A 115343-nucleotide genomic window follows, 5' to 3' on the forward strand; every position below is an offset into this window, starting at 1 on the left:
GCTTAAAGATGGCAGTCCTTCTCGCGAAGTACTGCGTAATTACCGTAAAGACGGCACCATGTTTTGGAATGAATTATCCATTACACCGGTCTACGACGAAGCAGACGAGCTGATGTATTACATTGGCGTACAAAAAGACGTAACGGAACGTGTAGAGGCTCAGCTTGCGCTTGTGGAGTTACAAAAACAGCGAGATAACCGCTAATTATTAACTTTTCCACTAAAAAAACCGATCAATGCTTGAACTTCATCCCTACTGGCGTTATATAGCCGCAAGGCGCTTAATTTGCGCTAGGCGCTTCACTTTGCAATCCACACGTGCTTTTTGATCCGCACGTGCTAATAAGTGGAGCCGTTGTTACGCCGGCACGCCGGCTGGGTTGGAGGACATCACATGAGCCGTGATCCCCTAAATCGTGAAACGTTTACCAGTGAAGCAATCGACTCAGACGAGTTTGAAAGTTTAGATGCCGTTAATGATGACCATTACGGTAAAAGCAAGCCTAGCAAAGCAGACAGCTTACGCGCACGACGCCAAGTAGAAGCATGGCTAGAAGAGCGTCGACTTCAGCGAGCCATAGAAGACGACTGGGACGAAGAAGAGTAAGCGTTGAATAGCTTGGCCTTCTCAGCCAATGAGTGGGTCTGGCTAGCCGCGCACCTTAAGCAGCCTAGCCTTTCCTGGCGCAGACCACTATCATCATTCCTTAGCCAGTAGCCTGCTGCTGTCGCTTTTTTCTATCAACAACCTAACGGATCTCCATGGCGCAATACGTTTTCACCATGAATCGGGTTGGCAAAGTAGTGCCGCCCAAAAAGCAAATTCTCAAGGATATCTCATTATCATTTTTTCCTGGTGCCAAAATCGGCGTATTGGGGCTTAACGGTTCGGGAAAATCCACACTGCTGCGCATCATGGCCGGTGTCGATAAAGAGTTTGAAGGTGAAGCTCGTCCGATGCCCGGCATCAATATTGGCTACCTGCCCCAGGAGCCGGAACTAGACGACGAGAAAAACGTCCGCGACACCGTCGAAGAAGCGCTAGGGGCAATTAAAGAAGCACAAGAGAAGTTAGATGCAGTGTACGCAGCTTACGCCGAGCCAGACGCCGACTTTGATGCCCTGGCAAGTGAGCAGGGGCGGCTGGAAAATATTATCGAGGCGGCCGATGCGCATAACTTAGAACGCAAGTTAGACGTTGCCGCTGAAGCGTTGCGCCTTCCTCCTTGGGATGCCAAAGTCGGCAACCTATCAGGGGGTGAACGCCGCCGGGTGGCACTATGTCGCCTGCTACTCTCAAGTCCTGACATGCTGCTGTTGGATGAGCCTACCAACCACCTTGATGCAGAATCAGTGGCTTGGCTTGAGCGCTTCTTGCACGACTACAACGGCACCGTAGTGGCGATTACCCACGACCGTTACTTCCTGGATAACGTGGCGGGCTGGATTCTTGAGCTCGACCGTGGTCAGGGTATCCCGTTTGAGGGTAATTACTCTCAGTGGCTTGAGCAGAAAGATCAGCGCTTAAACCAAGAAGCCAAGCAGGAAGCCTCGCGCCAAAAAGCCATCAGGCAAGAGCTTGAGTGGGTGCGCAGCAACGCCAAAGGCCGTCAGGCAAAAAGCAAAGCGCGTCTTAACCGCTTTGAAGAAATGCAGTCAGGCGACTTTCAGAAACGCAATGAAACCAATGAAATCTATATTCCGCCTGGTCCACGCCTAGGCGACAAGGTTATTGAGTTTCATAACGTGACCAAGCGCTTCGATGACAAGCTGCTTTATCAAGACCTCTCTTTCACGATTCCACCGGGTGCGATTGTGGGGATCGTAGGCGGTAACGGCGCAGGTAAGTCGACCCTATTTCAGCTAATTACCGGTAAAGAACAGCCCGATGCAGGCGAAGTTGTGATTGGCGAAACCGTCGATATCGCCTATGTCGAGCAGTTACGCGATGCGCTGGACAACAAGCAAACTGTCTGGGAAGCCGTATCGGATGGTCAGGACATCCTCAATATTAACGGCTACGAAGTCTCCTCCCGCGCCTATGTTGGTCGATTCAACTTTAAAGGTAACGACCAGCAGAAGCGTTTATCGGAGCTCTCCGGGGGCGAACGCGGTCGCTTACAGCTTGCGCAAACGCTCAAGCAAGGCGCTAACGTGCTGTTGCTTGATGAGCCGTCAAACGATTTGGATATCGAAACCCTGCGGGCACTGGAAGACGCACTACTCGCCTTCCCGGGCTGTGCCATGGTGATTTCGCACGATCGTTGGTTCTTAGACCGTATCGCCACGCACATTATGGCCTTTGAAGGTGATTCTGAAGTGGTCTTGTTTGAAGGCAACTACGCAGAGTACGAAGAAGATCATAAGAAGCGGGTCGGGAACGATACGCCTAAGCGCATGAAATACAAGCGCATTGATGCCTGATAGTTTGCCTAACGCTGACGCGTGATATTAATAGCCAAGGCCTCGCACTGCGGGGCCTTCTCATTTCCGATTACGCTGAAAAACATTGTATTAATCAGGGTTCGTCATGAAGGTATATTAAAGGTGATAGGCACTTTTAGAGATGACTTTCGAGGCCAGTCGCATGCCCCACTTCACCGGGGCAGGAAAACGAATGCCCCCTGCCTCTAAAGCAAGATGGGCGTGATGCGCCTCATCAACAGCCATTTGGCGTAGGATAGCTCGTGAGCGATAGTCGCCGGGGGGTAGCGATTTTTGGTGAGCATCCAGATGTTTACCTGCCTGTTCTTCCGTCGCGGCAACAACCCCCAAACTGATACGATCACTGACCGCCCCAGTCGCTGCCCCGATGCCAAACGAGGCTACATAAAAGAGCGGGTTTAAATAGCTGGGTCGGCTTTGTAACTGCACTAAACGCTCATCACACCAGGCCAGATGATCGATCTCTTCCAGTGCAGACTGCTCAACCTGTTGACGCACATGAGGAAGTTTAGCGGTCACGCTCTGCCCCTGGTACAGCGCTTGGGCACACACTTCACCGGTATGATTAATCCGCATCAAACCCGCCGCGTGGCGGCGCTCTTGATCATCGAGCGCGCCATCGACAACACCCGCTGCAGGGCTGGTGCGCTGCGATGCGGCCGCGTGGGGCATTAGCGTACGTAAAACAGTATCAAACTGGTGGATGACGCGATCTGAACGACTCTGTTGACGATCCATGGCAACACTCCGTTGTTTGATGACGGGTGACGATAGCGGTCTACTTAGCCTAACCAGCAGGCCACGTGAAAGCGCGTCCACCCATTAAATGCATGTGGATATGGTAGACCGTTTGCCCGCCCATTTCGTTGCAGTTCATAACCACACGATAGCCATCTTCAGCAAAGCCCTGCTCACGGGCAAGCTTGGCGGCAGTAAACTGCAGCCGCCCTACCGTAACAAGATCGGTTTCATCGATATCATTGAGTGTGGCGATATGCTTTTTGGGAATGATCAACTGATGCGTCGGCGCTTGGGGGCCAATATCGTTAAACGCTAACACATGCTCATCTTCATAAACGATATCAGCAGGGATTTCACGCTTAATGATTTTGCAAAACAGACAGTCCATATAACTCTCCTTACGGCTTTCAACCAATGCTGACGGTCACGATTAACGGAAGCGCCGCTGCGCCAGTAGATGCCTGACCAGAGGGGCAAGGATAAGCTCCATGGCCAGCGACATCCGCGCGCCGGGTACCACCAAGGTATGCGGGCGGGTCATAAACGAATCTTTGATCATCGCCAGCAGCCAAGGGAAATCAACCGTGGAGGGATCTCGAAAGCGGATGACCACAAACGACTCAGCATCAGTGGGGATATCCTGCACCTCAAAGGGGTTGGAGGTATCAACCGTAGGCACCCGCTGAAAATTGATGTGGGTGCGCGAGAACTGCGGCTGGATATAACGGACATAGTCATCCATCCGGCCCAGGATAGTGTCAATAACCGCTTCTTGTGAATAACCACGCAGCTTGGTGTCACGGTCGATTTTTTGAATCCACTCCAGATTCATGGTGGGTGCCACGCCTACCAATAGATCCACATGGCGGGCAATATCATACTCTTCGGTCACCAACCCGCCGTGCAAACCTTCATAGAACAGCAGGTCGGTTCCACAGGGCAGCGATTGCCACTCGGTGAACGTCCCCACCCGGTAGCCCGCTTCAATTTTCTGCTTATCTTCGGCGTGGATATAGTGGCGAAAGGTACCTGAACCATGTTCGCCATACTCGCTAAACAAGCCTTCCAGGCGGTCCAGTAAGTTAGCCTCTACGGCAAAATGAGAAAGCTCATCTTTGCGCTCAGGCTCTTCCCGGAAGATACGGTGCAAATCATCGCGAGTGTAGCGGTGAAAGGCATCGCCATCGACCATGGCTGCATGCACATCTTCACGCAGAAACATCCGCTCAAAACTGCGCCGAACGGTGGTCGTGCCCGCCCCGGAAGAGCCGGTGACCGCAATAATCGGATACTCCCGTGACATTAGCCGCTCCTCGCATGTGCAAGCGCTTGTTTAACCTGCTCAGGCACCTCAGCAGGGCGGCCCGTAGCAAGATCAATCAGCAGTTGATTAACCCGTGCTGTCGCGACAACCTGCTGGGATTCTGCCTGGTAAATACGCTGATAAACTGTCAACGCTTTACCTTGCGGCTCAGGCACGGCAGTCGCAATGATCAAAGCGTCAGGCCAGCGTGCTTCACTTTGATACGTTACCGCAAGGTCGGCGACGACCGATGGATGCCCATGCATGTCCCACTCAGGCAGATCCAGCGCCGCAAAGGCTTGAATACGCGCCTCGTGGAGCAGCGATACCACCGCATCGTGCCCCAAATGACGGCCGTAGTTTATATCGGTTACCCGCACTGTCAGAGAGTGACGATGAATGACCGCTTCAGCGGGAAAGTCCAGCTTGACACGCTCCATGCCTTTTCCTCGTCAGTGAAGTAGGAAACCTCGGTTTAAACGGCGTATGCGTTCAGTACTAGCTCAGCATCAGGAGTACTTACCCCTCGCGAGCAATCGCTCTGAAAGCGATATCACGCCGACACTCAACGCCTTCCCAGTGAATCGCGTTAACGCCTTGGTACGCTTGCTGCTGCGCTTCTGAAACGCTATCACCTAACGCTGTTACGCACAGCACACGCCCGCCTGCCGTAGTGATCTCACCCTGGGCATTTTGCGCTGTACCCGCGTGAAACACTTTGCACCCCGTCTGTTCAGCGTCTGCTAAGCCGTGGATAACATCGCCTTTGCGATAGCTACCAGGATAGCCGCCAGCAGCCAATACCACGCCTACCGCCGCACGTGAATCCCATTCGCAATGCTGTCCGGCCAATCGGCCTTCGGCACCCGCCAAGCAAAGCTCCGCCAGGTCAGAAAGCAAGCGCAGCATAATCGGCTGGGTTTCAGGGTCACCGAAGCGGCAGTTGTACTCAATAACACGAGGGTTACCGGCGGCATCAATCATTAAGCCTGCATACAGGAACCCCGTATAGGCATTGCCCTCAGCAGCCATGCCACGCACAGTGGGCAGAATCACCTGCTCCATAATGCGCGCATCAACTTCAGGGGTAACCACCGGTGCTGGCGAATAAGCCCCCATACCACCCGTATTCGGGCCGGTATCACCATCGTAGGCACGTTTATGGTCTTGGCTAGTCGCCATGGGCACGACATTCTCGCCATCCACCATGACAATAAAGCTCGCCTCTTCACCCTCTAGGAACTCTTCAATCACCACCCGAGCGCCTGCATCGCCAAACGCATTGGCTTCCAGCATGTCACGAATAGCGGCCTCTGCTTCGGCTTCGCTAAGGGCTACGATGACGCCCTTACCCGCAGCCAAGCCATCCGCTTTGATCACTATCGGCGCACCCATTGTTTGCAGATAGGCCAGCGCGGGGGCTACCTCAGTAAAGGTTTGATAGTCCGCCGAAGGGATTTTATGACGAGCCAGAAAATCCTTGGTAAAGGATTTGGAACCTTCCAACTGGGCAGCCGCCTGCGTAGGGCCAAAAATTGTTAACCCCGCGGCTTGAAAACGATCGACCACACCGTCTACCAAAGGCGCTTCAGGGCCTACCACGGTAAGGCCAATCTGCTCATCACGGGCAAAGGCGATCAGACCCTCTAAATCGGTTGCCGCAATCGCCACATTGGTTAACTTAGGCTCCGTGGCGGTGCCTGCGTTTCCAGGCGCGACAAATACTTGTTCAACCTGTTTAGATTGCGCTAATTTCCAAGCCAGGGCGTGCTCACGACCACCGCCGCCTATCATCAAAACCTTCATGTGCATCCTTCTCAAACGGGAGAGCGTTATCGGCGGCATTATGCCACAGCGCAGCGGCGAGTGGGGTTAGGAGGTAGGTTTGTTATCATCGCTGGTGTCGCGGTTATCGCCCTCAGCCTGCGTTGTATCGTCTGAGTCATCAGCTTGACCGGGCTGGTTCAGCGTTTTTTGCCAAAAGCGCATATTCTCTTCAGCTAACTCGCGCATAAACTCCAACGGCGTGTTACGCATCGCCTGCTTCCACTGACTTTGCAAACGCTTTTGCTGCTCTAACATCAGTTGAGTGCCCTGTTCTAGATAGCGCGACAGCGGCAACGGTGATGTCATGTCGTAAACGCGGATTAATTGCGCCAGCAGGTCGTTAGAAAACACTTCTGCCTCGCTGTCCGCTTGCTCCTGCTCAATAATAATAGAGAGCAAAATAGTACGCGTCAGATCTTCCCTGCTTTTGGCATCTTCTACCCGAAATGGCTCTTCTTCGATAATTAAACGGCGTAGGTCTTCCAGCGTTACATAACGACTTTGCTGAGTATCGTACAACCTACGGTTAGCATACTTGCGAATCACGCGCACGGCGCATCTCCTTAAACGCGATAGGGGCTTTTGTTCCCGTTACTGGTATTGTGCCTGCACCACGCGTCCATGCAAGCCACCTTAATAGTTTAGCAAGACGCACTGCGCCTGTTCTGTGACCAATAGACCTCATTATGAATTTGATTTTGCTTGATCCTAACGATCTGACCGCCGACGGCCACGTCTGCATCACCGACCTACGTCGCCTGACACATTTACGCGAAGTCCATCGCTCAGTCCCCGGCGACCTTCTTACCGTAGGTGTACAGGGCGGTAACATGGGTAAAGCGCTGCTGAAGGAACTGACGCCGGAACGCGCCTTTTTCCAACTGGAAGCCCTTGATGAACCACCGCCGCCACCACTTCCCGTGCACTTGGTGCTAGCACTTCCCCGCCCGCGGATGCTAGCGCGCACGTTGGAACATGTAACGGCGCTGGGTGTGAAAGAGATTACCTTACTGCATACCAAGCGGGTGGAAAAAAGCTACTGGCAGTCACCCGAGTTACGCGCTGAGAAAATTCATCAACACCTCCTATTAGGCTTGGAACAAGCGCGCGATACACAGCTGCCTACTGTCACGCTGAGCAAAGGCTTTCGTCCATTTCTGGAGCAGCAACTACCTGGCTTACTGGGCAACCGACGCGGATTGGTAGCCCACCCTGGCATGCCTGCCCCCTGTCCCAGAAATATCAGTGAACCTACCTTGTTATTAGTAGGGCCAGAGGGAGGATTTATAGCGTGGGAAGTCGAGCAGTTGCTGACGGCGGGTTGCGAGGGCATGCACCTTGGCCCGCGCATTCTACGCGTCGAAACAGCCGTGACCGCGCTGCTGTCACGGCTGTTTTAACTTAGTCAATGTCAGTGTAAATGTAAGTGGTTAAGATTGGTCATCTTCCGGGTCGTGGGGCACAACGGTCGCGTTTTCCCCACACTCAGGATCTTGCAAGAAGGTTTCACGCACATCTAGCATGCCAAGGTGGCTAATCGTACGGCGGCCCAGCAGTAGCGGGTAGTTCATCTCTTCGCGGTCGCGCAGACTGAATTGCTCTTCATAAATAGTATCGCCCATGCAGACTTCCAGCAGCACCACAGGGCGTTCGTCGCGGCCGCCGGCTCCGCGTACGGCTAATTCTCGGTAAAGCGGACGCTCAATCTGATCACTGAAGACCTCACCACTCGCCTGATCTTCAAGCTTTAAACGAAAGCGTACCCACTCTTCATCATCTTGCTCAAACAGCTCAATATCCCGCGCATCCAGCGAGGAGGTTAATGCGCCACTATCAAGTTTGGCCTTCACTTCAATATCCCAAGGCTGCAGGGTTGCTTTTTCAACCCAGCCAAATACTTGATCGTCATCGGCCATTGCCACGGAGGCAGAGAGCAAGCCTCCCATCAACACACTGCCTAGTAACTTTTCTAGTAACTTTTTGCCCATTAATTGCATAGCATCATCCTTGGTAAATTAACGTAAACCTAGTCACTCTAAATGACTGCGTAACTGCTCAAGCAGTGCTTGCGTCGCAAAGCCATCCGGCATTAACCCTTGATCTCGCTGGAAGTTCCGCAACCCCTGGCGTGTATTGGGCCCCATTACGCCATCCGCGCCGCCCACAGAGTAACCAGCGCGGTTTAGACCCCGCTGAAGTTCTTGAACATCGCCACGGGTAAGCGGTTGCTGATCCCGCGGCCATGCATGCTGGATTCCATCACGCCCGGCGATTGCATCACCCAGTGTCGCGACGGCCAATGCATAACTGGTGGCATTGTTATAGCGTAAAATGGCGCGGAAATTTGCGCCGGCTAGGAAGGCAGGCCCCTCAGCCCCCGCAGGGATAATGATGGCTGCGCTATCAAAGTTGGGTAACTCACCCTGCAGCGCTTGAACACCTTTTCCACGCCACTCAGCGCTGCTGCGTCGCTCGGTCTGAGCATAATCAAAGCCTTCTGGCAAACGCACCTCGACTCCCCACGGCTGACCGGCCTGCCAGCCAGCCCGGTCAAGATAGTTAGCCGTTGATGCCATAACGTCGGGGATACTGCCCCAGATATCGCGACGGCCATCACCATCGCCGTCCACGGCATAGGCTTCAAAACTGCTGGGGATAAACTGGGTATGACCCATCGCCCCTGCCCAAGAACCTTTCATCTGCTCGGCGGCGATATCTCCTTCGTCGATAATACGCAAGGCAGCGAGTAGTTCACCACGAGCAAAGTCACGACGCCGACCGTCATAAGCCAGTGTGGCAAGGGATTCCAAGGTTGAGAAATCGCCGAAATTACTGCCGTAGTTGCTCTCGATTCCCCAGATGGCGACGATAATTTCGGCAGGGATGCCAAAGCGTTGCTGCATCTCCAGCGCGGTATCCCGGTGGGCAGCCAACTTCTCCCTCCCGGTATTAATCCGCGTAGACGACACCGCAGTATCAAGGTACTCCCAGATAGCGCGGACAAATTCGGGCTGATAACCGTCGAGTTCGATCACCCGCTCGCGAAAGCGTACGCCATCCAGTGCACTGCTCAGGGTTGCTTCGCTGATTCCCTGATTGGCGGCGTACTGACGAAACTCCTGAAGCCACTGCTGAAAGTTTGCATAACTAACCTCAGTTGCCGCCTGAGTATCTACTTCTGTCATCAATTGAGAGTCGGCGAGCGCAACACTGCCTGCAAAAGAAGTACTTAACGCGGCAATGAACGAGGCACATACTAAAGGGCGGAATGGTCGCCCAGCAGAGAAATTACGAGACATCATTTATATCCTTAGGCAGTCCTTGGCATGCCTGGGATGATGGCCTAGAAAAGTCGTAGATGCCAGCCTTCACGGCTGGTCATAAGCGAAGGTTACTTTGTAACGATAGTCAATATAGGCGGCTTGGCTGTTGTAACCGCTTCTTGGTAAGGAATTAACCACGGCGCCCACTGTTCGGGTTCAACATAAGGAGCCTTAAACGCGAGAGCATTGACACGCCATGGTTGATGGCGTGCTAAACCAGGGGGTAAATTTTCGAGCGGTTTCACCCAGTGCGCAACATACAGCCCTTGCGGGTCATAATGGCCTGCCTGCTTGAGCACGTTAAAATAGCGATCCTGTCGTGGAGCGCGCCCTACCCCGGCAATATAACGCCAATTACCCCAGTTATTGGCAACATCGTAATCAACCAAGCAGTGCTCAAACCATAAAGCGCCTAATCGCCAATCCACTTTTAAGTCTTTCACCAAAAAACTGGCCGCATTTTGCCGGGCGCGATTGGATAACCAGCCAGTGTGGCGCAGCTCTAACATCGCGGCATCCACAAACGGCAGCCCTGTGGCAGCATTGCGCCAGGCATCAAAAGCGGCACAGGGCTTGGCTGGTTGACGAGAGCCAAACATCTTCGCCCCTTCCAGCTCAGCAACACGGATAAAATACTCCCGCCAAAGTAGCTCAAAAGTAATCCAATAACTCGATTCGGTGCTACCGTGCTCCGCTTCCCACGCTTTCACCGCCGCATACACTTGGCGAGCCGACAGACAGCCGCGGGCGAGCCAGGGTGAAACACGGGTTGAAAAATTCGCGCCCAGCAGGCCATTGCGGGTTTTCTTATACGTCTCTGCGCCCTGTTGACGCCAAATGTAATCGTTAAGGCGCGTATGTGCCGCCGATTCACCACCCCGATACACATAGCCCTGACGGCTATCAGGCTGCCAGGTGGCGCTCTGCTCACAGACGGCTTTCAAGGGTGGAAATCCTCTGGGAGCTTCAGGCCAGGGGGGCAGCGTTACCGGTGCGCAGCGACTCTCAGGCACCGTACATGCTTGCTCTACGCTACGCCTGAAGGCAGAAAAGCTGTTGGGTAATGCCGCCTGCTCGAAAGGCAATGCATGGCGTTCAAAGAGGCGCCCACTTTCCATGCACGTAACGGTTGTTTCACTAGGCAGCGACTCTACAACTGCTTGGATATGGGCATTTTCGTCAACCCCAGGATACTCGGCAACGCGCACTTGTCGGGCATTAAGCGAAGCGGCCAACTCAATGACAACGTTACTCGGCTTACCAATGCGTACCAACAAATCACTGCCGCGTTGCAAAAGCTCACCGCGCAATTCCATCAAACTTTGCCATAAAAAGCGTAATCGGGCTGGCCCGATCCGCGGCGTCGATTCGCCCTCTATGAGAGGTGCCAACCACTGCTCATCCACGACAAAGAGACAAAGCAGGTAGCTAGGACGAGCGGTAAAGTGAAAAAGAGGATTATCCGCAATACGCAGGTCGTCTTGCAGCCAGACAATATCGATCGTGCTGTTCATGCTTGTGCCTCCTTGGGGTGCTTTGATGCCAAGCGCTTTGGCTGCTTAGCACTACGACGGCAGCGTTCGCTGCAGTAGCACACCTCGTTCCAGCAGCGCGCCCATTTTTTCCGCCAAAAGAAGGAACGCTCGCATTGAACGCAGGTTTTTTGCGACAAATGTTGTTTGCGGTGCATTGAACATTACTCACGCGCGCATGTAGCATGCCTCAAAACATAGACAAATTATCTTATACAGTACAATTATTGTACATGATAATTTTTTACCAGCGTGTATAAAAATAACGGGGCTTATTAAACAGAGGATGTGAAAAAGCCACCCGAAGGTGGCTCAATAGGGGTTATCCACTGGCGGTGACAGGATTGGTGTCGTCAGCTTTTAGTCGGGGTCTGTTTCCCTTGGCTGGCGTTTGGCATTTTCCTGCGTTTCCAGGCCACTTTTTAATTCGTGGGTCAATGGGTCGTAGTTAGGGCGCAATTCATCTTTGACCGTTCCACTCCAAAGCTTGGAGCCGACAAAGTAACCGGCTCGCCCAATCACATGGGCCGCTACCGGTGCGGTCATCAAAATAAACACAATAATGGCAAACGAACGGGCCACAATGCCTACTTCTGCAAAGTGCATAGCGGCAGCCAGCATAACCAAAATTACGCCTAACGCCGCCGCTTTGGTGGTCGCGTGCATACGCGTTAGCAAATCAGGCAACCGCAGCAGGCCTACCGAGGCAAGCAGTATAAATAGCGCGCCACCTATAATTAACGTGCCCTTTATAAAATCAATCATCCCGCGGACCTCCCCTTTCCAAAAAGCGTGCAAACGCTATCGCCGCCAAAAACCCCATCAAGGCAATCACAATGGCGGCATCCAGGAAGCTGGCAACATCCGACTTGATCGCATACACCCCAACCAACCCAACAACAGTGGTTGAAAAAAGCTCCAATGCGACCACGCGGTCGGGCAGACTCGGGCCACGAACGACACGAACAAAAGTCAGGATAAGCGCCAGGCTCATGATGACTTGGCTGATCAGAATAACCGTATCCATTAGCGAAACAGCTCCAAGGCCCGATGCTCCATCTCTTTTAAATTACGTCGCAATTCCTCTTCGTTATCTAAAAACATCGCATGGATATACAGCACCTTGCGGTCATCAGACACATCCAGGCTAAGCGTTCCCGGCGTTAATGAAATCAGATTGGCCACCATGGTAATTTCCATTTCGGTACGGGCGGAAAGCGGCATAGCGATAACCCCCGGCTTCATATGCCAAGGTGGCGTCACGATATCGAAAGCGACACGTAAGTTGGCTTGAATGAGTTCTTTTAGAAAAAAGCCGATAAAACCGATAAAGCGCGGCACGCGAGCAGGATAACCTTTCAGGGCATCCAGCTGAGGCTCAATTAGCACCAGCGTGATATAACCGAAGATTAAACCGACAAGGAGATTCAGCCCACTGAAATCCCCGCTCAAAAGTACCCAGGCTAATCCTAACAGCAGGTTCCAAATGGCACCGGTCATGGCAACTCCTCCCCGGCGTCAGCCTTAGGTTCTTCGTCGGTGGCGACAGCTGAATCCAGCAACACATCTTCGGCACTGGCTGAAGCGCCCAGCACTGCTTCGATATACCCGTGAGGCTCAAGCAACTGATCACCAATGCCGGTCATTACCCACATAATCGGTTCGGCAAACACACCAATCAGTAACGATGAAAGAGCCAGTACCATTACTGGCAAATACATCATCCACAGACTTGGTTTTAACAGCCGCCCATCGTCGCCGGTTGGCGTGGCCGTTTCGGGTACCAGGTTATCTTCCGGTAGCGATTTCCAGAATATTTCATTCCAAATTTTGACCATGGAGTAGAGCGTCATTAAACCCACTGCCAGCGCAATACCAGTGGCCACGTAGGCCTCAACTTCCAGACCCGCGCGAACAATCACAAACTTGGCAAAAAAACCTGATAGCGGCGGCACACCGGCCAACGAGAAGGCAGAGATAAAGAAAGCAACGGCTAACCAAGGGCGCTCACGATAGAGCCCCCCCATTTTTTTAAGCTGGTACGTGCCCTGCAACCGATGGGTAATACCGCTAATCAAAAACAGATTGGTCTTCACCACCATATTATGCACGATGGCAAACACCCCCCCGGCAATCGCCAGCGGCGTATAAAGCGCCAAACCTAAGATCATATAGCCAATTTGGCTGACAATATGAAACGACAGAATGCGCCTAAACTCATACTGGGCTGCCGCACCCAATACGCCCGTTACCATGGTAAACACTGCGCCCCAGAGCATAATGTCCTGAAGATAGCCCATGGTTTGATCGAATATCAGCGTGAAAACACGGAACATCGCATAAACGCCGACCTTGGTGAGTAGCCCGGCAAATAGCGCTGAAACGGCGACTGGCGGCGTGTGATAAGACGCAGGTAACCAAAAGAACAGCGGAAAAGCCGCCGCCTTGATCCCGAACGCCACCATAAACATGACCGCTAACACTTCGACCATGCCCGAGTGCTCTGCCTCATCCATGCGCAGCGCAATGTCAGCCATGTTGAGCGTTCCCACCATCCCGTAAAGTAGCCCCACCGCCGTCAGGAAGATCACCGACGCTAACAGGTTCAGCGTGACATACTTAATCGCCCCTTCCATCTGTGCGCGTTCGCCGCCCAGAATCAGCAGTGCAAACGAGGCCACCAGCATCACTTCAAACCACACATAAAGATTGAAGATATCGCCGGTCAAAAACGCGCCGGTCACCCCGGCAAGCAACAGGTGCATCAAGGGGTAATAGCCAAATTTTTCATGGCCACGGCCAGTGGTTGCCAATGAGTAAATCCCCATTGCCAAGCCGATAATCGCGGTCATCAAGACCATGACGGCACTTAGCAAATCGGCAATCAAGGTGATCCCAAACGGGGCTGGCCAGCTGCCCATCTGCATCGTTACGTAGCCATCCGACAACGTCGATACAAACAGCCACAGGCTGACTATTAGCAGCGCGACATTTCCAGCCACCGCCATAAAGCGCTGCATGGGTCGCGAGCGCCAAAACAGCAACGAGATAGCCCCTGACAACAAGGGCAGGAGGACGGGAAGAGCAACTTCAGGCCTCACGTATCAGTATCCTTCATCTTATCGAGATCATCGGCCTTAACGACTTCGTAGGCACGCCGAATCAATACCACTGCAAACGCCAGCACCCCGAAGGCAATCACGATCGCTGTTAGCACAACCGCTTGGGGCAAAGGGTCAGCTACGCCACTAGGCGGCTGCATCATACCTTCTGCAATCAGCGGCGGGGCACCACGGGTCATGCCCGCCGTGGTGAAGATTAGCAAATTGGCAGCGTTGGAAAGCAGCATCAAACCAATCACCAGTTTGACAATAGAGCGACGCAGCATCATAAAAATGGCCGTTGCATAAAGCAGACCAATCGCCACTGCCATCAATGGTTCCATACTGAGCCTCCTAATGTTTCAAGGTTCATCCTTGTCGACCTCCATCAGCGTCATTACCATTCCAGTCACGGAGCCCAGTACGGCGAAGTACACACCGATATCAAAGATCAGCGGTGTGGACGCTTTAAAGTCGATGATGGGAATTGTCCACCATTGGGCGGTCAAAAACGGTTGACCCATAAACCAAGCAGGCACCACCGAAATCATTCCCAACAGTAAGCCGATGCCAATTAAGTCGCGAGGGTCGACCATTCGCAGTACTTCTTTGGTAGCGCTCACGCCAAAGGCAAATAAATAGAGCGTAAAGGCCCCCGCCGCCACTAAGCCAGCAATGAAGCCACCACCCGGTTCATCATGCCCCCTGAGCAGCAGGAAGACAGAGAACAGTAGCTGCAGCGGCATTAAAAAGCGTGCCGCGGTATTGAGAATAATCGTACCTGACTTAACCATCGTACGGCTCCTTGGTGGTCACTTTACTGCTCTCCCCGTTTTTGCCATTGCTGCTCTCTCCATGGCGCAGCTTCAGCATCGCGATAACACCAATCGCTGCGAGTGCCAGCACGAACATCTCACCCAGGGTGTCCAGAGCGCGGTAATCAACCAAAATGACATTGACGATATTGCGGCCATAAGCCAGCGGCGCACTGTTCTCAATCATGTAAGTCGAAATCGGTTCAAACTGCTGAATGCTCCACGAGGTCATAATCAACAAGCAGATCAAGATCCCCATCATCGCAGCGACGGAGCCATCACGAATACGTTCAAGGCTCGTCGACAAATTCGAGAACCGCGGCAGCCGAAACAGCACCAGTACCAGCAAAATCACCGTAAGTGTTTCCACCAGTAGCTGCGTTATGGCTAGGTCCGGAGCACTGAAAAGGATAAATATGAGCGCAATAGAGAAGCCCATCACCCCAACGGAGACAACGGCCCCAAGACGCGAGCGAGTCGTCGTGGCAAAAAGCGCCCCCATCGCCATGGTGCCCGCCACTACCACTTCGTGAAAACGAACATCCAGATCAAAAGCGAATATTGGCGAATGGCGTAACAAGATTGAATTCCCAATCAGCGCAATAAGCGTGATCAACATCACCAGAATGTAGTTACGCATATAGCCGTTTTGCAGCAGCCGTGTTTGCCACTCAGAGAACTGCACAATGCCGTTCATCATGCTTTCATAGCCCGCTTCGGGACCATGGCGCATGATCGGAGCCAGTAATGAAAGCTTGGCTCGCACACTATCCCAACGCTTAAACAGCAAAAAGCCAACGCCCAGGCTGATGATCGACATTATCAACGCCACATTGATGCCGTACCAAAGTGACAGTGTCACCTCCATCGTTTCTCCAGAAACAGAAGTGGCAGCTGACGTTAATAAGGCATTAGCGCCTAGCAAGGCTGGCATTAAGCCCAACAGTAGCGACCCTACTGCCAGTAACGCAGGGCCCACTAACATGCTTAGCGGCGCTTCATGAGGCTCAAGGGGGGTATGGTGACGCTTACCATAAAAGGGCCGTAACGCAATGATAAAGGCCACCGCAATCGTCAAAATAGAAGCGACAAAAGCGAATAATACCAACAGCATACGGAAGCTACTGGCGCCTAATACAGACTCAAGCATCAGCTCTTTACCGATAAAGCCAAACAGCGGCGGAACCCCTGCAAGTGAAAGCGCCGCTACCAATGCGATCATCGCCGTTACCGGCATTAACGAGCGCAGCCCGCCCATCTGCGTCACGTCTTTGGTACCGGTTTCATGATCAAGAATACCGGCGACCATAAACAGCGCGCCCTTGTACAGAGAGTGCGCAAGCAGAAAAGTGACAAAAGCGGTCATCGCATATTCAGTGCCAATGCCCAGCAACATTGTCAGCGTACCCAACGCCATGATGGTCGAGTAAGCGAGCAGCTTTTTGATATTCGTATGGTGAATCGCTAGGAACGCGCCGGTCAGCATTGTCGTCGCCCCAACAACGGACAAAATACCGACCCACATCGACGTTCCACCAAGCTCTGGGTGTAAGCGAGCCAGTAGATAAATGCCCGCTTTCACCATCGTGGCGGAGTGAAGATAGGCAGAGACCGGCGTAGGTGCGGCCATGGCGTTGGGCAGCCAGAAGTGGAACGGGAACTGAGCCGATTTGGTAAATGCCCCAAGCAGCAAACAGATCAGCATGGGTGTGTAGAGTGCATGCTCACGCAGGTCGGCTTCCTGACTAAGGATCTCCGCCAGCGACCAGCTATCGCTCGCAATCCCCAACAATACCAGGCCCGCCATTAATGCTAAGCCACCGGCCACCGTGACAAATAGGCCCTGACGGGCAGACTTACGTGCTTCAATATCGGCGTGATTAAAACCGATCAGTAAATAGGAGGTAATGCTGGTCAGTTCCCAGAAAATAAACAGTGTAAATAGCCCGTCCGCTAACACCAGCCCTAGCATTGAGACCATAAAAGCGACGAGTGCAATATGAAAACGTGCGATATCGGGATGATCTTTTAAGTAACCACCCGCATATACCAGCACGCAGGCGCCCATGATGGTGATCAATAGCCCAAATAGAAGTGACAAGCCATCCAGCAGGAAAGTAAGACTGATACCCAGGGAAGGCACCCACTGCCACTCCAACAGCAAGCTGCCGTTCTCAATTATTTCAGGGGCTTGTAGTAACAGCCAGGCCGCTAACCCTGCGGGGAAAAGCGCCAGTACAAGGCTGGTGTGATGCCCGAACCAACGATGCAGTAGCGGTGACGACGCGGCCAGCAAAAACCCCATTAAAACGGCAAGTTGCATCTGGCGAAATCTCCTGAAAAATGAAAGGCTCACCTTGGAGGTTGAGGCGAATACCCAGGCATCATGCCCTGTCACTGGCATGCCAGCGTTGAAGTAGTGTGATTCTAAAGTTGTACACCTTATAACAGGTGGTTTTGACTGACCAGTCAAACGCTTAAACGCAAACAGCCGCTGGCGAACAAAAACTCGTCCGCGGCTGTTGTCAAGAAATGACTATAGCAAATAAGGTGTTACACGTTAGGCAATAGACAACCAACCCGCTAATTCATTATTGATAACGCTTAGCAGCGCTTCGATATGGTCATCACGGTCATTGAGGCAAGGAATATAGCTAAACGTTTCCCCTCCCGCTTCCATAAAGCTATCGCGAATCTCCTCCTCGATCTCTTCCAGGGTTTCGACACAATCTGACGAGAAAGCCGGCGACATAATCGCAATATGTTTATGCCCCTGCTTGGCAAGCTCCGCTACATGCTTGACGGTTTGCGGGCCAACCCACTTTTCAGGGCCAAACTGTGACTGGAAGGCGGTATCGACCTCCTCTTTGCTGAAACCAAGCTTCTCACGCAGCAAACGAGTGGTTTTCTGGCACTGGCAGTGGTAAGGGTCTCCCTCCATCAAGTAACGCTCGGGCACCCCATGGTAGCTCGCGACAAGCTTGGTGGGCCGGGTCGCAAAACCGTCATAGGCTTCTTGTACCGAGTTAGCCAACGCCTGAACATAGGCAGGATGGTCGAAATACGCGGGCACTGTGCGAATGTATGGCTGCCACTTCATTTTCATCAACGTACGAAATGCTTCGTCGTTAGCCGTTGCCGTTGTAGGAGAACCGTACTGAGGGTAGAGGGGGAAAAAGACGATTTTTTCACAGCCCTTCTCTTTCATTCGGGTCAACACACTTTTAGTAGAAGGGTTGCCATAGCGCATGCAAAAATCGACTTCGACATCGTCACCATAGAGTGCTTTCAGCCGCGCCGTCATTTTTTCGGTTTGAGCCCGGGTAGTGGTTAGCAGCGGGCTTTCGTTTTTTTCGTTATTCCAAATACTGCGGTACGCCTTACCCGACGAAAAAGGACGCTTAGTCAAAATAATCAACTGCAGCAGTGGCTGCCATTTCCAACCGGCATAGTCGACCACGCGCTTATCGGACAGGAACTCATTCAAGTAGCGACGCATTGACCAGTAGTCGGTGGCATCCGGTGTTCCCAAGTTCGCGAGCACAACACCGACCTTGGCACGAGGCACCGACGGGTGATCACTAGGTGCATGGGCCAACCGACCCTCGCCCGGTTGATCCTTGACGACATTTTCGGTCATTACACTTGCTCCTGGAAAATAACGGTGTCACTGATCACTAATACAATTTATGAATACCAGAGGGCTAAATCCTATCACTTTTCGGCAAAGCGGCGGCATAAAGTTATACTATTGACATCATTTGTATAACTATAGGCCAACTCATGTCTAAGCCTCTGCTTCTAGTACTCGGCGACCAGCTCTCTTTTTCACTAACAACGCTGCAAGAAGCCCCCACCAATGCGGTCGTTGCTCTGTGCGAAGTCGCTGAAGAAGCACGCTATGTGCCTCATCATATTCACAGAATCGGCCTTTTTTTGGCCGCCATGCGTCACTTTGCCCAGGCACTGCGTGATAAGGGTTTCCAAGTCCATTACAGCGCCCTGGATGATGCCGATAATTGCCACTCCCTCATTGAGGAAGCCGAGCGTATAGCCGCACAGTATGGCTGCGACGAGATACGCGTTGCGCGGCCTGGAGAGTGGCGGCTGTGGAAGACGATGCAGCAGCGTGAAAACGCCACGATTCCCTGGCGGCTTCTTGAAGATGAGCGTTTTTTTACGTCGCCCAACGATTTTAGTCAGTGGGCAAGTGGTCGCAAACAGTTAAGACTTGAGTATTTTTACCGTGAACAGCGTAAGCGTACCGGGTTTCTGATGGAGGGCGATGAGCCCGCTGGCGGTAAGTGGAATTTTGACCATGATAATCGCCAGCCCATCAAGTCAGCGCTTGAATTTCCTGAGCTGCCTCAACACCGCCAGGACAAGCTTACTCAAGACGCTCTGGCCGATGCGGAACGCCACTTTAGTGACCATATGGGCACACTGACGAACTTTAACCTTCCGGTGACCCGCAAGCAGGCATTAGTGGATCTTAAGCACTTTATGCAGCATGGATTGGCTCAGTTTGGCCGCTATCAGGATGCCATCAGCGATTCCGCACCCTATTTGTATCACTCGCGACTCTCTGCCGCGATGAACATCGGCCTACTCTCTCCCCATGAGGTTTGCGAAGCCGCAGAACAGTGTTATTACGCAGGTGATGCCCCGATTAATGCAGTTGAAGGCTTTATCCGTCAAATTCTTGGCTGGCGCGAGTATGTACGTGGGCTCTACTGGACACAGATGCCCAGCTACAAAAGCACCAACCCACTCGGCTTTACGCGTGAACTGCCAACCTTTTATTGGGATGCGAATACCGATATGCGCTGCCTGCAGCGCGCTATTCAAATGACCATCGACAATAGCTACGCCCACCATATTCAACGACTCATGGTCACGGGCAACTTTGCCCTCCTTTGTGGCGTCAAACCGGAAGCTCTGTGCGATTGGTACTTAGCGGTCTACGCCGATGCCAGCGAGTGGGTGGAACTGCCTAATACGCTAGGAATGGTGCTCCATGCCGATGGTGGCTTGATGGGCTCTAAGCCCTACTGCGCCTCGGGTAAATATATCGACAAAATGTCGGATCACTGCCAGCACTGCCGCTACTCGCCAAAACAGGTCATCGGCCCCAACGCCTGCCCTTTCAATAGCCTTTACTGGCATTTCCTTGAAGCCAATGCGGAGCGATTAAATAAAAACCCACGCATGAAGCTAATCTACGGCTCCCTGAGGCGCATGACCGATGAGAAGCGTGAAGCTATTCGCCAGCAGGCTGAAAACTTTTTATCACAACTGGAGACATCACCAGGCTACGGGCAATCCTGCCACACGGCAGGCTATGCAATATCCACAACAGAACGCCAATAAGGAATAACAATGAGCCGCTACTCACCACTGAAGGCATCGCTCCCTGTTACGCTGTTTCATGACGGCCACTGCCCTTTTTGTCAGCAAGAAGTGGCATGGCTTAAAAAGCATCGTCACCAGGAACGCATCGCACTGGTAGATATCCAGGCCAGTGACTTTAACGCTCAGGCGTACGGGCAGGAATTTAATGCGATGATGGGCCAACTACATCTACAAGATAGCCAAGGAGAGTGGTATATCGGGATGGATGCCAGCCGTGCCCTCTATGCAGTGTTGGGCTACCGGCGGCTGGTGAAGATTTCATGCTTACCGGGTGTACGCGGCGTGATGAATGCCGGTTACCGTTATTTTGCCCGTCGTCGAATACGAATCGGGCGGTGGTGGGAAAAGCGTAAAGCTAAGAGTTAACGATTTATACGTGAAGCGTTTGGGTTAGCGCGTAAACTTAAAATACTAACGGCATACGCGATGTAAGCGGCTCGCTGTAATGAGCGTCACGACCAATTACTTCATCGTGCGGCACGTGCTGTACTAAGTAAGCGCGGTGAATGCCAGCCCGTTTGAGTTCCATATAGGCATCATCCAGCGAGCGAAATAGCATTGGCTTAGAACGCTGCATCAGCATATGGCGCTCGCCTTCAACATCTTCCAGCTCAACCTGATAAAAACGGCTACCCGAATGGGTAATCACGCGAATTTCAAAGTTGTCGTGGCTGGCGACAAACTGCTTAAGATCCTTCAGTTCCATGGTTCCCTCCTGTTATTTGTCTATGTCATCAAGTATGGCATCAGGGCACAGCATGACTGCACCCTATGACGTTCCTGTTGCCCTGTTGTTGCAGTGTTGTGACATCCATTAAAAGATAGACGCACAATAGTGGGTTATTCAACAACTGATTTCTTAACCACTAATTTTCAACTGCATTCGAGGGCAATAGCGCAAGAGAGTTCCTGACCGAAGCGTCAAGAAGTCGTTATTTTACTGGTATTCAGAAGGGTCGATGGCTTTGCCAAGTGAATTACGGTCAATCCAGTTGCCGCCTTTGGTCTCTTTGTAGCGAAACACGACCTTATCCCCCACCTTAACGGGCAGCTCTCCATCTTCGGTTTGATAGCTATACTTTTCCCCCTCCACGACCAAATGGTAGCGATAAAGGTCTGGCATACCTAACCATTCTTTGAAAGGCCCTTCACGCTCCAGTGCTTCAAGCTCACCGCGACCTTCTAGCTTAGGAAGACGCTGCCGATTACCGCGCCGAAATCCACCTGCCATTTGCTACTCCCGTTTATTTGCATATCATGGGTGGGGCATTATACGAGCTCGCTCCCCATCCTCAAGTGACTCATCACAAAGCTGGCTTTGAAACCGGTCTTCCCAAACCAGCCTGTAAAAACCTAGTCGCCGAATGCTTGACCGTAGCTATCCGGGGCCAAATCCTCGAAGCGGGTATATTTACCGATAAACGCCATGTGAACGGTGCCGATCGGGCCGTTACGCTGCTTACCAATAATTAACTCCGCGATACCTTGGTTATCGGGGTTATCTGGATTATAGACTTCATCGCGATAAACGAAGGCAATGACGTCCGCGTCCTGCTCAATGGCGCCCGACTCACGCAAATCCGACATGACTGGCCGTTTATTCGGACGCTGCTCCAACGAGCGGTTCAACTGGGAAAGTGCCACGACTGGACAATTAAACTCTTTCGCCAAGCCCTTCAACGAGCGCGAGATTTCAGAAATTTCACCGGTACGGTTTTCATTGAAGCCGGGGATCTGCATTAACTGAAGGTAATCGATCATCACCAGTGCAATATTGCCATGCTCACGCACCACCCGACGCAACCGTGAGCGCATCTCATTTGGCGATAAGGCCGCGGTATCATCGATAAACAGCTGTTTGTCTTTGAGCAGATTGACGGCGGAGGTTAAGCGCGGCCAATCCTCATCTTCCAACTGCCCGGTACGTACGCGGGTTTGGTCAATCCTACCCAGCGATGACAGCATCCTCAGCATCAGGGATTCGGCGGGCATCTCCATAGAGAAGACCATGACCGGCTTGTCGCTGGAAATAACCGCATGCTCAACCAGGTTCATCGCGAAGGTGGTTTTACCCATGGAGGGACGACCTGCAATCACCACCATATCCGACGGCTGGAGACCAGTGGTCATCTCATCCAAGTCACGGAAACCGGTGGAAAGCCCGGTCATTTCACCTTTCAGGTTAAACAGCTCATCAATGCGATCAACGGCTTTGGTCAGCAAATCGCTCATACCGATAGGACCGCCGGTTTTAGGACGCTCCTCGGCAATCTGGAACACTAACCGTTCCGCTTCATTGAGCAATTCATCCGCCGGACGCCCTTGAGGGGAAAAAGCGCTATCGGCGATTTGGTTAGCAGCCCGGATCAATTTACGCAGCGTTGCCCGCTCACGCACGATATCGGCGTAGGCGCGAATATTACTGGCAGAGGGCGTGTTACGCGCAAGCTCGGCCAAAAACGCCAGACCACCAACTGTATCCAAATGATCACGCGCTTCCAGCGCTTCGGAAAGCGTTACCACGTCCAATGGCTGACCGGATTCAGCCAGATGAATCATCACGTTGAACACTAAACGGTGCTCATAACGGTAGAAATCATCCGCCACCAAGCGCTCTGAGACGTTATCCCAGGCTTGGTTATCCAGCATTAGCCCGCCTAATACCGACTGCTCCGCCTCCAGAGAGTGCGGCGGCAGTTTTAGCGCTGCCGTTTCTTTATCAGCAGAAGGCTGGTCCTGCATAGCGAGCTCCTTTAAATACTACAGCGTAGCCAATAATGAAGAGGGGTATCTTAGCCGGAGCGAGGACGTTCGACCACCGACATCACAGCCAATCTAGACATTGTCTGAAAAACACCAAACCGTAATAGACCAGGCGGATTTATGACACTATCCAGCACTACCGTCTTGCAGCACAGGCGTCAGAAATAACAAAAGGCGCGGGTTTCCCCGCGCCTTTTGAGGCGTTCGTGCCAGTACAGTGAGTGACCAAGCACTAAATACTTACTTGGCACTTATCTCGTACTTAAGTAGCACTTACTTAATTACTCTGCAACTACTACTACACGTACAGTCGTATTCACTTCAGCGTGCAAGTGAATAGCAATGTCGTATTCGCCAGTTTGGCGAATCGGCCCTGTCGGCATACGCACTTCGCTCTTGGCAATATCGATGCCAGCAGAGGAAATGGCGTCAGCCAGGTCACGCGGACCAATAGAACCGAACAGCTTGCCTTCGTCGCCTGCTTTGGAAACCAAAGACAGCTCGATGTCGTTTAGCTGCTCAGCGCGCACTTCGGCTTCTGCCTTGCGCTCAGCGGCTTGCGCTTCGAGCTCAGCACGCTGTGCTTCAAACGCTTCGATGTTGTCTTTGGTGGCCGGTACGGCTAAGCCGTAAGGCACCAAGTAGTTACGACCATAACCAGGCTTCACGGTGACTTTGTCACCCAGGCCGCCCAGCTTACCAATGTTGTCGAGCAGAATGACTTCCATCTCGTAAACCTCTTGTCAGTTGCTGCGGGCAAGGCGTGCGCGAACGTTCGCGAATGTATCAATCAGCCCCAACAGCAGCACAATGAGAATCGTGGGCCAGGTCGTGATTAGCAGCACATAAAATGCTACCAGCCACAGCCCGTTCATCCCCTTTATTCCAATAAACCCATGCACTAACGCAACGCCAGCTACCAACAGCGGAATCCAACCAAGCATCGCCAGCGCGTGTGCGCCCAGCAGCATGCCTATCACTCCAATGACGACCAATACGGCCAGCTCTTTGGGTGTTAAGCGTAGTGCATGAAACTCTTCGCGAAAGCCACCTGGGTTATACAACCCAGCTTGCCAACTACGCGCAAGCGCTAAACACACTATTGCTGCCAACAGTACGACGAGCCCAGTCACCCCACCCACCACTAACGCGGCGATGGTTTGGGTATCGTAGCCCTGATTGGCGAATTCCGTGAGCATGCGGTCCACTTCTTCTGAACCTTCCCGCAACTGCTCAAGCATTAACTCTGTGCCGCCTGGTGGGCTGAAGATGCCAAGCTGAACCATGACAGCGGCGACCAACGTCCCCACAATCAACGTTTCACCCCAACGCATCCTCTCGCGCAGGATAACGGCCATCAGCGTTACCAGCAGTATGCTAGCAAGCGGAATGACGTCTCCCTGTGCCCACCACCAGCCAGCCGGCAGTGCTGCAGCGATAATGACTGGCAGCGCAGGTGCAAAACCTTTGCGTAGCGTCATCAACGCGGCGATGGCTGCCCCTAACCAGAACAGCCAAGGCACTAGCGTTGCCAGGGCCGCCCCGCCTGCTGCGTAAGGCGTGCCCCGCATTAGCCATCGGGCTAGTGCCAGCATCACGTTAAACGCTTACTGGTGGCTATCGGAGTAGGGCAGCAGTGCCAGATAACGCGAGCGCTTGATAGCAGTCGCCAACTGACGCTGATAGCGTGCTTTGGTGCCGGTAATACGGCTTGGAACGATCTTGCCGGTTTCGGTGATGTAAGCCTTCAGCGTGTCCAGATCTTTGTAATCGATCTGTTTGATGCCTTCAGCGGTGAAGCGGCAAAACTTACGGCGACGGAAAAAACGTGCCATGGACTAGCTCCTTAAAACGTGCAGTGAATAAAATCAGGCAGTTTCTTCTTCTTCAGCGCGCGGTTTTTCTTCGCGACGCGGACGTTTTTCTTCTGCCGGCTTCATCATCGGGGAAGCTTCAGTAACAGCTTCTTTGCAGCGAACAACCAGGCTGCGGATAATGGCGTCGTTGTAACGGAAGATATTCTCGATTTCATCGAGAGTCTCGCCGTTACATTCGACATTCATCAGCACGTAGTGGGCTTTGTGGATCTTGTTGATCGGGTAAGCCAAGTGACGACGACCCCAATCTTCTAGACGGTGCACAGTGCCGCTGTTTTCAGTAACGATGCTGGTGTAGCGCTCAACCATCGCCGGCACCTGCTCGCTTTGATCCGGGTGGACCATAAACACGATTTCGTAATGACGCATAGGATCTCCTTGCGGTTTGACAGCTTCCGTTGTGTGCTACTGCTAAAGGCAGTAAACGACGACAAGGAAGCAAGGAGTTAACTGAAGTGCTCCGCCACCGCATTAAACGGCTACCGGGGCATCAAACAGAACTTTTATTTCAACAACTGTTTTCAACAACAGTTTCAATTACTAATTCTCACAGCTAACGCCCGCTTGCAGACAAACGGGCGCGTGTATCTTAGTAGTACGGCGGTTAACTTGCAAGCTGGCGCTGTCGGACAGCTTCAAACAAACAGATACCGGTAGCTACTGACACATTGAGGCTAGAAACCTCCCCTGCCATCGGTAACTTGGCAAGGTTATCGCACGCTTCGCGCGTTAACCGCCGCATGCCTTTCCCTTCCGCCCCCATCACCAGCGCAGTAGGGCCCGTCATGTCAATATCAAAGACGCTGGCCTCAGCCTCACCTGCCGTACCGGTTATCCAGACACCGGCATCTTTTAGCTTGGCAAGCGTACGCGCCAGGTTAGTCACTTGATAAACAGGCACCACCTCGGCGGCACCACAGGCAACTTTGCGCACGGTGGCATTGAGCGGTGCGGCCTTGTCCTTCGCCACGATCACCCCGTGCGCACCGGCGGCATCCGCGCTGCGCAGGCAGGCACCGAAGTTATGCACATCCGTCACGCCATCCAAAATCAGCAACAGTGGCGGTGTATTCGAGGGCCAAGCACGCAGCTTAAGCCAGAGCGACTCTTCGCCCTCGGGAGTTAGCGGCGGACAAAACGCGACTACCCCTTGGTGGGCAGCCCCCTGGGTTAGCTGATCAAGCAAATCGCGGGGTTGCTCTTTCACACGAGCGCCATGCGACTGAGCGTGGGCGACCAACTCTTTCAAGCGGCTCCCCGCCCCCTGCTGCACCCACAATTCACGGGGTGCCTCACCTCTATCTAGCAGGCTTTGCAGTGCATGAACACCATAAACCTGATCTAGCCCATCAGGGGTCTTGGGACCCCGCCGTGAAGACGCTGACTTCATGCTCAGCCCTTATTCGGTGATGGTTTGCGTGGGCCGTTCCGTGTGCGGCGTGGACCGCGACGCGTAGTGGGTTTCTCGCTACTGGATGGTTTATCACCAGAGGCTTTGGCACTACCTGTTTTCGCACCACCTGTTTTGGCACCAGCGCCCCCTTCCCCACCGCGGCTCTTACGCGGCTGACGGCGTGGGCGGGGTTTTTCATCCCCCAGGCCGAAGTCAATCTTACGATCGTCCATATCGACCCGCGCCACTTGAACGGTAAGGCCATCGCCCAAGCGGTAAGTGGTGCCGGTACGCTCACCTTTCAGGCGGTGCTTCTCAGCTTCGTAGTGATAGTAATCCGAAGGCAGCGACGTCACATGCACCAAGCCTTCCACAAAGAACTCATCCAGACGAACAAAGAGACCGAACTGAGTGACCGAAGCGATAGTACCTTCGAACATTTCGCCCAGCTTGTCGGACATGAACTCGCACTTCAGCCAGCTCTCGACATCACGGGTGGCTTCGTCGGCGCGACGCTCCGTCATCGAGCAGTGTTCACCCAGCTCGAGCATCTGCTCGAAGGTATATGGGCACCACTTGCTCGGCGGTTCAACCGGAGATCCCTCAACGCGCAGCACCGTATTGGTCTGGCGCGGACCGCGAATCACCGAACGAATAGCGCGGTGAACCAGCAGATCAGGATAGCGGCGGATCGGCGAGGTAAAGTGGGCGTAGGCCTGGTAGGCCAAGCCGAAGTGACCTTCGTTTTGCGGCGAATAGACCGCCTGATTCATTGAGCGCAGCATGACCGTCTGAATGATATCGAAGTCAGGGCGGTCGGCAATCGTTTCACGAAGTGCCTGGTAATCCTGCGGAGTGGGCATATCGCCGCCGCCGACTGCAAGGCCTAACTCGTTCAAGAACAGGCGCAGTTTATCAAGCCGCTCAGGTGTCGGCCGTTCGTGAATACGGTAAAGCGCCGGCAGGTCATGCTTATCCAGGAAGCGCGCGGTCGCCACATTGGCTGCCAACATGCACTCTTCAATTAACTTGTGCGCGTTGTTACGGCTACGCGGAACGATTTTCTCGATTTTACGCTCATCATTAAAGATGATCGCCGTTTCAGTGGTATCAAAATCGATCGCACCACGCTCAGCGCGCGCTTCGCGCAACAAGTAGTAAAGCTCTTCCAGATTTTTCAGCGGCTTAACTAGTTCGCTGTGCTCCGTCCGTAGCGCCTCGCCCTCTTCGCTCTTCTCGTCAAGAATCGCCGCCACCTTGTTATAGGTCAGGCGAGCATGGGAATTCATGACGGCTTCGTAGAAGCGGTATCGGCTAATCGCACCGGTTTGCGAAATATTCATCTCGCACACCAGCACCAAGCGATCCACATGGGGATTCAGCGAACAGAGCCCGTTAGACAGCAGTTCCGGCAGCATGGGAACGACTTGGCCAGGGAAGTAGACCGAGTTACCCCGAGTGCGGCCTTCATCATCTAACGGCGTGCCAGGACGCACATAGTGTGAAACATCCGCGATGGCGACAAGCAGTTTCCAACTACCGGATTTGGTCTTCCAGGCACACACCGCATCGTCAAAGTCTTTGGCAGACTCATCATCGATAGTGACTAGCGGTACATCCCGCAGATCGACGCGGTGCTGCTTATCCTCTTCCAGCACTTCCGCTGAAATACCGGCGATCTGATCGAGCACTTCAGGCGGGAACTCTGCAGGAATATCGTAACTGCGAATCGCAATATCAATTTCCATACCGGGGTCCATACGCTCACCCAGCACTTCGATTACTTCGCCTACCGGCTGTACACGGGTGGCTGGCTGCTGAACGATCTTGGCCGAGATCACCTGGCCATCTTTAGCGCCACCGCAGGCGCTATGCGGAATAATCACTTCCTGAGTAATACGCGGGTTTTCCGGTATTAGAATGCCAAACTCAGGGGTATTACTACGGTAAACACCGACGATAGTCTGGGTGTTACGCGCAATCACATCGGCAATGGTCGCTTCATCACGACCACGACGATCACGCCCGCTAACGCGTGCCAACACATGGTCGCCGTGAAAAACGCGCCGCATTTGACGAGGCGGTAGCACCAAATCAGGCTTTTTACCATCATCACGCAGCAGGAAACCAAAACCATCACGATGGCCAAGCACTTTGCCTTTGACCAGATCGAGCTTGTCGATCAACGCATAGGCACCTCGGCGGTCGCGCAGCACTTGACCATCGCGCTCCATCGCCGCCAAACGGCGACGGACAGCTTCGATCAGCTCTTCGTCTTCCAGACCCAGCAGGCGGCTCATATTTTCATGGGTAATCGGCTTGCCATACGTTTCTAAGGCAGCAAGCAAATACTCCCGGCTCGGCGCTGGGTTACCATATTTATGCGCCTCGCGCTCGGCGTGCGGATCATCACTTAACGTCCAATACTTCATACGAGCAACATCCTTAATGGCGTCATTTGCGAGAGGCATAAAAAAAGCGCATACGCAGTGCGTTGCGGGCGGGATATTTCAGTGTTTGAAAAGCTGAAATGAATAGGATTTTGTTTAGTCATAGGCGCAGTATAGCGCTGCACGTTCAATCACCCAACCGTCTTAGACGTTGTTTATACAATTAGCTTTATAAAAAGCGCATAAGGGGTCTTGCATTTAACCATCACCCCGGTATTATACGCGCCAATTGCCCAGATGGCGGAATTGGTAGACGCGCTAGCTTCAGGTGCTAGTGTCCGTATGGACGTGGAGGTTCAAGTCCTCTTCTGGGCACCAAACTGCTTTTATACCATCTCTTTATATAAGCAGTACGGTGCAGGCAGTTAAGGTTTGTGTTCGCCCAGGTGGCGGAATTGGTAGACGCGCTAGCTTCAGGTGCTAGTGTCTGTATGGACGTGGAGGTTCAAGTCCTCTCCTGGGCACCATACGAACACAAACGGCAAGTGGTTAAAGTTTGAGTTTATCGACTACGCTTCAAATGATGCGCCCAGGTGGCGGAATTGGTAGACGCGCTAGCTTCAGGTGCTAGTGTCCGTATGGACGTGGAGGTTCAAGTCCTCTCCTGGGCACCATGACTTACATGGGCCAGTCCGCATCAATATTAGTATTTCTCTTTTAATTCTCTCCGTTTTACTCGCTTTTCTTAAAGTACCGTACCTTTCTCAAAGCACTTCCTCTTTACTGAAATCGCCCTGGGCGTCGCGCCACTTCTTCAAGTGCCCACCCCTGTAAACGCAACTCCCCTTCCAGCACAGACTCCACTTCCGTCGTTAACTCTGGGAAGAAGTTAAGCCCAGTGCGTGCTTCTATATCGTCAATGGTTACCAAGTAATCATCCAGCGGTTCATTGCCACGTACGTCTTGCGGCATGATAAATGCCAACGCTAATGGTACTTCATTGTGCGGGGCGACGATGATCTTATAAAACGCTTCGGGCACTTCGACCAGCCCTACTCGATTAAACACGTTATCCATAAAGCGTTCAGGAAATACCGGCCCAGTAATCACCTGCAAACGATCAAAGCGCGGCGCAAAGTGATCCATAACGACTTCTTCTAAACGCTGCCACAGCTGCCGATTGAGTTGGGGTCGCTGCGGGGTCATATTACTCATCAAGAAGGTATCGACTTGAGCGCTGCGACCGTGCACAGCGGCAATCGCATAATTGGGCGCCAGATGGCCTCGGTCGTAACCACTGCCTGCGTAGCTATCCGTGCCTACCGGCCACAGTGTGCGCCAATCAGCTTGAAAATTTGGCCGGGAACCAATGCTTGAATCGTCTACCGCTTCAACCTGATAGCTTACCCAGAGCGGATTAACCCGCACATCAGACCAGCCAACTAAATAGCCGTCGTTGCGCAATACACGGTGAATCGTAGTAGGGCGAAACTCCTCCCAGGTAGGCACCCCCATCCACGTATAAGCATCTTTATGCTGGCGCTCTTGAAATTCCCACAGCCCCGTACCAACAGCAACAAACAGCACGGCAATACCCAAGCGTCGCCCCTGCCGACGCCAGCTCGAAAGCGATGTTCCCAACACTCTTACTCCCTGGTTAGCGCTGACGAGCGCCTATCGTTTTATCTCGCTTAAAGCTACTACCATCGTGGCGATAAACGCGGCCCCAATTACCAGCCTAGTGAAAACATCGTTTCAAGATCGTGGCGGGAGTGCACCTGCATGGCATTCAGGGTTTCTGTATCGCTGATACCTTCTACGGCATTTAAGCGCTCCGTTACCAGCTCAGCCAAGCTTTCAAAATCGCGAGTACGGGCAATCGCCACCAAGTCGTAGCGGCCACAGGTAGAATAAACTTCACTAATGCCTTCTACATCAGCTAAGCGCTCGGCCACGGCTTTCACTTGGCCTTTATCAGTATTGATTAAAATGACTGCGTTTTGCATGGCGTGCCCCTCAAGAGAAAATAATGGCAACAAAATGTCGTCTTTAAGCTGCGCAGAGTATAGCAGCGACTAGGAAGCGAGCGCAGCACCCAGCGACAGCGTGACCAATTGTCGCTGTACATCTCAAGGCATTCGCACAAGCTTTGCACATCCGCTAGCATGTAAGAGAGAACTCCGACTTATAAGTTTATTCGGAGCACTAATAGAGGTGGATCACCACCCAACAACCGTGACCAAACGTCAGACCGTGACGATAAGGAGAAATCATGGCTAATAAGAGCCGTCGTGACTTCATGCGCAACAGCATGTTAGGGCTCGCTGCCCTTCCGCTGGGTGCAGGTATTCTTTCCAAGACTGCTTTCGCTCAAGAGCTGCCGCGTCTTGATCCTTCCTCAAGTAACGCCCAAGCGCTTAACTACGTCGAAGACGCCAGTGAAGCAAGCGACCACCCGGCTTATGAAGAGGGCGAGCGCTGCGATAACTGCATGTTCTTCAATGCAGAGACACAAGGTTGCCAGCTGTTTCCTGAGAACAGTGTTGAGCCTGCGGGCTGGTGTCAGTCTTGGACTGCACAAGCCTAAACAGCTGCCGTTTAACGCGGATACTGCTGTACTAACAACTACCCCGCGCTTTGCGCGGGGTAGTTGTTTTTAAAGGGTTGTTTTGAGAAAGCCGATTTTCACCGAAGAGCGCTTAAGAAGCATGGCTCTCATCTTCAACCGGCCAGTGAAAACGTCGCGTCACTTGCCCCTCCTCCATTGAGACCAGATGAACCGGAAAACCCCATAGCTGCTGTAGATGGCGAATGACCGGATAAACGCTGCGCCCCAGCGGGCGGCGATTATCCTGCACGTGATGAAGCGTTAATGAGCGGTCCCCACGAATCGCCGCCTCGACCACTTGAATGTTGGGCTCGCGAACGGAGAGCGCATATTGCGTTGCGAGCGCTTCACGAACCTGGCGATAGCCCTGTTCGTTATGTATCGCCGCTACTTCAAGGGCCTCTAACTGATCATCATCCACTACTAAAAACAGCTTATGGTCTCGCATCACCTTCGGCGACAGAAACTGCTGAATAAACGACTCGTCCTTAAAGTTGCGCATCGCAAACTCCACCGTTTCCCGCCACGGTGTGCCCGCCACATCTGGAAACCACTCACGATCCTCGTCGGTAGGGTTTTCGCAGATGCGCTTAATATCCATAAAAATCGCGAAACCAAGCGCATAAGGGTTAATCCCACTAAAGTGAGGGCTATCAAAGGCTGGCTGGTTAATCACAGCGGCGTGGGACTGCAAAAATTCCAGCATCAGCCCTTCATCGACATTGCCGTCGTCGTAGAGTCGATTCATTAACGTGTAGTGCCAGAAGCACGCCCAGCCCTCATTCATTACCTGCGTTTGCCGCTGGGGATAAAAATACTGCGCCAGCTTGCGCACAATTCGCACAATCTCACGCTGCCAAGGCGCCAGCAACGGGGCGTTTTTCTCAATAAAATAGAGCAGATTTTCCTGCGGCTCTGAAGGGTAAAGCCCGCCGCTATGTAAGCCTAACGGGTCATCGCCATTGGCATTGTGCAAACTACCCGGCAGCGAAGACTCCCCAGTGGGTGGTTCGGGAATGGTTCGCCAGAGCATATTAACCTGGGTTTGTAGATAGGCTTCCCGCTCATCCTGGCGCTTCGCTTCCTCTTCTGCAGAAATCGGTGAGGGGCGTTTGTAGCGGTCAACACCGTAGTTTTGCAGCGCATGGCAAGCATCCAGCAGCTGCTCGACAGCCTGCACGCCGTGGCGCTCTTCGCACTGGGCGATATACTTACGTGCAAACACCAAGTAATCGACAATAGAAGAGGCATCCGTCCAAGTACGGAACAGGTAGTTACCTTTAAAAAAAGAGTTATGACCGTAGCAGGCGTGGGCCATAACCAACACCTGCATCATCAGCGTGTTCTCTTCCATCAAGTAGGCTATACAAGGGTCAGAGTTAATGACCAGCTCATAAGCCAGGCCCATCTGGCCGCGCTTGTAAGCCCCCTCAACGGCTAGAAACTGCTTTCCGAATGACCAGTGGTGGTAGCCCACCGGCATGCCCACGCTGGCGTAGGCATCCATCATCTGCTCCGTGGTGATCACTTCTATCTGATTGGGATAAGTATCCAGACGATACTCATCAGCGAGCCTTGCCAGTTCCGCATCGAAGCGCTCCAGCAGGTTGAAGTTCCAATCGGAGCCGGTGGCAATCGGCTTGCGCTTGCGGGTCGCACTCATAGCCCACTCCTCTATTACACGGTCACACGGTCACTAGCCTCTATACACGGCCACTAGGACTGGCTTAAGCGGCGTTTGAACAGCTCTCGAAAGACCGGATAAATATCGCCCGCCTCTATAATTTGCCGCATGGCAAAGCGTTCGGGAAATTCTTTGACCACACTTGCATACTCATGCCACAGCGATTGATGGTCGTGGGGCGTAATCTCAACGTAAGCGTAGTATTGCAACTGTGGCATTAGCTGTTTGATCAGCAAGTCGCGGCAAATATTCGAGTCGTCATCCCAGTTATCGCCATCGGAGGCTTGGGCCACATATAAATTCCACTGCCCCACTGGGTAACGCTTTTCAATGATCTTATTGACCAGATTCAGCGCACTGGAAACAATCGTGCCGCCGGTTTCCCGTGAGTAAAAAAACTCCTCCTCGCTAACTTCCCGGGCAGCGGTGTGGTGGCGCACAAACACCAGTTCGACTTTTTCGTAGTGTTTCTCCAAAAACAGATACAGCAGCAAGAAAAAGCGCTTAGCGATATCTTTATGGTTCTGGGTCATCGACCCCGAAACGTCCATGACACAAAACATGACCGCCTGATTAGAAGGCTGCGGCTGGGCGCTTAACTGGTGATAACGCAAGTCATAGGTATCAATGAACGGCACGCCGGCAATACGTTTTTCCAGACGCTCGATTTCAGTTTTCAGCTCGGCAATACGGGCCGGGTTACGCAATACCGGGTCTTTACGCTCTTCGGCTTCCAGGGCCTCCTGAGCTTCCTTAAGTGCCCGTTTAATCGGCGCGCGCATGGCAATGCGCCGAGCGTAGGCTTCGCGCATCGAACGGGTAATGCTGATCCGGGAAGGCACGCCATCTTTAGACAATCCCGCCCGCACCATTTTGACCTCTTCCAGCGACTTCAACGGTTTGCGCTGCAAGTGGGGTAACTCGAGCCCGTCAAACACAAACTCCAGAAACTCCTCGCGGCTGAGGGTGAAGGCGAATTCATCCACCCCTTCCCCCTGATTAGAGGCGCCGCCTTCCCCCGCACCACTGCCACCGCCCTGCCCGCTAGGGCGGCGTATTTTGTCGCCCGCTACAAACTCTTTGTTGCCTGGCGAGACGATATTGCGTGCCCCGCCCGGGCCATGCTGGAACACCGGCTCAGAGATATCCTTCGCCGGAATAGATATTTTTTCACCGCGCTCCATATCAGTAATGGAGCGGCGGTTAACGGCCTCTTCAACCGAACGCTTGATATGCTTGCGATAGCGCTCTAAAAAGCGCTGACGGTTCACCGCGCTTTTATGTTTAGCGTTAGGCCTTCGATCAATAAAGTAGGTCATACGACCTCCTTAGACGCTTTTCTTAAGCACTGTTTTAACAACAGTCCTTAACTATCCGTCCCTTACTGGGACTTACGCACGCGCAGGTACCACTCGGACAGTAATCGAACCTGTTTTTCGGTGTAGCCGCGATCCACCATCCGCGCCACAAAGTCTTCATGCTTCTTCTGGTCTGACCGGGAGGCCTTGGCATTGAACGAAATCACCGGCAGTAGCTCTTCGGTGTTGGCGAACATTTTGTGTTCGATAACGCCTTTCAGCTTTTCATACGACTGCCAGCTCGGATTCATGCCGTTATTTTGCGCCCGCGCCCGCAGCACAAAGTTAACCACCTCATGGCGGAAGTCTTTCGGGTTTGAAATACCCGCCGGTTTTTCGATTTTCTCAAGCTCCTCGTTTAACGACTGGCGGTTTAGCAGCTCGCCGGTTTCGTGGTCGCGGTACTCCTGATCCTGTATCCAGAAATCAGCGTAGGTCACATAGCGGTCGAAGATGTTTTGACCATATTCGCTGTAGGATTCGAGGTAAGCGGTTTGAATTTCCTTACCAATAAAGTCCACGTAGCGGGGCGCCATATACTCTTTGATGAAGCCCAAGTAGCGTTCAAATACTTCTGAGGGCAGCTGTTCACGCTCCAGTGCCTGCTCCAGCACATAAAGTAGATGCACCGGGTTGGCGGCCACTTCGGTGCTATCAAAGTTGAACACTTTGGAAAGAATCTTGAAGGCAAAACGGGTGGAGAGCCCTTGCATACCTTCATCAACCCCCGCCGCATCGCGATACTCCTGGATCGACTTGGCACGCGGGTCGGTGTCTTTCAGGTTTTCACCGTCGTACACGCGCATCTTGGAATATATATTGGAGTTTTCTGGCGCTTTAAGCCGTGACAGCACCGAGAACTGCGCCAGCATGCGCAGCGTATCCGGCGCGCAGGGCGCGGCGTTTAGTGAAGAGTCCTCTAGTAGTTTTTGATAAATTTTGATCTCTTCGGAGACCCGCAGGCAGTAAGGCACCTTGACGATATAGACCCGATCAAGAAACGCTTCGTTATTGCGGTTATTGCGAAATGCCTGCCATTCAGACTCGTTAGAGTGCGCCAGGATCACCCCATCAAAGGGGATTGCTCCCATGCCTTCGGTGGGGTTGTAGTTGCCCTCCTGCGTCGCGGTGAGCAGTGGATGCAGCACCTTGATCGGCGCCTTGAACATCTCCACAAACTCCATCAACCCCTGGTTGGCACGGCATAAGCCACCGGAGAAGCTATAGGCATCCGGGTCGTCCTGGGAGTAAAGCTCCAACTGGCGGATATCGACCTTACCCACCAGCGAGGAGATATCCTGGTTGTTCTCATCGCCCGGTTCGGTTTTCGAAATGGCAATTTGATTCAACCGTGAGGGGTACAAGCGCACCACCCTAAACTGGGAAATATCACCGCCATACTCTTTAAGCCGCTTCGCCGCCCAGGGCGACATCACGCTGCGCAGATAACGCTGGGGAATACCGTACTCTTTCTCTAACAGCTCGCCATCCTCCTCGGGAGAGAACAAGCCAAGTGGCGACTCATAAACCGGCGAGCCCTTAATGGCATAGAACGGGATGCGCTCCATCAGCAACTTCAAGCGCTCTGCCAGTGATGACTTACCGCCACCCACTGGCCCCAGCAGGTAGAGGATCTGCTTGCGCTCTTCAAGCCCTTGGGCAGCATGGCGGAAGTAGGCAACGATTTGCTCGATAGCCTCCTCCATACCGTGGAACTCTGCAAAGGCAGGGTAGCGGCGAATCACTTTGTTGGAAAAAATGCGTGACAGACGCGGGTCTTTCGCCGTGTCGATCACTTCAGGTTCGCCTATGGCTTCCAGCATACGCTCGGCGGCGCTGGCATAAACCTTCGAGTCACGGCGACAAAGCGCCAAGTACTCCTCAAGGCTCATGTCTTCTTGCTGAACGCGGGCAAATCGGTCTTGAACGTGATCAAAGATGCTCATGGAACTCTCCTGTGGCCTAACCCCAGGCAGTCACCGCCAAGCCAAGTGTTTCGCAACGGTGTGCCAAACGAGGTGTCGCTTTTTTTAGCGTAGTCAGCATTAGCAAAAAGTGATGACTAAAACCTTCAACGCAGCGGCGATACAGTTAAGAGAATTATTCAGGGGATTAGTTGCGTTAAATAAAGCAACGGGCGACGAAAGGGAGTGCACTAGAGCAGTTACGCCGCTGCCAGGGCAACGGCGTAACTAGATGGCAGGTACTAAACAGCGGCAAAAGAGGTGCTGTTTTCGCGCTTAACGCTCAAGCACGGCACGAATATCCGCTAATAACTCATCAAGTAATTCAACGGTGGTGTTCCAGGCACATACAAATCGGGCACCGCCAGCGCCAATAAAGGTATAGAAGGTCCAGCCTTTGGCTTTCAACGCTTCAATTGCCGGGAGTGGCAATTCAACGAAAACGCTGTTGGCCTGGGTAGGGAACATAAGAGAGACACCCGGCAACGCCTGCAGGCCTTCTGAGAGGTAGCTCGCCATGGCATTGGCGTGTTGGGCATTGGTTAACCAGGCGCCGCTTTCTAACAACCCTAACCACGGCGCTGAGATAAAGCGCATTTTCGATGCCAGCTGGCCTGCCTGCTTGCAGCGGTAGGAGAAATCTTCGGCTAACTCACGGTTAAAAAACAGGATCGCTTCGCCAAACGCTAGACCGTTCTTGGTACCTGAAAAACACAGCGCATCCACGCCCACCTGCCAGGTCAGTTCGGCAGGGGTGGCATTTAGACTTGCACAGGCGTTGGCAAAGCGGGCACCGTCCATATGCAACCGCAGGTCATGTTTATCAGCAATGGCGCGAATCGCCATCAGCTCTTCGCGGGAATAAAGCGTGCCCACTTCGGTCGCTTGGGTCAGCGAGACCACTTTGGGTTTGGGGTAGTGAATATCGCTGCGCTTGGTGACCAGCGCCTCGATACCTTCCGGGGTAAGCTTGCCATTGGCGCCGGGTGAGGTCAGCAGTTTTGCGCCGTTGGAGAAGAACTCCGGGCCACCACACTCGTCGGTTTCGATATGCGCCAGCTCATGACAAATAACGCTGTGGTAGCTACGTCCCATCGCTGAAAGGGCCAGTGAGTTAGCAGCGGTGCCGTTGAAAACGAAGAAGACGTCACAGTCATAGTCAAACATTTCGCGGAAGCGATCTGCGGCACGGGCCGTCCAGGTATCGTTACCGTAAGCCAAATCATCGCTGCGGTTGGCTTCTAATAGATATTCCATCGCCTCCGGGCAAATACCGGAGGTGTTATCACTGGCTAAAAAACGCGGGCTACACTCCGAGGTCATGACAGTTGTCCTTATATCTGGCGATCTTACGGCACAGGCTGGGTGCCACCAGTGCCTTTAATGCCTAGCTATGCTTAATAGCCAGGCCAAGAAATCCCTTAATAACAGGACATTCAGTCTATCGCCATTTATGGGTTAACGTCACCCGCGCTTTTAAGCCCTTCCTTATAAAGCCATTTTTATATGATTTTTTACAAGCTTGCCGCTAAACGGGTGCCCTGCTCAATCGCCCGCTTGGCATCCAACTCACTAGCCTCATCGGCGCCGCCAATAATATGCACCGCCACCCCTGCCTGCTCCAGCGGTGGCAACAAGTCACGCACTGACTCTTGCCCTGCACACACCACCACGCTATCTACCTCCAGTACCTGATGGATATCATCACGGCGGATATGCAAACCGGCATCGTCAATTTTGAGATATTCGCAGCCTGTTAGCGTGGTGACGCCGCGGGCTTTAAGTGAGGCGCGGTGCACCCAGCCCGTGGTTTTACCCAGGTTTTTACCCGGTTTGGAGCTTTTACGCTGCAGCATCACGATCTCGCGGGGAACGTCTGGCGGTGTCGGTGTTTTTAAACCGCCGCGTTCGCCCACTGCTAAATCAACGCCCCATTCGTCGCACCAGTCAGCAATATCCAACGCGGGGTGTCCTTGGTGTGCCAGCAGCTCAGAGACATCAAACCCAATTCCCCCCGCGCCGATCACGGCTACTTTACGCCCGACCCTCTCGGGCGACTCAATCGCCTCGGCGTAGCTCAGTACCTTTGAATGGTCGTGGCCCGGCAGGCTTAGTTCGCGGGGTCGAACGCCGGTGGATAGCACCACTTCATCAAAATCGGCAAGCGTTTCTGCGGTTGCCGTGGTGTTCAAGCGCACCTCTACCGAATACTTCTCTAGCATTACGCGGTAGTAGCGCAAGGTTTCGTTGAACTCTTCTTTGCCAGGAATTCTACGTGCGTAGTTAAACTGCCCGCCGAGCTCACTGCGCTGCTCAAACAGCACCACGTTATGCCCGCGGCTGGCCGCTGTCACAGCCGTTGCCAGCCCCGCCGGGCCGCCGCCAACCACCGCGACTCTTTTACTCGTTTGCGCAGGCTCTATCACCAGCTCGGTTTCATGACAGGCGCGAGGATTAACCAAACAGGAGGTCAGCTTGCCGGCAAAGGTGTGATCCAGGCAGGCTTGGTTACAGGCGATGCAGGTATTGATCTCGTCTGCTAAACCTTCCTGGGCTTTACGCACCCAGGCGGGATCAGCCAGAAAAGGCCGCGCCATGGAAACCATGTCGGCGTGGCCCTCTGCCAGCACCCGCTCGGCGACCTCGGGCATGTTGATGCGGTTAGTGGTGATCAATGGAATCGAGAGCGCCGACTTGATGCGCTTAGTCACCTCGGTAAAGGCCGCTCGTGGCACGCTGGTCACAATCGTGGGCACCCGCGCTTCGTGCCAACCGATGCCGGTATTAATGACATTAGCACCAGCAGCTTCAATCGCTTGCCCAAGGGTAACCACCTCTTCCCAGGTACTGCCCTCTTCGACCAGATCAATCATCGAGAGGCGGAAAATAATCACGAAACGTTCACCTACCGCCTCGCGTACACGACGCACAATCTCCACGGCAAAGCGCATGCGGTTTTCAAACGCCCCACCCCACTCGTCCTCGCGCTGATTGGTGCGTCGGCAAATAAACTGATTAATCAGATAGCCTTCAGACCCCATCACCTCCACGCCGTCATAGCCTGCCTGCTGGGCCAGACTCGCGCAGCGCACGTAGTCGGCAATTTGCTGCTCCACCTCGTCGCTACTTAGCGCCCGTGGCATAAACGGATTGATCGGGGCCTGTATCGCCGAAGGTGCTACGAGATCCGGTGAGTAGGCGTAGCGTCCGGCGTGCAGAATCTGCATACACAGGTGGCCGCCTTCAGCGTGCACCGCATCAACCACTTGGCGGTGCTCCGGCAGTTGCGCTTCGTCAACAAGCGCATTGGCCCCCTGAAAAACCGCGCCTTCTGCATTGGGGGCGATACCGCCAGTGACAATCAGGCTAACCCCCTCCCGCGCCCGCTCGGCATAGAAAGCGGCTAGCCGTTCAAAGCCATTCGGCGCCTCTTCCAAATTGGTGTGCATCGAGCCCATTAAGACGCGGTTAGGCAGCGTCAAATGACCAATCGTTAGCGGTCGGAAAAGATGCGGATAGGCGGGCGTCTGGGTCATCACGGGTCTCCTGAATCTTATTAGTAGCGTTGCAAGGCAAATTCAAACAAGCGTATGACATCCTGAGCATCACGTATAGCCCTTAGATCTAGTCCTTCAATCTAGCCCCTCGATCTTTTGCCAACCGCTTGCCCAGCGCGCGAATCCGCGTCACATTACCCGGCTAACGATAAGGAACAGTTGCTATGCCCTTGATTTACTTTTTGCCGCCGCTCGCCACTGTATTGATATGGTCGGGCAATATGACCATTAATCAGCTTAGCGTAGGCGCCATTGCGCCCAGTAGTATCGCCTTTTTACGCTGGTTATTAGCACTCGCGGTGATGACGCCTTTTGTGCTGCCTGCGGTGTTGCGTCACCGTGACGAGATTCGTCGCCAATGGCCGAAGCTTGCGCTACTCGGGTTACTCGGCATGGGCCTATGGCAGGGGCTTGCCTATGTGGCGGCAGAAACCACGACCGCCACTAATATGGGCATTCTTGCCGCCATGGTGCCGCTATTAACCGTACTGCTGAGTGCGCTGATTCTGCGCGAGCCGCCAACACTAGGCGGGATTCTGGGTGGCGTACTGGCCTTTGTAGGCGTCACCGTGTTGCTAGGGCGCGGCAATCCGTTCTCACTGCTGCAACTCCAGGTCGCCCTGGGCGATGCACTGATGGTGGTCGCAGCAACCTGCTACGCGCTATATGGCGTGATGCTCAAGCGCTGGTCAATGAACTTACCGCCTTGGGTGATGCTCTACGCCCAAGTCTGTTTCGCCGTCCTATTCTTATTGCCGCCCTATTTAATGGGGCCAATGACGCCGATTGATGGGCAGAATATCGGCTTGATTCTCTATGCAGGTATTCCCGCCTCAGTCATCACTACGTTTCTATGGATGCGGGCGGTACGTCAAATCGGTGCCAATCAATCGAGTATTTTTATCAACCTGATGCCGCTATTTAGCGCAGTCATTGCCATGATCTTTTTAGGTGAGCGAGTGGCTGGTTTCCACTTTGCAGGTGGGCTACTCATCCTTGCCGGGGTGATCATGGCGCAAACACTGACACGGCCGTTAACCCGCGAGTTAACACCAGATAAGCCGAGCAACGCCCAATAATGCTAGAATGGGCGTTTACTTCTGACGCTGGGAAGCCCTGATATGTCCCTGGAAGAACTGCATCTTAATCTGCGCAACCTAATGAGCGATGACTACGATCAGCTCAAGGCATTGATGGACGCTGTCTATCACGATATCGGTGGAGCTTGGCCAAAGCGCACGATCGACAAATTAATTCAGGAATTCCCTGATGGCCAAATCGCCATTGAGGACGATGGACTGCTGGTGGGCGTGGCGCTCACCGTACAGGTGGATTACGACGAATTTTCCAACCCGCATAAATACGATGACCTGATCGGCCACCGCGAGATCATCCTCAATGATGAGGATGGCGACGCCATGTACGGCTTGGATGTGTTAATTCACCCAGACTACCGTGGTTATCGCTTGGGCCGCCGCCTTTACGAAGCGCGTAAAGAGCTGTGCCGCTCAATGAACCTGCGCGCGATACTGGCCGGTGGGCGAATTCCCGAGTATCACCAGCACGCTGATGAACTCACGCCCGCCCAGTACATTGATAAAGTCTCACGCAAAGAGATCTACGATCCGATTCTCTCTTTCCAGCAGGCTAATGACTTCCAGGTCAAGCGCCTGCTGCGTAAGTACCTGCCGGAAGATGAGCAGTCGCGGGGTTACGCCACTCTGCTAGAGTGGAACAACATTTTGTTTGAGCCTGCTGCCAGCGTGCTCGACAACAAGCCTACCCAAGTACGTGTAGGTGCTGTGCAGTGGCAAATGCGTGAGTTCTCCTCGGTGGAAGCCGCGCTTCAGCAGATTGAGTACTTTGTTGATGCGCTGTCTGACTACCAGAGCGATTTTGCGGTATTCCCAGAACTGTTTTATGCCCCCTTGATGGGCCTTCAAGACCGCGCCGCCCAGCAGGATCAAATGGGCGCCATTCGCTTTTTGGCGGGTTTCACCGAGCGCTTTAAAGCGGAACTCTCGCGCATGGCGGTCTCCTACAACATCAATATTGTCGGTGGTTCGATGATTGAGGTCGGCGAGGATGACCGCCTCTACAACATCGCGTACCTGTTCCACCGCGACGGCAGCGTTGAGCGCCAGGCCAAGTTGCACATTACTCCTCAAGAGCGCCGCGATTGGGTCATTGAGGGTGGCGATGAGCTGCAGGTGTTCGATACCGACGCTGGGCGCGTGGGCATCCTGATCTGCTACGACGTGGAATTCCCAGAGCTTGGTCGTCTGCTGGCCGACCAGGACATGGACATCCTGTTCGTACCCTTCTGGACCGATACTAAAAACGGCTACCTGCGCGTGCGCCACTGCGCCCAGGCGCGGGCAATTGAAAACGAGTGCTACGTGGTGCTGTGTGGCAGCGTCGGCAACTTGCCCTCGATTGAAAACCTGGATATCCAGTACGCGCAATCCGCGGTGTTCTCACCTTCTGATTTCGCCTTCCCCCACGATGCGGTGCTGGCGGAAACCACGCCGAATACCGAGATGATCTTCTTCTCGGACTTAGACTTGACCCGTTTGACGGTAGTGCGTGCCGAAGGCTCGGTGACCAACCTGAAAGACCGCCGCAAGGATCTATTTGATCTACGCTGGCGCGACTGGTCTTGGAAATCGGGTGCTAACCTGGAAGAGTGAAGGAAATCATGAACACAACAACGCCGCCCAATGGACGGCGTTGTTGTTTCTAAAAGCGTGTTGTACTAGAGGAGTTATATAGCTCAATCAGGCCAAACAAGATGCGCGGGTACGCGGCCTTTGGCATCGAACAGAATACCTTCATCGCGCAACTTGCGGTGCTGGCGCTCGGCCCCACCATGATCCGCAAGCTTTAATGATGAAGCAATCACCCGATGCCAGGGCAACTGATGGCCATCCGGTAGGTGACGCATCGCCGAACCCACCATGCGCGGAGTAGCGCCTTCGGTCATTGCTGCAATGCGGCCATAGGTAGTCACACGGCCCGGCGGAATTTGATCGACAATCGTGTAAATCTGTTCGAGTAATTCGGGCCGGGGCATGTGGAATTCCTTCTAACGCAAGAGGAGGCTTAAAGCCCCTCAACCAATTGATCAATCGCCTGAAAAGCTTCTTTGAGCGCAGCGTCGCGATGCTGCTCACCCATGTTCAAACCTTCAGCATAGATCACCTGGGTATCTTTAATCCCCATCAAGCCGAGCATGGCTTTGAGGTGCGGCGTTTGGCTATCCATTTCGGTCCCTGCGTACTGGCCGCCACGGGCTGCCAGAATAATCGCCCGCTTGCCTTCTACCAAGCCTTGAGGCCCGTTTTCGGTATAACGGAATGTTTCTCCAGCCCGCAGCACACGGTCAAACCACGCTTTCAACTGCGAAGGAATACCCAGGTTATACATCGGCACCGCAATCACCAGCACATCATTAGCACGCAGCTCTGCCAGCAGCGTTTCCGAATGAGCAGCCAACTCGTGTTGCTCAGCGCTGCGTTCTGCAGCCGCCACTTGCCAGGCGCCCAGCTCGTTGATATCCAGATGAGGCAGCGTATTTTTCACCACATCACGTTGGGTGACATCGATACCGTCACGAGCGTTAGCTTGCTCGATAAAGCGATTAGCCAGCGCATTGGATTGGCCGTTTTCCGCCAGAATAGAAGAGGTGATTACCAGGGCACGCGTCGTCATTGAAAGCTCCAAGGATCATTAGGTTGATGAATTGGAAGCTATTCTACGGCGCTTTCCGATAAGCAAAAGCGCAACGTTTTCCGCCTTGTATTCGATTAAATCGAATTATCCGAGGGTGCTCTGTTTTATTCACATCCTTTTCACACATTCACCGGTCAAGCCAGCGGGAAGTCGCAACCGGCATGGCTCTTCATCCCATCGAGTTGCACAGCCACTGCCAGACCAACCCTGCTTCATCGCTAACATGGCGGCGGCTTGGCCGTACCAGCCAAAAGCGCTCGTCGCTAGGCACACTAATAGTAAAGGGCGCCACTAAATCGCCACGTTGCTCCATTAAACGCCGGTGAGTAAGCGCAATGCCGCCACCTTGGCTGGCCAGTGCCAACGTCATGACTTGGTTATCGCAAGTGAGCGACCAACACTGCGCCTCAACATGGGCAGCATCCGCTTCCTGCAACCAGCCCGGCCACCCCACCCCAAACCCCACGGCGTGCAGCAGCGTGTGCCCGGCCAGATCACTCGGCGCAGAGAGCGTCTCTGCCAAGGCCTGGGAGCACACCGGCAGCAGATGCTCTTCCCCTAGCGGCTGCATTTCAACGCCGGTCCACTCCCCTTTGCCATAGCGAATCTCGATATCAGCCCCTTCAGGGCCGAAGTCATCAGGCCAGATAGCGCTGACCACACGAATCGCCACCTGCGGGTGGGCGCGATGGAAGGCAATCAGTCGCGGCGCCAACCACGACTGCTGAATGGCAGGCGTGGCACGCAGTGTGACCGGTTGCTCGGTTGTGCTACCAAAAACCTCCAAGGTTCCTTCGCTGATTCGGACAAAGGCGTCATGAATACTCGGCAGCCACGCTTGCCCCGCTGGGGTTAACGTTAAACTGCGGGCATGGCGCACAAACAGCTTCTGCCCGACACGGTCTTCCAGCAACCGAACGCGCTGACTGATCGCCGCCTGGGTTACTCCAAGCTCATTGCCTGCAGCAGTAAAGCTTAATGTACGCGCTGCGGATTCAAAGGCTTGCAGCCATAACAATGGCGGTAACTGACTCATGAAAAAGAGACCTATAAATAAAATAATGTCTTAGGGGCCAGATTAATCGTTTGTCACTGACGCTGCTACTCCCCATCCTGGTTAGCACTTAAGCACACCCCCCTAACGCACAGCCATCTGGCTCTGCCGCAAAGGGAGCGATTCGGAGTCATCATGAATAGCGCGGTACAAACGGCAACGATACCAACGACAAATAACGCTCAAGCCCCAGACATGGGCGAATTAACCCCCTACCAAACCGGCCCCGCACTCACCCAGGCAATGCTCACCCAGCAAGGTGTTGCACTTGAGTGGCAAGATGGCGAGCAAACCACCCTGCCCCTGCTCTGGCTACGCGATCACTGTGCCTGCCACGCTTGCCGTCATCCGCAGACCCGTGAACGGCTTTACCTGCCGCTTGAAGCGATTTCCGAGCCGCCCACCGTGGCGCTACTGGATGGCCACCTGCATTTGAACTGGCAGGACGGTCACGTTAGTGCATTTCACAGTGGCTGGCTTTATCAGCGTCGCCCAGAGGCGAGCCTTACCTCAGCCGTCCCCAATGCCAAACCGTGGGTCGATAACTTCGCGCCTGAGCGCATAAATCATAGCGACTTCCTCACGCCCCAAGGCGAAAAAGCCTGGTTAACCGCTATGCTGCGCGATGGCCTGGCACTGATCACCGACGGTCCTTTGGTAGAAGAAGAAGTCAGCCGGCTGGCTGAGCGTATTGGTCCACTGCGCGCCACCAATTTTGGTGCCCGCTTTGATGTGCGCTCTAAGCCCAACCCCAATAACGCGGCGTATACCGCGGTAGGATTGCCGCTGCATGTCGATTTGCCCAACTGGCAACAACCGCCCGATATTCAGTTGCTCTACTGCCTGCAAAACGAAGCCAGCGGTGGTGAATCGCTGTTTGCCGACGGCGCCCGCGTAGTAGAAGCCCTGCGCCAACAAAACCCAGCAGCGCTCGCCATACTCAGCGAAACGCCCATCGACTTTCGCTTTCAGGATGAGAGCCACGATATCTCTATGCGGGCACCGGTAATTACGCTGGACAGCGCAGGCAATCTGGTCGAGATGCGCTTGAACAACTGGATTCGCGACGCGCTTCATTTACCGGTAGAGCAAATGGATGCCTGGTATAGCGCCTACGCGCTATTGTGGAAGTTATTTCACAGCGAAGCACACCAGCTGGAGTTCACCCTTCGCCCTGGGCAGATGATTGCGTTTGATAACCGCCGCGTACTGCACGGACGCCGCGAATTCGACCCCAATAGTGGCGCTCGCCATTTACAAGGCACCTATCTAGACCGCGATATGCTGGCCTCACGCCTTCGCGTGCTAGCCCGCAACGTTTAGCGGCTTTCGAGTTTAAGCACCTATCTAGCAACAGCGTTTATCTGACAAGAACACTTATCTGACAAGAACCCCTAGCAAGGAGATCGTATGACACATTTTAAACCTCTCGCCTCGGGCATTGCCCTTGCCACCACTGCACTATTGGCCACGACCGTACAAGCCGATGATCAAACCCTCGATTTCGGCGTACCCTCTTGGCCCGGCATTACGGTTAAAACCGCTATTGCTGAGCAGCTATTGAATCCGCTCGGCTACGAGACCAGCGTCCAGGAAATCGGCCTGCAGGTGATTTATCAGGGTATTGAAAGCGGCGATATAGACGTCTTCCTGGGTGCTTGGCTGCCTGCTCAACGCGAGATGTTCAATCCCCGCAAAGAATCGGGCGTACTCATTGATGTGGCGAACAATGTCGATGGCGCACAAATGACTCTGGCGGTACCTGAATATCTCTTTGATGACGGCCTGCAAAGCTTTGCCGACCTTGATGACTACCGCGACCAGTTGGATGGCGAGATTCATGGTTTTGGTGCCGGTTCAGCGGCCAGCGAGATTCTTAACAACGCCATTGATAACGACACCTGGGGACTCGGCGACTGGCAATTAGTCGATACCAGCGAAGTCGCCATGCTTTCCGCCGCACGCAATGCGATCTCCCGGGAAGAGCCGATTGTCTGGGTGGGCTGGACGCCTCACTGGATGAACCTTGAACTGCCGATGCGCTACCTGGAAGATCCCGAAGATCTGTTCGGTGAGAACAACGGCGAAAGCGACGTATTAACCCTTCTGCGCAGTGACTATGCCGAGGCCAATCCCAACGTCGTGGCGTTCTTTGAGCAATTCACCTTCTCCGCCGAAGAGCAGAGCTGGATGATTCAGGCATTTGGCCAGGAAGAGCGCGATCTTACTGAGGTCGCCGAGCAGTGGATCAATGATCACCCCGAGCGCATTGAAGCCATGCTGGCTGACGTGACCACCACCGACGGTGAGCCCGCCTGGCCGGTGATTGAAGCAGAACTCAACAACTAATCGTTCGCCTAAAAAGCGCCTTCATCCCATCGCACGGCTAGCGTATGCTAGCGCTTTTTTAGCCGTTGGGAGTGGGCATGTCGCGAACATTGAGCAAGGGCGTTGGCCTGCTGGTAGCCGTCGTGCTGTTAGGTGCCATGTGGCATTTGCTACAGCGCTACGACCTACTAACCCAGGCGCGCCTGAGCGAGCTGATCGATACCATCCGCCAGTGGCGTAACGCGCCCTGGATGTTTGCGGCGGTGATGGCCGTTTACGCTGGCGCGCTGTTGGTGATGTTTCCGCTTAGCCTACTGGTGGTAGTGACAGGCTTACTGTTTGGCCCAGCATGGGGGCTGGCGTACGCCACGCTCGGTACATTGACTTCATCGGTAGTGTCTTATTGGGTGGGGCACTGGCTAGGTCGAGAGGCGCTGATGCACTATGGCGGCCGTCATTTGCGTGGCCTTTCGGGCTATTTATCCAAGCGTGGCATTCGCACCATGACGGTCATTAACCTGCTGCCCCTCGCCCCGTTCACGCTGACGAATATGCTGGCAGGCGCTTTCCACCTTAAGTTCCGCGATTATATGATCGGCTCCACCCTCGGCATTGTGCCAGGGCTCGCAGCGGTGATTCTTTTGGGTAGCCAGTTAGGCGCCCTTTTCACTGCGGCCTCCACAAAAGAACTCGTGTTGGCAGGCGTAGGGCTTGCGGCTGGCGTTGGTCTGCTTGTCGGGCTTAAGTACTATACCAGTCAGCGTCAAGATGCCAACCGGCGCCAAGCAGCCAAAAAACGGTCTCAGCGTGAAGGGGAGTGATACTTAGCGAGCACTTCGGCGTAAAAGGTGGCTACCGCGGTGGCAAAGTTGGCAATATCAAACTCTTCAGCAAAGTGGCGGGCCTGTTTACCCAACTGCTGGCGTAGCTCTGCGTTATCTTTTAGCTCGACGACTTTTTGCCCCCACGCCTGACGATTTTGCGGCGTCTTGAAGCCGTTAACCCCCTGGCGCACCACATCATCAATACCACTTGAACGCACCGCCACCACGGGCAAGCCCGCCGACATCGCCTCTAAAATGACCATCCCCTGGGTCTCCGATGTAGAAGCGAATACAAATATATCGCCTAGGTGATAGTAAAGCGCCATTTGATCAGGCGGCACCGCGCCCACTAACGTTACCCGTGCAGCCAGTTTTAAGGTATCGATTTGGTGTTGAATGGCCTCGCGATCTGGCCCATCACCGATGAGCAGCAGATGAAAATCCTCGTGCCCTTGGTTCTGCAGCTCGGCAAGTGCTTCCAGCATAAAGCCAATATTTTTCTCTTTGCTTATCCGCGAGACGCTAATCAATATTTTGCGCGCGGGATCAATCGCTAGCCGCTCACGCAGCGCTTCTAACTCCCCCGCCTCGACATGCGCGAAACGCTCCACATCAATTCCCGTGGGTTGCACCAGCGAGGGCGTTTTAACCCCGATCATGCGTAGATACTCCTCTGCGGAGTAGGTAGGCACGATCACCCCTTGGCAGCGGTTAGAAAAGTGCTTAATCAGAGAGTGCGAGATCAAATTCCGAAAAAGCGCACCAGGTAACGGTACAAAGTGGGCATAGTGCTCCAGGCGAGTGTGATACGTGTAGACCACCGGCACCTTAAGCCGACGCCCCATAAACAGCCCCATGGAACCAAGCCAGAAAGGATGATGAACATGAATCAAATCGGGCTTAAAGGCACGCAGGCAGCGGCGAAAGCGCACACTGAACGGGTTGGTTAAACGGAACTCCCTCTTTTCACCAAACGCCATCAAAGTCGGGATACGTTTGATCGCTTTATCGTCCTGCCATGCGTCACGATAACGGGGCACTAGCAGTTGAATCGAGTGCCCTAAATCACGTAAACCATTGCGCAAACGGTCCACCGACACCGATACGCCAGACACAAACGGAAAGTAATTATTGGATACCATCGCCACTCGAAGTGACTTACCCAGGAAAGGCGTTGGATCAATATCAAAATCGGGATAATAATGGCGGTCTTCAAAAATCAGCCGATATAAACGCAGCGCTAACAGCGTCAGCAAACCAACAATCAGTAAAAAGCGGGTATAGCTGACGTAAAAGAAGGCGTAAACCGTTGATCCAACGCTACTCACTACCCGCCACCAACCGGGGCTATCCACATTTAAACGCACCGGTGCAATGGCGACATTCTCACCTTCTACGTCGACGATAACGTAGTGATGAAAGCTGCTGTCGGCATCAATCAGAATACCGCCCGCACCGCCCGTGGTGACGTAATCCACCCCATTAATCGTCTGCTCTGAAAAGAGCGTTAGGTTAGCGGAGAACACCGTATCAACATCATACTCCTCCGCCAGCGCCATAATGCCTTCGGCCAGCCGGGGGTCATTGAGATAATTGTCGGCTTCAAACAGCGGCGCGTCGCTCACGACGTTGTGCAGCGGCAAACCAATAAACAAAAACCGATGCTGCGCTTCAGATGCAGCCAGTTCCCTGGAAAGCCAATCAAGTTGCCAGGAAGTAGATGACTTGCCCGTACCGTCCAGGAAGATGAAGTGGCTATCGCCCGCAACGAAGGAGTAGAAATGCGGGCCAAAATATTCATAAAACAGGTAACTACCAAAGTCACTGTCTTCTTTATCACCATAGGTTAGCAAGTAAGGCACATTGAGCTGTTCCAAGCTGTGATAGATCGCCTGATAGCTCTCTTGTCGCCCGCCATTAACGGCGTTACCCGCCGAGATAAGAAAATCGATGCCGCCCTGGTTGATGAGCGGCACAATTTCATCTTGAAAGACGCTCACCGAGTTATTGATATTACCCACCACCGCAAAGCGGTAGTCGGTTCGCTCCGTCAATACCTCGCGAATATCCGCCACCTGAAGCGTATGGACTGACTCAAACTCAGGCTCCGCCACGTATAACCAAATTTGGTGCGCAATGAGCACACCCACCAAGGTAAGATTGAGAAAGAAAAACAGCCGCAACCATCGCTGGCGGGAAAGATGAAAAACGGAGCGTCGTGGCATTTAAAAGCGCTTTTTCCATGGTAAATGCAGAATGAACCGCTACTGCAGCGGCTCAAGCCTTAAAACGCCCTAACTATACAGCAACCCCGCGTTCAGGTGATGCCCCAGGTTAACCAGCGTCGCACCCGTTTAGGGTGGCCAATAAACGCCGCGGCCCGGCCTGATGACGATGCTCCCCCAGCCATATGCCCTGCCAGGTGCCCAGCGCTAGGCGACCGTCACGCACGGCCAAGGTGAGCTGAGTGCCCAGCAGGCTGGCGGCCACGTGGGCTGGCATATCATCAGGGCCTTCCAGCGTATGGCGAAAATAGGTCAAGTCTTCCGGCACCAGACGGCGCAGAAAGGCATCTAAGTCGTGGCGCACATCGGGGTCAGTGTTCTCGTTAAGCGTTAACGAGGCGGAGGTGTGCATCAACTGAAGGTGCAGCGTGCCAATATGAACATCGTTTAAACACGGCAGCGCCCTGGCCACGTCATCGGTAATAAGATGGAAACCGCGCGTCATCTCGTGTAAATGGATTTCTTGTTGGCACCACATAAACACTCCTGTGTTTGCTATCTCATTAGCGACACGTCATCAGCGTGTCCTTCTTATATGGCAAAATGACGACAGAATGTAACGTCTGATAGTACACAACATAGCCGATCGCCAAAGACTCATCGCCAAGGAGCGCTTAAATGAAACATTTGCTAGGAAGCAGCGTCATCAGTATGGCTTTACTTACCGGCTGCACCGGCATTCCCGAGGGAACCGAGCCGGTTAGTGACTTTGCATTAGATCGCTACCTGGGCCAATGGTACGAGATAGCGCGCCTGGACCACTCATTTGAGCGTGGCCTTGATTGCGTCACTGCTACTTATAGCCTGCGCGATGACGACGGCGTACGCGTCATCAACCGTGGCTACAACCTGGAAGAGCAAGCGTGGGATGAAGCCGAAGGCCGCGCCTACTTTATTGATGATAAAAATGTGGGCCGTTTGAAAGTGAGCTTTTTTGGCCCCTTTTACGGCGGCTATAACATTCTTGAACTTGACGATGACTACCAGTGGGCGTTGGTAGCGGGACCTAACCGAGACTACCTATGGATACTCTCGCGTACACCGGAAATGGATAGCGCGACGGAGTCCCGCCTGCGCCAGCGTGCAGCGGAGCTGGACTTTCCTACCGATGAACTGATCGATGTCGCCCAGGGCGAAGCCTGCCCTAATCGCTAGTCAGGAAGACTCCGGCAGCGACGACACCCGCCCCGCCATCTCCTGCTGAACAAAGGCAATAAAAGCACGCAGCCGGGCGGGCACATGCCTGCGCTGCTCATAGACCGCATAGAAGTCCGCTCGTACACTCTGCCAGCCAGGCAGCAGTTCAACTAACGCGCCACTGGCAAGGTGCTCGTTCACATCCCACCAAGAGCGCAGCATCACGCCATGGCCGTCCAACGCCAAACGGGTAATCACCTCACCATCATTGCTGGCTAACCGGCCACTGACTTTTACCGTTTGCTCCTTTTTGGACGGCTCGCTACGTTCAAAGCGCCATAGCGGAAAATCACTGTCGTTCTCACGAATGACTAGGCAAGCATGCTGCTGCAAATCAGCCGGTGTCTGAAGGGACGACGAGTGAGCGATATAGCCAGGCGATGCGCAGAGTATGCGTCGATTCGCTAAAATGCGTCGCGCGACTAAACGCGACTCTGGGGGTTCACCCACACGAATGCCGATATCAAAGCCGTGATCGCTTAGGTTGAGCGGAAAGTTGGTGAGCTCTAGCCAGCCCTCCACCTCAGGATGCTCAGCACAAAAACGCGATAGTAACGGCGCAATATGGCGGCGGCCAAAGCCAAACGTGGCATTAACACGCAACCGACCACTAAGAGCTTGGTTGGAACGCTCACCCAGGGAGCTCTCCAGCTCGGCAAGCTCATCCAAAATGAGCGTGCCACGGGCAAGGTAGCGCTCGCCCTCCGCCGTCAGCGTCAACCGCCGAGTGGTACGGGCGGCCAATTCGACCCCCAAACGCGCTTCTAAAAGTTTCAGCCGCTTACTCACGGCGGAGAGCGATAGCCCCAATTCACGGGCGGTTGCCGTTAAGCTGCCCGCCCGTGCCAGGTGTTGAAAAAACGCCAAATCATCCAGTTGTGCCATACACCCCTTAGCCACTCTTCACTTTTACGCAACAATAGCTTGAATAGTAGCCTGATTATCTCCACCAAAATAGCCGCTACACTTTACTCAGTATTTGCCAGACCCAGTACTTACCAGCAATTGTCAGCCACTAACAAGAGAAGGAAGCACCATGGCTCATCGTATCGCCATTATCGCCGGCGACGGCATTGGTACCGAAGTCATGCCCGAAGGCATTCGTGCCCTCGAGGCAACCGCCAAGCGTTTTAATATCGACCTTGAGTTCACTACGTTTGAGTTTGGTAGCTGCGACTACTACCTCGAACACGGCAAGATGCTGCCGGATGATTGGTTTGAGCAGTTAAAAGGCTTCGATGCACTGTTTTATGGCGCAGTTGGCTGGCCCGATAAAGTACCCGACCATATTTCCCTATGGGGCTCGCTGCTGCAGTTCCGCCGCCAGTTTGATCAGTACATCAACCTGCGCCCCTGCAAGCTGATGCCCGGCATTAAAAGCCCGTTGGCAGGCCGCGAACCCGGCGATATCGATTTCTATGTAGTGCGTGAGAACACCGAAGGCGAGTACTCAAGCGTTGGCGGCAAAATGTTTGAAGGCACTGACCGTGAAGTCGTCATTCAAGACACGGTCATGACCCGCACCGGCGTGGACCGTGTATTGAAGTACGCCTTTGAACTGGCCCAAACGCGCCCGCGCAAAAAGCTTACTTCTGCTACCAAGTCCAACGGCATTTCCATCACCATGCCGTACTGGGATGAGCGCGTCGTCGAAATGGCGAAGGGCTACCCTGAGATCACGGTGGATAAATTCCATATCGATATTCTGACCGCCAATTTCGTCCTTCACCCGGACTGGTTCGATGTGGTCGTGGGAAGTAATTTATTCGGCGATATCCTTTCCGACTTGGGCCCCGCCTGCACCGGCACAATCGGCATTGCCCCATCAGCCAACATCAACCCAGAAGGCCACTTTCCCAGCCTGTTTGAGCCGGTACACGGCAGCGCACCGGATATCGCTGGCAAAGGCATCGCCAACCCTATCGGCCAGATCTGGTCCGGTGCCATGATGCTTGAGCACCTTGGCTACAAGGAAGCCGGTGATGCGCTGGTAAGCGCCATTGAGGAAGTGTTGAGCACAGGCGACAGCCAAGTCCTCACCCGCGATGTGGGTGGCCAAGGCACAACGGAAAGCTTAGGCAAGGCAATTGCTGACGCTATTACGCGCTGACGTTCATCTGCTATAGCGATTGTCTGCCCGGCTGAGTCCAACCGGGCAGACAATGTATGTTTTTTACACGCCTATGTTCTACATTTGTCCTGAAGGTGAAGAAAACGTCAGTTTTTCTTCGCTCATAACAACATCAACAAACAAACTCAGGACAATGCTATGAAACTTGGACGCCGTCAGTTTCTCTCGGCAACGGCCGCTCTAGCCGCAGTCGGCACCACCCCCCAGCTGTTTGCCATGCAGGCCCCGCCAGGGCCTGCTCCCGCTCGCTACCCCATTGATGCCTGGAAAGTTGAGGATCAGCGCTTCAGTGACTACATGATTTTTAATAGCCCGCTGGAGCGCCACTGGAGTGGCGGACTATGGACAGAGGGGCCGGCCTGGAATGCCGTGGGCCGTTACGTTGTGTTCAGCGATATCCCCCGAGCCAAGCAGATGCGTTGGGACGAAGCGACTGGTCAGGTCAGCGTTTTAAGAGACAACGTTGGCCACTCTAACGGTAATACCTTTGATCACCAGGGCCGGCTAATTGCTTGCGAGCACTACCCTTCTCGGGTGTTACGCTACGAATGGGATGGCAGCACCACGGTGCTTGCCGAGCGCTATCAAGGCAAGCCACTCAATGCCCCCAATGACGTGGTGGCGCTCCCGTCGGGTGGTGTGATCTTTACCGATCCCGGTTACGGCGCCCACTTCGACTATGAGGGCAAGAAGCGTGATCTGGAACTTGAAACCGCTATCTATTACGTCGATGACAGCCTTGATGAACCTATCCTGCTGACCGACGATATTTTTAAACCCAACGGTATTGTACTAACACCGGATGGCAAGGGTTTCTACGCCAGTGACAGTGCCCCCACCCACTTTGACGAGCCCGCGCGAATCATTCGCTGGTCGCTTGGCGAAGATGGCAAAAGCGTCAGTGACCGCCAAGTGGTCGTTACCAGCGAAGATACCATTTTCGACGGTATGGCCTGCGACATGGATGGCAATATCTGGTCGAGCGCCAACGGTGGCGAAGGTATTGATGGCGTCGTGGTTTTCTCGCCGGAAGGCACGCTGCTGGGGCGGGTTTTGCTGCCTGAAGTCTGTTCCAATGTATGTTTTGCTGGTGCGAATCGTAACCGGTTATTTATGACCGCCAGCCAATCCGTTTACACCATTTACACCGCGGCACGCGGCGCCTAGCAGTGTCGATATCACCCATAAAAAAGCCTCGCTGGACAATGCCAGCGAGGCTTTTACGTTATGAACTACCACTTCATCAGCTGGCTAGTTTAGCCGCTGTCTTGGCGACTAGCTCACCCTGGAAACGAGCAATTTTGAGCTCGCGCTCATCGGGCTGGCGAGAGCCATCGCCGCCAGCAAGGGTCGCAGCGCCGTAAGGCGTGCCGCCACTCACTTTGGAAATATCGAACTGCTCTTCAAGGCCATAACCAATCGGTACAATGATCATGCCGTGGTGAGCCAACGTGGTCCACGTAGAGGTAATGGTCATTTCATCACCACCGCCCGTACCGGTAGACGTAAACACGCTGGCAACTTTGCCGCGAAGTGCGCCGTTAGCCCATAGGCCACCGGTTTGATCCAGGAAAGTACGCATTTGCCCGGTCATATTGCCGAAGCGGGTTGGCGTACCGAAGATAATCGCATCGTAATCAGCGAGTTCTTGCGGCGTAGCTTCCGGCGTATCGTAATCCTGCTTGCCGCCTGCGTTTTTAAAGGCTTCCGCGGGCATTGTTTCAGGTACGCGCTTAACGGTGACTTCAACGCCGCTAACGCTTTTTGCGCCCTCTGCAACGGCGTGTGCCATCGTATCGATATGGCCGTACATGGAGTAATAAAGTACCAGAACCTTTGTCATGGATATCTCCTTAGCGATGTGTGGCTTATAGGTAACTTAGCAGTGCGTTGGGCTTTCTCAATAAACAGTACCCACAACATAGCGCACTCAAGCGTAGATAAAAGCGAATGTTTTCGTCTGCGGGCATCGATTTCATCGACGAACGACAGCTTGCACTTTGCGCAAACCCCCACTAGCTTTGGTCTTGCCTACCTAAACGTATCCAAGGAGTCTGGAATGACGATTTTTGAAGCCCTGCGCAAGGATCATGATATTCAGCGTGATCTGCTTGCCCGCTTGATTGAGACTCATGGAGATAGCGACGAGCGCGACTCACTCTACAAGCAAGTGAAAAAAGAACTGCATGGTCATGCCGCAGCCGAAGAGCGCGCTTTCTACATCCCGCTGATGGAAATGGATTTGACCCAGGAAAAGGCTCGTCACAGCGTGGCCGAACATCATGAAATTGATGAGCTAATAGAACTTCTCGATGAAACCGACTACAGCGCCACTCATTGGCTGACCCATGCTAAACAGCTACAGCATTTAGTGACTCACCACCTCGACGAAGAAGAGCAGGAAGTGTTCCAGCTGGCTGGCCGAGGCCTACCAGACAATCAAAAAACCTCCCTTGCCAGTGAGTATCAGCAGGAAATGGAGCGCCAGCGCTCAGCGTAACCCGACACGCAGCTTGAAAAAGCGCTCATGCATCGCATGGGCGCTTTTTTTGATGCCGGTTCCCTTATGCTTTTCACGAATACGCTGGGCTTTTACATGCGAACGACCTAGTGTCTTGTGGCAAACGGTTAGCGTGGTAATGCTAGGCTCACTTTTTATAACGACAACGACACTAAAAACAGAGACTAAGGAGCTGACAATGCTAGGGCAATGGCTCGACTGGTCGCTTGACGGGCAGCTCCCGGACAAAAAGCAAGGCGTTTTTCCAAGCGGTAGCTACCACTTGTATGCACCGGGCGTTTTGGAGCTCACACCGAATACGGCAAGCCACGCGGCTCACGCGTGCATTTTTTCAGCGGCTATCCACGGTAATGAAACCGCGCCCGTTGAACTGATCGGTGAATGGCTCAGCTGCCTGGAAGCCGGTAGCGCCATACTTGGCGCGCCCGTGCTGGTCATCCTTGGGAACCTACCCGCGCTTAAAGCACAGCAGCGGTTTATGACCACTAACCTGAACCGGCTGTTTAAGCGTGAATTACGCGCTGAAGGCGAAGAGCCGGAACGCGCCCGAGCATTAATGGCCGCCGTGGATGACTTTTACGCCCGCCATTCAGGGCTACCCAAACTGCACTACGACCTACACACCGCCATCCGGGATAGCCGTTATCCCCGCTTCGTTGTCGAACCTTTTGCCGACTCCTCTACCGACGCTGAGCAATGGGACTGGCTCGCCGCTGCGGATATGCAGGCGGTGCTACACCAACATCAGCACAGCTGGACATTCTCCCACTACAGCAAGCACTATCACGCCGCCCAGGCCTTCACGTTTGAATTGGGCCGCGTGGCGCCCTTCGGTCAAAACGATATGGCGTCTCTAAAACCTATGTGTGCCCTGCTCACAGCGTTAAGTGAAGGGCACTCCCCAGCCCACCAGCCAGCCTCGCAAATGCAGTTTTTTAAGGTACAGCATGAGCTGATTCGCCACTCAGATGACTTTCAGCTCTGTTTTGCCGAAGACACGGCCAACTTCAACCGTTTTGAGCCTGGCACGCTGCTGGCACAAGATGGAGAAGCTGGAGAATTCCGAGTGGGTGATACGCCCCTTTACGTGGTCTTCCCTAACGCCAATGTAGAAGTGGGTGCCCGTGCGGCTCTGTTGGTGGCACCGGTTACGTAGGGTTCAGCGTTAAGGCCCTCCAAAAGATCATCCTAGTGTTAGAGAGATTGACAATAATAATGGTGAGGCGATAACAGGCTGCTCGGCGTTGGTACAACTAACGTCGAGTGTTTAATGTGATAAGTAGGGCGCGCATTATGCGTCCAGCCTGATAGAATCGCCCCTTTTTCGCGCCAGCCGCATCACAGCCTGTTGTTGATTGATAACCAGTTGCTGCGGCAACTCTGTACTGGAGCCAATGTTATGGCCGCTACGCCTACTCCCCTTGAAGTGCGTAATATTAAAAAACGCTTTGGCGATACAGAAGTTCTGAAAGGTCTCTCACTGCAAGCCCAAAAGGGCGACGTGATTACCATGATTGGTGCCTCTGGGTCGGGTAAAAGTACTTTTTTGCGCTGCATGAACTTGCTAGAACAGCCCGACGATGGCGACCTCATTGTCCACGGCGACCCCATTCGCTTTAAAACCACCAAGCACGGCCGCGAGCCCGAAGATTGGAAGCAGGTGGTACAAATGCGCGCCAAGCTTTCCATGGTTTTCCAGAGCTTCAACCTGTGGGCCCACATGACGTTGCTGGAAAACATCATTGAAGCGCCGATTCATGTACTGAAAAAACCCAAAAAAGAAGCCCTGGAACACGCCCACGCCCTGCTCGACCGCGTGGGATTAAGTGCCCGCGCCAATGCCTATCCGGCGCAGATGTCTGGCGGGCAGCAGCAGCGTGGCGCCATTGCGCGGGCGCTGGCGATGGACCCTGAAGTCATGCTGTTTGATGAGCCCACCTCCGCCCTTGATCCTGAGTTGGTAGGCGATGTGCTGAAGGTCATGCACGGGCTGGCCGAAGAGGGCCGCACCATGGTGGTTGTCACCCACGAAATGAGTTTCGCCCGTGATGTCTCCAGCCAAGTCATCTACCTTCACCAGGGTTTGGTAGAAGAAGCGGGCCCGCCGGATCAAGTGCTAGGCAACCCGCAATCTCCGCGCCTGCAGCAATTCCTGGCTCCCAAATACTGATCCGCGAGGCTCACCATGATTGATTTGCAAGGTTATGGCCCCCGGCTCATCGAGGGGGCTGGCGTGACTATTCAATTGGCGGTGTTATCGCTGATTTTAGCGATTATTTTGGGACTGCTAACCGCCACCGCGAAGATGTCGCGCAACTGGTTTTTAAGGCGCACGGCTACGGTTTACACCACGCTGATTCGCGGCGTGCCGGATCTCGTGTTGATGATGCTGCTGTTTTTTGGTGGCCAAATCGGCGTCAACGCCATCAGCGATATGCTCTATTACAACTACGAGATCGATCTCTATATTAACTTCAACGCCTTCGCTGCCGGTGTGCTGACCATTGGCTTTATCTTCGGCGCTTATATGGGCGAAACCTTCCGTGGCGCCTTTATGGCCGTGGATAACGGGCAGATCGAAGCGGGCAAAGCCTACGGCATGAGCAGCAGCTTAGTATTCCGCCGCATTCGCTTCCCACAAATGATGCGCCATGCGCTGCCTGGGCTGTCTAACAACTGGATGGTCCTGCTCAAAACTACTGCGCTGGTATCCGTTATCGGCCTCACCGACATGGTGCGCGTCGCCGCTGAAGCCTCCCGCGCCACCCACGAACCGTTTACCTTTTTGCTCCCTGTCGCCGTGGTTTACTTGCTGATCGCCAGCGTCTCCGAGTGGATATTTGCCCGGCTGCAAAAACGCTACGACATCGGCTTTGGAGGTCAGTGATATGCTCGATATTTCCACTTGGTTCAATGACCTACTCGCTGGCAATACCATTTTTACTGCCGATACGCTGGGTTACTACTGGGAAGGCTTGGTCACGACCACCCAGTTGGTATTCTTATCACTCATCGCGGGGCTAATTCTCGCCGTGCCACTGGCGATCATGCGCAGCTCCAAGCATAAGTGGATTAGCCTGCCGGTCTATTTATACACTTACGTATTTCGCGGCACACCGCTGCTGATTCAGCTCTACATCATCTATTACGGCGTGGTGTTTATTGACGGTATTCAAGAAACCTTTTTATGGCCAGTGCTGCGCGAAGCTTTCTACCCCGCATTAATCGCCTTTACGCTGAATACCGCCGCCTACACCACCGAGATCTTCCGTGGCGCTATCAAGGCTACCGCCCAAGGCGAGATTGAAGCCGCCCGCGCCTATGGCATGTCGCCACGCTTAATGATGCGGCGGATTATTTTACCCAGCGCCTTTCGCCGCGCCCTGCCCGCCTACGGCAATGAAGTGATCTTTATGCTCCACGCCAGCGCAATTGCCAGCGTGGTCACATTGATGGACTTAACCGGTGCCGCTCGCTTTGTCTATGCGCGTTACTACGCGCCATTTGAAGCGTTTTTGTTCGTAGCCGCTATTTACCTATGCTTAACCTTTGCAATTTTATTTTTCTTCCGTTATTTGGAGAAAAAGCTGCTGGCACATCTACGCCCACAAGATGCTTAATCATAAAAAAATCATGAAACCGTCAAACAAACGTTAGTTCAAAACCCGGCAGCCTCTTTTCGTCAGCGCCAACCTGGGTTAGTTTAATTGTCGGTTAACAACTATTTGTCAGTTAACAAAACGGGGATCACTCTCAAGTGAACCCGCTTTCTACGGAGTAATAAGATGAAAAAACTACTATCTCTCTCGCTGCTGGGCTTGGCCGTCGCCGCCGCATCTTCAGCACAGGCACGTGACTACGACAACGTGCGCATCGGCGTTGACGTTCCCTACGAGCCGATGGAATTCCGCACCGCTGAAGGCGAGCTCACCGGCTTTGATATCGACCTTGGCAACGAGCTATGCGACCGCATGGGCGTTACCTGTGAATGGGTCGAGCAAGAGTGGGATGGCATTATTCCTGGTCTGATGTCACGCAACTACGACGCCATCATGTCGTCCATGACCATTAACGACGAGCGTCGTGAGCAAGTGCTGTTCTCTGACCCTTACATCACCATGCCCTCTGCATGGTTTGCGGCTAGCGATCTAGGTATTAGCGAAGCCACTGAAGAGACGCTGGAAGGCATGACCATCGGCGTTCAGCGCGGCACCCTGCAAGACAACTACGTGACTGACAACTTCAGCGACGTTGCTGACATCAGCCGCTACTCCACCGCCGATGATATGGTGCTGGATATGGAAGCTGAGCGTCTGGACATCGTGTTCCTCGATTTCCCGATTGGCCAATCCACCCTGCTGGAAAGCGAAGAAGCAGAGTACGTAGTCGTCGGCGAGCGCATCAGCGAGCCTAAAGAGTACTTCGGTGACGGCTTTGGTATCGCCTTCCGTCAGCGCGACGAAGCCCTGGCTGAGAAGTTCAACGAAGCCTTAGCTGAAGTGCAAGAAGACGGTACTTACGATGAAATTTACACGCGTTATTTTGGTGAAGAAGACGCAGAGTAAACACTCTCACCTCCCCGGCGTTTACGCTGGGGAGGTATTAGATTTCCAGTCTTCCAAGCATCCTTCCAGGCAGCATCCTGCATTTCTTTTCCCTGAATCACCCCGTCCCGCTTAAGTAACCACTAACTGCAACCATCACCAAGTAGCCACGAAACCGGGTAAACTCCATCGTATAGTGGTCGCGACATTGAGAAACGTTAAGCCAACTCAGCGAACTCGTTTACACAATGCCGGTCTTTATTTCTCAACGCAGATTTACAAGGAGGTACCATGGTTGAAAAATCAGCCGCCCACTCGGTGGCTCAAGAGGCTGCTGCGACACTGCGTCCTTCTTCTCACTGGACAGGCTGGGGCCAGTGGCTGGCATTGTTCACCATGACCATTGACCACCTCACTCGCTACATATTGCCCGGCGACTGGGATTTGAGCTGGGCCGGGTCTTCCATTGGCCGTATCGCCTTTCCGCTGTTTGCCGCCATGGTGGCTTGGCACGGGCTGTTTAATACCCGCAATCCGCTACGCTACTCGCGGCGGATTTTGATTATCGGTTTGGTCGCCCAGCTTCCCTATATGATGATGCCGCGGACGTCAGACGCCTTCATTCTGAATGTCTGTTTTACTCTCGCCAGCGGCTTGGCCCTGGGCGCGCTCGTGCGCCAAGGTTGGCAGCACTACCAGCAGCAAACCCTCACCATGCCCTGGCTGTTAGCTGGTGCCGCACTAGGCGTTACGGTGTGGTATCTGCTGGGGTTCTGGGTCGAGTATGGCCACAATGGGCTGTTGCTGATTCCGCTATTGATGTTTGCCATGCATGCCTTGAGCCAAGCGGACAGTGACTTTCAGTCGCGCCTGTGGGCAGGGTTAGCAGCGTTTCCGGCACTTTGGATTGCCGGTCAAATGAATGCATCTGACATGGCCAAGTCATTTACCGTAGGCACTTGTGTGGTGGTGCTGATACTTGCCGCAGGGGCCGCCCAACGCATTCCTGCCATTAACTTGGCGATGCCGCGGCGTCTATGGTTAGCGTGGTATCCCGGCCACTTTGCATTAATCGCGCTATGGCTATTGCTGAGCGGACAGATAGCCTAAAAGATTCTTTCAACGCCGCTTTAATGCATGGCATCCCGCATCCAGGGCTTAAAGCGGCGTAGGCGTGCTCGCCCTTCCGTTTTGGCGCGGTACATCGCAATATCGGCCTGCTTAAGCAATTCTTCATCGTCACAATCAGCGGCCATAAAGCAGGTGTATCCCATGCTGGGAGTTACCTCCACCCAGCGGCTTTCAAGCCGATAAGGTTCAGAGAGTGCCTGCTGAACAGCGCACATATAAGCCTCAGCAGCGGCTTCCATATCTACCTCTGCCTCTTCTTCAAGCAGCGCCAGCAGGACAAACTCGTCGCCGCTAAGCCGTGCGGCCATGTCGCCTTCGCGCAAACAGCCTTCTAGGCGGCGGGCTACTTGCACCAGCAAATCATCCCCGGTGGCATGCCCCCAGGTATCGTTAATCAGCTTGAAGCGATCTAAATCTAAAAACATCAACAACCCGTCCTGCTGCTCAGTTTGCTTCTCATTGCAGAGGGCAGCTAATCGCTCGATAAACAGGCGACGATTGGGCAAATCAGTGAGTGAGTCATAGTAGGCTTGGCGGTAAATAATCGCGTCGGCGCGCTTACGCTCAGTAAAATCTTCGATAATCGCTACCCCGCCAACCATCTCGTTACCCGCGCTATGTACGCCATTGAAGAAGGCACGCAGGGGCGTTCCCGCGCTAGCCTTGGGCAGATAGTAGGTTCCTTCGTAATAGCCAGTGCCTTTGGCCAGTGCGTTGCGTACAGCCTTTGCCACTCTGCTATCCGCCGAATGGGATAACATGCGATAGCCGAGCAGCTGCGCACGGTTAACACCCAGGATATCCAGCAGTTTGCTATTACAGTCCGTTACTTGGCCATGTTCATCAAAATGCAGCACGCCCAGCGGCGAACGTTGAAAGATAGAGCGGTAGCGGTTTTCGCTTTCTTGCAACTGCACTTCGCGAGCAGACATACTCACCCGCAGGGCAATATTGTCGTGAATAATGCGACTTAGGCGTCGACTGGTAGTAATAATCAGGCCTAAAAACAGGCTTAGCATGGCGCCAATGAGAATTGCCAGTGATGACCCTAACAACAAAAACTGCACCAGCAAGGGCAGGATAATCGGCAACACAAAGCCAAGCGAAACCCACCATACGGCAGAAAGCGTTGTGATGCCGCCAGCGGCAATACCGGCCAGGACAATCGAAAGCGCGGCTACCTGGCCATGGTTTTCGCCGGTAAACAGAAATACCCCACCAGAACCCCACACGCAGCCAGCCGCAATCGCACCAATGCTGAACCGATGTAACCAGCGGCGGCGCTGCTGTTGCTGCGCGGGTAAGCGGCTAAAATAGTAAGCCAAGGCAAGGCGAGCCAACGACACAAAGGTCAAGACGGCAAGCCAAGTCAGCAGTATCCAGCTCGCCACTACCGGCCACATGGCAGCCACTAACAACATGCCTGCCAACACACTGCTAAGCACGGGCTGCCATAAGTTATCGTACAGAAGGCGTACTTTCTCGCTGTGTAAGCGTTTTACGGTGACATGATGATCGCGCTGGAAACCACTACGCATCCCCGACGCAGTCCTCGTAGTTGAGGATTGAGACATACCGACTACCCGCCTAATGAAAAAGTGCTATTGTCTTCAGCCTAGTAAGCTGATTTTTTTGTGATTCCTTTTTAGCGCATTTAGGCAATTTTAGCGATATAAGTTGCGTACTCGGTCAACTACTGACCCATTAAGTAAGCAAAAAAGCCGCTTGCGGGGCAGGCGGCTTTGGAGCACTACTGTTTGATTGAAAAACTGAGATCTGGAGGGGGAGCATCGGGCAACAAAGCGCTACAGGCGCGAACTCTCTCAAGCAGTTCGGCATGGTTGGGTGCCAGGATATTGACGTGGGCGAGTTTGCGCCCGGCACGTTCTGCTTTGTCATAGCGATGCAGGTGCGTGTTCGTAAACGCCAGGATCGCCGCATTATCCCCCTCACGACCAATCACATTAATCATGCACGTGGGGGCTATCGCTTGGGTATCGCCCAACGGCAAGCCCTGAATAGCACGCAGATGATTCTCAAACTGGCTGGTCACCGCGCCGTCCATCGTCCAGTGGCCGGAATTGTGTACGCGTGGGGCCATTTCATTGGCCAGCAGGCTGCCATCGCGGGTTTGAAACAGCTCAAGCGCCAGCACCCCCACGTAATCCAACTCATCCAACAACGCACGAATATAGCTATCGGCGGTTTGCTGAACGCTAGCATCCAGGTCCGGCAGTGGCGCTACGGAGTAACGCAGAATGCCATCCACATGCTGGTTTTCCGCCATGGGGTAGAACACCACTTCGCCATCACGGCCGCGTACGGCAATCATCGAGACTTCGCGCACGAAATCGACAAATGCTTCAACGACTAGCTGCGAATGGCCAATAGCGGCCCATGCATCTGCCGCCTGCTCAGGCTGTTTCAATACTGCCTGGCCTTTACCGTCGTAGCCTTCCGTGACCGATTTAGCCACTACCGGGCAGCCCAGCTCGCGGGCGGCGGCTTCAAGCTGCTCGGCACTTTCCACCACACGATAAGCAGGCGTCGGAATTCCCAAGCGATCAAATAGGGTCTTCTCTTCGACCCGGTTTTGGCACACTTCAATGGCGCGGCTACTCGGGTAAACCGGCTTATGCTGCTCAATTTCCCGTACCAGTTGCACCGGCAGGTGCTCGAACTCGTAAGTCACCACATCCACCTTGGCTAAAAACTCAGCCAGGTGCTGGTTATTAGGGTCGACAATGACGTCGCCAATGCCTGCACTGGGGTTACCCGTGGTATCTAAAAAAGTGAAGCGATTGCCCAGCGGATAACCCGCTAGCGCCAACATACGGCCTAGCTGGCCTGCGCCTAGTACACCGATATTCATAGACAGCCTCCTTATTCTGCTTCTGGATCGGGACGCGGATCCGGATTATCGAGTACTTTCTGGGTCTGCTCAGCGCGAAACGCCTCGACCGCACTGCGCACAGTGGCATCTTGTAAGCCAACAATCTGCGCCGCCAGCAAGCCTGCGTTAGTGGCGCCCGCCTTACCAATCGCCAGCGTCCCCACCGCAATGCCGCCCGGCATCTGCGCAATCGAAAGCAGCGAATCCAAGCCTTTAAGCGCCTTAGACTCCACCGGCACGCCGAGCACGGGCAGCGGCGTTTGCGAGGCCACCATGCCGGGCAAGTGAGCAGCACCACCAGCACCCGCCACAATCACTTGTAAGCCGCGCTCGGCCGCACCCTTGGCATAATCGAACAGCAGGTCCGGCGTACGGTGCGCCGAGACCACGCGGGTTTCATAGGCCACGCCCAAACGCTCCAGCATGGAGACAGCGTGCTCCATGACCGGCCAGTCAGACTTAGAACCCATGATCACGCCCACCTTGGGTGTGCTGTTCGACGACATGCAAAACTCCTCGGCCCAACGGCCTATAAAAGCGATACTAAATTGAAAAAGCGGCGTGTACCGGCCCAGGTACACAGCAAAATAGGAAGGCGCCTAGTTTACCAGAGCTAGCGCGTTTGCGGGCTTTGCAGAAATCGTGAAATTTTCATCAAAATAGGCATTGAAATGCGCACGAGTTGGCGGCATTGTGTCCTTGTCATTTCAGACTGTTGGAGCCACATGAGCACGGCACGCGCAACTGCCACTGCGGAACAGCTAGATCCTCCGCGAAGCAGCCCTGACCTCGATGTCAGGGAACTAGAAAAACGTACGCGTTTAATGCGTATTATTACACGTCTGATCGCTGTATCAGACTTAGGAAGCCGAGACATTGCCCGTCGAGCAGGACTTCCCGTTCAGAAAATTAGCGACCTGCTCGCCGGAAGGCTTGAGCACCTGGGAGTGGATGAACTTCACGCCCTGCGTCGCACCTTAGAGCTGGAGGCGCCATAGCAGACACTTTTCTGCTTTTCCCACCGCTTCTCCAACCGACAGGCCGCCTCTCGGCGGTCTGCTAAATAGTTTTTTCTTTATGCCCAAGCCCTATCTCAAGCCCTATCTCAAGCCCTATCCCGAGATTACTTCACTTCGTTCGTAATGCCTTTTTATGTGTCATTACTCACGGCGCAATCGCAATTCCTCCAAACGCTACAACAGCCACCACTACCCAAGCGGGCAGCTTCCATACGGTTAATAGCAAAAAGCCCGTAAGTGCCAGAACAAACTCATACGAGCCAATGATCGCGCTGGTCCATACCGGTTGATAAAGTGCTGCGCCTAAAATGCCCACGACCGCCGCATTGGCACCGCGCATTAGCGCCTGAGCGCTGCCCCACCGACGAAATTGGTTCCAAAACGGCAGCACGCCGACCAGCAGCAAGAACCCTGGGATAAAAATTGCCAGCAGTGCCAACAAAGCCCCCACTACCCCGTTCATGCCGGGCAGAAGCGCGCCCAGATAAGCCGCAAATGTGAATAGCGGCCCTGGCACTGCCTGGGCAGCGCCATAGCCTGCCAAGAACTCATCCGGTGATATCCAGCCAGACTGCACTACCTCGGCTTCTAACAGCGGCAGCACGACATGCCCACCACCAAACACCAGCGCACCTGAGCGGTAAAATGCATCAATCACGTTAAGCCAAATAGCACTGCCCGCCATCAGCGGCAGTAGAATCAGCAGCCCGCCGAATAGCCCCAACGCGACCACGCCTGCTCGGCGGGAAACCGGAAAATGCAACGGTGCGCTTTCTGCTATGGCGGCACTATTCCGGCACAGCGCCAGCCCGACTAAACCACCCAATACAATCGCTGCGACCTGTCCCAGCGGCCCGCTTACCAGCACCACCGTGAACACAGCGGCCAAGGCGATTCCTGCACGGGTTTTATCAGGGCAAAGGTTGCGTGCCATACCCCATACCGCGTGGGCCACGATCGCTACCGCGACCACTTTTAAGCCGTGGATGATACCGCTGGCGATCGGGCCATCCAGCACCGCAGCCCCCAATGCGAACAACAGCAGAATAATTGCCGAAGGCAGCGTAAAGGCCAGCCACGCCATGGCCGCGCCCCAAGGGCCAGCGCGCAGTAAGCCGAGCGCAAACCCCACCTGGCTACTCGCCGGGCCCGGCAGAAACTGGCACAGTGCCACCAAATCAGCGTAGGCACTTTCGCTTAACCACTGACGCCGCTCCACAAAGGCAGTACGAAAATACCCCAGATGTGCCACCGGTCCGCCAAAAGACGTTAATCCCAGCGCTAAGAATGCCCAAAACACCTCGCCTATGCGCCTGCTTGTCTGCGTTTGCTCCACCATCCATCCTCACCGTTTACCCAATAAAAAAGCGCAAGGCTTATATGCTAAGCCTTGCGCTTGACGTCTTGATGACACCCGCCGATAAATCGTTACTCTTGGTCTGTGACCGCACCGGTACTGGCAGAGCTAACGAGACGTGCATATTTGGCGAGCACGCCGCGGGTATAGCGAGGTTCTGGTTGTTTCCACGCCTCGCGACGGCGCATCAACTCTTCGTCAGACAGATCCACCTCAATGGTATCGGCCTCCGCATCAATGGTGATGGTATCGCCATTCTCTACCAACGCCAGCGGGCCACCGTCGAACGCTTCCGGCGACACATGGCCGACCACAAAACCATGGCTGCCACCCGAGAAACGGCCATCGGTAATCAGCGCCACGTCATTGCCCAAACCGCGGCCCATAATCGCCGAGGTAGGCGTGAGCATTTCGCGCATGCCGGGGCCGCCTTTAGGTCCTTCATAGCGAATCACCACCACATCACCCGCGACGACAGTGCCATCGTTAATGCGCGCCTGGGCTTCTTCTTCCGAGCCAAAGACCCGTGCCGAGCCTGAGAAGCGCGTGCCCTCTTTACCGGTAATTTTCGCGACTGCGCCTTCCGGTGCCAAGTTGCCGTAAAGCATGCGCAAATGGCTTTCCGTTTTAATCGGGTTACCGAGGGAAGCGATGATCGGCGGCTCGGCAGGGTAAGGGGCTACATTGGCCAGGTTCTCTTCCAACGTTTTGCCGGTAACGGTCAAGCAGTTGCCGTTGAGCAGGCCTGCGTCCAGCAGCATTTTCATCAGCGGCTGAATACCGCCAATCGCCACCAGCTCGCTCATCATGTAGTGGCCGCTAGGGCGCAAATCGGCCAGTACCGGCACGCGTTTACCAATCTCGGTAAAGTCCGCCAGGGTCAGTTCCACACCAATGGTGCGCGCCATACCAATCAAGTGCAGCACCGCATTGGTAGAGCCACCTAGTGCGATGGTCACCGTAATGGCGTTCTCGAACGCCTCGCGAGTCATGATATCGGAAGGTTTGATATCGTTCGCTAGCAGCGCCAGCACGGCTTCGCCCGCCGCTTTACAGTCATCGCGCTTCTCTTGCGAGATCGCATTTTGCGCGGAGCTGCCCGGCAGGCTCATGCCCAATGCCTCAATCGCAGAGGCCATGGTGTTAGCGGTGTACATACCGCCACAGGAGCCGGGACCAGGGATCGCTGTTTCTTCGATGTTTTTAAGCTCGATCAGATCGATATCACCGCGGGAGTGTGCGCCCATCGCCTCGAAGACTGAGACGATATCGGTGTGTCCTTTGCCGGGCATAATGGTTCCGCCATAGACGAACACGCTGGGACGATTCAAACGCGCCAGCCCCATCAGGCAACCGGGCATATTCTTATCGCAGCCACCAATGGCCACCAGGCCATCAAAGCCTTCGCAGCCCGCCACCGTCTCGATGGAGTCGGCAATCACTTCCCGTGACACCAGCGAGTACTTCATCCCCTCGGTGCCGTTAGCAATACCATCGGAAATCGTGATGGTATTGAAAATCACACCTTTACCACCGCCAGCATCGGCGCCATCGCGGGCAAACTCGGCCAGCTCATTAATATGGCTATTGCACGGCGTCACCATGCTCCAGGTAGAGGCAATGCCCACCTGAGGCTTTTTGAAATCGGCATCCGTAAAGCCCACCGCGCGCAGCATGGCGCGGCTAGCGGCTTTACCAGGGCCATCGACCACAGGCGCAGAGTGACGACGGGAGTTTTGCGATGAATCTGACATTAGAAATCTCTCTTAGCGTTGTTCACGGTATCCGCATAGCTTGGCGATGCCACGGCGTTCGCGCAAGGGAAGATGGGAAACCCGACCTATGGCTTCATAGTTTGATATTTGTATTAAACAGCCGTTTTGTGCGGCTGCGCCTGGACTGACAACTCAAATCCGCAGGCTTTTGCATAGCGCTGAAGCGTTTTCCAACCGGGATTGCTGTCCCCGCGCTCTAGCCTGCTGATGTTACTTTTTTGAGTATGTAGGCGCTTTGCCAATTCGTCCTGGGTTAAACCTGCTTGCTGACGCATAGTAATCAGCGTATTGGCCAACTCAAACTCAGGTGCCAAACGGTCATACTCTGCTTTCACCTCAGGATTTTGCAGCGCCTGCTCTTTTAATGCTTTTAAGTTAATCACGACTGCACCTCGCGCTGTCTTGATTGAGCTAACTTTAACGCCTGTCGAGGCGTTTTTTGGCTCTTTTTTACAAATGCATGGAGAATCACAACGTGTTGTCCATGCACATAGCAAAACAGAGAACGTCCAATACCTTCTTTCGCTTTTGCTCTTATTTCAAACAGACCATCGCCCATCGCTTCTGTATGCGGTGGCCCTAAGTTCGCACCATGTTCTTCAATCATTTCCAGCAACCGAAGCATTCTGGCCTGTATTTTGGGTGGCATACTGAGAACCTCTGTCTCAACGCCTGGGTAAAAATCAACCTGCCATTCCATTGCACAGCCCCTAAAGTTATCACCTATGATAACCTGCATTCTATTAAAGTTCCTAACCTTGATGCACACGGGCGTCCTTAACTTATGGCACCATACACTTAGCCGCTCCGCCCTGGCCGTGAAGGAAACATCCGCTAAGCTACTCAGCCATTAGGGAACATTGTGCATGTCTGCAAACTCGCTGCTCTCACAAACGCCGTTAACGCCGGGTTTTATGGTCGTGCACGCCAATCGCCTGGAAGACCTGCGCGGTTTGGCGGTGGAGTGGATGCGCCTACACCCGCTCTCGCCGCTGGAGAACGAGACCATTCTGGTTCAGAGCAACGGCATTGGGCAGTGGCTAAAGCTGGCGCTGGCGGAAGACCCGGCCCAGGGCGGTGCGGGCATAGCCGCGGCATTGAACGTCACGCTGCCCGCGCGCTTTCTATGGCAGGCTTATCGCACGGTGTTGACGCACTTAACCCACGACGAGCACGCGGTACCGGAAACGTCGCCGTTTGATAAGTCGCGGTTGATATGGCGCTTATTGCGCCTGCTGCCCAGCCTTGCCGAGCAGGAAGCCTTCGCGCCGCTGGCGCGCTTTTTAGAAGTGGATCGCGACCAGCGCAAACACTACCAACTGGCCGAGCGGCTGGCGGATCTGTTCGATCAGTATCAGGTGTATCGTGCCGACTGGCTGGATGCCTGGGCCAAGGGTAACGATGTGCTGATCACCGCCCGGGGCGAAACTCGCCCGCTGGAAGCACACCAACTGTGGCAGCCAGCATTATGGCGCGCACTGCGCGACGATGTGGCGATGACGCAAGGCGACGCAGGCCTTAACAGCAGCCGAGCCCAGGTACACAGCCGTTTTCTGGAAGCCGCCGAACAGCTTGAAGGCCAAGCGTGCCCAAACGGCTTGCCCCGACGGTTGATCATTTTCGGCATCTCGTCACTGCCGCAGCAAACCCTCGAAGCCCTGGCCGCGCTGTCCCGCTGCTGCCAAATCGTGCTCTGCGTGCACAACCCCTGCCAGTACTACTGGGCGGATATCATCGAGCACAAAGACCTGCTCCGCGCCAGCCGTTATCGCCAGCGGCGCAAGGCAGGCATGCCCGACGCCCTGGATGTGCTCGGCACCGGTGATGCCGACGACGCGCTGCACCTGCACGCACAGCCGCTGCTAGCCGCCTGGGGCAAACAGGGCCGCGACTACCTGCGCCTGCTCGACGAACACGACGACTCCGGCAACTACCAAACGCTATTCGAGCAGCAGGCGCTGCGCATCGACATGTTCGAGCCCTTCAGCGGCAAGGAGCGTAATTGCTTGCTCAGCCAACTGCAGGACGATATTCGCGAACTGCGCCCGGTAGCAGAAACCCAAACTCACTGGCCCGCGCTCGATCCCGCCAGCGATGACTCCATCGTGTTCCATATCGCCCACGGCCCCCAGCGGGAAGTGGAGATTCTTCACGACCAGCTGCTGGCAGCCTTCAGCGCCGACCCGGATCTGCGCCCGCGGGATATCATCGTCATGGTGCCGGATATCGACCGCTACGCGCCGCACATTGAAGCCGTGTTCGGTCAGTACCGCTCCGCTTACGGTGGCTATAACGCAAACGCTAGACCCGACGACCCGCGTTACATTCCTTACACGCTGTCGGATCAGGCCAGCCGCCACCGTCTGCCGATGATGATCGCGCTGGAAAAACTGCTGCGCCTGCCGGAACTGCGCCTTTCGGTAAGCGACCTGCTGGATCTGCTTGAAGTGCCCGCGCTGCGCGCACGCTTTGGCATCGATGAATATGACCTGCCCACCCTGAGCCGCTGGATCGAGGGTGCTGGCATTCGCTGGGGGCTCAATGCCGAGCAGCGCACCCGGCTGGACCTCCCCGAAGGCCTGACCCAGAACACCTGGGCCTTTGGTCTGCGTCGCCTGCTGCTGGGTTACACCGTGGGGAGTGCTGAGGCGTGGCAAGGCATCGAGCCATTTGATGATATCGGCGGGCTGGAAGCATCACTCGCTGGCCCATTGGCGAACCTGCTGGAAAAGCTGGAAACCACATGGGAGACCTTCTGCCAGCCAACCGACACCGCCACCTGGGTGGCCCGGCTGCGCGAACTGCTGGAAACCTACTTCCTGACCGACGACGCTCAAGAGAGCGTGATGCTCACCAAGCTCGAAACCGCGCTACAGCAGTTGTTGGACAGCACCGAAGAGGCCGCGCTTTATGATCCCCTGCCGCTCTCCATGGTGCGCGAACACTGGCTGGGGCAAATCGACGAGCATAGTCTTTCACAGCGCTTTCTGGCGGGGGCGGTCAACTTCGCCACGCTGATGCCGATGCGGGCCATCCCCTTCAAGCACGTATGTTTGCTGGGCATGAACGACGGCGAGTACCCGCGCTCACAGCCGCCGCTGGATTTTGACCTGATGGGCAGCGACTACCGCCCCGGCGACCGATCACGGCGGGAAGACGACCGCTACCTGTTTCTGGAAGCGCTGCTCTCCGCCCGCCAGCAGCTCTATATCAGCTGGGTCGGCCGCAGCCAGATCGACAACAACCCCATGCCGCCCTCGGTGCTGGTCGGCCAGTTGCGCGATCACCTGGAAGCGGGCTGGCATACCCAAAACGGCGAGCCGCTGCTGGAGGCGCTGACTACCGAGCACCCGCTGCAGCCGTTCAGTCGCCGCTACTTCTCTTCCCAAGCCAGCGACTCCCCCGCCCAGGCACGGCTGTTTACGTATGCCCACGAGTGGCACGCCCTGCACACCCCCAGTGGCGAAAGCTCCCAAGGCTCAAAGTCACCAGCACTAAAGGCGGACAGCGAACAGCAGAATACGTTAACCCTGGCCCAACTAGGCGGCTTTCTACGCGACCCCGCGAAGGCATTTTTCAACACCCGCCTGGGAGTCTATTTCGAGCAGGAAGAGCTTACCCAACTGGATGTCGAGCCCTTCACGCTGGACGGGCTACAGAACTGGCAGTTGCAGGATCAATTGATCGCCGCCCAGCGCCACGCCGTGGATAACGGCCAACCGCGCATGGAAGCACTGCACGCAGCGCTGGAACGCTTCAAGGGCCAAGGCGTGCTGGCCGTGGGTGCCTTTGGCGAGCGGATGCGCGAAGCGCTAGCCGAGCCAATGGAAGCGTTGTTTAGTGCCTACGAAGAGGCGCTACAAGAGTGGCCACACGGAGTAGCAGCGCCACAGGCAGTGCATGTCGTTGAGAGAACTGAAGAAAAGGTAGCGCTGGAAGATTGGCTGGGAGAATTGCGTCAGGATGAGGCGGGTAACCGCTGCCGCCTGTTACTGCTCAGCAGTAGCCTGGTCAGCCAAGGGCGTGGCCGTGGTCAGTACCGCTGGCAGCACCTACTCCGCCCCTGGGTCGCGCATTTGGCGGGCAACATTGTGCGCCCCATGACCACCCAGCTACTCTCAAAAGCAGGCCATGTGCGGCTGGAACCGTTAGACGCCGAGAATGCACACTACCAGCTACAAAACATGCTCAACGCCTGGTGCGATGGCATGCAGGCCCCGCTACCGCTGGCCCCCCAGGCCGCTTTCGCTTGGCTTGCTAAGCTTGGCACGCCTGACAGTGAGACCGATAGCGACGCCTACGCCGCCGCCGAAACCGCCTACGAAGGGGGCCGCTTCCAAACCGGCGAAGTCGCCCAAAGCGCCTACCTTTCTCACCAATGGTCGAGTTTTGAGCGACTGTTTAACGAGCGCGCCCTAGGGCATAGCTTCGTCACGCTGACCGAGGCGCTCTACGCGCCGCTGCACCGTTCGGTAAAGGGGTGACTTAACGTTGCCGAACCAGGAATAAACGATCAGCGAAAGCAACCAGCCTTAGGCTAAATAATCTGCCCATTCAGCGACAATACCCGCTTCGCCAAGGCAATCATCTCCGGGTCGCCGGTGTTCTTTTCTGTCACATCGGACAGCTTGATCACCGGCAGCCAGCCCTGGCCCTCGGGGCGCGCCTCGACCATCTTCACCACCATGTTCATCGGCTCAACACCGACATCGTTAGTGAAGTTGGTGCCGATACCAAATGCCATGCCGATGCGACCTTTGCAGAAGGCATGTATCCGCTCGACCTTCTCGGGCGTTAGCGCGTCGGAGAAGATAATCGTCTTGCTTAGCGGGTTGATGCCCAAGCGCTCGTAGTGCTCGATGGTCAGGGAAGCAAACTCGATAGGGTCGCCGCTATCGTGGCGAACGCCATCGAACAGTTTGGCGAACTTCTTATCGAAGCTGTCGTAAAACGCCTTAGAGGTAAAGGTATCCGTTAAAGCGATCCCCAGATCACCGCGATACACATCCACCCAATGCTCCAGCGCCAAGCTATTGGCCATTTTGAAACCGAAGCGGGCACCGTGAAACATAAACCACTCATGGGCGTGAGTGCCGATCGGCTTAACACCGTGGCGCATGGCCATCAACACATTGCTGGTGCCACTGAAAGCCTCACCGCCATGGTGGCTAAGCGCGCCCACCACCCGGTCGTGAACGTCAGAAGAGAAGCGCCGGCGGGTACCAAACTCAGCGATTTTCAGACCTAAGCGGCGGTAGAGTTCAATCTTCTCCTGGGCGCGCTGCTCAATCTTCGCATCAGCGTCAGGCGTGATCGTCACGCCACGCAGCCGATACCAGAGCTCGCTGATCAGCGCCATCAGCGGCACTTCCCAGAGAATGGTGCGGTACCAGGGCCCTTCAATAATTACCGAAAGATCACTCCCCTGCTGCTCTACAGTCACCTCGCTAGGGTTGTAATGAAACCCGGCGAGAAAATCGAGATACGTAGGGTCGAGATAAGGGCACGTTATTTCGAGATAGCGCTTCTCCTCATCGCTCAAGCGCAGCGATGCCATCTTATCGACTTCGTGGCGAAGTTCGGCGCCGAAGCCGTCAGGAAACGCGTGCTCGCCACGATTAATAAAAGCGTAGCGCGCATGGGCATAAGGAAAGCGTTTGATCACGGCGTTCTGCATCGTGATCTTGTAAAAGTCATTATCCAGCAGCGATGTCAGCATGAGATCCCATCGTTAGAGTGAACCGAAGCCGCCGGTAGCGTAAACTCATTGCACCAAGAGTGGCTCGGCGACAAGATTATCAGGTGGCGGGGCTCTCATACAGTCTAGGAGCTGTCTTGATGCGTCTTACTCAATCACAGCGTGACACGATTCTTTCGAGCGTACGCGAGTTCATTAAGCCTTCTGTGCAAATCCATGTGTTTGGCTCGCGGCTGGATGATACCAAGCGGGGCGGCGATGTTGACCTGCTACTGATCTCCCAGACAGCAATACCACTACTTACCCGTGCCGAACTCAAAATGGCACTTGAAGAGCGTCTCCAACTGCCTGTGGATATAGTGGCCTATGCCTCGACGGCTGAACCCACGCCCTTCCAAGCAATCGCCTTGGCACAGTCCCGCCCGATTGATAGTGAGGAAGCAGCATGAGTCATGATGTTCTCAGCGAGCAGCAACGCTATCTTGCGCAACTGCTGGAAGCGATCCAACGCTGTGCTTGGTTTCTACAACAGTCACGCAACAAAATTACCTGGCCGATTGACGGTGAGTGGCTGGCAGAACACAAAAAAGATGTGGATTATTTCGAAACCCTTGCCGCCATTAATGAGCGGTTTGCCAAGCTGCAAGACTCGATAGCATCGACTATGCGGCACAGTGCTTTGCTTGCCGGCGAATCCACTGACAGCTTTCTCAAAGTACTGGCTCTATTTGAAAAGCAAGGCGTAATTAACGCGACAAGTGATTGGCAACGCTGCCGCGCCATTCGCAATATAGCGGCACACGATTACTCGACCGACTACGCCCAGATAGCCGAACACTTCAATCTGCTGAACGAGCTCGCTGACATACTCTTAGTGACGTCTCAACGTCTTGTGGCCTGGAACGCTGAGCAACTCAGCATCTACCCCGCCAGCCCTGACTTTTCAGCTGAGTTTGACAGCCTTTTCTTATGAGCCAGCCTGAACCACTCAATCCCCTGAGCCTCCCGCTTCACGGCAGCCGACTGATAGAGGCAAGCGCTGGCACCGGCAAAACCTTTACCATCGCCCTGCTCTACGTGCGATTGGTACTCGGCGGCCACAGCGTTGACGACGATACCGCATTTATCCGCCCGCTTACGCCGCCGGAAATCCTGGTCGTTACTTTCACCAACGCCGCCACCCAAGAGCTACGCGAACGGATTCGCAACCGGCTGGTAGAGGCAGCGGAAGTATTTCGCGATGATGGTCAAGCAAGCGATGAGCTGCTTTTAGAACTCCGCGACCAATACGCCCCCGCCACCTGGCCCGCCTGCTCGCGGCGCTTGGCCCTGGCCGCGGAATGGATGGACGAAGCCGCGGTTTCCACCATCCACAGCTGGTGCTACCGCATGCTGCGCGAACACGCCTTCGACAGCGGCAGCCTGTTCTCCCTCAACCTGGAAAACGACCAGCGCGAACTGGAACAGGAAGTGGTGCGCGACTACTGGCGCAGCTTCTACTACCCGCTGGACAGCGACGCCCTCGGCATTGTCACCCGCTACTGGAAATCGCCGGACGACCTCCACGCCCCGCTGCAACGGCTGCTGCCCGAAAGCGAAGCGCTGGGCGGCGAAAAGCCCGAACCCAGCGAGACCCTGGCCGCCACCCAGGCCGAACGCAGCGCCCAGCTAAGCGAACTCAAAGCCCCCTGGCCCGCCTGGCTGGACGAACTGGTGCCCGCCCTGGAAGAGGCCGCCACGCACAAAGCCTTCAAGGGCCAAAGCTTCAACGCCAAAAGCCGCGCCAACTGGCTAGGCGCACTGCGCGAGTGGTGTGACACGGTGGCCGACCGCCCCGCGCTCACGGACGCCGCCTGGAAACGCATGACGCCCGACGGCATGGCCGATATCTGGAAAGAGGGCGCGCCACCCTGCCCGCAAGCCTGGGAAGCGCTGGCACAGCTACCGAAAGCGTTAGATGCCCTGCCCGAGCCGCGCAACGACCTGCTGATTCACGCCGTGCAGTGGTGCCGCGCCCGGTTGGAGCGCGAACAGGAACGCCGCGCCGAGATGGGCCCCAACGACCTACTAACCCATCTGGATCGCGCCCTTCAAGGCCCCAACAAAGAGGCCCTGGCCGCGCAGATTCAGCGCCAGTTCCCCGTGGCACTGATCGACGAGTTCCAGGATACCGACCCGATTCAGTACCGCATCTTCAATGCCGTGTATGACGTTGCAACGCCCCGCCGCGACAGCGCCATCCTGCTGATTGGCGACCCCAAACAGGCGATCTACGCCTTTCGCGGTGCGGATATCTTCACCTACCTGCAGGCCCGCCAAGACACCGATGGCCGCCACGTCACACTGGGCACCAACTTCCGTTCCAGCCGCGCCATGGTGGCAGCGGTCAACCACTGCTTCAGCTACGCCGACCAACACGATGCCGGCGCCTTTCTGTTCCGCGCCGATGGCGGCGACAACCCACTTCCGTTCAACCCCGTCAACGCCAAAGGCACCAAAGATACGCTGGTACTCAACGGCCAACCGCTAGCTGCGATGACGCTGTGGCCACTGGAAAGCGAAGAGCCGCTCTCCAAAACCGCCTACCAAACCGAGATGGCCGAGCGCTGCGCCTCGCACATGGCCATGCTTTTGGAAGCAGGCCGCCGACAGCAGGCGGGGTTTGCGAAAGCGGGCGATAGCAGTGTAAGAAGCGGAGAGCAATCACTCACTCCGCTGGCCCCCTCTGACATGGCCGTGCTCGTCAACGGCCTACAGGAAGCACGGGCGATCCGGCTGGCGCTGGCCAGCCGAGGCATCAAGAGCGTCTACCTTTCCGATCACGACAAGGTGTTCAGTTCCCCCATTGCCCCGCAGCTAGCCATTTGGCTGCGCGCCTGCGCCGAACCCCAGGCCAACTCCCGCCAGGCGGAAGCCAAGCTGCGCGCCGCCCTGGCAACGTCGGTGATCGGGCTAAGCCTCGAGGAGCTAGACCACCTCAACCAGAGCGAGCTGGCCTGGGAGCAACGTGTCGAGCAGTTCAGCGACTACCACCGCCTGTGGCAGCGCCAGGGCGTGCTGCCGCTGGTGCGCCGATTGATGGTCGATTTTGATATCGCCGCACGGCTGTTAGGCGAGTTCGCCGAGGGTGAGCGTTTGCTAACCGACCTGCTCCACCTGGGTGAAATGCTCCAGCACGCCAGCCAGGAACTGGATGGCGAACACGCGCTGATTCGCTTTCTGGCCGAAGCCATCGCCGACCCGGATAGCCACGGCGACAGCCACAAGCTGCGCCTGGAAAGCGACGCCGATCTGGTCAAAGTAGTGACCATTCACAAATCCAAGGGGCTAGAGTACCCGCTGGTGTTCCTGCCGTTTATCGCCAACCACCGCCCGGTCAGCGACACCGACCTGCCGCTGCGCTGGCACGATAGCGACGGCACCCTGCAACTCAGCCTGAGCGCCGATGAAGCCACGCTGGCCACCGCCGACCGCGAACGCCTGGGCGAAGACCTGCGCAAGCTCTACGTCGCGCTCACCCGCGCCCGCCACGCCACATGGCTGGGGCTGGCGCCGCTAAAAGGCAGCGAGAACAGCGCCATCGGCCACCTGATCAACGGCGGCAAGGCCATTGCCCCCAGCGCGTTTACGAAAGCCTTGAGCGAGCTGGTGGAAGGCAGCGATATTGCGCTAAGTGACGCCCCGGAACCCACCGCGCTGCGCTTCACCCCGGCGCCGGAGCAGCAGGCACTGAGCCACGCCCGTACGCCGCTGCGCCCCGCCCGTGAACAGTGGTGGATCGCCAGTTACTCAGCGCTGCGTACTTCTGGGGCCATCTCTGGATCTAGCATCACCCCGCTGACAACGCCCGCGCCGGAACCCACCACGCCCCAGGAAGCTACCACCCTGGAAGTGCTGGACGAGCCCCACGACAACGCCATCGACACCGAAGCGTTTCACCTGCACCGGTTTCCGCGAGGGCCTGGCCCCGGTACTTTCCTGCATGGATTGCTGGAGTGGGCGGGCCAGCTAGGCTTTAACAAAGCGCTGAAAGACCCCGCCGCGCGGGAAGATATGCTGAGGCGGCGCGTGCAGCTACGCGGCTGGCAGGCATGGCACGACACCCTGGCGGGCTGGTTTGAAGAACTGCTCGCCACACCGCTTCCCCTGCCTCACTCTCTGTCACTGGCCCCGTCCCCGTCCCTGACAGAGCCCAGCGAAGGCAGCCAGGTAGCCCTATGCGAACTCGAAAGCTATCAGGTAGAGCTGGAGTTCTGGTTTGCCGCGCACCAGGTACAAACGCGCAAGCTGGATGAGCTGGTCAGTGACCACTTACTGCCTGGGGTATCGCGCCCGGCGCTGGATGCCGACACCCTCAACGGCATGCTCAAAGGCTTTATCGACCTTGCCTTTGAGCATGAAGGCCGCTTCTATGTGCTCGACTGGAAATCCAACTACCTGGGCAGCGCCGACAGCGCCTACACCGCTGAAGCCCTGCGCAACGCCATGCTCGAAAAGCGCTACGACCTGCAAGCCGCGCTGTATATGCTCGCCCTCCACCGACTGCTAAAAGCGCGCCTGCCCGACTACGACCCGCACCAACACCTGGGCGGCTCGATGACGGTATTTCTGCGCGGCAGCCGCACCATCGCCCGTGGCGTTCACGCCGTGCCCGCGCCGGTCGCGCTGATTGAAGCGCTGGATGCACTCTTTGCAGGCTCAGCAACAGCGTCAGCTGCAAGCAACCAGGAGGCTGTGGTATGAGGAAACAGTTATGAGTAAGCGAGACACGGCTTCCAAGAACGAGTCCATGAATCTTGATCTGTTCGCCGATGACGCGCCGCCCGCTGCACCTGATTCAACCGCATCGGTAACGCCACCGACAGAATCAGCCGCCAGTGCTACCCAGCCGCACCCCGCGCTAAGCGACACCGCCGCGCTATTACTGCTGTGTGAGCGCTGGGTTTCCCGTGGCTGGCTGCGGGATCTGGATCTGGCCCTGGTGCGCTTTCTCGACCGCGAAACCCAAAACGCCCCGCCGCTGCTGTTGCTAGGCGCGGCGCTGGCCAGCCACCAACTTGGCCGTGGCCATGTGTGCCTGGATATAGCCGCCACCCTGGAAGCCCCGGATTTTGCGCTATCGCTACCCCCGGAAGGCGACGACCTGAACGACCCGCCGCCGCTGCCCAGCCACGTACTGGCCACGCTAACGCTGCCCGAATGGCAGGCCGCGCTCGACCACCCCACGCTGATCAGCGACGGCCCCGGCAATACGCCGCTGGTAGTGAGCCACAGCGGCAACACCAGCAAACTCTACCTACGTCGCTACTGGCAGTTCGAACAAACCCTGCACCAGGAAATCGCCGCCCGATTAGCTACCACAGAACTTGATAAGACCTGTAGGAGGCCGCTTCAGCGGGCGAAGGGTGACGACAGTCACCCCCAAATACTCAAAAATGCCCTAGATACCCTATTCCCACCCACCAACACCCTGGATTGGCAAAAAACTGCCTGCGCACTCGCCGCCCGCAGCCCATTCGCGATCATCACCGGCGGCCCCGGCACCGGCAAAACCACCACCGTGGTGCGCCTGCTGGCCCTGCTGCAAACCCTGCAACTGGCCCAGCCCAACGCCCACCCGCTACGCATTCGCCTGGCCGCCCCCACCGGCAAAGCCGCCGCACGGCTAAATGAATCCATCGCCGGACAAGTTGCAAAGCTCCCTTTCAGTGGTTTAGTCAACTTGTGGGAGGGAGCTTCAGCTCGCGAAGATAAGTCCACAGAACAGCTACAAGCAGCCATCCCCACAGAAGTCACCACACTCCACCGCTTATTAGGCGCCCGCGCCGATACCCGCCACTTCCGCCATAACGCCGCCAACCCACTGGCGCTGGATGTGCTGGTGGTGGATGAAGCCTCGATGGTGGATATCGAAATGATGACGGCGCTGCTCAGCGCCCTGCCCGCCAGCGCCAAGCTGGTACTGCTGGGGGATAAAGACCAACTGGCATCCGTGGAAGCAGGCGCCGTGCTAGGCGACCTATGCCGCCGCGCCGACGCCGCCCACTACACCCCCGCCACGGCGCAGTGGCTAGCCGAACTTACCGACCACCCGCTGCCGGAAGCATTAATCGACCCCAACGGCCAACCGCTAGACCAAGCCATTACCATGCTGCGGGTAAGCCATCGCTTTACTGAAACAAGCGGCATCGGCCAGCTCGCCCAGGCGATTAATCAGCCGTTAAGTGAAGCATTGCGGGAGCGGGATAAACACCAAGCCGTGCATGGCGTACTGAATAACGGCTACGCCGACCTGCACCACCTGGTGTTGAAGCCAGACGCACAAAATGAAGACAGCGCCCTGGAGCGCCTGGTGATCACCGGCAGCCCGCAACGATTTCCCAACGCAGGCGAAGGCCGCACCAATTTCAAGGGCGAGCCAATGGCACCACCCACCGGCTACCAACACTACCTGAATACCCTAGCGAGTGAACGGCCCGATACAACCCTGGCGTTTGAAGAAAACGGTAAAGCTTACGATGCCTGGGCAAAGCAAGTACTGAACGCCTACAGCCGCTTTCAGCTGCTATGCGCATTGCGCAAAGGCCCCTGGGGAGTAGAAGGCTTAAACCTGCGCATCGCCAAAACTCTGCGCCGCGAAAAGCTGCTGTTCGGCAACGACCACACGTTAGAAAAAGGCTGGTTCGAAGGCCGCCCGGTGCTGGTCACCCAAAACGACTACGGCCTGAAACTGATGAACGGCGATATCGGCATCACAATGGCAGTGCCCGATCCGCGCACTCCGAGTAAATCATTACTCCGTGTCGCCTTTCCGACCAGTGACCCGGAAAACCCGATTCACTGGGTGCTGCCTTCCCGCCTACACGCGGTAGAAACCGTGTTCGCGATGACGGTACACAAATCCCAAGGCTCCGAGTTTCAGCACACCGCCCTGCTACTACCGCAAACGCCCAACCCGATTCTCACCCGCGAGCTGGTCTATACCGGCATCACCAGAGCCCGCGATTGGCTCACGCTCATCGAAGCCAAACGCGGGATATTGAATGATGCGGTGACGCGGGAGGTGATGAGGGTTAGTGGGGTAGCTCTTACACCATAGATGCTCCTTCTATCGGCATTCTATTAGGTAAAAAAACCACATATGGAATATGTTACGGCTGTTTTAATCGCTTGATTGCTTCTTTTTAAAGTAACCTCCACTAGCACCAAGCAATAACATAACGATCACAGGTCGTAATTGTGATCCCGAGCCATAAGAAACCATCCAAGCAGCAATGCAAGCACACTGATTAAGTATTCAGTAGATTAGGTTTCTCACAACTGATATGGTGGTTTTGCTTCAGGGTGATCTCCTTCTGTGGAGACTCTCATGAGACTAAACTTATGAGTGGCACTAAGATTGAAGTGTTATACACTTTACCGACCTGTCGGTAAGCCTGCCATCAGGTAGGCGGCAACTGTCAAACCATATGCGCCCTGAAGCCTTAACAATACTAGCCATGCGAAGTCATCATGAAAGATCAAGTTTGGTGGACAAGAAAAGCCAGAATCAATGCTGAAAACCGACTTCTAGCAAATCAGCGATGGATGGAGCTTCTCCTGATTTGGTATTCTTTACTAGCTGTTTTTACATCCATATGGCTTCTCGCATTTGGCGCTGAAGATCAGCAACATATTCCTTTTATATTCACGTGCTTCTCTATCTTTATTCTCGCCTTTTCTCTTTATGGCGCAAACTCAAGATTTTCTCAGCGCGCTTCTCAAATGAAAGAAAACTACATCGCCCTTCAACAACTCTACTTCTTGGTTAAAGATTCTAGTTCGATTCAAAGAGAGCACAGAGAAGAGTACTCCAAGTTACTTAATATAGCTGAAAATCACACTGAAGCAGATGATGTTCGCGCGGTTTTATACGAATGGTATAAAACCACCGACAAGAAATTAATGTCACGCAGACCTAGAGTACATCAATACGTGTATTTCATTTACCACTGCATCATTCGCACCTTATTTCTATTGCTATTATTTTCACTTCCATTAGCTCTCATTATCACATCTTTTTACGGAGACCTTTGCGCAGCATGAACACAGTATCTAAAGACTTCGCTTCGGCCTTCTCTTTTGAAAATTTAAGATCGATTTATGAAAATGAAGTTTCTAACTCACGCTCTACCGGTGTAGACAACATTGATTCATTTAACTTTGGAAAAGATCTGCATGAGCAGCTAAGAATAATTGAAAGAAAAGTATTATCTGGAACTTATTCTTTCACACGCTACAAGCAAAAGCTTATTAGCAAAGGTGCCGGAAGTGCTCCGAGAGAAATTTGCATACCGACCATTCGCGACAAGATCACCCTAAAAGCCATCAATCAGTTCTTACAGAAACGACTTTCTAAAAGAATCCAGCAACCGATACCTCAAGACATCACAAAAGAAATCAAGAAAGAAATAAAAGAAAACCATTATAACTGGGTTATCAAACTTGATATATCAAATTTCTATCCAAGCATTCAACATGATCTACTTAGAAAGCGGTTGCGAAAATTTATAAAGGACGAGACAATTCTCGATCTGATAGATTCGGCCATTAAGCAGAACACCAGCAAAAAAGGTTACAACCTCTCAGGCGTACCACAGGGACTTCCCATCTCTAATATATTGGCGGCTCTATATCTAAGAAACCTAGATAGTCGATACGCTTATGACACAAAAAATATATATTATCGGCGATACATTGATGACATCCTCATTCTTTGCAAGAAAGAAGACGCAAAGGAAATTGGAGATGGCTTGATCAAGTATTGCAAAAGCATAAGACTCAAAGTCTATGACCCAAATGAAAGGCCAGACAAATCGAAGACTAGTAGTATTTCAGAAGAATTTTCATATCTAGGGTATGTTTTTAACCCTAAAAACAGACCCAAGAACACAGTAACTACTAGACAGTCGTCTAAACAACGGTTAATTGACTCACTTACTGGAATCTTCACCTCATACCGACACTCAAAGAAAAGATCAACAGCACTCCTACAGTGGAAGCTAAACCTTCGAATAACAGGCTGTGTATCTGAAAACAAAGGTAAAGGATGGATTTTTTTCTTTTCAGAGATTGACGACCAGAGACTCCTTTTTGAGCTTGACAGCATTGTTGACTCCTTATGCAGGCGATTTTCGGTAAATATAAAAAAGAAGCGCTTTGTACGCGCTTGGCATGAGATAAAATATAACCGTTGGAGGAATAACTACTTCCCTAACTTTGATAGATACAACATTCAAGATATGGCATCGGTCATAGCGACTCATCGCGGGATCAGAGAAGAAGAAATTGATATGGACTTAGAAACACTAGCGAGAGAGTTCTGGAATATTATAAACAGAGAAATAAAAGACTTAGAAACAGATATTCAAGGGTTTAGCTAGAGGGCAAAACTAAAAAATTAGACTCTCTTAAGACACCCGAGTAAAAGTCAAAAATATCCAAAATAATTATCAAGAAGGGAATTCTGCGCACTACTGAGCACATATAAATGCACAAGTAAGCTCTAAAAGAGCTAAGTCACTACCACGACAACCAAGTTCACGGTAAGAAGTGCGCCTTAGATACCTAATGTTGCCAACAGGGGCACGCGTCAGCGCGTCCCTGACTGCTTGGCCTTATTATTAGTTAGTTCTTGCATCCATTTTTATCGCAATTGATGCGCTCATGGGACTGAACCCAATGACTCGAGTTTTCTCGAGTACTGTAACCGCAACCCGTTTTACCACCTTTATTTCGTAAGCGCGCCATAAAACCCATCTACCCACATTAATGTTGGCTGATCACACTGATGGTTTCTTTGATTTTGGAGATCATCATGAGCCGCGAACTCAATTCCACTCAAGCGTTTTGGTTAGGCCACCTGTCTTATGCCGCCGCATTGGAGATACCGTTAAGTACTTATGCCGAAGCACAAGCCGTGACGTTAGCCGACCTGATGGCGTGGGAAAAACGGTTAATCGTGCAAGGGTTTCCCGTGCCACCGCGTTGTCGTCCCGCCCGGTTTGTCGCGGTGGAGGTCGTCGCATGATTCGCCCAGGCACTGATCTACAGGTGTATCTGTGCCGAGAACCCGTCGATATGCGCAAGCAAATTGATGGCTTGGCGCTGTTGGTGCAGGAAGCCATGGCCTTGAACCCGTTTGATCAAGCGCTGTTCGTGTTCGGTAATCGCCAGCGCGATAAAGTGAAACTGCTGTTCTGGGAACGTAACGGCTTTGTGGTGTGGTACAAGCGTTTAGAACGTGAGCGGTTTAAATGGCCAACGCACCTTAATGGTGAGACCGTGACGTTAACCGGCCAAGAGCTTAACTGGCTGCTGGATGGCTATAACCTGAAGGCTATGCAGCCTCACAAAGCGTTGGATTTTCAGCGGGTTGGATAGCCGTAGCGCTCCTATTTTAAGGGCGTTTTTGGTAAACTATGCAATATGAAAAACGCCACTTCCTCCTCACCGACGGTTACCCAGCTTGAGCGCAAGCTGGCCGCTGCTGACGCTGAAAATGCGCGGCTGTTGGCGTTGATGGAGAAAAAGGAAGCGCAGTGGGAGGCTACCAAGCAGTCGTTGTTTGAACAGTTCCGGCTTGCCCTGGAGCGTCAGTTCGGCCCCTCTACTGAGAAGTACCGTGTCGACCAGCGGGATCTTCTGATCAATGAAGCGGAAGTGGCGGTGGACGAGGAAGACGCATCGGAGAGCACCACCACTGTTGATGACGCGACGATCGACACCGCTACGCCTGCTAAGCGTCGCACGCGCGGCGGGCGCGTTGCGCTACCGCCAGAGTTGCCGCGTATCGAGGTTATCCATGAACTGCCCGACGAGGCGCGCCACTGCGACGATGACGGCACCGCGCTGAAGGTGATCGGTGAAGAGGTTAGCGAGGAGTTGCATGTGGTGCCCGCACGGATCGAGGTGATCCGTCATGTACGACGCAAATATGCCTGCCCGCTGTGCGAAGAGGGCGTTAACACCGCCCCAGCGCCGGCCAAGCTGTTGCCCAAGAGCAATGCCAGCGCCACGCTGCTCGCCTATATCGCGACGGCTAAATACCAGGACGCGCTGCCGCTTTATCGACAGAGCCAGATCTTTGCCCGCCATGGCGCCGAGATCCCCCGCAATACCCTGGCGCGCTGGATGGTGCAAGCGGGAGAACGGATCACCCCGCTGATCAACACGTTGCGCCAACATCTCTTAAACGCCCCGCTGATCTATATGGATGAAACCACCCTCCAGGTGAATCAAGAAGCGGATCGTAAAGCGAGTGCCACGTCTTACATGTGGGTGCAGCGCGGTGGGCCGCCGGGCCAGCAGGTGGTCTTGTTCAACTACGCGGCCAGCCGCGCCGGACGGGTGCCCGTTGATCTGCTAGGCGACTATGCGGGGCGCTTAATCACCGATGGCTATGAAGGCTACGCCGAGGTCGTGCGCCGTAATGGGATCACCCATGCGGGCTGCTGGGCGCATGCCAGGCGTAAGTTCGTCGAGGCCCAGAAGGTGCAGCCCAAGGGGAAGACCGGCAAAGCGGACTGGGCGCTGAACCAGATCCGTAAGCTATACAGCGTGGAAAAACAGGCGAAGGCCCTTGAACCCGAGGCGCGTCACGCGCTGCGTGAACAGAAGAGCCGCCCATTGATCGATCAACTGCGCACCTGGCTCGACAAGTCACTGGCCCAGGTGCTGCCCAAAAGTGCGCTGGGTAAAGCCCTGCACTACCTGGATAACCAGTGGCCCCGCCTGACCCGGTTCCTGGACGATGGCCTGATCCCGCTGGACAACAATCCGGCGGAGAACGCCATCCGTCCGTTCGTCATCGGCCGTAAAAACTGGCTGTTCAGCCATACTCCGAGCGGCGCTCAAGCCAGTGCGGCGATCTACAGCCTGATCGAAACCGCCAAAGCCAATGGTCTCTCGCCTTACGATTACTTGCAGTATGTCTTCGCGACACTGCCCACCCTCAATGATGATGAACTCAGCATGCTGCTACCCTGGCAGTGGAAAGAGACATTACCGATCTAAGAGAAATCTGCCTAGATGTGGTTAGTGGCTCGCTTACTTTATTTCCACTGTGGACTATACCAGTAGGTGTGTGCTTAACAGCCATAGTTAGCTCCTTACCGCGGTCTCTTTTCGCCGGAATCTCACCAGCTCGTCAGCAGGCTTTGCCTGGAAGAGAAGATAAAGGATCGAAGCCTATTCGTCCGCATGTGTTTGTAGCATGCGCACCCTTGAATGGAGCCGAAGGTGCAATGTAAAGGGTATCACTGTGCCTGCACTGGTCATGTGCTGCTACGGCGCTGTACTACGGTTTTATTAATGATGCGTCGATTAATCTGCTGCTTCCAATCAATTTGCTTGGGCGACAATTTCCGCTTTCTTCGGGTGTCCATCAAGAACTTGTATTCCTGATCGAAGATGTAGCCAAGCTTGAAAGCTTGATAGATCAGATCTTCGTTTGCATTGGCGGTGTCATCTACCGCTATACGTCGAAGACCCGCGAAAAGATTGCCGGTTTCAATACCTATGAAGCGGTTAATACAGACATTGCCGACGTACGTGGTGTTACCGATGATCTGATTTCGGATGTAGCAATGCTCTTTAATGTACTGGCCACAGGGACAACTATCAAATTCTTCGCTGACTTCGACCCCAATGAGCGACCATTCAGTTTTCGCTGTGTCGAAATCGGTTGCCACTGAAAGGGGGAGAATATGAGCAGCCAAACGTTCTCTATTATGATCCACACCTACCTCCCCATGAGCACATAACGCCTGGGCTCACCGGTAAATTTGGAACGAAGCCACTAATTTATCCGAGCGCAGAGCCTGGTTATGCACTAGGTTTTGGCTCCGTTCCTACACCAGCAATACTTACTTCAAATCCTCTTTGCGATAGGTTTTCGAATGCCTTTGATAGATTAACTTTACTAAAGAACGGTAGATTATTCTTTAAGCTTGTTGATTCTTCACCCAAGATCAAAAAAACAACTTCAACACCATCGCTTTTAAAACTATTAAGTGGAACACTATGCTGCAAGCCACTACTTACTCCCCGCAAAACAGTTCTTGCTTTTTTCCTAAACTCTTTGTCGCCGAGTAAAATCTCAGCAGAGACACTACCTTGCGCAAAAAGATGACTTAGACCGGCTGACCCACCTTTCCTATGTTTAACATGAATAAACTGTTTTTTATCTGTCATTAAGTCACATAGCTCGATAGGTGTAGTCGTTCTATTGCTTTTTATCAATTTTTTATCGAGTAAATGGTAGCTATGACTAGCCGAAGCTCGTTCGTTGTAGTCACCTTCTGATTCAATTTTTGATTTTGTTTTTCCGTCTTTGATTTCGTCCCATACGTGAACATTAGGAAAGTCTAAAGTAGATACATTTATTCGACCTAGCGTAGAGTCGACCCTAGCAATAAAACTATTATCGATCTCATACCATAACCCGGAAAATAATATGTAGGTTTTGTCTGTATCCTTATACTCAAAATAAATGCACTTATAGATTTGATAGTCAGACTCATTTTCATGAACGTCGTAAACAAAAAGCCTGTCTCGCTTAATTGAGGCAATAGAAATAGTCGCAACATCTATGTTATCAAGGTATTCCTTCGCCTCAATTGTTGGCTTTATGGAATTCTTAGTACGAGTATAGCTGAATCCATAGATGCTATCCCATTGAACAATCTCAGGGATAGTTATAGTTATTCCAGAGCTCTTTGCTTTAACATTATCAACTAACTTTCCATCTAAGCGATCAATTTCGGACTTCTCTTTAATCTTTCTGATATTATCAACCCACGAAAAGTTACTTTTATATGAATCATTTTTATAGTAACCAGAGAGCAAATCAACCAATTCGGATATCTCATCCACACCCATTTCTATACCAAATGAATAAACAGCATCACCACCGGAGATGTTTTTCAAATCCACACCGTTTTTAGGTGAACCTGTGACAGCTCTAATAACATCTCTTGAAATATCAATACCAAATACTCCAACAGAAGACTCTCTAGAGGCTTGCGACTTTTTCTGTACTGCCTGATCTTCTAGTGTAAAAAGATCAACGCTTCGCAAACTGTCATGATTAAGTGTGTTAAGCGCAGTTTTTATTCCAAAATCATGTACAAAATATTTTGTATCTATCAAGAATCGACCATAACCGAAGGTAAAAGCCATTGTAGCTGTTGCAGATTTTATAATAAGAACTGCTGAGCTAGAACGATTAGCAAGTTCATCTAGTGAAACGCCTGTTATATCCTCCGTAAAGCCGCTCCATTTTGGCTTTTTCTCTGTTGGAATTTTCACGAATAGCTTACCTTCAAGCTCATGCTTATTGTCTAGTTCATAAGCGTTAACTTGAGATGATCCTTTTAAGTAGTCGTCTGTTTTCAGAGAAGCATGTTCATCCTTTGCCAAGAAGGCATTCAAATATAAGTATGGCTTTTTATCTTCCACTGAAATAAACCCCTTACTGATGCATAACGTCAGTCAACATGCGCGGTTACCAAATGGTGGCGAAGCCGCAATGTAGTGGGCGGCGCCGTGCTTGACCTTGCTAGGAATCTTTTGCACTCACAAATTCGACGATGTAACTATCGTCACCCAGAAAATAAAGAAGGTCTTGCGCCGCATTTTGAAAGACTTCTTGAATGATACCTTCAATGCCGTACCATTTCTCAGATTTTTCAGGATCCGAATAAATGGTCTCATCTGAAAAATCTATCCCGCCTTGTGCTGCAAGTTTTGCAAGCTCGAAAGCTTCTCCAAAGGTAATCGGAGTATCAAGTTTATGAGCCAAACGGTTCCTAATATCATTCAATCCACGTAAAAAATCTGCCGTATCTTTACCAATTATTCCTCGGGATTCAGAAGCATCAACCTTCCTTCTAAAGCTCCATTCAAAGTAACGACCTCCGTCACCCTCATTGGGCTGAGTCTCAAGCATCTGGACTAATATCGACTCTATGACTAAATGCCCAGACATAAAAGCGCCCATAACTTCGTTATCAAATAACGAAGTTATGTGATCAAGATCAGGACGAACTCGATTTTCCCAAGGATCTTTCATAGATTGATTCCTAACGCCGCTCAGCACGCGCGCCGTTGTAGTGGAGGCGAAGCCGCAACGAAAAAGGCGTCGCCGTGCCTGGCATGGTTATGTTGCCGACCACAGAACGACGACCAAGCCCTGCCAGAACAATGTAACGATAACCCACACCGCGCAACCAACCCAGAGGTAAGTCGGAACTCTATACTGGTAAACGAACCAACTGCCGACGAGCTGGGCAACAGCAGTAATGCCGACCATCGCACTAATGGATGCGTAGAGTTGACGAGATGCCGCTTCGAAATCGAAGTACACGCAGAAGTGAACGATGCCAAGGATGATCGCTGCGATCAGGACGATGAAGACAGCCAGCTTTCTCCAACTGGCAATATCGTCATTCATCAGGGACTGGCGGATGTTTTGGAACCGAATAATCCTACCCTCCTTGGAGAACATAACAGCGTATTATACGGCGCGCTCTATGATTGAATGAAAGTGCTGGCACTTTTTGCCGATAAATGCAGCCTGCCAGATTTTCCCAAGCCTATGATTCTTTTTGCTATTAGCTTTAATTAGGCTGCATATCCAAAATTCGTGCGCCTGCTGCATTTCCCAGCACGTCCGCTCAGGTTCGAAAGACGTCATTCGTTCACTTCCCCACTAAACGCCACCCTACCCGCTATCTTTTCCATCCCTTCAATCGGCTGTTCGTAGCTCCAGGCAATATCTTTATTTTCGCCTAGCGAGAAATACACTGTGTTGCCTTTAAACGGGCAGTGGGTCTTCGTTTCTGAGGTGTTAAGCAAATCCATCCGCACGTCTTCGCGTGGGAAGTAGTGGCGTGGCGGGTAGCCGCGCTCGCGGAGTTCGAGAGCGTTGGTCGAGTCGGCAAGCAGCTTGCCATCAACATGCACCTGCACGCGTTGGCTAACGGGGTGAAGCTCGATGCGAGGTGCCTGTGGCATTAGATTGTTCCCTGCGGCTTTTTTAGCTCTAGTAAAATGAGCCTAGCAGCAAAGTTCGTTGAATCCCATGCTCTCCTCATCACACTTTAGGCTACGGCCATGACCTGTGTCATGTTTTTGCCACTGCTCTCTAATTCACTACGACTGCCCTAACGCTGCCGTGCTCTCGCTCTTGCCTGAGTAGTAAGAATTAAGCCGGTTACAATCAGCCCAGCCCCAATAAAATCCGCCATGCGCAACGACTCCCCTAGTATTAGATAAGCGAGTAGTACGCCGAAGAACGGATTAAGAAGGTGATAGCTCGATGCCGTCGAGGCGCCGCTGATGCGAATCAGCACTAGCCAGAGACTCATTCCGCCGATGGTGACGACAAATACCAAATGTGTAATCGCTATCATCGTAGCGGTAGAAGGCACGGCAAGCGGCTGCCCAAATACCATGGCCATGGGTAGAAGAGCGACAGCGCCAGCAATGGATTGCCAGAAATTGGCCTGTAAGATGGGAAGGCCAGCGCCTTGGCCGCGGAAGAAATCAGTGTCACTGGCAAAGGCTAGATATCATGATCATCTATCAACGATAAACTAGTACAAATAAATATTTGATCGGTACGCGTAACCTTTATTCGCCCAAAATTTTCTGACGGTTTCACTCTAGATGTAGATCCATCAATGGTGATCTCATAAGCTCCTCTAGCAAAAGCTTACCAGCTGCATCTTAATTATTCTGGTAGAAGACTGTTACCTAAAAGTACTGAATATACACACCTTTATCATCGTTATTCATTATAAACATCTTATATTAATTAAAGCGTCACTTAGTTAACCATCAGTTTAGCTTTTTAGTAGCTATAAAAATTAATAATTAATTTTATTCAACCAAAACCTTCCTAGCTTGAGCAATGATTTTTTCACGAAACTTTATCAATTTAGGCAACTGAGTTTCCCAATAATGTAAATACAATGAGATATCTGTTTTTTCTGTTGGCATCAAATCAATCAAATCAGCCGATATGATTTTTTCTTCATATTTAGGTAGTGGCATCATGCCATAACCTATACCAAATAAAACTGCCTCATAATATGCTTCAGATGAAGGAATATAATGACAAGAACAAATATCTTGCATTAACCCAAAATTATTTTTTAAAAAATCTTCTTGCAATCTATCTTTTTCACAAAAAACAAGTAGTGGAGAATTTTTCAACGAGGTAAAATTAACTCCATTTTTAAACCATTTTTTATAAAAGACACTAGAGCAAGCTAGCTTATATCTCAACTTACCTAAGTAAACCGACTTACAGGAATTAAATGTTTTTTTCTTAGAAGTAACTGCCATTATCGTTAGTCCAGACTCTAATGCTAGATGGGTATAATCTTGATCGTCAATATAAACATCTAACATCACCTCTCCCGATTGAAGATATTCAGCTAGAACAGGCATTAACCAATTAGATAATGAATCATTATTAACAGCTATAGAAAATCTTAATTTGTTTTTTTTGACATCAATGAATTCATTCATGAATTCATTATCTAGATACTCTATATTTTTAAGATGACGGATTAATTTTTTTCCTTCCTCAGTAGGTCTACAGGGCCTGTCTCTTATTAAGAGTGACATCCCCATTTCAACCTCTAAAGCCCTCACTCTCTGAGAAACAGCAGAAGTTGTAATGTTCAGCTTACGAGCAGCTCGTTCGAACGAACCTGATGCCCTGGTTTCATAGAATAAGCGCAGCACTTTGGATCACACAGTAGAGGAAGGAGGGCCAGCGCCGGTACCCTCTCGACTTTACCGACCAAAGTGAAGCAGAGCATGGGATACCGACAGCTGACCCAAGTCCAACGATACCAAATTTTTGCCTATCTTGAGACCGGCATTAGCCAGCGAAAGATAGCTAAGGCCATTGGCGTCCACAGCAGCACTATTAGCCGCGAGATAAAGCGCAACGGGCTGACCAGTGGTTATGCGCCTGAACAGGCCCAATCGGCAAGCGACCAGCGCCGACGTACCGCTTGGAAAGTGACGAAGCGGCTGCCCAGCCTGATTCGCTGGGTCACTGGCCAATTGAGGGACGAATGGAGTCCTCAACAAATCAGTGGTTTTATGGCCAATGCCAACGGGGTCTGCGTAAGCCATCAGTGGATCTATGCGTTAATCTGGGACGACAAGAAGCACGGCGGAACCTTATGGAAACGGCTCCGATTGCCACGCCAGCGGCGCTATCAGCGCCAATTAGCTAAGTGGGCGGGGTTAGGCAAAATCCCGCACCGAGTAGGCATCGAGCAGCGCCCTAAAGAGGTGGAAGAACGGCGCCATATCGGACATTGGGAAGGCGACACGGTACTCAAGGGTCACAAAGAATCCGGATTGGTGACCCTGGTCGAAAGACGCAGTGGCTATCTCTTGGCAGCGCGGCTGCCCACAATCACCGCCTCCAGAACGGCTCAGGCGATGACGCGACTATTGGCACCACGCCGTGGGGCAGTGCACACCATCACTTTGGATAATGGGTCGGAATTCGCCGAGCACAGGAAAGTAGCCAAGGCCGTCTCGGCAACGACCTATTTTTGCGATCCATACCGCTCATGCCAGCGTGGCACCAATGAAAACACCAATGGCCTGATTAGGCAGTATTTTCCTAAAGGAACTGACTTCCGCAAAGTGACCAATGCCGAGCTACGGAGTGTCGTCACTAAGCTAAACGATAGACCAAGAAAGCGACTGGGATACAGAACCCCAGCCCAGGTGTTCTTAGGTGAATACTCAGGAGCACTAGAAACCGCAGGTGCTGCACTTATTCGTTGAATTCAGGGCGACAACTTCAATTAACGCCATCTTTTTTTTAGGGTCAAACATATAACCTCCAGGAATAAAAAAATATCACCTAGGACTAACCAATAAATTCACAATGTGTAAAATAAATATAAAATCCAATAAAAACAACTAATTACATAAAGACATAACTCTATGTCTCCTATTTAAATGTCATGGCTATTTAACAATCTAAAAAGCGATCCTAACAAGGTTTTTGTTAAGAAAAAATTCACCCCATCAACTTATTCTTAACATAATTTACAAACCAACCATGAGATACGAAAGTGAAGCTGCCAAACAAACAGGAGGCGTATCATGAAAGCATCTGATTTAAAAGGAAAAACTATTGGATTTGCAGCATCTGGAGGCCTGGATAGCTGTACTATTACCCACTGGCTGTCTTCACAAGGAGTAAAAGTTATTTGTTTTACAGCCGATCTTGGCCAACCTGATGAAGATAATTTTTCTGATATTAAAGAGAGGATGCTAGCATCAGGGGCCTTAGATTTTATTTCAATCGATTTAAAAAAAGAAATAGCCGAAATTGGTTTGGAACTAATTCAGTGCAATGCTCGGTATGAATTTGGGTATTGGAATTTAACAGGCGCCGCTAGGCAAGTGATACCTGAATCCGTGAGACCGGCCCCCGGAAGCACTTCTAACCCACTGACCTGCATGGCAATATAGCCATTATCGCCATTCACCCAGACAGTGCCATGCCCAACATAAAGTTCCGCGCCAGTCGCCGCACCCTCACCAGCCACGCCGGGCTGTCCATCATCGGGCAATGCTTCGAGATCGCTGGCGTCGACAGCATCGACAGCCGCTTCCCCACCACGCTGGGCATGCGCACCAGTGACGTGATCAAGAGCTACCTGGGCCTGCTGTGTCTGGGCATGAGCGACTATGACGCTGTCGAGAACTTCCGCCGCGACAAGCCCTTCCAACAACTGCTGACCCTGCAGAAGGTGCCGAGCGCGGCGACGCTGCGACAGCGGCTGGAGAAACTTGCCGCCAACGACCTGCAGGCGCGCACCGCCACCTGGTCCACGACCCTGCTGTCACTGATCGAAGCACCGATCACCGCCGAGACGACGCACGTCTGCCTGGACATCGACACCTTCGTCATGGACAACAGCAACTCGAAGAAGGAAGGCGTCTCGCGGACCTACCAGAAGGTCGATGGCTACACCCCGATCGCCGCCTATCTGGGCAACGAAGGGTGGTGCCTGGGTCTGGAACTGCGGCCTGGCAAGCAGCACACCATGAAGGAGAGCAACGCCTTCCTGGAGCGGGTACTGCCTCGCGCCCAATGCTTGACCAAGCAACCGATCCTGTTACGCGAGGACAGCGGCTTCGACAGCCAGGCGCACCTGGCGCTTCTCGAACAGCAACGCCAGGTCTTTGCCGACGAGGGGCGCCGGCTCGACTATGTCGTCAAATGGAACCCGCGTGGCTCGGCCACGGCTGATCGAGATACCTGGCTGGCGGTGGCGGCGGACTACTGGGAAGAGCTGCGTCCTGGCAAGCGCCAGGCGCTGTGGACGCAGACCGTCTCGATCCACGACGACAACAAGACCGAATACGTCGTCCAACGCGTGATGCGCCTGGTCGAGCGCACCGCCGATCGCGATGGCCAGTTGCTGCTCGAACCGGACTATGAGTTGGAAGGCTGGTGGACCAGCCTGGACGAGGCGCCGGAGGCGGTGATCAAGCGCTACCAGGCGCATGCCACCCATGAGCAGTTTCACAGCGAGATCAAGACCGATCTCGACCTGGAGCGCTTGCCGTCCGGCAAGTTCGCCACCAACGATCTGATCCTGCATCTCGCCCAGTTGGCCTACAACATCCTGCGCCTGATGGGACAGCTGGGCATGACCGGCGAGCTGAGCCCGGTTCGCCACCCGGCCAAGCGGCGCCGGCTGCGCACCGTGCTACAAGAGTTGGTGCACCGTGCGGCTCTCGTGATTCACAAGGCACGGCAGATCATCCTCGACTTCGGGCAGGATATCGGGCGCATGACGGTGCTCAAGACGCTGCGGAGCCGACTGCGTTATCCACGAGGAACGCCATGCTGACCGTCAATCGGCGACACTCTATCCACAAGCAGTTCCAAGCGACACGCGATCGCCAGATATGTCGTGCCTGGCGGGTGGAAAGGCATGACAAAACGGGCCGTCAGCACCGATCAGCACGGTGGGTTTTGGCAATAACGGGCTTGCGAAAGCCAACTTGCACGGGGCGAATGATCAAAAAGTGCTCGCTGGCGGTGATAGGGAAAGTGTCGGCGCCGGCTTCACGGATTCAGGTGATAGTTAATGGTATCGTTAGAAATCTAAAACCTTACAATTTAAATATACTTAGCCATGGAGCGACAGGAAGAGGCAATGATCAAATCAGATTTCAAATAATAGCTTCCATGCTAAACCCAAATTTAGATTTTTATGCTGCATGGAGAGACGAAGAATTTCTAAAAAACTTCAAGGGTAGAAAAGAAATGATTGATTACTGTATTACACATAAAATACCCATTAAAGCTTCCAGTGAAAAGCCTTATTCAACTGACTCTAACCTATTAGGCCTTACTCATGAAGGTGGATTACTTGAAGATTTAAAAAACTCAGTATATGAAGTTGAACCTGAATTAGGATTTTGGCCAAAAAATTGCCCAGATGAAGCATTAACCATCAAGTTGACTTTCGAAAATGGAATTCCAAAAAAACTTAATAACGACACAGTAAGTTTAATTGATTTATTTTCTAAATTAAACCATATAGGTGGTGTACATGGAGTTGGGATAGCTAAGAACTTAGTTGAGAACAGAATTATTGGCGTTAAATCAAGAGGTGTATATGAATCTCCTGCCATTGAGATCTTAGGCAATTGTTATCAATACTTATTAAGCATAATTGTTGATAAAAGAACCCTAGAAACTTACAAGTACATGTCAAATGAGTTAGGCAATAGACTTTATGAAGGATACTGGATAGATCTAAATAGCACCATGATTAAATCAGCAATTAAAAAAATCACCAATCTTGTAAATGGAGAAATCACAATCGAGTTGTATAAAGGAAAAATACAAATTATATCAGTTAAAAATGTAAAAAACTCTTTATATACTTTAGATGGATCAATGGAAAACGAGGGTAATTTTGATCACGCTGATTCCGAAGGCCTTGTTAAAATTCTTACCCTTAGTGCTAGAAATATTTCTAATGCTCAACAAGTGGAGGAAACCGATAATGATTAACAAACGAGCACTGTATATAGGTGATTCTTCCATATGGTCAATAAAAGCTGAAAATTATTTAAGATGTATTTTTTTAAATGTTGATTCTATTCAGTATAATTACGACAAAGATGAACCCCCGAGTAGTATCAATTGGTTTGGTGATTGGATTTTCTCTTTCAAGTCTGACTTGATCTTACCTATAAAAACTTTAAATTCTGCAAAAGAAGCAGCAATAAATTTTCATCCCGCCCCACCAAAATATAGAGGAATTGGAGGTTATAACTATGCATTACAAAATAAAGACTTAACTTATGGCAGTACTTGTCATTATATGGATGAAAAAATTGATCATGGTGAAATAATAGATGTTTCGTTTTTCTCAATATCTTCAAAAGAAAGCATAGATTCTTTAAAAGATAAAACTGCTGCATATTGCCTTACACAATTCATGTCGCTAGTTACTACTATAAGTAACGAAGATGACTTTCCACACAGTAATTATTCCTGGTCAAAAAAATTGCATACTCGGAAAATGCTGAGCGAAGTATATTGATTTCAAAAAAAGGAGTATTAAATGAAAATTTGGGCTGGTCGTCTTAGCAAAGAAATAAATGATAAAGTACTAAATTACACTGAAACAACCAACGCTGACTTAAGACTTATTAAGTATGACATTTTAGGATCTATAGCTCATGTTAAGATGTTACATAAGCAGAAAATAATAACTGAAAATTGTGAAAAAAATCTTTTATCTGCTCTTATCGAAATATACAGATTGAACGAAAATGAACTTTTCACCCTTGAGAAAGAGTACGAAGATGTACATCTAAACATCGAAAATAAAATAAACTGTATTATTGGAGATGAATTAGGTGGAATGCTCCATACAGCAAGATCTAGAAATGATCAAGTAGTAAATGACACACGGTTATATTTGAGGTCATATATATTAGAAATAAAAAAATCCTTAGAGGAATTCAGCGATAATTTATTATTAAAATCAACCGAAAACATGAATTCTTTAGCAGTAGGATATACGCATGTACAACCAGCTCAGCCAATATCTTTGGCTTTCTGGTATACAGCTTATGTAAGTATTTTTAACAGGGATATCACTAGATTAGAAAATACATTCAATAGTACAAACTGCAGCGTTCTAGGATCTTGTGCACTTTCTGGCACATCATTCAATATCGACCGATCCTACACACAAGAGTTACTCGGATTTGACAATATTATTAGTCACGCGCTTGATGCTACAAGTTCAAGAGATTTTATAATTGAGTGCTTAAGTACCCTTTCGATAATAATGAGCAATTTATCCAGATTAGCAGAAGAAATTATTACTTGGAACTCTTTTGAATATGGCACTCTTAATATTGATGATAGCTTTACTACAGGAAGTTCTATAATGCCTCAGAAGAAAAACCCTGTAGTAGCTGAATTAGCAAAAGGAAAGGTAAGTAGGGTATATGGCGCATTAATGCAATCTCTTGCTATGGTTAAAGGTGTTGGCCTTGGATATAATTGTGACCTACAAGAAGACAAACCGTTACTTTGGGATGCATTAGATACTACAATTCAAACCATTAAGATACTTGATGAGCATATTAAAACATCATCATATGACTCACAACGCGCATATGATATATGTTGGGATAGTTTTTCAACAATAACAGAGTTAGCAAATTGGTTAGTCACTAATAAAGGCCTGCCCTTCAGAAAATCTCATTTAATAGCTGGTCAATTAACTAATTTTTTAATTTCAAAAAAAGCCACTTTGAAAAATTCAAATATTGCACTATATTTTTTGAAATCTAAAGATATTGAATTATCTGAAGAAGAATACTTCGAAATACTTGACCCAAAAAATGTCATGAACAGACAAGTAAGTCTCGGCTCTACCTCACCTACCAGCGTTAAAATCATTATAGAAGAACTTGAAGAAAGCTTATTAGCACATAAGGAATTTACATTTAGGAAAAGCCTAGTTATTGAAAAAGCAGAATCTTCACTGTTAAAAATCAAACGAGGCTAATGTGTTGTCATATTTACAGGTGGGCCTTTATGCTTTTTTATTTGCCACTAGCATAATAATAGCTATAGGCCCGCAGAATATTTTCATAATAAAACAATCTATTTATCAAAAAAAACCATACCTAGCTGCTTTTATATGCGCTAGCTGTGATTTCTCTCTTATTACACTGGGCGTATATATTTTATCATCACATATAAATGATAGCTTATTAAGCATGTTGAAGTGGATAGGGATTTTATTTTTGATTATTTACGCTATTACAAACATAAAAGAAGCTATAAACCCTAAAAAAAACGTAAAAATTGAAAGTAACAAGGAAGAAAAAAAATCATTTTCCGCAAAAAACACAATAAGATTATCCTTTGCATTCTCTTTATTAAACCCTCACGTATACATTGACACAGTCCTGATCTTAGGGAGTCTTGGTGCCAAACATGAAGGATACGAGCGTTTATTTTTTATAATTGGTGCTAGCTTTGCATCATATTTATGGTTTTTTTTAAATGCTTACATTGGCACAAAAATGAACTATATTTTCTCAAAACCAGCTGTATCACGTAGCTTCGATATTCTAGTTTCATTAATAATGCTAGCTATGGCATATACTATATATAAGTTATAATTTAAGCCATCAGCCTACCCCTGCATTTACCGTTTCAGGTGATGAGCTCATTGCTGGTAGTTAACTCTGTCTTACCCTCCCGCTTGCCTGGGTGGTCATGAGCAGGCCGATCACAATCAGACCAGCCCCAACAAAATCCGCCATGCGCAACGGCTCCCCTAGTATTAGATAAGCGAGTAGTACGCCGAAGAACGGATTAAGAAGGTGATAGCTGGATGCCGTCGAGGCGCCGCTGATGCGGATCAGTACTAGCCAGAGACTCATTCCGCCGATGGTGACGACAAGTACCAGATGTGCAATCGCTATCATCGTAGCGGTAGAAGGCACGGCAAGCGGTTGCCCGAATACCATTGCCATGGGAAGAAGAGCGACAGCGCCCGCTATGGATTGCCAGAAATTAGCCTGCAAGACGGGAAGGCCTGCGCCTTGGCCGCGGAAGAACACAGTGCCACTGGCAAAGGCGAGCATGCCCCCAGTTGCCATAAGCACTCCCCAAATATCGATCTGCACCCCACTAGCAACGCTTGAGATGACCACCACTCCTACTAACCCCAGCGCTGCGCCGAGTAACTTCATTGGGGAAAGGGGCTCTACGCCCCACCATGCTGATAGTAAACTGGTTGCCAGCGGTGCGCAGCTAACAATAACAATAACGACCTGGGGGCGAACCGTCTGCAAGGCGGCAAAGCTCAGCCCCAGGTAAAGGGCGTTGTTAAGAACGCCAAGCAGCAATCCGCGCCTGATAGCAATGCGATCCCCATGAGTTGATGACCGGAAGCCGCCGCAGCTAAGGCAAATGGGCAGCATCAGTAACGCACTCAATAAAAACCGGATGGTGAGCAGCGTAAAGGGGTCAAAATCAGTCAGTGCAATGGCACCGGCTATAAATGCCGAACTCCAAACGATACTGAAAATGACCACCAAACCAGTTAATACGAAATTATTCATGCAGTCCCCTTAAAAGCGCCATCCTGCTTTTGCACCATCACCATGAAACTGATGGTGCATGGGAGTTACATGTAGTGGAAATTAATTATTAACCATTCATAATTAGATAAGTTAATGTTCAATGCGGAGATGAAGCGTGTTTAATTGCCAACCTTCCCCCTTGGGCGATAGGCGAGTCACGTTGGAACACCTTCGTGCTTTCGTACTGTTGGCCGAAGGCAATGGTTTTCAGCAGGCAGGTCTGCAGTTGTACCGTAGCCAGTCTGCGGTTACCCAAAGTCTGAAACGACTGGAGGAAATACTCGGCTGTAAGTTACTTGAGCGTCGCCAAGGTCACATCCTTGGTTTGACGGCAGACGGCGAGCGTTTTCTTCCCGCCGTCAATGAGATACTTTCCCGCACATCTGAGGCGGTGAGTGCCATGCAACAACCGGAAATTGCCGGACGTCTGCTGATTGGTGTTCCCGATGATTTCAAGGTGGTGGATCTACATGGCGCCATTTCCCGCTGCGCCGAGCTAAACCGCAATCTTCGTCTGGAAGTTGTCTCTGCGCTCTCCTCGCAACTGCTCCACCAGCTCGATAACAGCGGCCTTGATCTCGCCATCTTTAAGTGTGTGGGAGACTTCACGCCAAGCGACCAACGCTGGCAGTGTCATCTGCTGCGGCGAGAGCCCCTCCACTGGGTGGCCGCTCAAAGGCATGATTTTGACCGTATGTCTGATATACCGCTTGTTATCTTTCCTGACGGCTGTTGCTACCGAAGCGCAGCGCTCGCCGCATTGGATCAGCCCGGAAAGCACGGCTACAGCGCCTATGTCAGTGCCTCTTATGACAATATCCGTGCCGCTGTGTCGGCTGGTCTCGGCATCGGTGTGCTGCCCGCCAGTGCGCTTGCTGAAGACCACATTATTTTAGGCAAGCGGGAGGGATTTCCGGAGCTGCCGATGGTAGAACTCTTGATGGTTCAGGCGTCACAGAAGCGTGCCACCCAGCAACTGGCGGACTTCCTTACGCTTTCCACTGCGACGAAGTCACAATTCATTAGCACTCCCTTAGCCGATGCTACCCCAACCTGATAAGGGTGTCGGTTGACACCACCCCGCCAACAGTTGCTTGTCGAAGGCTCGCTATTTATTCTTAGAGGTACTGTTTTTTTTCAATGCGGTAGCGTTAGTGTATTAAAACGAGGGGCGAATGAAGGAAAACGCGCCGCGAATGGAGACCAAAGTGGTCCTGATCCGGCTGCCCTACGAGTGAGGCTACAGCCGCGAGCAAGTTTTTATGAAAGATACGTATTCTCCATCCTATGTAGCCACCTACCGGCGCGGACTCGAGCTGATCCGGTCTCACTATCCAAGATTTTTTATCCACCTCATATTAGTACTGATGCTCATGATCAGCATTGCGGCGGTGGGCGCATCTGTTCCCTATTTACTGCGTCAAACAACCAACCTCTTAATTGAGGATTCAGGTGATGTGGCAGTAGGTATGATCTACGTCTTCGCTACTGCCTATGCAGTCGGCTGGACGTTAAGCAACATGATGGAGTGGGGAAAGAATCTAGCCAGCGCATACGTAATGGCTAGGTGCGATGCGGCCGTGTATTCGAGTATTGTGCGGCGTCTGCTACGGTTACCTTACCAAGCGCAGCATCAGCTTGATACAGGTGTGGTCATGGCCGACGTGAACCGAGCGATGAGCAGTTTTGGCCTTATCAACCACGCCCTCTTCTGGACCATCACTCCGGTCGTCATCCAGCTTTGCTTTGTCTTTGGTATTCTCTGGCAGGTGATCAACCTCACCTTCGCAGCCGCCTTCATTCTGGCCATTGTTGTGCTTTTCGCGTTGACCTACCGAATTGCCGATACGACGACCCGCATCCACAAGCGCTTCTACCAGACGCATACACAGCTGAGTGAATTCCTCGCCGAGCGCCTACGTGCCCTGTACGACATTAAAATCAACCTCGCGGTTGGACATGAAGAACGCAAACTCGACCAGTATCTGAGCACTTATGTTCACACGGTATACGGGACCCATGCGAAGCTCAGCGGTTTGATGGGTGGACAAGTTCTCGCTGTGGGCGCCGTGCTGGGTGGGTTCACCCTCTATACCGTCAGCGAAACACTACGCCAGCGCTATCAAGTCGGCGATTTCATCATGATCACGACCTATGTGGTTCAACTCACCTCCCCCTTCGTCATGATTGCGGCGGCGCTGATCGACCTTAAGAAGAACTACGTCGCTCTAGGTGACGGCCTTAGATACCTTGACCTGCCGACCGATCCCCAGGCCGGGGCCGATATCACTCTGGATCATCAGCAGCCTGTCTTCACGCTACGCGAGGTAACCTTACGCGCCGATGACGCCACTTCCGCTATGCCGCTCAGTGTGGAAATTCAGTCAGGCAAAATGTACGGGGTCCGCGGCCCATCAGGTAGCGGAAAATCCACGCTGTTAAGAACCCTTTTGGGGCTTGAATCTCAAGCTGCTGGCGAGATCCTCTTCCACGGTGTCAGTGTTCGCCGCCTTTCACCGGAGGACATTCTTAGCGAAGTAAGTGTCGTTCCCCAAGCACCGCTGATTTTCAGCGGTAGCGTTCGCGAAAATCTTCTGTACGCGCATCCTCAGCCTGTGCCTGACCAAGAGCTCCTGACACTCATCGAACTGCTGGATCTAGAACGGATCGGCGGTGAAACCTCTGGAGAAGGTGTGCTGGATCGAGATGTCGGCGTACAAGGAAGAAATCTTTCCGGTGGGGAGCAACAGCGCATCGCTATTGGCAGAGCGCTGCTGCGCGGCACATGCACCATGATCCTCGATGAACCCACGGCAGCGCTGGATAGTGCGCGCGAGATAAAGCTCATGCAGGCGCTAAGGTCACGCGTTGAGACCCTGGTGGTAGTAAGTCATCGTGAGCAGGTACTTGCGCTTGCTGATGAATTCATTGATATCGGCCCGTGCAACACGCAGATTGTGGTAGAACAAGGGAGTTAAGCTTTGAACATTGGGGGTGCTCATTGGCGTGCGCATTCGGCTGCTGCTCTACGTCGCTTGTTACTCTGGCAGGCTGCTCCAGAAGAGAGTTATACACCCGGCCAAGGCTTGCCGCCTACACTCCCGTTGGTACTGTATAAAGGCACGAAGCGCTGGACGGCAGCCTAGTATGTCTACTTATAGCTAGCCAACGTCTTCATGTTTTTCTCGGCGTCTCGGAGACCAAAATGATTCACCCAACCGGCGTTGCAGGGGTAATCGCTAACAGTGAAGCAACAGCTAAGCTTGAGGCCCCCATCCATGAGCTTGACCAGACTCTACAATCATTTGGAGTAAATCGTTATGCGTACTTTTGCTCAAAGCGTCATGGATATTCACCCAGCATCGTTACAAATTTGCCGAATGAATGGCTTTCAGAATACGAGGAGGACGCCTTATACCGCATAGATCCGGTTCTAGATATCTCAAAGAGCACTGCTCTTCCTTTTTCATGGCTAACCGAAGAGCTAAACAATCAAAATCAACCGTTATCGACCAATGCCTTAAAATATAAAATCAATAGAGGATATACTTTTATCGCCATTTCCCATGGCTCAGAGATAGGCATACTCACTTTATGCTTAGATGACAAACAAGACGGACTGCATTCTATAATAAAGAAGAACGAAGCAGCCATTCAATTTTGTTTAATAAAACATCATGAACAACACAGAGAGCTATCCTCCCATCGCTTGGGCACCAGCGCAGATGTACAACTAAATAATCTCTCCTGTAGAGAAAAAGAAGTTTTACGCTGGATTGCCGTTGGCAAAACCTATTCAGAAACTGCGACTATTTTAGGAATCACCGAACGCACCATTAAATTCCACGTCGCTAATATAAAGCAAAAACTTGACGTTTACAGCTCACGGCAAATGGCCTCTATTGCAAGCGAACATGGTCTGATTTAAATGTAAATTAATACACTGATCCAGCCTTGCGTAATAACCAAATTTTTATGTACCCACCTCCCCTACCTGACCCTAGCCCGGATTTCTCACAGGGTATAAAAGAAAGCGGCTGAAAGTGTTAACGTTTCAGGGCCTTACACCAAAAACCAACACCAACAGCCGCTTCCAAAATGGTACCTGAAAAGCTGACCTTCTCGCCACTCTCTCGCCGCCAAATTGAAGCCGACTTCTCCGGGGGCCACATTACGTCGGACGCCGGATTACTCCTGCTTCGTGAAGTCGATAAACAGCATCGCCTAACACGCCGCTTGGCCGCCGTGCTTCATGATCCCCGCTCACCGGAACAGGTTCGTCATAAGCTCGACACGTTGGTTCGTCAGCGGGTGTTCGGTGTCGCCGCTGGCTATGAAGATTTCAACGACCATGAGGCCCTGCGCTATGATCAGGCCCTTCAGACAGCGCTCGGTGAAGAGGATACGCTGGCAGGCAAGTCGACGCTGTGCCGGGTGGAGCAGAACGCCGATCGGCAAGCAATAGTGAAGGCCCATGAGTTGCTGTGGCATCACTTCATTGAACAGCATGACGAACCACCCAAGGAGATCGTGCTGGACTTTGATGGCACCGACATCCCCGTGCATGGCGAGCAACCCGGCAAGTTCTTTAACCGTTATTACGATCACCACTGCTACTTCCCACTGTATGTCTTCTGTGGGCGCCACTTACTGGTGAGCTATCTGCGCACCAGTGACCGCAGCGACAGCCGCCATAGCTGGGCGATCCTCGCCTTACTGGTACGCTTTATCCGTCAATACTGGCCCGATACGCGCATCGTGTTACGAGGTGATAGCCACTTTTGTCGTCCCCGGATGCTGAACTGGTGTGATCGGCATCACGTCGACTACATCGTGGGAATCGCAAAGAACAGCCGGCTGCTCAAGGAAGTGGACGTCCCCATGATGCTGGTGCGCAAGACCCAATGGCAGGTGGGAGGGAAAGTAGCGGGGACGTTCCGCTTCCAGTATCAAGCCCGCTCCTGGAAATACCCACGCTGGGTGGTGGCCCGCCTAGAAGAAGGTGAGTTAGGCTCTAATCCCCGGTTTATCATCAGCTCTCGTTACGATGACGGCTTCAAGCTTTACTACGAGCAGTACTGTGCCCGGGGTGACATGGAGAACCGGATCAAGGATCAACAACTGAGCCTGTTTGCTGACCGGACCTCCAGCACGCACTGGTGGGCCAATCAGTGGCGGCTGATCTTGTCGGGCTTCGCTTATACGCTGTTCGAGCGGTTACGGACTTACCTGAAGCACACGCCCTTCGCGCGCATGAGTCCAAGCAACCTGAGGCTCAAGCTCATCAAAGTAGGCGCGGTCATCCTCCGCAATACGCGCCGCATCCGGGTGTTGATGAGTGACAGCTACCCCTATAAAACGGCGCTATCCGATCTGGTCAGGCGGTTGGTGCCGAACTGACTGCTCGGGCGCCCCCGGCCCGACGCAATGGGGGAAAGGGGGAAGTGTGTCTGAAGGACGGAAAGTGGTTAAAAAGTAGCCGATGTAAGTCGAGCCAGTAGGTGTTTAGCGGTGTTACAGCCTGAGTGCGGTACTGGCTGAGGTACTATGAGAAATCCAGGCTAGGTACAGTTGATCCAGTTTAATGGCCCCTTAGAATCTCTCTTCCTTTCGCAACTTTGATTAATGCGGATAAAGAAAACTTCTATTGGCCTTATCCCTCTTACCTGGGTAATGGCCAAGCCCGATGACGGGTTAATGACGCCTGGAGAGAAACGTGAAACATCAAAGCATGGGAACGGTGTACCTGATTGCCTTGGGTGCCTTTGCATTGGGCATGGCGTCTTACGTCATTGCTGGGTTGGTACCAATGATTGTTAGCGATTTCAGTGTGTCGGTTGCCAGGGCTGGCCAATTGGTTACGGCCTTTACACTGGCCTATGGCATCGGATCACCGGTATTTGTTGCTCTGCTACCAGCCCATAAGCAGCGTTTAGGTCTATTGATCGCGCTGGCTATTTTCACCGTAGCCAACCTGGTTAGTGCACTGGTAACGACCTATACAGCGCTGGTCGTTACTAGAATTTTTGCTGGCGTAGGCGCCGGTGTATATCTAGCCATGGGGATTGCTGCATCGGCTGCCGTTGTACCAAAGGATAAACGTGGCCAAGCACTGGCGATCATTATGGGTGGAATGGCCAGCGGCACCGTATTAGGAGTGCCTGCCGGACTAATGATCGCTGAGCAATTGGGATGGGCCTCAACGATGTGGCTTATTGCTATTCTTGGGCTCGTCTCAATGGTGGGTCTGGCAATAAAACTTCCTGCACTTCCCGCCTCAGAAGCCTCCACCCTTCGGGAAAAATTCACCATCCTTAAAGATATGAAAGTCACTTTGATTCTGACAGTTTCCCTATTAGCTGCAGTATCTAGCCTTGGGCTTTACACCTACATCGCACCAATAATGGCTAATGAGAGTTTCGGGGGCATCTCGAATATCACTCCTTGGCTGTGGGTATGGGGAATCGGCGGCGTAGTGGGCAGTTTCCTTATTGGCCCAATAGCGGATCGAGTTAGCGGACCAAAACTCGTGGCTACCATCATGCTTATGCTGACCGTCTCCCTAGCAGCCCTACCCTTCACCGCAGGTATTAATGCCTGGCTGGCAATGGTGCCGATTGCTATATGGGGAGCAGTGGGTTGGGCGTTACAAGTGCCACAGAACAATCAGTTGATATCCGCACGTGAAGGGATTGGTGGTGGTAATGTAGCCGTAGCGCTCAATGAATCAGCACTTTACCTGGGTAGCGCGATTGGTGCCGCTGCTGGTGGCCTGATCTTCGCCTTCCAGTTGGGAGGGTGGGCACTGCCTTTTGCTGCCGCATCCGTTGCGGGGCTTGGATTACTGCTGCAATTAATAGCACTGAAATCAAATGGCATTTTAAGTGCAAATAAGCCTGCAAGCTGTAGCTCTTCCTGACGGACATATCAATATTGCGTGGCCTCGCTGCTCACTTGTTAAATAAAGGCACGAGGTCTTGCTGCTAACACAAACGCCCAACCCGATCCTCACCCGCGAACTGGTTCTACACCAGCAACATCCTCGTCAGCGATTGGCACACGGTGGTGGAAGCCAAGCGTGGGGTGTTGAATGAGGCGGTGACGTCGTTGAAGAGGGAGGTTATGAAGATGAGTGGGAGTGGTAATTAATCAAAACCAACATCAAAGGTTCTAGTGATGTTGGTTTTCGGCCAGAAGCAGACTTTTTAGACGTCTCTGATTAACACCCCACTCAACGGAACTTTAGGAGCGAAGCGAGTAAAATTTCCGCGTGCAGTGGCTTGTTAGCACTATCAATCTGCACAGTATATTATTGGTATCGCATTCATATCCCTAACAGCATGAGCAAATGATGAAATAATCCAAAGCAATTGAATAATGTGTCCCGGTACTGATTCACCACGTTGTATCTTAGAAAATTCAGTTGTTACAGAAGACTTTGATAAAAAAGAACAGCTTAGAATACATTTCCTGTGAAGCTTGTAATCTTTTAACAATCCATCAAGATAGCCTGTGGCTTGCGCTGGGTCGCCCTTTCTAATTCTTGCAATACTAGTGCTGCAGCCACTATTTGAGTATGTATCCGAGAACTTATCATTGATTCTTTCGGTCATCTGCTCTTTAGTAAAATACATATTTCCCAGATTTTTAATTCCTTGACCAACTACATCATGAAGGTTGCTTGCTGAAGTGCTAGTACTGCCATGCTTAGAATGGATGAAGTTTATATTAGATTCGGCACGGTTTAATGTAATGTGATCAGCCCACTCAATACCCAAATCATCACAGAATATATAGTCGTCGTTTTGATGTAAGCTCTCAACTACACCAAACATTGAGTCAACATCAAATGCCGTAGATGCATTAGTAAAACCACCTTTTTCAGTAGTTACTGTGGGTATTTCAACTTTAGGATGCATTATTTCTAAGATACTATTTATCTCAGAAATTCCTGATGAGTCTTTAAAGCATGCTCCCATGAAGTACATGTATTTTGGATCAGTGAACGTTACGCTATAGTAACCATTTTTTACGATAAATTTTTGTAAGGTTACTTCCTTTCCGTTTTCGATTACCCGAAACTTTGTCAAAGCCTTCGATGTCAATGTTAAGCTTTTTTCATTTTTCCTAAGACGCGTGCAGTTTTCTCTTCCAATAACCTTACACTCTGAGTCAAGTTCATATACTTTTTCCAGGGCTGAGAAGAGCTTATTCTTAATCCGAGAAGAAATAACTATATTTAAACCTCTAGCTGTCTTATATTTTATAGTCAATCCGTCCCGTTCAATTCTTTCCTGCAACGGAGTACTTTCCACAAGAATTGCATTAGGTTCACATGCGTCTAGAACATCGCTTAATTCTACTTTCTTAGCAAAAGAATCTAGGAAATTATTATCATTCGAAGGGTTTTCAATAAGTTCAACTTGCTCCTTCACCCAAACAGCAATCTCCTCAAGGGACTTTCTTTGAGAAGATTCAACTAATCGCCCAGTTCCAGAAATTGTTTTTGTGATAGCGCCTTGACGTAACTTTAAATAAAATGGAATTGACCTTCCTGCAGAGTGTGTCGAAAGAAGTCCTTTTAAATCTGCTGCCTCATAAGACCTTGCTCTCATTGCCCTATCTGAAATAGTCATATTTCTTAAAGCAATTTTTTGAAATTCAACATCGTTATCGCCAAATGTACTTGTCAAATCTCTACTATCAACAAGGAGGAAATTTTCTTTTATTAACTCAGATATATTCGCACAACTTTTCTTAAAAATTGCCAAATAATTCTGATATTCGATCAATATAATAAATGCGTACACTCTATCTTCGAGCTCTTCGTCAATAAAATATACAGGTCTAACAGACGGAAATACTCTAACGGAGCATTTATATTGTAAGTCTGACTCATTAACTCGCTTATCAGCTCTGAAAAGGTCAACAACAAATTGAGCGCCTGCATCCATATTTTCGACTGCAGCACCGAGAATGTCATTTATAATTGAATCATCAATGCCGTTTTTTGGTATATAGAATTGTGCATTTTTTGTGAGCTCTAATCTTTCAGGCATCCTCAGTTACTCCTTGTAGTGCTAACGCCAGCAGCCAGCGCGGCTACGAAATGGAGGCAAAGCCGCAATGCAGTAGACGTCGTCGTGACTGTGATTGTTAGCTCTACTTAGCAGGTAGAAGTAGCGTTGTGACAAAACTTAATGCCTGCTGATCTCTTTGGCCAAAATATCTAGGTGCATGTTGCGGCAACCATACCTCATTAAAGTGAAGCTTAAAGTCTTCGTATAATTCAATTGGATAAAGCTTTGCTTGAACAGTGCGACCGTCCGGGTAGGTGTGAGCATACGTAGGGAACGTATTAGGCTCTATACCACGATTATCTCTGAGCCATTTGCAGAAGATTCTACCTTCTGAAATATCCGGAACCATTGCTTGAGGGAGAGTGTAACCAGCCTGCTCAAGAGGTGCGATTAGGTTTAAAGTCAGCTCATTTAGCATCGAGAAATGTGTATATGGAACCTTAGAGCGGTTTTCCATATACCTCTCAATATGAACAGGCATAACGGGCGTAGAGCGCCCTTGCTGCCATTCAGTTACCCATTGAGATACTTTTACAGCAAACTTTGGAGACAACCACTGCGCCAAATTTATGGCAAGATACGGGTGGACCCATGTTCCCTGAAGACTCGTATTTCCTCCGCTAATTACGTGTATTAATTGCTGCTCCGGAAGCCCTGTCTGTGTAGTTAATTCGACAAGGAACTCATCAGTCGATTTTAGTGCTCTATAATCCGAATAGCGTTTTCCTACAGACTTACAAAGAGCGGTGGCACTGATGTACCCATCCCCAACTCTTTGAGGAATGATTTCACCTTCTTCAACTCTGGGAATTAGTGTTATCTGTTGCATGGTATTTCCTTCATCTCTTGGAGCTAACGCCCGCAACACAGGACAATTTAGAGCGCAGCGAAAACTTGTTCCGCGTGCTTGCGCTTGTTAAGTTTTACGCCGCAGGAATCTCAAGCTCGGCTGGTGAGTCAGAGCTTCTTGATCCTTCTACAATATCATCAGCTGACTGGTGTTCATCAATAGATAAGCGATCGAGTTCCAAATTTAGTTTTTCATTCAGGAAATCATGCTTCAATTCAAACTCGGCAAAAATTTCACTCCACTTGAATGCAAAGAGCTTATACTCCCCGAGAAATGCCAGCCCGGGCTCTCCATGTATTTTAAGGCTGTCAATTTGGCTTTGCACATAGCCTGTACTGTCAAATTTGTTGCCGATCAAGTAAAATTTCCAATCAGTATTTGACCCATTAAATCTAGCGTCAGATTTAACTACTTGATAGTACTCATACACTTGGTCAATTTCTTTCTTACCAAGGCGAACGTTTATAGGGTGTTTTAATTCAAGAACGACATTTTCAATCTTCTTATTCCTCTTCCCTTGCCGAACAAGAAATAAATCCATTTCTTTATTCTTGCTTTTATGATCAACGGATTTCTTTTCGCCTTCGCCATGAAGAAGATATGTATACCGTCTAAGGGCTTCTTCGAACTTAGGTTCAGCTGCGGTAAGCAACTGATACTCTTCGCCTATTAACCAATAGTTCCTTTCCATCATTTTCTGTAGATGCGGAACCTCTCCGGCATACATTTCTGGATCGAATACCAATCTCTTAAATTCTTCAACAGATTTATAACGGTCGCCAATCAATTCAATTGTTCGAACAACCGATGACATTTTTGTAGTTTTTAGCTGTCTAGCAAATACTTCTCTTTCAGCCGATGACAGTTCGACTACCCCATCTAAAATCTTAAATAGATCGTCAATTTCACCGCCGTCTACTATCATTGAGATAAAGCCAACAAATGTTTTCTTTTGCATTGCATTGAGGTTAGAGAAAATCCTAGGATCTACTTGATATAACTGTTTTACAGTTTCCTTAATATCCTCGCTTTTCATAACCTCCCATCTATTGTTTTTATTGTAATCAGGAAACATTCCCTTCTCTTCATATTCCTCTACAAGAGATTTAGCATAATTTATAATAAATGGTCTTCGTTTACCTCTCAAATAGGAATTAATACAGGAGACCAAATCTTTAAACACACTTGATTTATCAGTATTACAAAGAAAATCGCCTTGACCTTCATTTTTCTCGCATTTAAAGGAGTCAAAATATTCATCTCTTACAAATACACTATGATAGAACTCGTCGCCCTTGTTGTTTAAAGTGGTTGGTTTTGAGTACTTAAATTTTCCAACACTATCAATGCAGTAATATCTTGAAAAATGTCGATTAAGTTTATTTGACCAGCGAACGTACTCGACTTTGAAGACTTTGTCATTTACACGAACTTCAAAAGTTTCTTTATCCTTTATCAGGAAATCATATGACAATGTTTCTCCATTGATATTGATGGAACAACCCCATTCCTTCATTAGCTCAAGGAACCAGGCAAACTCTTTAATCAAGTATCCGATTAATGTATTTTTTATATAATATTCCGATAGATCAAAAATATTATTGAACACCACCTTTGTTCCTGTACTTTCCCTGCTAGTTTCAAGCAGCTCTGAGCTTGAATATTGATCTATGTTAGACTCATTCGAGGAAATAACATACTCATAGACTTTGCCATTATATTTATAACTAGTTTGCCATTCTACAGACTGTGAAAAGTGGTAGAACGTTAGACGACCTAATCCGTTCTTCCCATGTATTAGTGTGTGTTGTAATTCGCTATCGCGCTTTTCTGAAGAAAGTACTGGCTTGAATTTATTATCAAGCAATTGATGTGGAATTCCCTTTCCATTGTCTTCAACAGAAAGGTATGTAATGTCGCCCAGCTCAGTTTTTTCATAGACGATATCAATTGTGTTGGCTCCAGCATCGAATCCATTCCATATATATTCAGCAATTGACCTGTAGGGCTTAACGGACTTAAGCCGGTTCTTTATGCCTTTTGCGTTTACTTCGACCTTACTCATCTTAAAATCCTTCCATTACAGCCTTGCACGACACTTTCTCAGAAATTTAAAAGTTTTATTCATGCGCCTGCGCGTTTTTCTGGGAAGCCCCACCTTGCTAACAAGTGCCTAATTTACTGACAGAAAAGGGGTACATACTTTTTTCTCGTAAGGCTCGTTAGAAAAATGCGCATTGTGAGCTGATCGCTCCGTAAATATATATTTCAGAGAACGTCCGCTCAGGGTCGAAAAGCGTCATTCGCTAACTTCCTTAGAAAATGCCACCCTACCTGCAATAGCTTCCATACCTTCAATCGGCTCCTCATAACTCCAAGCAACATCGCGGGTCTTACCTATCGAGAAATACACCGTATGCCCTTTATAAGGGCAATAAGTAGTGGTTTCTGAGACGGAGAGTAAGTCCAGCCGCACGTCTTCGCGTGGAAAGTAGTGACGTGGCGGGTAGCCGTATTCGCGAAGTTCAAGCGTATTGGTGGAGTCGGCTAGCAGAATGCCACCAAACTGCACTTGCATGCGCTTGTTGGTAGGGTGAAGCATTATGCGGGCATTCTGCATCGTATTGTCCCTGCGGCGTTTTTCGCTCTAATGCTTCGAGACTAGCAGTTAACTTAGGTTAAGCCTACCTTGCCGGATTAGCTTTTAGTCGGTAACTGATCCTTTTTTGATGCAGGTGAGTCATTACTTCCACGCTACCGCTTATTGCACCGTGTTGAACGCGGCACAGCACTAGGCTGGGCTGTGTGCCGTTGGCTGTAATAGTTAGTTGCCTGCTGCGTCCCATCCGCCGCTGTTGCCGCAGGTTTGCCAGCCGCCCGTGGTGGAAACGTGGTTGGCGAGCAGTACCGGCAGTTGATGGCGCTTTGCGATGGCGGCGAGCAGCTCGGCATCTTTTGCATAGCCGCCTGGGGAGATCAGCGCGCTGGCGAGATATACGCCAGCCTGTTGGGCAGCGGCGGTGGCAGCGTGGCTTGGGTGTGTGAAGTCGGCGCAAACGGCTAGGGCGATGCGAGTGCCGTTAACATTGATGAGGCCGCTTTCATGGCCTGGGGCACAGTAAACATCCTCCCCTTCGTGAAGGTGCTGTTTTAGGTAGAGAGTGTGTTCACCGCTGGGGAAGCAGATCACCGCTGCAATGTAGAGTTTGCCGTTTGGGTTGTGCAACGGGCAGCCTGCGATCACCACCGTGTTGGTGGCCACAGCGGCTGCAGTGAGCGCAGCAAAGGTTTTATCGTTGCGGGGCATGGCCAACTGGCTGAATAGCGCCAGCTCGTAGCCGGTGAGCGAGAGTTCGGGAAAGGCCACCACATTGGCACCCAGCGCGGCAGCACGTTCTATATAGGCTGGGTGCGTCTGTAGGTTTTCTTCTAACGCCGCTTTGCTGATAGGTAGTTGGGCGAGGGCTATTGTGATGGGGGCGGCTTTGGCTGTAGTCATTTTATCGCTTCCGCTGGCTGGGTGCTGGAAGGGTCGCGGGCTAAAGCCACCTCCCACTGTGACCTAATAGGGCTTTTTGCCATACAAGGTAAATACCGCTTCTCGGCCAAAAACAAAAGCGGCTAAGTGATGTTTGACCAGACGATAGCACTCCGCAGTAGCGATGCGATACTGCCCACCAAAGTATAGACGTTGGGTCTACTAAATAAATGCGGTCTGCTGAAAGCTCTCTCGCGCAGTCACGCCAGCATGCCAAGCTTGAAGCTGTGGGTACTCTTCTTTCCAGTTCACCTCTGGCAGCCTAAAGGCTAGGTAATCCAGCGCTACTGCGATGGCAATGTCACCCAAATTGATAGTTGAGGCCTGCAGTTTTTCGCCAAGCTCAATGTTCAACTGATTCAACAGCCGCTGAATAGCCCGCGAACGCCTCTGCCCCAGCTCGCTATCATCAATCCCCTTGCCGTAATGCTTTCTGGCAATCACGCTAGTGAACGCGGCATCCATCAGGTTTTGGCCTAGCCCTGTTAGGTGCAGTACCTCACCCAACCTGTCTTGGGGAATCATCGGCTTGTTGGGGCTAACGCTATCCAGGTAAACGGCAATCAGTATGGATTCGCTAAGCGTGGTGCCCTCCTCCGTTACCAGCGCGGGGATTCGCCCCGCTGGGTTGGCCTTTAATAGATCGGCGTCGTCAGCCCAGGGGTCGCACCACTTCAGGGTGACGGCATCTGCTAAGCCTTTTTCAATTAGCACGATGCGCACCAGGCGTGCATAGGGTGATGTGGCGTTTAGGTAGAATTCCATTATTGCCTCCCTGAATTTGTAAAGGGCGGTGAAGATCAGTGTGTCGATTGCTGGGGTGAAAAGCGCTAGGTCGCCTGCCACCATTTAAGCAGGTTCGGCTCTAGCTTACCGGTCGGGGGTAGCTGGCCGGTGCGTGCGAAGTCGGCCCATAGGGCGCGCAGGCGCTGGCCGTGCTCACGCAGGGTGGTCTCGTCTACGCCTTTTACGATATCGGCGTGCTGCCAGCTGGCGGGTTCGCCGAGTAGCAGCGGCAGGTCAATAGTGTGCGCGGCGCCAAACGGATAGCGGCCCTTGCCCCAATCCAGCCTATACACATAAGCTCGCCCGCCCGCCTGCGCATGGCGGCGGGCAAACGTTAGCGCGCCGCGCTGATACACCTTGCGGGTGGTGGTCGCTACCATCGCTTTACAAAGTGCCTTGCCTACCCACGGCGTTTTACGCAGCCGCATCAGGCGCGGCGACCTCACTAAAAACAGGGCGGTTTCTTCTGCGGTGTAGCCAATCAATAGGTCGATCTTTGAAGCGACCCGACGCCAGGCCGCGTAAGCCTGATCTTCGCTAGGCAGCGGGTAGTGGCCATACTGGATGCCAAACGGCATGGCCGCTTTTAGGCCAAAGCCGCGAGCGGATTCAGCCACCTGGGTCTGTCGGCGCAAAATCACATCAATCGGCGCATCGTCTTTTAAGGTGGCGGCTTTTTGGCTCATCTTGGCGTTCATTTTTGCTCGGCCACGGCTAATGCCCAGCGGCGCGCTCTGAATAATGGCGCGCTGAAAAAATCCTTCGGTGCC

Annotated in this window: 108 protein-coding genes, 3 tRNA genes and 1 pseudogene (2 of these 112 only partly in view); 48 read left to right on the top strand and 64 right to left on the bottom strand. The window is 52.4% G+C overall.

Annotated elements, in window-relative coordinates; all coding sequences use genetic code 11:
• The 3 genes from ACXUPB_RS13960 to ettA all read left to right on the top strand — a co-directional run.
• Nucleotides 1–205: the end of a PAS domain S-box protein gene (locus ACXUPB_RS13960; RefSeq protein ID WP_035563190.1), read on the top strand. 230 nt of this gene lie to the left of the window's left edge; 205 of the gene's 435 nt are visible here — the last part of the coding sequence; the start codon falls outside the window, past its left edge; it ends in the stop codon at nt 203–205.
• Nucleotides 206–394: 189 nt separating this feature from the next.
• The gene (locus ACXUPB_RS13965; protein ID WP_008959622.1) at nt 395–607 is read left to right on the top strand and encodes a PA3496 family putative envelope integrity protein; all 213 of its coding nucleotides are present in this window, start codon (nt 395–397) and stop codon (nt 605–607) included.
• Between the two features lie 155 nt (nt 608–762).
• A complete protein-coding gene (gene ettA / locus ACXUPB_RS13970) occupies nt 763–2424 on the top strand; it encodes an energy-dependent translational throttle protein EttA (protein WP_035563186.1) in 1662 nt (553 codons plus the stop codon).
• A 117-nt stretch (nt 2425–2541) separates the two neighbouring features.
• Here the strand turns inward: ettA and coq7 are convergent, their stop codons facing one another.
• From coq7 to phaR, 6 genes are all read right to left on the bottom strand, one after another.
• A complete protein-coding gene (gene coq7, locus ACXUPB_RS13975) occupies nt 2542–3183 on the bottom strand; it encodes a 2-polyprenyl-3-methyl-6-methoxy-1,4-benzoquinone monooxygenase (RefSeq protein ID WP_035563183.1) in 642 nt (213 codons plus the stop codon).
• 49 nt (nt 3184–3232) lie between these two features.
• Nucleotides 3233–3574, bottom strand: coding sequence for a histidine triad nucleotide-binding protein (locus ACXUPB_RS13980; RefSeq protein WP_008959626.1), 342 nt, complete (start codon nt 3572–3574; stop codon nt 3233–3235).
• Between the two features lie 42 nt (nt 3575–3616).
• Nucleotides 3617–4489 (bottom strand): phosphoribulokinase, encoded by an 873-nt coding sequence (locus ACXUPB_RS13985; protein WP_035563180.1) that lies wholly within the window; start codon nt 4487–4489, stop codon nt 3617–3619.
• On the bottom strand, nt 4489–4929 hold the full coding sequence (locus ACXUPB_RS13990) for an acyl-CoA thioesterase (RefSeq protein WP_035563177.1): 441 nt from the start codon (nt 4927–4929) through the stop codon (nt 4489–4491). The genes ACXUPB_RS13985 and ACXUPB_RS13990 overlap by 1 nt, the downstream gene beginning before the upstream one ends.
• Nucleotides 4930–5008: 79 nt before the next feature.
• Nucleotides 5009–6295, bottom strand: a complete 1287-nt coding sequence (gene purD, locus ACXUPB_RS13995) for a phosphoribosylamine--glycine ligase (protein ID WP_035563174.1) — start codon at nt 6293–6295, stop codon at nt 5009–5011.
• A 66-nt stretch (nt 6296–6361) separates the two neighbouring features.
• On the bottom strand, nt 6362–6868 hold the full coding sequence (phaR, locus tag ACXUPB_RS14000) for a polyhydroxyalkanoate synthesis repressor PhaR (protein WP_035563171.1): 507 nt from the start codon (nt 6866–6868) through the stop codon (nt 6362–6364).
• A 134-nt stretch (nt 6869–7002) separates the two neighbouring features.
• Here phaR and ACXUPB_RS14005 point away from each other — a divergent pair, with 134 nt between their 5' ends.
• Nucleotides 7003–7716 (top strand): 16S rRNA (uracil(1498)-N(3))-methyltransferase, encoded by a 714-nt coding sequence (locus ACXUPB_RS14005; RefSeq protein WP_035563169.1) that lies wholly within the window; start codon nt 7003–7005, stop codon nt 7714–7716.
• 30 nt (nt 7717–7746) lie between these two features.
• Here the strand turns inward: ACXUPB_RS14005 and rloA3 are convergent, their stop codons facing one another.
• The 12 genes from rloA3 to hemH all read right to left on the bottom strand — a co-directional run bounded on the left by rloA3 (nt 7747) and on the right by hemH (nt 18727).
• Nucleotides 7747–8313, bottom strand: a complete 567-nt coding sequence (gene rloA3 / locus ACXUPB_RS14010) for a retropepsin-like aspartic peptidase RloA3 (RefSeq protein WP_035563166.1) — start codon at nt 8311–8313, stop codon at nt 7747–7749.
• A 33-nt stretch (nt 8314–8346) separates the two neighbouring features.
• A complete protein-coding gene (locus ACXUPB_RS14015) occupies nt 8347–9615 on the bottom strand; it encodes a lytic murein transglycosylase (RefSeq protein ID WP_035563164.1) in 1269 nt (422 codons plus the stop codon).
• 92 nt (nt 9616–9707) lie between these two features.
• Entirely contained in the window at nt 9708–11153 is a 1446-nt protein-coding gene (locus ACXUPB_RS14020; RefSeq protein WP_035563162.1) for a DASH family cryptochrome, read from the bottom strand.
• Nucleotides 11150–11329, bottom strand: coding sequence for a DUF2256 domain-containing protein (locus ACXUPB_RS14025; protein ID WP_082072569.1), 180 nt, complete (start codon nt 11327–11329; stop codon nt 11150–11152). Before ACXUPB_RS14025 ends, ACXUPB_RS14020 begins: the two co-directional genes overlap by 4 nt.
• A 202-nt stretch (nt 11330–11531) precedes the next feature.
• Complete coding sequence (mnhG, locus tag ACXUPB_RS14030) at nt 11532–11936, bottom strand: monovalent cation/H(+) antiporter subunit G (RefSeq protein ID WP_035563159.1); 405 nt, start codon at nt 11934–11936, stop codon at nt 11532–11534.
• Nucleotides 11929–12198 (bottom strand): MrpF/PhaF family protein, encoded by a 270-nt coding sequence (locus ACXUPB_RS14035; protein WP_008958995.1) that lies wholly within the window; start codon nt 12196–12198, stop codon nt 11929–11931. Before ACXUPB_RS14035 ends, mnhG begins: the two co-directional genes overlap by 8 nt.
• Nucleotides 12198–12671: a Na+/H+ antiporter subunit E gene (locus ACXUPB_RS14040; RefSeq protein ID WP_035563156.1), complete on the bottom strand. Its 474-nt coding sequence runs from the start codon at nt 12669–12671 to the stop codon at nt 12198–12200. The genes ACXUPB_RS14035 and ACXUPB_RS14040 overlap by 1 nt, the downstream gene beginning before the upstream one ends.
• Nucleotides 12668–14272 carry a Na+/H+ antiporter subunit D gene (locus tag ACXUPB_RS14045; protein ID WP_035563152.1) on the bottom strand — a complete coding sequence of 535 codons (1605 nt, stop codon included), beginning with the start codon at nt 14270–14272 and terminating at the stop codon, nt 12668–12670. Before ACXUPB_RS14045 ends, ACXUPB_RS14040 begins: the two co-directional genes overlap by 4 nt.
• Nucleotides 14269–14616 carry a Na+/H+ antiporter subunit C gene (locus ACXUPB_RS14050; RefSeq protein ID WP_008958992.1) on the bottom strand — a complete coding sequence of 116 codons (348 nt, stop codon included), beginning with the start codon at nt 14614–14616 and terminating at the stop codon, nt 14269–14271. The genes ACXUPB_RS14045 and ACXUPB_RS14050 overlap by 4 nt, the downstream gene beginning before the upstream one ends.
• A gap of 18 nt (nt 14617–14634) precedes the next feature.
• On the bottom strand, nt 14635–15066 hold the full coding sequence (locus tag ACXUPB_RS14055; RefSeq protein ID WP_035563150.1) for a Na+/H+ antiporter subunit B: 432 nt from the start codon (nt 15064–15066) through the stop codon (nt 14635–14637).
• A complete protein-coding gene (locus tag ACXUPB_RS14060; RefSeq protein WP_035563147.1) occupies nt 15059–17410 on the bottom strand; it encodes a putative monovalent cation/H+ antiporter subunit A in 2352 nt (783 codons plus the stop codon). Before ACXUPB_RS14060 ends, ACXUPB_RS14055 begins: the two co-directional genes overlap by 8 nt.
• 237 nt (nt 17411–17647) lie before the next feature.
• Nucleotides 17648–18727 (bottom strand): ferrochelatase, encoded by a 1080-nt coding sequence (gene hemH / locus ACXUPB_RS14065; protein WP_335598418.1) that lies wholly within the window; start codon nt 18725–18727, stop codon nt 17648–17650.
• 143 nt (nt 18728–18870) lie between these two features.
• On the opposite strand from hemH, the gene ACXUPB_RS14070 reads away from it, so the two are divergent.
• Together ACXUPB_RS14070 and ACXUPB_RS14075 are read left to right on the top strand one after the other, a co-directional pair.
• The gene (locus ACXUPB_RS14070) at nt 18871–20457 is read left to right on the top strand and encodes a cryptochrome/photolyase family protein (protein WP_335598419.1); all 1587 of its coding nucleotides are present in this window, start codon (nt 18871–18873) and stop codon (nt 20455–20457) included.
• Between the two features lie 9 nt (nt 20458–20466).
• Nucleotides 20467–20865 (top strand): thiol-disulfide oxidoreductase DCC family protein, encoded by a 399-nt coding sequence (locus tag ACXUPB_RS14075; RefSeq protein WP_008958986.1) that lies wholly within the window; start codon nt 20467–20469, stop codon nt 20863–20865.
• Nucleotides 20866–20902: 37 nt separating this feature from the next.
• Here the strand turns inward: ACXUPB_RS14075 and ACXUPB_RS14080 are convergent, their stop codons facing one another.
• From ACXUPB_RS14080 to rnr, 9 genes are all read right to left on the bottom strand, one after another.
• Nucleotides 20903–21205 carry a DUF6482 family protein gene (locus ACXUPB_RS14080; RefSeq protein WP_008958985.1) on the bottom strand — a complete coding sequence of 101 codons (303 nt, stop codon included), beginning with the start codon at nt 21203–21205 and terminating at the stop codon, nt 20903–20905.
• A gap of 231 nt (nt 21206–21436) precedes the next feature.
• The gene (locus ACXUPB_RS14085) at nt 21437–21730 is read right to left on the bottom strand and encodes a hypothetical protein (protein WP_008958984.1); all 294 of its coding nucleotides are present in this window, start codon (nt 21728–21730) and stop codon (nt 21437–21439) included.
• A gap of 122 nt (nt 21731–21852) precedes the next feature.
• Complete coding sequence (dnaB, locus tag ACXUPB_RS14090; protein ID WP_008958983.1) at nt 21853–23241, bottom strand: replicative DNA helicase; 1389 nt, start codon at nt 23239–23241, stop codon at nt 21853–21855.
• A 302-nt stretch (nt 23242–23543) separates the two neighbouring features.
• A complete protein-coding gene (rplI, locus tag ACXUPB_RS14095) occupies nt 23544–23990 on the bottom strand; it encodes a 50S ribosomal protein L9 (protein ID WP_008958982.1) in 447 nt (148 codons plus the stop codon).
• Nucleotides 23991–24005: 15 nt separating this feature from the next.
• A complete protein-coding gene (locus tag ACXUPB_RS14100; protein ID WP_008958981.1) occupies nt 24006–24857 on the bottom strand; it encodes a hypothetical protein in 852 nt (283 codons plus the stop codon).
• Nucleotides 24858–24869: 12 nt separating this feature from the next.
• Nucleotides 24870–25097: a 30S ribosomal protein S18 gene (rpsR, locus tag ACXUPB_RS14105; RefSeq protein WP_008958980.1), complete on the bottom strand. Its 228-nt coding sequence runs from the start codon at nt 25095–25097 to the stop codon at nt 24870–24872.
• Between the two features lie 33 nt (nt 25098–25130).
• A complete protein-coding gene (gene rpsF, locus ACXUPB_RS14110; RefSeq protein WP_008958979.1) occupies nt 25131–25508 on the bottom strand; it encodes a 30S ribosomal protein S6 in 378 nt (125 codons plus the stop codon).
• Between the two features lie 235 nt (nt 25509–25743).
• A complete protein-coding gene (gene rlmB, locus ACXUPB_RS14115) occupies nt 25744–26529 on the bottom strand; it encodes a 23S rRNA (guanosine(2251)-2'-O)-methyltransferase RlmB (RefSeq protein WP_101147805.1) in 786 nt (261 codons plus the stop codon).
• Between the two features lie 2 nt (nt 26530–26531).
• Nucleotides 26532–28964 (bottom strand): ribonuclease R, encoded by a 2433-nt coding sequence (rnr, locus tag ACXUPB_RS14120; protein ID WP_350359655.1) that lies wholly within the window; start codon nt 28962–28964, stop codon nt 26532–26534.
• A 249-nt stretch (nt 28965–29213) separates the two neighbouring features.
• Here rnr and ACXUPB_RS14125 point away from each other — a divergent pair.
• From ACXUPB_RS14125 to ACXUPB_RS14135, 3 genes are all read left to right on the top strand, one after another.
• Nucleotides 29214–29300, top strand: a tRNA-Leu gene (locus ACXUPB_RS14125).
• Nucleotides 29301–29362: 62 nt separating this feature from the next.
• A tRNA-Leu gene (locus ACXUPB_RS14130) sits at nt 29363–29449 on the top strand.
• A gap of 60 nt (nt 29450–29509) precedes the next feature.
• Nucleotides 29510–29596 (top strand) — tRNA-Leu (locus ACXUPB_RS14135).
• 106 nt (nt 29597–29702) lie between these two features.
• Here ACXUPB_RS14135 and ACXUPB_RS14140 read toward each other — a convergent pair.
• Together ACXUPB_RS14140 and ACXUPB_RS14145 are read right to left on the bottom strand one after the other, a co-directional pair.
• Entirely contained in the window at nt 29703–30563 is an 861-nt protein-coding gene (locus ACXUPB_RS14140; RefSeq protein WP_350359656.1) for a DNA/RNA non-specific endonuclease, read from the bottom strand.
• An 89-nt stretch (nt 30564–30652) separates the two neighbouring features.
• Nucleotides 30653–30928, bottom strand: coding sequence for an Lrp/AsnC family transcriptional regulator (locus tag ACXUPB_RS14145; RefSeq protein WP_008958975.1), 276 nt, complete (start codon nt 30926–30928; stop codon nt 30653–30655).
• 266 nt (nt 30929–31194) lie between these two features.
• Here ACXUPB_RS14145 and ACXUPB_RS14150 point away from each other — a divergent pair, with 266 nt between their 5' ends.
• On the top strand, nt 31195–31509 hold the full coding sequence (locus ACXUPB_RS14150) for a high-potential iron-sulfur protein (protein ID WP_008958974.1): 315 nt from the start codon (nt 31195–31197) through the stop codon (nt 31507–31509).
• A 112-nt stretch (nt 31510–31621) separates the two neighbouring features.
• On the opposite strand, the gene ACXUPB_RS14155 is transcribed toward ACXUPB_RS14150, so the two are convergent.
• The 5 genes from ACXUPB_RS14155 to ACXUPB_RS14175 all read right to left on the bottom strand — a co-directional run bounded on the left by ACXUPB_RS14155 (nt 31622) and on the right by ACXUPB_RS14175 (nt 40072).
• Nucleotides 31622–33193: a SpoVR family protein gene (locus tag ACXUPB_RS14155; protein WP_350359379.1), complete on the bottom strand. Its 1572-nt coding sequence runs from the start codon at nt 33191–33193 to the stop codon at nt 31622–31624.
• 53 nt (nt 33194–33246) lie between these two features.
• Entirely contained in the window at nt 33247–34533 is a 1287-nt protein-coding gene (locus tag ACXUPB_RS14160) for a YeaH/YhbH family protein (RefSeq protein ID WP_008958972.1), read from the bottom strand.
• A gap of 62 nt (nt 34534–34595) precedes the next feature.
• Nucleotides 34596–36518, bottom strand: a complete 1923-nt coding sequence (locus ACXUPB_RS14165) for a PrkA family serine protein kinase (protein ID WP_179915810.1) — start codon at nt 36516–36518, stop codon at nt 34596–34598.
• 294 nt (nt 36519–36812) lie between these two features.
• The gene (locus tag ACXUPB_RS14170; protein WP_008958970.1) at nt 36813–37859 is read right to left on the bottom strand and encodes a threonine aldolase family protein; all 1047 of its coding nucleotides are present in this window, start codon (nt 37857–37859) and stop codon (nt 36813–36815) included.
• Nucleotides 37860–38050: 191 nt separating this feature from the next.
• Entirely contained in the window at nt 38051–40072 is a 2022-nt protein-coding gene (locus tag ACXUPB_RS14175) for an NADPH-dependent 2,4-dienoyl-CoA reductase (protein WP_350359380.1), read from the bottom strand.
• 185 nt (nt 40073–40257) lie between these two features.
• On the opposite strand from ACXUPB_RS14175, the gene ACXUPB_RS14180 reads away from it, so the two are divergent.
• Nucleotides 40258–41172, top strand: coding sequence for a DMT family transporter (locus tag ACXUPB_RS14180; RefSeq protein ID WP_350359381.1), 915 nt, complete (start codon nt 40258–40260; stop codon nt 41170–41172).
• Nucleotides 41173–41214: 42 nt separating this feature from the next.
• Nucleotides 41215–42783: a bifunctional GNAT family N-acetyltransferase/carbon-nitrogen hydrolase family protein gene (locus ACXUPB_RS14185; protein WP_035565024.1), complete on the top strand. Its 1569-nt coding sequence runs from the start codon at nt 41215–41217 to the stop codon at nt 42781–42783.
• Between the two features lie 83 nt (nt 42784–42866).
• On the opposite strand, the gene ACXUPB_RS14190 is transcribed toward ACXUPB_RS14185, so the two are convergent.
• The 3 genes from ACXUPB_RS14190 to ACXUPB_RS14200 all read right to left on the bottom strand — a co-directional run bounded on the left by ACXUPB_RS14190 (nt 42867) and on the right by ACXUPB_RS14200 (nt 44861).
• Nucleotides 42867–43166 carry an MGMT family protein gene (locus tag ACXUPB_RS14190; protein ID WP_290700309.1) on the bottom strand — a complete coding sequence of 100 codons (300 nt, stop codon included), beginning with the start codon at nt 43164–43166 and terminating at the stop codon, nt 42867–42869.
• A gap of 29 nt (nt 43167–43195) precedes the next feature.
• Entirely contained in the window at nt 43196–43804 is a 609-nt protein-coding gene (locus tag ACXUPB_RS14195; protein ID WP_472952976.1) for an FMN-dependent NADH-azoreductase, read from the bottom strand.
• 190 nt (nt 43805–43994) lie between these two features.
• Nucleotides 43995–44861 (bottom strand): LysR substrate-binding domain-containing protein, encoded by an 867-nt coding sequence (locus tag ACXUPB_RS14200; RefSeq protein ID WP_472952978.1) that lies wholly within the window; start codon nt 44859–44861, stop codon nt 43995–43997.
• Nucleotides 44862–45014: 153 nt separating this feature from the next.
• Here ACXUPB_RS14200 and ACXUPB_RS14205 point away from each other — a divergent pair, with 153 nt between their 5' ends.
• The 3 genes from ACXUPB_RS14205 to ACXUPB_RS14215 all read left to right on the top strand — a co-directional run bounded on the left by ACXUPB_RS14205 (nt 45015) and on the right by ACXUPB_RS14215 (nt 48028).
• Nucleotides 45015–46202, top strand: a complete 1188-nt coding sequence (locus ACXUPB_RS14205; protein ID WP_472952979.1) for a TauD/TfdA family dioxygenase — start codon at nt 45015–45017, stop codon at nt 46200–46202.
• An 87-nt stretch (nt 46203–46289) separates the two neighbouring features.
• Entirely contained in the window at nt 46290–47228 is a 939-nt protein-coding gene (locus tag ACXUPB_RS14210) for an ABC transporter substrate-binding protein (RefSeq protein WP_101147797.1), read from the top strand.
• 77 nt (nt 47229–47305) lie between these two features.
• The gene (locus tag ACXUPB_RS14215) at nt 47306–48028 is read left to right on the top strand and encodes a TVP38/TMEM64 family protein (protein ID WP_472952980.1); all 723 of its coding nucleotides are present in this window, start codon (nt 47306–47308) and stop codon (nt 48026–48028) included.
• Here the strand turns inward: ACXUPB_RS14215 and ACXUPB_RS14220 are convergent.
• Together ACXUPB_RS14220 and ACXUPB_RS14225 are read right to left on the bottom strand one after the other, a co-directional pair.
• Nucleotides 48010–50256 (bottom strand): glycosyltransferase, encoded by a 2247-nt coding sequence (locus tag ACXUPB_RS14220; protein WP_472952981.1) that lies wholly within the window; start codon nt 50254–50256, stop codon nt 48010–48012. The two genes, ACXUPB_RS14215 and ACXUPB_RS14220, sit on opposite strands and share 19 nt — an antisense overlap.
• A 109-nt stretch (nt 50257–50365) precedes the next feature.
• Nucleotides 50366–50794, bottom strand: a complete 429-nt coding sequence (locus tag ACXUPB_RS14225; RefSeq protein WP_472952983.1) for a secondary thiamine-phosphate synthase enzyme YjbQ — start codon at nt 50792–50794, stop codon at nt 50366–50368.
• Between the two features lie 140 nt (nt 50795–50934).
• On the opposite strand from ACXUPB_RS14225, the gene ACXUPB_RS14230 reads away from it, so the two are divergent.
• Nucleotides 50935–51471 (top strand): lipocalin family protein, encoded by a 537-nt coding sequence (locus ACXUPB_RS14230; protein WP_101147794.1) that lies wholly within the window; start codon nt 50935–50937, stop codon nt 51469–51471.
• On the opposite strand, the gene ACXUPB_RS14235 is transcribed toward ACXUPB_RS14230, so the two are convergent.
• Nucleotides 51472–52398 carry a LysR family transcriptional regulator gene (locus ACXUPB_RS14235; RefSeq protein WP_472952985.1) on the bottom strand — a complete coding sequence of 309 codons (927 nt, stop codon included), beginning with the start codon at nt 52396–52398 and terminating at the stop codon, nt 51472–51474. It lies immediately after the preceding gene.
• Nucleotides 52399–52549: 151 nt separating this feature from the next.
• On the opposite strand from ACXUPB_RS14235, the gene ACXUPB_RS14240 reads away from it, so the two are divergent.
• On the top strand, nt 52550–53623 hold the full coding sequence (locus ACXUPB_RS14240; protein ID WP_472952986.1) for a tartrate dehydrogenase: 1074 nt from the start codon (nt 52550–52552) through the stop codon (nt 53621–53623).
• 159 nt (nt 53624–53782) lie between these two features.
• Nucleotides 53783–54811: an SMP-30/gluconolactonase/LRE family protein gene (locus tag ACXUPB_RS14245; RefSeq protein ID WP_472952988.1), complete on the top strand. Its 1029-nt coding sequence runs from the start codon at nt 53783–53785 to the stop codon at nt 54809–54811.
• Nucleotides 54812–54887: 76 nt separating this feature from the next.
• Here the strand turns inward: ACXUPB_RS14245 and wrbA are convergent, their stop codons facing one another.
• Nucleotides 54888–55487 (bottom strand): NAD(P)H:quinone oxidoreductase, encoded by a 600-nt coding sequence (gene wrbA, locus ACXUPB_RS14250; protein WP_008958954.1) that lies wholly within the window; start codon nt 55485–55487, stop codon nt 54888–54890.
• A gap of 216 nt (nt 55488–55703) precedes the next feature.
• Between wrbA and ACXUPB_RS14255 the strand changes: the two genes are divergently transcribed.
• The 7 genes from ACXUPB_RS14255 (at nt 55704) to ACXUPB_RS14285 (ending at nt 61819) form a co-directional block, all read left to right on the top strand.
• On the top strand, nt 55704–56144 hold the full coding sequence (locus tag ACXUPB_RS14255; protein ID WP_339935379.1) for a hemerythrin domain-containing protein: 441 nt from the start codon (nt 55704–55706) through the stop codon (nt 56142–56144).
• A gap of 199 nt (nt 56145–56343) precedes the next feature.
• Entirely contained in the window at nt 56344–57321 is a 978-nt protein-coding gene (locus tag ACXUPB_RS14260) for a succinylglutamate desuccinylase (RefSeq protein WP_472952991.1), read from the top strand.
• A gap of 243 nt (nt 57322–57564) precedes the next feature.
• Complete coding sequence (locus ACXUPB_RS14265; RefSeq protein WP_008958950.1) at nt 57565–58335, top strand: ABC transporter ATP-binding protein; 771 nt, start codon at nt 57565–57567, stop codon at nt 58333–58335.
• 15 nt (nt 58336–58350) lie between these two features.
• Nucleotides 58351–59052, top strand: a complete 702-nt coding sequence (locus ACXUPB_RS14270) for an ABC transporter permease (protein ID WP_472952993.1) — start codon at nt 58351–58353, stop codon at nt 59050–59052.
• Nucleotide 59053: 1 nt separating this feature from the next.
• Nucleotides 59054–59785 (top strand): ABC transporter permease, encoded by a 732-nt coding sequence (locus ACXUPB_RS14275; protein WP_035556740.1) that lies wholly within the window; start codon nt 59054–59056, stop codon nt 59783–59785.
• Between the two features lie 165 nt (nt 59786–59950).
• Nucleotides 59951–60730: a transporter substrate-binding domain-containing protein gene (locus tag ACXUPB_RS14280; protein ID WP_035556737.1), complete on the top strand. Its 780-nt coding sequence runs from the start codon at nt 59951–59953 to the stop codon at nt 60728–60730.
• A 270-nt stretch (nt 60731–61000) separates the two neighbouring features.
• Complete coding sequence (locus ACXUPB_RS14285) at nt 61001–61819, top strand: TraX family protein (RefSeq protein ID WP_035556734.1); 819 nt, start codon at nt 61001–61003, stop codon at nt 61817–61819.
• Nucleotides 61820–61839: 20 nt separating this feature from the next.
• Here ACXUPB_RS14285 and ACXUPB_RS14290 read toward each other — a convergent pair whose 3' ends face one another.
• The 3 genes from ACXUPB_RS14290 to purE all read right to left on the bottom strand — a co-directional run bounded on the left by ACXUPB_RS14290 (nt 61840) and on the right by purE (nt 65239).
• Nucleotides 61840–63378, bottom strand: a complete 1539-nt coding sequence (locus tag ACXUPB_RS14290; RefSeq protein ID WP_472952995.1) for a diguanylate cyclase domain-containing protein — start codon at nt 63376–63378, stop codon at nt 61840–61842.
• Between the two features lie 212 nt (nt 63379–63590).
• Nucleotides 63591–64712: a 5-(carboxyamino)imidazole ribonucleotide synthase gene (locus ACXUPB_RS14295; protein ID WP_472952998.1), complete on the bottom strand. Its 1122-nt coding sequence runs from the start codon at nt 64710–64712 to the stop codon at nt 63591–63593.
• A gap of 11 nt (nt 64713–64723) precedes the next feature.
• Nucleotides 64724–65239, bottom strand: coding sequence for a 5-(carboxyamino)imidazole ribonucleotide mutase (purE, locus tag ACXUPB_RS14300; protein WP_008958943.1), 516 nt, complete (start codon nt 65237–65239; stop codon nt 64724–64726).
• 219 nt (nt 65240–65458) lie between these two features.
• On the opposite strand from purE, the gene ACXUPB_RS14305 reads away from it, so the two are divergent.
• The gene (locus ACXUPB_RS14305) at nt 65459–65731 is read left to right on the top strand and encodes an XRE family transcriptional regulator (RefSeq protein ID WP_280104045.1); all 273 of its coding nucleotides are present in this window, start codon (nt 65459–65461) and stop codon (nt 65729–65731) included.
• A gap of 166 nt (nt 65732–65897) precedes the next feature.
• On the opposite strand, the gene chrA is transcribed toward ACXUPB_RS14305, so the two are convergent.
• The 4 genes from chrA to ACXUPB_RS14325 form a co-directional block, all read right to left on the bottom strand.
• The gene (gene chrA / locus ACXUPB_RS14310) at nt 65898–67091 is read right to left on the bottom strand and encodes a chromate efflux transporter (protein ID WP_472953000.1); all 1194 of its coding nucleotides are present in this window, start codon (nt 67089–67091) and stop codon (nt 65898–65900) included.
• 89 nt (nt 67092–67180) lie between these two features.
• Entirely contained in the window at nt 67181–68863 is a 1683-nt protein-coding gene (ilvD, locus tag ACXUPB_RS14315) for a dihydroxy-acid dehydratase (protein ID WP_008958939.1), read from the bottom strand.
• Between the two features lie 113 nt (nt 68864–68976).
• Nucleotides 68977–69267, bottom strand: a complete 291-nt coding sequence (locus ACXUPB_RS14320; protein ID WP_350359384.1) for a helix-turn-helix domain-containing protein — start codon at nt 69265–69267, stop codon at nt 68977–68979.
• On the bottom strand, nt 69264–69584 hold the full coding sequence (locus ACXUPB_RS14325) for a type II toxin-antitoxin system RelE/ParE family toxin (protein WP_472953003.1): 321 nt from the start codon (nt 69582–69584) through the stop codon (nt 69264–69266). The genes ACXUPB_RS14320 and ACXUPB_RS14325 overlap by 4 nt, the downstream gene beginning before the upstream one ends.
• A gap of 166 nt (nt 69585–69750) precedes the next feature.
• On the opposite strand from ACXUPB_RS14325, the gene recC reads away from it, so the two are divergent.
• On the top strand, nt 69751–73368 hold the full coding sequence (recC, locus tag ACXUPB_RS14330) for an exodeoxyribonuclease V subunit gamma (RefSeq protein WP_472953006.1): 3618 nt from the start codon (nt 69751–69753) through the stop codon (nt 73366–73368).
• Between the two features lie 53 nt (nt 73369–73421).
• Here the strand turns inward: recC and pncB are convergent, their stop codons facing one another.
• Nucleotides 73422–74603, bottom strand: coding sequence for a nicotinate phosphoribosyltransferase (gene pncB / locus ACXUPB_RS14335; RefSeq protein ID WP_472953008.1), 1182 nt, complete (start codon nt 74601–74603; stop codon nt 73422–73424).
• A 119-nt stretch (nt 74604–74722) separates the two neighbouring features.
• Between pncB and ACXUPB_RS14340 the strand changes: the two genes are divergently transcribed.
• From ACXUPB_RS14340 to tnpC, 9 genes are all read left to right on the top strand, one after another.
• Nucleotides 74723–75031 carry a nucleotidyltransferase domain-containing protein gene (locus ACXUPB_RS14340; RefSeq protein ID WP_472953011.1) on the top strand — a complete coding sequence of 103 codons (309 nt, stop codon included), beginning with the start codon at nt 74723–74725 and terminating at the stop codon, nt 75029–75031.
• Entirely contained in the window at nt 75028–75555 is a 528-nt protein-coding gene (locus ACXUPB_RS14345) for a hypothetical protein (RefSeq protein WP_472953014.1), read from the top strand. Before ACXUPB_RS14340 ends, ACXUPB_RS14345 begins: the two co-directional genes overlap by 4 nt.
• Nucleotides 75552–79325: an exodeoxyribonuclease V subunit beta gene (recB, locus tag ACXUPB_RS14350; RefSeq protein ID WP_472953016.1), complete on the top strand. Its 3774-nt coding sequence runs from the start codon at nt 75552–75554 to the stop codon at nt 79323–79325. The genes ACXUPB_RS14345 and recB overlap by 4 nt, the downstream gene beginning before the upstream one ends.
• Before the next feature lie 46 nt (nt 79326–79371).
• Entirely contained in the window at nt 79372–81681 is a 2310-nt protein-coding gene (gene recD / locus ACXUPB_RS14355; protein WP_472956755.1) for an exodeoxyribonuclease V subunit alpha, read from the top strand.
• A gap of 413 nt (nt 81682–82094) precedes the next feature.
• Nucleotides 82095–82667, top strand: a complete 573-nt coding sequence (locus ACXUPB_RS14360) for an SLATT domain-containing protein (RefSeq protein ID WP_472953019.1) — start codon at nt 82095–82097, stop codon at nt 82665–82667.
• Complete coding sequence (locus ACXUPB_RS14365; protein ID WP_472953020.1) at nt 82664–84004, top strand: reverse transcriptase domain-containing protein; 1341 nt, start codon at nt 82664–82666, stop codon at nt 84002–84004. Before ACXUPB_RS14360 ends, ACXUPB_RS14365 begins: the two co-directional genes overlap by 4 nt.
• A 434-nt stretch (nt 84005–84438) precedes the next feature.
• Nucleotides 84439–84651, top strand: coding sequence for a hypothetical protein (locus tag ACXUPB_RS14370; RefSeq protein WP_125749668.1), 213 nt, complete (start codon nt 84439–84441; stop codon nt 84649–84651).
• The gene (tnpB, locus tag ACXUPB_RS14375) at nt 84648–85004 is read left to right on the top strand and encodes an IS66 family insertion sequence element accessory protein TnpB (protein WP_125749665.1); all 357 of its coding nucleotides are present in this window, start codon (nt 84648–84650) and stop codon (nt 85002–85004) included. Before ACXUPB_RS14370 ends, tnpB begins: the two co-directional genes overlap by 4 nt.
• A 45-nt stretch (nt 85005–85049) precedes the next feature.
• Nucleotides 85050–86636, top strand: a complete 1587-nt coding sequence (gene tnpC / locus ACXUPB_RS14380; protein WP_193085922.1) for an IS66 family transposase — start codon at nt 85050–85052, stop codon at nt 86634–86636.
• Nucleotides 86637–86896: 260 nt separating this feature from the next.
• On the opposite strand, the gene ACXUPB_RS14385 is transcribed toward tnpC, so the two are convergent.
• The 7 genes and pseudogenes from ACXUPB_RS14385 to argP all read right to left on the bottom strand — a co-directional run bounded on the left by ACXUPB_RS14385 (nt 86897) and on the right by argP (nt 92378).
• Nucleotides 86897–87361 carry a hypothetical protein gene (locus ACXUPB_RS14385; RefSeq protein WP_472953023.1) on the bottom strand — a complete coding sequence of 155 codons (465 nt, stop codon included), beginning with the start codon at nt 87359–87361 and terminating at the stop codon, nt 86897–86899.
• An 85-nt stretch (nt 87362–87446) separates the two neighbouring features.
• Complete coding sequence (locus tag ACXUPB_RS14390; RefSeq protein ID WP_472953026.1) at nt 87447–89081, bottom strand: TIGR04141 family sporadically distributed protein; 1635 nt, start codon at nt 89079–89081, stop codon at nt 87447–87449.
• Nucleotides 89082–89181: 100 nt separating this feature from the next.
• Nucleotides 89182–89694, bottom strand: coding sequence for a DUF4145 domain-containing protein (locus ACXUPB_RS14395; protein WP_472953028.1), 513 nt, complete (start codon nt 89692–89694; stop codon nt 89182–89184).
• A gap of 87 nt (nt 89695–89781) precedes the next feature.
• Nucleotides 89782–90075 (bottom strand): hypothetical protein, encoded by a 294-nt coding sequence (locus ACXUPB_RS14400; RefSeq protein ID WP_232901998.1) that lies wholly within the window; start codon nt 90073–90075, stop codon nt 89782–89784.
• A 239-nt stretch (nt 90076–90314) separates the two neighbouring features.
• Nucleotides 90315–90638 carry a DUF427 domain-containing protein gene (locus ACXUPB_RS14405; protein WP_472953029.1) on the bottom strand — a complete coding sequence of 108 codons (324 nt, stop codon included), beginning with the start codon at nt 90636–90638 and terminating at the stop codon, nt 90315–90317.
• 149 nt (nt 90639–90787) lie between these two features.
• Nucleotides 90788–91156 (bottom strand): annotated as a pseudogene (locus tag ACXUPB_RS14410) (EamA family transporter); the annotation flags it as partial.
• Nucleotides 91157–91505: 349 nt separating this feature from the next.
• Entirely contained in the window at nt 91506–92378 is an 873-nt protein-coding gene (argP, locus tag ACXUPB_RS14415) for an HTH-type transcriptional regulator ArgP (protein WP_472953031.1), read from the bottom strand.
• Nucleotides 92379–92453: 75 nt separating this feature from the next.
• Here argP and ACXUPB_RS14420 point away from each other — a divergent pair, with 75 nt between their 5' ends.
• The 7 genes from ACXUPB_RS14420 to ACXUPB_RS14450 all read left to right on the top strand — a co-directional run bounded on the left by ACXUPB_RS14420 (nt 92454) and on the right by ACXUPB_RS14450 (nt 99350).
• The gene (locus ACXUPB_RS14420) at nt 92454–93446 is read left to right on the top strand and encodes an IS30 family transposase (protein ID WP_472953033.1); all 993 of its coding nucleotides are present in this window, start codon (nt 92454–92456) and stop codon (nt 93444–93446) included.
• A 324-nt stretch (nt 93447–93770) separates the two neighbouring features.
• Nucleotides 93771–94142, top strand: coding sequence for an argininosuccinate synthase domain-containing protein (locus ACXUPB_RS14425; RefSeq protein WP_472953034.1), 372 nt, complete (start codon nt 93771–93773; stop codon nt 94140–94142).
• Nucleotides 94143–94171: 29 nt separating this feature from the next.
• The gene (locus ACXUPB_RS14430; RefSeq protein ID WP_074210231.1) at nt 94172–95533 is read left to right on the top strand and encodes an IS1380 family transposase; all 1362 of its coding nucleotides are present in this window, start codon (nt 94172–94174) and stop codon (nt 95531–95533) included.
• Nucleotides 95527–96708: an argininosuccinate synthase domain-containing protein gene (locus ACXUPB_RS14435; protein WP_472953037.1), complete on the top strand. Its 1182-nt coding sequence runs from the start codon at nt 95527–95529 to the stop codon at nt 96706–96708. The genes ACXUPB_RS14430 and ACXUPB_RS14435 overlap by 7 nt, the downstream gene beginning before the upstream one ends.
• Nucleotides 96701–97243: a formyltransferase family protein gene (locus ACXUPB_RS14440; protein ID WP_472953040.1), complete on the top strand. Its 543-nt coding sequence runs from the start codon at nt 96701–96703 to the stop codon at nt 97241–97243. The genes ACXUPB_RS14435 and ACXUPB_RS14440 overlap by 8 nt, the downstream gene beginning before the upstream one ends.
• 21 nt (nt 97244–97264) lie before the next feature.
• Entirely contained in the window at nt 97265–98728 is a 1464-nt protein-coding gene (gene argH / locus ACXUPB_RS14445) for an argininosuccinate lyase (RefSeq protein WP_472953042.1), read from the top strand.
• A gap of 1 nt (nt 98729) precedes the next feature.
• Nucleotides 98730–99350 carry a LysE/ArgO family amino acid transporter gene (locus tag ACXUPB_RS14450; protein ID WP_472953045.1) on the top strand — a complete coding sequence of 207 codons (621 nt, stop codon included), beginning with the start codon at nt 98730–98732 and terminating at the stop codon, nt 99348–99350.
• Between the two features lie 60 nt (nt 99351–99410).
• On the opposite strand, the gene ACXUPB_RS14455 is transcribed toward ACXUPB_RS14450, so the two are convergent.
• On the bottom strand, nt 99411–100298 hold the full coding sequence (locus ACXUPB_RS14455) for a DMT family transporter (RefSeq protein WP_472953047.1): 888 nt from the start codon (nt 100296–100298) through the stop codon (nt 99411–99413).
• A gap of 136 nt (nt 100299–100434) precedes the next feature.
• On the opposite strand from ACXUPB_RS14455, the gene ACXUPB_RS14460 reads away from it, so the two are divergent.
• The 5 genes from ACXUPB_RS14460 (at nt 100435) to ACXUPB_RS14480 (ending at nt 107238) form a co-directional block, all read left to right on the top strand.
• Entirely contained in the window at nt 100435–101376 is a 942-nt protein-coding gene (locus ACXUPB_RS14460; protein WP_427390004.1) for a LysR substrate-binding domain-containing protein, read from the top strand.
• 205 nt (nt 101377–101581) lie between these two features.
• Complete coding sequence (locus ACXUPB_RS14465; protein WP_427390003.1) at nt 101582–103297, top strand: ATP-binding cassette domain-containing protein; 1716 nt, start codon at nt 101582–101584, stop codon at nt 103295–103297.
• Between the two features lie 227 nt (nt 103298–103524).
• Nucleotides 103525–104247 carry a helix-turn-helix transcriptional regulator gene (locus ACXUPB_RS14470; RefSeq protein ID WP_472953051.1) on the top strand — a complete coding sequence of 241 codons (723 nt, stop codon included), beginning with the start codon at nt 103525–103527 and terminating at the stop codon, nt 104245–104247.
• A gap of 170 nt (nt 104248–104417) precedes the next feature.
• Complete coding sequence (locus ACXUPB_RS14475) at nt 104418–105719, top strand: IS1380 family transposase (RefSeq protein ID WP_179917458.1); 1302 nt, start codon at nt 104418–104420, stop codon at nt 105717–105719.
• Nucleotides 105720–106035: 316 nt separating this feature from the next.
• A complete protein-coding gene (locus tag ACXUPB_RS14480) occupies nt 106036–107238 on the top strand; it encodes an MFS transporter (RefSeq protein ID WP_472953053.1) in 1203 nt (400 codons plus the stop codon).
• A gap of 373 nt (nt 107239–107611) precedes the next feature.
• Here ACXUPB_RS14480 and ACXUPB_RS14485 read toward each other — a convergent pair whose 3' ends face one another.
• The 7 genes from ACXUPB_RS14485 to ACXUPB_RS14515 form a co-directional block, all read right to left on the bottom strand.
• Nucleotides 107612–109378, bottom strand: coding sequence for a hypothetical protein (locus ACXUPB_RS14485; protein WP_472953054.1), 1767 nt, complete (start codon nt 109376–109378; stop codon nt 107612–107614).
• 103 nt (nt 109379–109481) lie between these two features.
• Nucleotides 109482–110228 (bottom strand): KilA-N domain-containing protein, encoded by a 747-nt coding sequence (locus ACXUPB_RS14490; RefSeq protein WP_472953055.1) that lies wholly within the window; start codon nt 110226–110228, stop codon nt 109482–109484.
• Between the two features lie 94 nt (nt 110229–110322).
• On the bottom strand, nt 110323–112314 hold the full coding sequence (locus tag ACXUPB_RS14495; RefSeq protein WP_472953056.1) for an ATP-binding protein: 1992 nt from the start codon (nt 112312–112314) through the stop codon (nt 110323–110325).
• 234 nt (nt 112315–112548) lie between these two features.
• Nucleotides 112549–112869, bottom strand: coding sequence for a DUF427 domain-containing protein (locus ACXUPB_RS14500; RefSeq protein ID WP_472953057.1), 321 nt, complete (start codon nt 112867–112869; stop codon nt 112549–112551).
• A gap of 204 nt (nt 112870–113073) precedes the next feature.
• Nucleotides 113074–113748 (bottom strand): carbon-nitrogen hydrolase family protein, encoded by a 675-nt coding sequence (locus tag ACXUPB_RS14505; RefSeq protein ID WP_472953058.1) that lies wholly within the window; start codon nt 113746–113748, stop codon nt 113074–113076.
• A gap of 201 nt (nt 113749–113949) precedes the next feature.
• Nucleotides 113950–114552, bottom strand: coding sequence for a glutathione S-transferase N-terminal domain-containing protein (locus ACXUPB_RS14510; protein WP_472953060.1), 603 nt, complete (start codon nt 114550–114552; stop codon nt 113950–113952).
• Nucleotides 114553–114617: 65 nt separating this feature from the next.
• Nucleotides 114618–115343: the 3' portion of a carboxylesterase family protein gene (locus ACXUPB_RS14515; RefSeq protein WP_472953061.1), read on the bottom strand. 606 nt of this gene lie beyond the right edge of the window; 726 of the gene's 1332 nt are visible here — the last part of the coding sequence; its start codon lies off the right edge, out of view; the stop codon is at nt 114618–114620.

It is taken from the genome of Vreelandella sp. DA03-1M, assembly GCF_055725665.1.

Excerpts from the sequence above, each read along its gene's own strand:
- ACXUPB_RS13965 (WP_008959622.1), top strand. The coding sequence starts at position 395 with ATGAGCCGTGATCCCCTAAATCGTGAAACGTTTACCAGTGAAGCAATC.
- ettA (WP_035563186.1), top strand. The coding sequence starts at position 763 with ATGGCGCAATACGTTTTCACCATGAATCGGGTTGGCAAAGTAGTGCCG.
- coq7 (WP_035563183.1), bottom strand. The coding sequence starts at position 3,183 with ATGGATCGTCAACAGAGTCGTTCAGATCGCGTCATCCACCAGTTTGAT.
- ACXUPB_RS13980 (WP_008959626.1), bottom strand. The coding sequence starts at position 3,574 with ATGGACTGTCTGTTTTGCAAAATCATTAAGCGTGAAATCCCTGCTGAT.
- ACXUPB_RS13985 (WP_035563180.1), bottom strand. The coding sequence starts at position 4,489 with ATGTCACGGGAGTATCCGATTATTGCGGTCACCGGCTCTTCCGGGGCG.
- ACXUPB_RS13990 (WP_035563177.1), bottom strand. The coding sequence starts at position 4,929 with ATGGAGCGTGTCAAGCTGGACTTTCCCGCTGAAGCGGTCATTCATCGT.
- purD (WP_035563174.1), bottom strand. The coding sequence starts at position 6,295 with ATGAAGGTTTTGATGATAGGCGGCGGTGGTCGTGAGCACGCCCTGGCT.
- ACXUPB_RS14005 (WP_035563169.1), top strand. The coding sequence starts at position 7,003 with ATGAATTTGATTTTGCTTGATCCTAACGATCTGACCGCCGACGGCCAC.
- rloA3 (WP_035563166.1), bottom strand. The coding sequence starts at position 8,313 with ATGCAATTAATGGGCAAAAAGTTACTAGAAAAGTTACTAGGCAGTGTG.
- ACXUPB_RS14015 (WP_035563164.1), bottom strand. The coding sequence starts at position 9,615 with ATGTCTCGTAATTTCTCTGCTGGGCGACCATTCCGCCCTTTAGTATGT.
- ACXUPB_RS14020 (WP_035563162.1), bottom strand. The coding sequence starts at position 11,153 with ATGAACAGCACGATCGATATTGTCTGGCTGCAAGACGACCTGCGTATT.
- ACXUPB_RS14025 (WP_082072569.1), bottom strand. The coding sequence starts at position 11,329 with ATGCACCGCAAACAACATTTGTCGCAAAAAACCTGCGTTCAATGCGAG.
- mnhG (WP_035563159.1), bottom strand. The coding sequence starts at position 11,936 with ATGATTGATTTTATAAAGGGCACGTTAATTATAGGTGGCGCGCTATTT.
- ACXUPB_RS14035 (WP_008958995.1), bottom strand. The coding sequence starts at position 12,198 with ATGGATACGGTTATTCTGATCAGCCAAGTCATCATGAGCCTGGCGCTT.
- ACXUPB_RS14040 (WP_035563156.1), bottom strand. The coding sequence starts at position 12,671 with ATGACCGGTGCCATTTGGAACCTGCTGTTAGGATTAGCCTGGGTACTT.
- ACXUPB_RS14050 (WP_008958992.1), bottom strand. The coding sequence starts at position 14,616 with ATGGAACCATTGATGGCAGTGGCGATTGGTCTGCTTTATGCAACGGCC.
- ACXUPB_RS14055 (WP_035563150.1), bottom strand. The coding sequence starts at position 15,066 with ATGGTTAAGTCAGGTACGATTATTCTCAATACCGCGGCACGCTTTTTA.
- ACXUPB_RS14060 (WP_035563147.1), bottom strand. The coding sequence starts at position 17,410 with ATGCAACTTGCCGTTTTAATGGGGTTTTTGCTGGCCGCGTCGTCACCG.
- hemH (WP_335598418.1), bottom strand. The coding sequence starts at position 18,727 with ATGACCGAAAATGTCGTCAAGGATCAACCGGGCGAGGGTCGGTTGGCC.
- ACXUPB_RS14070 (WP_335598419.1), top strand. The coding sequence starts at position 18,871 with ATGTCTAAGCCTCTGCTTCTAGTACTCGGCGACCAGCTCTCTTTTTCA.
- ACXUPB_RS14075 (WP_008958986.1), top strand. The coding sequence starts at position 20,467 with ATGAGCCGCTACTCACCACTGAAGGCATCGCTCCCTGTTACGCTGTTT.
- ACXUPB_RS14080 (WP_008958985.1), bottom strand. The coding sequence starts at position 21,205 with ATGGAACTGAAGGATCTTAAGCAGTTTGTCGCCAGCCACGACAACTTT.
- ACXUPB_RS14085 (WP_008958984.1), bottom strand. The coding sequence starts at position 21,730 with ATGGCAGGTGGATTTCGGCGCGGTAATCGGCAGCGTCTTCCTAAGCTA.
- dnaB (WP_008958983.1), bottom strand. The coding sequence starts at position 23,241 with ATGCAGGACCAGCCTTCTGCTGATAAAGAAACGGCAGCGCTAAAACTG.
- rplI (WP_008958982.1), bottom strand. The coding sequence starts at position 23,990 with ATGGAAGTCATTCTGCTCGACAACATTGGTAAGCTGGGCGGCCTGGGT.
- ACXUPB_RS14100 (WP_008958981.1), bottom strand. The coding sequence starts at position 24,857 with ATGCTGGCACTAGCCCGATGGCTAATGCGGGGCACGCCTTACGCAGCA.
- rpsR (WP_008958980.1), bottom strand. The coding sequence starts at position 25,097 with ATGGCACGTTTTTTCCGTCGCCGTAAGTTTTGCCGCTTCACCGCTGAA.
- rpsF (WP_008958979.1), bottom strand. The coding sequence starts at position 25,508 with ATGCGTCATTACGAAATCGTGTTTATGGTCCACCCGGATCAAAGCGAG.
- rlmB (WP_101147805.1), bottom strand. The coding sequence starts at position 26,529 with ATGAAGTCAGCGTCTTCACGGCGGGGTCCCAAGACCCCTGATGGGCTA.
- rnr (WP_350359655.1), bottom strand. The coding sequence starts at position 28,964 with ATGAAGTATTGGACGTTAAGTGATGATCCGCACGCCGAGCGCGAGGCG.
- ACXUPB_RS14145 (WP_008958975.1), bottom strand. The coding sequence starts at position 30,928 with ATGCAAAACGCAGTCATTTTAATCAATACTGATAAAGGCCAAGTGAAA.
- ACXUPB_RS14150 (WP_008958974.1), top strand. The coding sequence starts at position 31,195 with ATGGCTAATAAGAGCCGTCGTGACTTCATGCGCAACAGCATGTTAGGG.
- ACXUPB_RS14155 (WP_350359379.1), bottom strand. The coding sequence starts at position 33,193 with ATGAGTGCGACCCGCAAGCGCAAGCCGATTGCCACCGGCTCCGATTGG.
- ACXUPB_RS14160 (WP_008958972.1), bottom strand. The coding sequence starts at position 34,533 with ATGACCTACTTTATTGATCGAAGGCCTAACGCTAAACATAAAAGCGCG.
- ACXUPB_RS14165 (WP_179915810.1), bottom strand. The coding sequence starts at position 36,518 with ATGAGCATCTTTGATCACGTTCAAGACCGATTTGCCCGCGTTCAGCAA.
- ACXUPB_RS14170 (WP_008958970.1), bottom strand. The coding sequence starts at position 37,859 with ATGACCTCGGAGTGTAGCCCGCGTTTTTTAGCCAGTGATAACACCTCC.
- ACXUPB_RS14175 (WP_350359380.1), bottom strand. The coding sequence starts at position 40,072 with ATGACCCAGACGCCCGCCTATCCGCATCTTTTCCGACCGCTAACGATT.
- ACXUPB_RS14180 (WP_350359381.1), top strand. The coding sequence starts at position 40,258 with ATGCCCTTGATTTACTTTTTGCCGCCGCTCGCCACTGTATTGATATGG.
- ACXUPB_RS14185 (WP_035565024.1), top strand. The coding sequence starts at position 41,215 with ATGTCCCTGGAAGAACTGCATCTTAATCTGCGCAACCTAATGAGCGAT.
- ACXUPB_RS14190 (WP_290700309.1), bottom strand. The coding sequence starts at position 43,166 with ATGCCCCGGCCCGAATTACTCGAACAGATTTACACGATTGTCGATCAA.
- ACXUPB_RS14195 (WP_472952976.1), bottom strand. The coding sequence starts at position 43,804 with ATGACGACGCGTGCCCTGGTAATCACCTCTTCTATTCTGGCGGAAAAC.
- ACXUPB_RS14200 (WP_472952978.1), bottom strand. The coding sequence starts at position 44,861 with ATGAGTCAGTTACCGCCATTGTTATGGCTGCAAGCCTTTGAATCCGCA.
- ACXUPB_RS14205 (WP_472952979.1), top strand. The coding sequence starts at position 45,015 with ATGAATAGCGCGGTACAAACGGCAACGATACCAACGACAAATAACGCT.
- ACXUPB_RS14210 (WP_101147797.1), top strand. The coding sequence starts at position 46,290 with ATGACACATTTTAAACCTCTCGCCTCGGGCATTGCCCTTGCCACCACT.
- ACXUPB_RS14215 (WP_472952980.1), top strand. The coding sequence starts at position 47,306 with ATGTCGCGAACATTGAGCAAGGGCGTTGGCCTGCTGGTAGCCGTCGTG.
- ACXUPB_RS14220 (WP_472952981.1), bottom strand. The coding sequence starts at position 50,256 with ATGCCACGACGCTCCGTTTTTCATCTTTCCCGCCAGCGATGGTTGCGG.
- ACXUPB_RS14225 (WP_472952983.1), bottom strand. The coding sequence starts at position 50,794 with ATGTGGTGCCAACAAGAAATCCATTTACACGAGATGACGCGCGGTTTC.
- ACXUPB_RS14230 (WP_101147794.1), top strand. The coding sequence starts at position 50,935 with ATGAAACATTTGCTAGGAAGCAGCGTCATCAGTATGGCTTTACTTACC.
- ACXUPB_RS14235 (WP_472952985.1), bottom strand. The coding sequence starts at position 52,398 with ATGGCACAACTGGATGATTTGGCGTTTTTTCAACACCTGGCACGGGCG.
- ACXUPB_RS14240 (WP_472952986.1), top strand. The coding sequence starts at position 52,550 with ATGGCTCATCGTATCGCCATTATCGCCGGCGACGGCATTGGTACCGAA.
- ACXUPB_RS14245 (WP_472952988.1), top strand. The coding sequence starts at position 53,783 with ATGAAACTTGGACGCCGTCAGTTTCTCTCGGCAACGGCCGCTCTAGCC.
- wrbA (WP_008958954.1), bottom strand. The coding sequence starts at position 55,487 with ATGACAAAGGTTCTGGTACTTTATTACTCCATGTACGGCCATATCGAT.
- ACXUPB_RS14255 (WP_339935379.1), top strand. The coding sequence starts at position 55,704 with ATGACGATTTTTGAAGCCCTGCGCAAGGATCATGATATTCAGCGTGAT.
- ACXUPB_RS14260 (WP_472952991.1), top strand. The coding sequence starts at position 56,344 with ATGCTAGGGCAATGGCTCGACTGGTCGCTTGACGGGCAGCTCCCGGAC.
- ACXUPB_RS14265 (WP_008958950.1), top strand. The coding sequence starts at position 57,565 with ATGGCCGCTACGCCTACTCCCCTTGAAGTGCGTAATATTAAAAAACGC.
- ACXUPB_RS14270 (WP_472952993.1), top strand. The coding sequence starts at position 58,351 with ATGATTGATTTGCAAGGTTATGGCCCCCGGCTCATCGAGGGGGCTGGC.
- ACXUPB_RS14275 (WP_035556740.1), top strand. The coding sequence starts at position 59,054 with ATGCTCGATATTTCCACTTGGTTCAATGACCTACTCGCTGGCAATACC.
- ACXUPB_RS14280 (WP_035556737.1), top strand. The coding sequence starts at position 59,951 with ATGAAAAAACTACTATCTCTCTCGCTGCTGGGCTTGGCCGTCGCCGCC.
- ACXUPB_RS14285 (WP_035556734.1), top strand. The coding sequence starts at position 61,001 with ATGGTTGAAAAATCAGCCGCCCACTCGGTGGCTCAAGAGGCTGCTGCG.
- ACXUPB_RS14290 (WP_472952995.1), bottom strand. The coding sequence starts at position 63,378 with ATGCGTAGTGGTTTCCAGCGCGATCATCATGTCACCGTAAAACGCTTA.
- ACXUPB_RS14295 (WP_472952998.1), bottom strand. The coding sequence starts at position 64,712 with ATGAATATCGGTGTACTAGGCGCAGGCCAGCTAGGCCGTATGTTGGCG.
- purE (WP_008958943.1), bottom strand. The coding sequence starts at position 65,239 with ATGTCGTCGAACAGCACACCCAAGGTGGGCGTGATCATGGGTTCTAAG.
- ACXUPB_RS14305 (WP_280104045.1), top strand. The coding sequence starts at position 65,459 with ATGAGCACGGCACGCGCAACTGCCACTGCGGAACAGCTAGATCCTCCG.
- chrA (WP_472953000.1), bottom strand. The coding sequence starts at position 67,091 with ATGGTGGAGCAAACGCAGACAAGCAGGCGCATAGGCGAGGTGTTTTGG.
- ilvD (WP_008958939.1), bottom strand. The coding sequence starts at position 68,863 with ATGTCAGATTCATCGCAAAACTCCCGTCGTCACTCTGCGCCTGTGGTC.
- ACXUPB_RS14325 (WP_472953003.1), bottom strand. The coding sequence starts at position 69,584 with ATGGAATGGCAGGTTGATTTTTACCCAGGCGTTGAGACAGAGGTTCTC.
- recC (WP_472953006.1), top strand. The coding sequence starts at position 69,751 with ATGTCTGCAAACTCGCTGCTCTCACAAACGCCGTTAACGCCGGGTTTT.
- pncB (WP_472953008.1), bottom strand. The coding sequence starts at position 74,603 with ATGCTGACATCGCTGCTGGATAATGACTTTTACAAGATCACGATGCAG.
- ACXUPB_RS14340 (WP_472953011.1), top strand. The coding sequence starts at position 74,723 with ATGCGTCTTACTCAATCACAGCGTGACACGATTCTTTCGAGCGTACGC.
- ACXUPB_RS14345 (WP_472953014.1), top strand. The coding sequence starts at position 75,028 with ATGAGTCATGATGTTCTCAGCGAGCAGCAACGCTATCTTGCGCAACTG.
- recB (WP_472953016.1), top strand. The coding sequence starts at position 75,552 with ATGAGCCAGCCTGAACCACTCAATCCCCTGAGCCTCCCGCTTCACGGC.
- recD (WP_472956755.1), top strand. The coding sequence starts at position 79,372 with ATGAATCTTGATCTGTTCGCCGATGACGCGCCGCCCGCTGCACCTGAT.
- ACXUPB_RS14360 (WP_472953019.1), top strand. The coding sequence starts at position 82,095 with ATGAAAGATCAAGTTTGGTGGACAAGAAAAGCCAGAATCAATGCTGAA.
- ACXUPB_RS14365 (WP_472953020.1), top strand. The coding sequence starts at position 82,664 with ATGAACACAGTATCTAAAGACTTCGCTTCGGCCTTCTCTTTTGAAAAT.
- ACXUPB_RS14370 (WP_125749668.1), top strand. The coding sequence starts at position 84,439 with ATGAGCCGCGAACTCAATTCCACTCAAGCGTTTTGGTTAGGCCACCTG.
- tnpB (WP_125749665.1), top strand. The coding sequence starts at position 84,648 with ATGATTCGCCCAGGCACTGATCTACAGGTGTATCTGTGCCGAGAACCC.
- tnpC (WP_193085922.1), top strand. The coding sequence starts at position 85,050 with ATGAAAAACGCCACTTCCTCCTCACCGACGGTTACCCAGCTTGAGCGC.
- ACXUPB_RS14395 (WP_472953028.1), bottom strand. The coding sequence starts at position 89,694 with ATGAAAGATCCTTGGGAAAATCGAGTTCGTCCTGATCTTGATCACATA.
- ACXUPB_RS14400 (WP_232901998.1), bottom strand. The coding sequence starts at position 90,075 with ATGAATGACGATATTGCCAGTTGGAGAAAGCTGGCTGTCTTCATCGTC.
- ACXUPB_RS14405 (WP_472953029.1), bottom strand. The coding sequence starts at position 90,638 with ATGCCACAGGCACCTCGCATCGAGCTTCACCCCGTTAGCCAACGCGTG.
- ACXUPB_RS14420 (WP_472953033.1), top strand. The coding sequence starts at position 92,454 with ATGGGATACCGACAGCTGACCCAAGTCCAACGATACCAAATTTTTGCC.
- ACXUPB_RS14425 (WP_472953034.1), top strand. The coding sequence starts at position 93,771 with ATGAAAGCATCTGATTTAAAAGGAAAAACTATTGGATTTGCAGCATCT.
- ACXUPB_RS14430 (WP_074210231.1), top strand. The coding sequence starts at position 94,172 with ATGCCCAACATAAAGTTCCGCGCCAGTCGCCGCACCCTCACCAGCCAC.
- ACXUPB_RS14435 (WP_472953037.1), top strand. The coding sequence starts at position 95,527 with ATGCTGACCGTCAATCGGCGACACTCTATCCACAAGCAGTTCCAAGCG.
- ACXUPB_RS14440 (WP_472953040.1), top strand. The coding sequence starts at position 96,701 with ATGATTAACAAACGAGCACTGTATATAGGTGATTCTTCCATATGGTCA.
- argH (WP_472953042.1), top strand. The coding sequence starts at position 97,265 with ATGAAAATTTGGGCTGGTCGTCTTAGCAAAGAAATAAATGATAAAGTA.
- ACXUPB_RS14455 (WP_472953047.1), bottom strand. The coding sequence starts at position 100,298 with ATGAATAATTTCGTATTAACTGGTTTGGTGGTCATTTTCAGTATCGTT.
- ACXUPB_RS14465 (WP_427390003.1), top strand. The coding sequence starts at position 101,582 with ATGAAAGATACGTATTCTCCATCCTATGTAGCCACCTACCGGCGCGGA.
- ACXUPB_RS14470 (WP_472953051.1), top strand. The coding sequence starts at position 103,525 with ATGATTCACCCAACCGGCGTTGCAGGGGTAATCGCTAACAGTGAAGCA.
- ACXUPB_RS14475 (WP_179917458.1), top strand. The coding sequence starts at position 104,418 with ATGGTACCTGAAAAGCTGACCTTCTCGCCACTCTCTCGCCGCCAAATT.
- ACXUPB_RS14485 (WP_472953054.1), bottom strand. The coding sequence starts at position 109,378 with ATGCCTGAAAGATTAGAGCTCACAAAAAATGCACAATTCTATATACCA.
- ACXUPB_RS14490 (WP_472953055.1), bottom strand. The coding sequence starts at position 110,228 with ATGCAACAGATAACACTAATTCCCAGAGTTGAAGAAGGTGAAATCATT.
- ACXUPB_RS14495 (WP_472953056.1), bottom strand. The coding sequence starts at position 112,314 with ATGAGTAAGGTCGAAGTAAACGCAAAAGGCATAAAGAACCGGCTTAAG.
- ACXUPB_RS14500 (WP_472953057.1), bottom strand. The coding sequence starts at position 112,869 with ATGCAGAATGCCCGCATAATGCTTCACCCTACCAACAAGCGCATGCAA.
- ACXUPB_RS14505 (WP_472953058.1), bottom strand. The coding sequence starts at position 113,748 with ATGACTACAGCCAAAGCCGCCCCCATCACAATAGCCCTCGCCCAACTA.
- ACXUPB_RS14510 (WP_472953060.1), bottom strand. The coding sequence starts at position 114,552 with ATGGAATTCTACCTAAACGCCACATCACCCTATGCACGCCTGGTGCGC.